Origin of the sequence: Alistipes muris, from assembly GCF_943193205.1 — a bacterium.
Classification (GTDB): Bacteria; Bacteroidota; Bacteroidia; order Bacteroidales; family Rikenellaceae; genus Alistipes; species Alistipes muris.
In genome coordinates, this window is sequence record NZ_CALPDD010000004.1 from 1 (window position 1) to 115,343 (window position 115,343).

Sequence of the window (115,343 nt, forward strand, 5' to 3'; positions counted from 1 at the left end):
TTTCGATAAGCCGAGTGCAAAGCCAAGTTTACCTGAGCTATGCCGAGGCGAGAAAACCTGCCTGAAAAGGAACGTTTCAACTGTTTGCTAAAACGTTTCAACAACAACACTGCCAGCGGATTGCTGAATCTGCGGCCGCGCTGGCGGGAGCCGTAACCCACCGCCATTCCGGGCGCAGGCTGCTTTTTAGTTTTTCAGCGGCAGGAACGAATAATTCGTCGAATAGTCCATCATCTGGGCGGCGTAGTCGGTCGGGTAAACAATCTTCACGTCGACCACCTTGCCGTCGCGCTCGACCAATTCGTAGTCGGGATTGAGGAACCCGCCGTAGGGTTCGATACCCAACGCATAATAGCGCTCGCGGACCTCGGCATGCAGTTCGGGGTCGACCGCCACGGCATATCGCTCGACCAGCGCGCGCCCGGCTTCATAGTCGCCCTCGGACTTGATGCGCTGGATTTCGCGGAGCATCTCGCCGAAAAGCGCACGCAGTTTCACGAAGTCGTTGACCACAACGTAGCGCTTGCCGTTTTCCTCGACCCATTCGATCACGTTGTCGGCCTTGCCGCGCTCATAGCACCACTCGCAAATCAGCTTGCGGTTGCGCATGTGCGCCTCCTCGACGTTCTTGCCCGGCTCGATGCGCGCCAGCTGGGTCATCATGCCGTTCATGATATACTTGGCATAGCCTGCCCACGCCACGTCGAGCGAGGGAATCAGTCCGAGTTCCACCATCTTGGGGTCGCCTAAGTAGTAGAGCCCGAACAGGTCGGCGCGGGTCTCTTCGAGGGTCGAACCGTAGCTTTTGAGCTCGCCGCCCGAAACGCCCGGCGCCAGCTGACCCGAACCGTGGCCCAGACACTCGTGGAGGTCGGTGTGGAGGTCGTCGGCCAGCTTGCCGTAGCGCTCCATGCGGTCGCGGTCGTCGGCACGCAGCACGAACTCTTCGTTGAAGCCGTTGCCGTGGGCCGCCATGTCGTAGGCATAGGTGATGTTGTCGATGGTCACCGACTTCGAGCCGTACTCCTTGCGTATCCAGTCGGCGTTGGGCAGGTTGATGCCGATGGGGGTGGCCGGGTAGCAGTCGCCGCCGAGCATGGCCACGGTGATGACCTTGGCCGAAACGCCGCGGACCTCCTTCTTCTTATACTCGGGTGCGGCGGGCGAATGGTCCTCGAACCACTGGGCGTTCTCCGAGATGATTTCGGTGCGGCGGCACGCCTCGGTGTCCATGAAGTTCACATTGGCCTCCCACGAAGCCTTGCGGCCCAGCGGATCGCCGTAGTCCTCGATGAAGCCGTTGACGAAATCGACGTGCGAAAGCGTGTCGCGGACCCAGCGGATGTTGTACTCGTCGAACTTCTTCAGGTCGCCCGTGCGGTAATACTCCACCAGCGCCGCGATAGTCGATTTCTGCGGTTCGGCAGCCACGGCCTGCGCCTTCTCGAGCCAGCCGACAATGCGTTCGATGGCGGGCGAATACATGCCGCCGACTCTCCACACCCGTTCGTAAAGACGTCCGGACGCGTCCTTGGCCAACTGCGAATTGAGCCCGTAGGAAACCGGCTCCGGATTGCCCGCGTCGGCGGCCGCCATCGCAGCGTAGAACTTCTCGGCCTCGACCTGCGAAACCCCGCAGTAATAGTTGCTCGACGAAGTGAGCAGCAGGTCGTCGCCCGCCCGCTGGTTGAGCCGCGTCGGGTAGGCCGCAGGGTCGAAAATGGCCGTGCAGACCTCGCCGCGCAGGGCGTTCAGTTCGTCGCCGAACCGCTCCTCGGGGATGGTCTCGATGACCGACAGCAGATACTCCTCGGTGAACTCCGGGGTGAACTTGTCGTTGGAATAGTGGTGGTGGATGCCGTTGGCGAACCACACCTTTTTGAGGTATTTTTCGAGCGCCTGCCACTCGGCCGTCGAACGGTCGCCCTCGAAATGCTCATAGACGGTCTCCAAGGTCCGGCGCACGGGCAGGTTGGCCGGGCAGTTCTGGTCGAAAAGGATGTCGCGGCCGCACTTGGCAGCTTCGGCAAGATAGAAGACCAGCTCCTTCTGTTCGAGCGGAAGTTCCTCGAAACCGGGGACCTTGTAGCGGATCACCTTCACGTCGTCGAAACGGTCGACGATCCACGGCTTGTCGCCCTGCTGTGTGCCGCACGAAGCGAACATAATGGCGGAAAATGACATAAGTGCGATTTTTTTCATGTCGGTTCGGGTTTGTTAACGTGCGAAGATAGCAAAAATCCGGCAAAAGCAGCCCCGACCCGCCGCACAAAAACACCCGCCCGGCGACGGCGAAGCACGGATTTTTAATTCTTAATTTTTCATTTTTAATTATCTTTCCTACCTTTGCCCCGCAACCCGCTTCAAAAGCAGAAAAATGAAGATCCATACGAGCGTCGAAGCATTCCGCGCAGAGCTGGACAAGGCCGGAGCCGCAGGCATCGGATTCGTTCCGACGATGGGTGCCCTGCATGCCGGGCACCGTTCGCTGGTGGAACGTGCGCGCCGCGAAAACGACACGGTGGCGGTGAGCGTATTCGTCAACCCCACGCAGTTCAACGACAAGAACGACCTGCGGCGCTACCCCCGCACTCCCGAAGCCGATGCGCGGCTCCTGGAAGAAGCGGGCGCCGACCTGGTGCTGATGCCGTCGGTCGAGGAGATATACCCCGAACCCGACACGCGGCAGTTCGACTTCGGACAAATCGACAAGGTCATGGAGGGCGCCACGCGTCCGGGCCATTTCAACGGCGTGGCGCAGGTGGTCAGCCGCCTGTTCGACATCGTGCGGCCCGCCCGCGCCTACTTCGGCGAGAAGGATTTCCAGCAGATAGCCGTCATCCGGGCCATGGTCGCGCAGCTGAAACTCCCGGTCGAGATCGTCGAATGCCCCATTGTCCGGGACGCCGACGGACTGGCCCTCTCCTCGCGCAACCAACTGCTCGACCCTGCGCACCGCGCCGCAGCGCCGCATATCTACGCCACGCTCCGGGCCGCCGCCGAGCAATCGCACTCGCTGCCGCCCGCCGAGCTGAAAGCGTGGGTCACGGCCGAAATCGAGCGCAATCCGCTGCTCGAAGTCATCTACTACCAGTCGGTCGACGCCCTGACGATGCAGGAAGTCGCCGCATGGGACGACGCGCCCCGCATCCAGGGCTGCATAGCCGTGCAGGCCGGCCCGATCCGTCTGATAGACAACATCCGAATCCGATAATGAAATTCCAGATCGAAGTCATCAAATCGAAAATCCACCGGGTGCGGGTCACGCAGGCCGACCTCAACTACGTGGGAAGCATCACCATCGACGAGGCGCTCCTCGAAGCGGCCAACATCATCGAGGGCGAAAAGGTCCAGATCATGGACATCGACAACGGCGAACGCTTCGAGACCTACGTCATCAAGGGCGAACGCGACAGCGGCTGTATCTGTCTGAACGGCGCCGCGGCCCGCAAGGTGCAGGTGGGCGACGTGGTCATCATCGCTTCCTATGCGCAGATGGATTTCGAGGACGCCAAGCAGTTCCGGCCGTGGATCGTCTTCCCCGACACGGCGACCAACAGGCTGATAGGTTAGGGGCATGGACATCTTCCTCTCCTTTCTGGCCCTCCTGCTCTCGGTCGTGGGCATCGTCGGGTGCATCGTCCCGGCCATCCCGGGCGTCATCGTCAGCTACGTCGGTCTGCTCTGCGCCTGGGGCGCCTCCTACTCGCAGTTCTCGGGCTCGGCCATGCTTATCTGGCTGGCCGTCACGCTGGCCGTCACCCTCTCCGACTATTTTCTGCCCGGCTGGATGACCCGCCGCTTCGGCGGTTCGCGCGCGGGCTCCATCGGCGCCACGGTGGGCGTCTTTGCAGGGCTTTTCTTCGGGCCCGTGGGCATCATCGCCGGACCGTTCGTCGGTGCCGTGGCGGGCGAACTGCTCAACGACCGCAGCGATTCGGCCAAGGCGTTCCGCGTGGGCATCGGTTCGTTCCTGGCGTTCATCGTCGGGACGGGGCTCAAGCTCGTCGCCTGCATCGCCATGCTGGCCCTTGTCGTCGCCGACATCTGGGCGCCGTTCAAGGCGTGGATCGTCGGTTAACTTCAGACCTCAATACAATCCGGGGCGCTCTTGCTATAAGAGCGCCCCGGATTTTCAATATCTATAGTGGTCGGCCTTGAAAGGTCCCTCCTCGGGGACCCCGATGTAGTCGGCCTGCTTCTTGGTCAGGTGCGTGAGCTCGACCCCGAGGTTGTCCAGGTGGAGCCGCGCCACCTCCTCGTCGAGGTGCTTGGGCAGCCGGTAGACGCCCACCTCCAGCTTCTTCTGCCACAGCTCCATCTGTGCCAAGCACTGGTTCGTGAAGGAGTTCGACATGACGAACGACGGGTGGCCCGTAGCGCATCCGAGGTTGACCAAACGGCCCTCCGCAAGGATGAAAATCGAATGGCCGTCGGCAAAGGTGTATTTGTCGACCTGCGGCTTGATATTGGTCTTGCGGGCGCCCGACTTTTCGAGCCGCGCCATCTGTATCTCGTTGTCGAAGTGGCCGATGTTGCAGACAATGGCCTGGTCGCGCATCCGCTCCATATGCTCCAGCGTGATGATGTCGCAGTTGCCCGTGCAGGTGACGAAGATGTTGCCCTCGGCCAGCGCGCTCTCGACGGTCTTGACCTCGAAACCCTCCATGGCCGCCTGCAAGGCGCAGATGGGGTCGATTTCCGTGACGATGACCCGCGCGCCGTACGAACGCATCGACCGCGCGCAGCCCTTGCCGACGTCGCCGTAGCCGCACACCACAACCACCTTGCCCGCTATCATGACGTCCGTAGCGCGCTTGATGCCGTCGGCCAACGATTCGCGGCAGCCGTAGAGGTTGTCGAACTTCGACTTCGTGCACGAATCGTTGACGTTGATGGCCGGAACGAGCAGTTCGCCCGCTTCCTGCATCTGATAGAGCCGATGCACGCCCGTGGTGGTCTCCTCACTCACGCCGCGCCACTCGGCCACGGTGCGGTGCCATTTCCGGGAGTCCTCGGCCAGCAGCTGCCGGAGCGTGTCGAGGATGACCTCCTCCTCGTAGGACGAGGGAGCGTAATCGAGCGTCGAAGCGTCCTTTTCGGCCTTGTAACCCTTGTGAATCAGCAAGGTAGCATCCCCGCCGTCATCGACGATCAGCTGCGGCCCCTTACCGTCCGGGAACGACAGCGCCATGGCGGTACACCACCAATATTCGGGCAGCGTCTCCCCTTTCCACGCGAAGACCGGAACCCCCGCAGCGGCGATGGCGGCGGCGGCATGGTCCTGGGTCGAGAAGATGTTGCACGAACACCAGCGCACCTCGGCGCCCAGCTCGACGAGCGTCTCGATCAGCACGGCGGTCTGGATGGTCATGTGGAGCGAACCCATGATGCGCACCCCCTTGAGCGGTTTCTGCGGGCCGTACTTGCGGCGCACGGCCATCAGACCGGGCATCTCGTATTCGGAAATCGCGATCTCCTTGCGTCCCCATTCGGCCAGCGACATGTCGGCGACCTTGTAGGGCAATGTAGTATCCAAAAACATGGTTTATCGTAGTTTTAATATGTATTCCTTGTCCTTTGCGATTTGCGCGCGCAGTTCTTCGACCGAGGCGAAACGCCGCTCGTCGCGGATTTTCCGCCACAGCACCACGGTCATCCGCCTGCCGTAGAGCGAGCCCCCGAAGCCGAACAGATGGGTTTCGAGCCGCCGTTCGCATCCGCCGACCGAGGGGTTGCACCCCAAATTCGACATGGCGAGGTAACGCACCCCGTCGACCTCGGCCCACGAAGCATAGACCCCGTCTTCGGCCGCCACCTCCCCTTGGGCGGAGAGGTTGGCCGTGGGAAAACCCAGCTCGCGGCCGAGCCTGCGTCCGGGCACGACAATTCCCTCGATCCGCACCGGCTCCATGTCAGATATTCTCGGTGAGTTTGCGCACCAGCGCGAACTGCGAAAAGAACTCCTTGGCGAAGACGCGCAGCACGGTATAGGAGGGGATGGCCAACAGCATGCCCAAAATCCCGGCCAGCGACCCGGCGACGAGGATGACCAGAAAGACCTCCAGCGGATGGGCCTTGACGCGCTCCGAATAGAGCGTCGGCTGAAGCACGAAATCGTCCATACCCTTGATCACCAGCAGCGTGGCGGCGATGACGAACGCCGTATGGCCCACGCTCGTCCCGGCAATGGGAGTGACGATGCCGACGAAGACCGAAATCACGCCGCCGATGAGCGGCCCGGCATAGGGCACGACGTTCATGACCCCCATGACCAGCCCGATGAAAAAGGCGTCGGCGGCGGCCATTCCGAAGGCCATCATCGCCAGCGACACGGCGAACATCAGGAGCAGGCTTTCGGCCAGAATCCCGGTGAAGTAGCGCCCCAGCAAGAGGGTGACGGAATCGAGCGCGCGGGTGATGTTCAGGCGGTAACGCTCGGGAAAAATGGCGGTGACCATCCTGTAAAACAAGTCGTCTTCCTTGAGAAAGAAGAACGTGATGAACGAAATCGAGAAGACGGCGATGACCGACGAGAAGACCATGCCGAGCACCGACGAAAAGAAATCGTTGAGCGAATCGAGGTCGACCAGCCTGCGCAGCATGGCGGTAAGCTCCTCGGAGAGCGAAAACGAACTTTCGGGCAGGGCGAACAGCTCCTGCAAGTTGTGCTGTGCCCGGGCTACAGGCTCGCCGATGCTGTTGATGACCATACCGAAATCGACGTCGGCCAACTGATTTATCTTATTGAAAACCAGCGGCACGAAGAGCGAACACAGCACGGCGGCCACCGTCCAGATGACCAGGAGCGTCACCAGCGCCGCCAACGCACGCGGCACTTTCCACTGCCGCACGTGCAACGCCGCCAACCGCTTGACCAACGGGCGCCCCATGACCGCCAGCACCGCCGACACGAGGATATAAACCACTATCGACGAGAAGTACCACACCAGAAAGAGCACCGCCGCCGCAATGGCCGCCCCGGCCAGGAACTTCAGAAAGGTCTGCGGAGTAGCCGTCATGCCTCGGACTTTTTGGGCAGCCGCGCGATGGGGGTCTGCGAACCGACGGTCGGGTCGCCTATCCCGACGAGCAGCTCGCTGTTCTTGGGAACCAGCACGTCGACCCGCGAACCGAATTTGATGAAGCCGCAGACGCTGTTCTGCTCGACCTTGTGGCCCACCTCCATGTAGGAGACGATGCGCCGCGCGATAAGCCCCGCAATCTGCCGGAACAGCACCCGCTGGCCCGAAGCCATGCGCACCACGGTGGTGGTCCGCTCGTTCTCGGTCGACGACTTGGGATGCCACGCCACGAGGAAACGGCCGGGATGGTACTTGTAGTACTCCACCTCGCCGCCCACGGGCACCCAGTTCATGTGGACGTTGGTAATCGACATGAAGATCGAAATCTGCAGCATCTCCTCGCGGAGGTATTCATTTTCGCGGACCACCTCGGTCACCACCACGCGGCCGTCGCAGGGAGCGAACACCAGGTCGGCATCGTGGATGCGCACGCGCCGCGGTTCGCGGAAGAACGCCACGATGAAAAACCAGAACAACAGCAGGAATATCGTGCTGCACCACAGAAGCGTAGTTGCTGCGTCGCTGACCAGCAGCCGGTAGAACAGCCACCAAATCAAGAGGCAGACCAGCCCCGAGACGAAGATGATTTTGTAACCTTCCTTATTGATTTTCATGGGATACGAGAGGGTTTAGCAGACAAGTAACTCGATGCCGAGCGCCCAGCGGCAGAACAGCAGGTATATCAGTGCGAAAGGAGCCGACAGCAGCACCGCGTCGAAGCGGTCGAGCACCCCGCCGTGGCCGGGAATCGAACGGCCGGAATCCTTGACCCCGGCGGCGCGCTTGAACATCGACTCGGTCAGGTCGCCCAACACACCCGTCGCGGCGACGACCAGCGCCAGACCGCCCCAGGCCCACAGGTTGCCGCCGAACAGCCAACCCGCCGCAATGCCCACGGCGACCGCTCCGGCCAGCCCGCCGAAGAATCCTTCCCACGACTTTTTGGGCGACAGCCGCTCGAAAAGCCGGTGACGGCCCAGCGCCATCCCCACCAGATAGGCGAATACGTCGTTGGCCCAAATGATGCACAGGTAGGCCACCGCAATCCACGGGCTCCATCCGGCGGCCGCGGAGACCGCCAGCGACGAAACCAGCCAGCCGAAGCAGACCAGCGGCACGGCCACGTAGCAGATGCCCAGCAAGGTCGTTCCCACCGAAGCCACCGGGTCGGCGTTCTTGCGGTAGAGTTCGCAAATCAGCATGGCAGGCACCGACAGCAGGAGCGGCGCTCCGACAGCGGCGAGCCACCAGTCGCCGAACGCTTTCGGAGCGTCGGGGATGACAGGCAGATAAAACAGGCAGAAAAGGAGCAGACCCAGTACGGTACCCAAAGCACGCTGCGGCCGGGCCCCCTTGGCCGCGGCCAGCGCATAGAATTCGAGCATTCCGCCCACAAGCAGCACCGCCAGCAGGAGGCCGAAACTGATCGGCGACCAAACGACGGCACCCAGCATCACAGCGACCAGCACAAGGCCGCTGAGCGTTCGCACCGCAAGGTTTTTCATTTTATCGTTCATAGGTTCGGTCGGGTTGAAAGGCTGTTGCGACTATTCGGAATCGGAAGTCCCGGCACTCTTGGTGTTCGTGGCGCTCTTGGTGCTCTTGGGACGCCGCCCCCGCTTGGGCTTGCCGTCCGTTGTTGGGGCAGAGGTCCGGGCCGTTCCGGACGCTTGGAGCGCCTTGGGAGCTTCGGACGCCTGGGAGACTTTGGGGGCACGCCGCCTGCGGGCAGGCTTCGGCGCTTCGGCCGTCGGTTTCCCCGCTGTTTCTCCGGTCGATTTCGCAAACGCCGGAGCCGCCGAGACCTTGGATTCGGCTCTCTTGGCGGCGGCTTCCGCTTCGCGGCGCTCGCGCTCGATGTCCTTCTTGCGTTTGCCGAAAATCCGCTCGACGTCCTCGGTGAAGACCACTTCGCGGTCCAGCAGCAGTTCGGCCAGCTGTTTCAGCCCGTCGGCGTGTTCGCGCAGCACCTTTTCGGCCATCTTGTAGGCGCGGTCGATGAGCAGCCGCGCTTCGGCGTCTATCTGCTGGGCGGTCAGGTCGGAATAGGGCTTGGTCAGCGCCAAGTCGCTCTGGCCCGTCGAATCGTAGAACGACAGGTTGCCGACCGCCTCGCTCATGCCGTAATAGGCCACCATCGCATAGGCCTGCTTGGTCACCCGCTCCAGGTCGTTGAGCGCCCCGGTCGACACATGGCCGAACGTCAGCTGCTCGGAGACGCGTCCGCCCAGCGTGGCGGCCAGCTCGTCCATCAGTTGCTCGCGCGTGGTAATCTGCCGCTCCTCGGGCAGGTACCAGGCGGCGCCCAGCGCCTTGCCGCGCGGGATGATCGTCACCTTGATAAGGGGGCTGGCATTTTCCAGAATCCAGCTCACCGTGGCGTGGCCGGCTTCGTGGTAGGCGATGGTCCGCTTCTCCTCGTCGGTGATTATCTTGTTCTTGCGCTCCAGCCCGCCGATGATGCGGTCGATGGCGGCCAGGAAATCCTCCTTGGCGATGAATTTCTTGTTGTGCCGCGCGGCTATCAGCGCCGCTTCATTGCAGACGTTGGCGATGTCGGCGCCCGAGAATCCGGGGGTCTGCCGCGCCAGGAAACCGCGGTCGAGTGCCGGGTCGAGCTTGAGCGGCCGCAGATGGACCTCGAAAATCTCCTCGCGCTCGCGCACGTCGGGCAGCCCGACCTCTATCTGACGGTCGAAACGCCCGGCACGCATCAGCGCCTTGTCCAGGATGTCGGCACGGTTCGTCGCCGCGAGGACGATCACCCCGGTGTTGGTCTGGAAGCCGTCCATCTCGGTGAGCAACTGGTTGAGCGTGTTCTCGCGCTCGTCGTTGCCCGAGAACCCGGCGTTCTTGCCGCGGGCCCGGCCGATGGCGTCGATTTCGTCGATGAAGACGATGCAGGGGGCTTTCTGCTTGGCCTGCTCGAAAAGGTCGCGGACTCGCGACGCCCCCACCCCGACGAACATTTCGACGAAGTCGGAGCCCGAAATCGAGAGGAACGGCACATTGGCCTCCCCGGCCACGGCTTTGGCCAGCAGGGTCTTACCCGTTCCCGGAGGGCCCACAAGCAACGCCCCTTTGGGTATCTTGGCACCCAGCTCCTTGTATTTGTCGGCTTTCTTGAGGAAGTCGACGATTTCCATGATTTCGACCTTGGCTTCCTCCAGCCCGGCCACGTCCTTGAAAGTAATGGGCCGCGCATTGTTCTTGTCGAAAACCTGCGCCCGGGCCTTGCCCACATTCATGATGCCGCCGCCCGCACCGCCTCCGGCACCGCGCGACATGGAACGCATCAGGAAGAACCACACGGCGATAATGAGCACCCACGGCAGCAGGTTGACCAGAATGCCGGTCCACTCGCCCGAACGGGTTTCGTAGACCACCGGAACGGAGTGTCCCGACGTCTGTTCGACGGCGCGCAGGTCCTCGCGGAACGAATCGACCGACGGAATGGTGAAGGTCAGATGCGGCCCCTCCACGGGCAGCCGACGGTACAACTTGGCCGAATCGGTCCGGTAACGGTCGGCGGCTGTTTCCGCCAGGAAGACCTCGGCCTTGTCGCGGTTGATGACCCGGATTTTCTCGACCTCGCCCTGGCCGACCATCCGTTCGACGGCCGTCCACTCCGACGGCAGCGGCGTGTCGCTGCTCTCGCCGAAAAGGTACCACCCGAAGATGGCCGCCCCGATCACTCCGTAGACCCACCAGATCGTCGGACGCGGCAGCCCCGCAGGTCTCTTTTTATGCTGATTGTTCTTCTGTGCCATAACCTATTCTTCGTACTCGTGACGGGTCAGCGGAGCGTCGGCCCACAGCTCTTCCAACCGATAGAATTCGCGCAGCTCGGTCTGGAAAATGTGCACCACCACGTCCACGTAGTCCATGGCAATCCACACGGCCGACTGCTGCCCCTCGACGCGCCAGACCTTTTCGCCCAGCTCCTGCTGCACCTTCTCCTCGATGCCGTCGGCGATGGCCGCGACCTGCGTCGTAGAATCGGCGTTGCAGACCACGAACGCCGAACAGATGGCCCCGTCGAAACCCGAGAGGTCCAACGATACAATATTCTTACCCTTTTTATCTTCAATCGCGCTGACGATCGTCCCGATGAGTTTCTCCATAAAATTATGCGGAATATCTATAACCTTGCAAAGATACGAATAAGTGAGAGCAAAAGCAAGTTTACTTGCATTTTGCCGAGACAGAGTATCTTCGGCGAAGCCAAAGACAGGAAGAAGAATCCCCGATCCAGCATCTAAGGCGGTTCGCAGCGGCATAAGGCGCCGCACTTCGCTTTTCGCCTTTCACCTCTCGCTTTTTAATTTTCACTTTTCACCTCTCACCTTTCACTCTGATAAAGGGGCAGCCGCAGATGCTGGACGCAGCGCACGGAAAGGCCGTTCGCACGGTTGGTGTTGTTCAGCGGGTTCACGAGGTCCGATTTGAAGATCAGACGACCCGCGTTGAGACTGCCCGCGCAGTAGGACGACGAAGACCAGGAACTGCCCTCGACGCCGATGCCGCCCAAGGCTCCCGTCTCACGGGCGCGGTAGCCCGAAGCAGGCGGTCGAAGCAGTCGCTGGAATGAATGACAGAAAAATGAATAATGAATAGTTAATAAGGAATAATTGGGAAAGACAGGCGAAAATTATTCACTATTCATTGTTAATTATTCATTAACCCAAGTTTTCCGCCAGACTGGAATGAATAACTGGCAGCGTATCCGGAACGTTTTCGATAAGCCGAATGCAAAGGCCAAGTTTACTTGAGCTATGCCGAGGCGAGAAAACCTGCCTGAAAAGGAACGTTTTAGCACTCCTGCTAAAACGTTTTAACATCCGGCATTCGCTGCCAGCGGACTGCTGAATCTACGGGCCGCGCTGACGAAAACCGTGGCCTTCGTCATTCCGGGCCGAAGCTGCCCCCTTTATTGAGGTGAAAGTCCGGTTTATTCAAGAAACGCCCTATTCGGTTTTGGGCGTTTCGTCGCCTTTCTTGCGGTTGTAGAGGAAGCGGCGGATTTTCTGCGTGGGGGTCTTGACGAACTCTTCTTTCTCCTCGACGACCTCGGAAATGCGCGAAAAACGGCTGACCTTGGCGTTCACGAAGTCCATGATTTCCTTCTTGAGCTGTTCGGTCTTGGCTTCCCAGGCTTCTTTCTTGGTGTTCCATTCCTCGCGCCAGTCGTCGATCATCGCTTCGATTTCGTCGCGGTTGAAGTGGACGAGGGCCACCAAGCGCCCTTCCTGTTCGGTGACAATCGAATCGGCGATGCAGACGTGCGAATTCAGCACGCTTTCGATGTCCTCGGGATAGATGTTTTCGCCGCCCGGGCCGACAATCATGTTCTTCAGACGGCCTTTGATATAGAGCCAGCCGTCCTTGTCGAATTCGCCCAGGTCGCCCGTGCGGAACCAGCCGTCGGGGGTGAACACCTCGGCCGTGGCTTCGGGATTCTTGTAGTAACCCAACATGATGCTCGGAGTCTTGGCCACGATTTCGCCCTGCCGGGTTTCGGGGTTGACGTTTTCCAGCCGCAGTGTCACGCCCGGCGCCTGCGGACCCGTCGAACCGAGCCGCACCTGCGAAGGGGCGGCACCCGCCAACAGCGGCGCCGTCTCGGTCAGCCCGTAGCCGATGGCGTAGGGCACGCCCGATTCGAGCAGGAACTTCTCGGCCTCGCCGTCCAGTTTCGAGCCGCCGATGCCCAGGAACCGAAGCCGCCGCCCGAAGAGCTTCATCAGCTTCTTGCCGGCGACCCGATGCAGGTAGCGGCGCGTGAAACCGATGCGGTAGAGCATCCGCCAGAAGCGCGTGGAGTTGAATTTGGCCAGCACCTGGTGGCGGTAGATTTTCTCGATGATAAGCGGCACTATCAACATGACGGTCGGCCGCACCGCGCGCAGGGCGGGCATCAGGGCCGAAGCCGTGGGCGGACGGTCCATGTAGACGACCCGCGCCCCCATCGAAAAGGGATAAATCAGGCCGATGGAACATTCGTAGGTATGCGACAGCGGCAGCACCGAGAGGAAGACATCGTCGGCCTGCACCGGGAAAATCGACGAAGACAAGGTAACCTGCGCGCAGAGCGCCGCGTGGGTGAGCATGACCCCCTTGGGCTTCGAGGTGGTGCCCGAAGTGTAGATGATGGCGGCCAGGTCGTCGGGCTTGGGCTCGCCGACCGACCCGGCGCCGCAGACGCGCTGGGCGATGATGCCCAGATTCTTCGTGCGCACGACGACGTTGAGCCGCCCGATGGTCTCCTTGGAGAGCTTGGTGAAAAGTTTGTCCGACACGAGCAGCGCCTTGGCTTCGGAGTGCTCGATAATCATGTCGAGCTCCTCGCCCGAGAAGTCGGGCAGGATGGGCACGACGACCATGCCGGCGGCCGTGACGGCAAAATAACAGACGCCCCAGTTGGGCATGCTGCTGCTCAGCAGCGCCACCTTGTCGCCGGCCGAAAGGCCCGCCTCGGTGAGTATCCGCTGGACTTTTTCGATGCGGCGGCCCGCCTCGGCGTAGGTCACGTCGTCGCCCTCGAACATCGAAAAGGCCACGCGCGAAGCGAAACGGTCGACGCTGTGGCGCACCAGCTCGCAAAGTGTATTGAATGCCATATAAAATTCGGTTTAACAGCCTTTCGGTCAGGCAGAATTCGGTACAAACTTACGAATTTCCGGCCGAAAATCCCTATTTTTGGGGCAAAATATCGCCATGCTCGACCGTTCGACCATCAAAAAACTTGCCGCCGAAGCGGGGTTCGACCTCTGCGGAGTGGCCCCGTGCCGCCATCTGGACGACGGCGAACGGCGTTTCCGCGAGTGGCTGGCCCAAGGCCGGCAGGCTTCGCTGAGCTACCTGGAACGCAACGCCGAGAAGCGGTTCGACCCGCGGCTGCTGGTCGAGGGAGCCCGCACAGCGGTGGTCTGCGCCGTGAGCTACAAGAACCTCACGAGCGAGGGCTACCCCGCCGACCACCGCGCCAAAATTGCGTCGTACGCCTGCACCCGCGACTACCACGCCACCATCAAGGAGATGCTGGCCCGGCTGTTCGGGGCACTGAAAGCCGACCGCCCCACCCTCGGCGGACGCATCTTCGTCGACACGGCGCCGCTGGCCGAAAAACAGCTGGCCGTCGATGCGGGGCTCGGCTGGCTCGGGCGGCAGTCGCTGCTGGTCACGCCCCGGCACGGCACCTATATATTATTGGGCGAACTGATTCTGTGCGACGAGACGGAGAGCTACGACACGCCGTTCGGCGGCCCGCGCTGCGGCGAATGCCGCAACTGCATCGACGCCTGCCCCACGGGAGCTGTGGCGGAGAACCGCACCATCGACGCCCGCCGCTGCATCTCGTGCCGCACCATCGAACGCGAAACGTCCGGAACCCTGGACCTCGACGGCTGGATTTTCGGCTGCGACAGCTGCCAGAGCTGCTGCCCCTACAACCGCCGGGCACCCCTGCACGCCAATCCGGCTTTCGGACCGCTGTTCGACCCGGCCGCCATGACGCCCGCCGACTGGCTCGCGATGACCGAAGAACAATTCACCGCCCGGTTCGGCCATACGCCCCTCACCCGAAGCGGGCTACAGCGCATACAGCGGAACATCGGGCAAAACGGACGACTAAAATAAAAAGCAGCTTCGGCTGCTTTTTATTTCAACGACGGCACGAAAAAAGCCGTTCCGGGTTTGTCCGGAACGGCAAGGAACAGCGAACGGAACCGCCCCTACTTGGAGAGTTCGGCCAATGCGGCGGCGGCGTTCTGAGCGGCGGGACCTGCGGTCACCTGCTTGAACGCCTCGATAGCCTGGGGCTTCATGTCGCGGGCATTGTAAGCAGCACCCAACAGGTAGTACATCAGCGACTTGTCGGCTTCGTCGGTCTGAGCGGCCGCAGCGGCTTCGCCCAGCTCGATAACCTTGGCGTAGTCCTTCTTGTTGGCGTAAGCCTGCAAACGCACGTTCTGGAACAACGCGCTTTCGGGATTCTTCTCCAACTGCGCGTCGGCCATGGCGATGATACCGTCGAAATCACCGGCCTGCTGCATCGCGGCCACCTTGTTGTTGGTATAGAGGGCCATCATTTCCTTGGCCTTGGCGACGTCCTCGGCATACTTGGGATGGGTCTTGGCGGCGATAGCCTCGTAAATCTCCATGCCCTCGGCGTAGTTGCCCATCTCGCAGTAGCTCATGGCAAGGTTGAGCGCCATGCCCGTGTTGTCGGGGTCGGCCTTGTAGCCCTTGGCGAAGATCTCGGCCGCCGTAGCGTAGTCCTTGTTGTTGAAGGCTTCGCCGCCCTGGATATGGTACATCTTGGCCACCCAGCCGTTGGCCCTGGCCAAATACTGCATGTCACCGTAGAGCTCGGCCAACTCGGCCGCCTTGATGAAATGGGTCAGCGCCGTAGCGTAGTCCTTGTTGCGCATGGCAGCGGCACCGCCCAGCTGGAAGTAGCACTTGGGAAGCGCCGACTTGGCCGTGGCGACCATCGAAGCGGCTTCGTCGAGGTCCATGCCCTGGTCGATGACCTGCTCGAACTTGGCGGCGGCCGTGGCGAAATCCTTGGCCGAATAGGCCGCAGCGGCCTCGTTGTAGATGGGGGTTACGTCCTGCGCCCACAGCGACCCGGCCGCCAGCAGCGCGATTGCCGAAACAAACAACTTTTTCATCTTATACGTAATTTTTTAGAATTGCGGTTTTTCGTGCCTTTCGCAGCAACGATGGAGACAAAAGTATAAAATAATTTCCTTTTTTTCAAAACGCGGCGCCCGCTTATTGGCGCAGCGACGCAAAAAACGCGCCCATCAACTCCTCGCACTCCTCGCGCAGGACACCCCGGGCGACGGTGGTCTTGGGGTGGAAGACCTGGTCGGAATAACACCGATACCCCTTTTTGGGGTCGTCGGCGCCCCACACCACGCGCCCGACCTGCGCCCAACCGATGGCCCCGGCGCACATGATGCACGGCTCGACCGTCACGTACAACGTACACTGCTGCAAGTATTTGCCGCCCAGGGTCGAAGCCGCGGCCGTGAGGGCCTGCATCTCGGCATGGGCCGTCGGGTCGGCCAGCGTCTCGACGAGGTTGTGGCCCCGCCCGATGACACGCCCCTCGCCGACGACCACCGCCCCGACAGGCACTTCCTGCTGGTCGAACGCTTTGCGGGCCTCGCTTAGTGCCTGCCGCATGAATTTTTCGTCGGTCTGCTGCTGGTTCTCCATCGTCAATGAATCGTAATGTGCGCCCAAAATTAACGAAAATCGCCCGACCGGCCTATGCCTGCGCGAAAAAATTGCGAATTGTGAATTATGAATTATGAATTTTATCTACCTTTGTAAATTGCAAGAAGCAAACAAAAACACCTTTTATATATGTACAGAACCCATACGTGCGGCGCCCTCAGGGCCGACAACGTCAACCAGACCGTCACCCTGGCGGGATGGGTGCAGAAAGTAAGAAACCTCGGAGCCATGACCTTCATCGACCTGCGCGACCGCTACGGTCTGACGCAGATCGTCGTCGAAGAACACAGCCCCGCCGAGGCGCGCGAAACGGCGGCCCGCGTGGGCCGCGAATGGGTGCTGCAAGTCACGGGCCGTGTCATCGAACGCGAATCGAAGAACCCCAAGATGCCGACGGGCGACATCGAAGTGACGGCCGAACGCATCGAAGTGCTCAACGAAGCGCAGACCCCGCCCTTCACCATCGAGGAGAATTCCGACGGCGGCGACGACCTGCGCATGAAATACCGCTACCTCGACCTGCGGCGCGCGCCGCTTCAGCGCAACATGATTCTGCGGCACAAGATGGCGCAGGAAATCCGCCGTTTTCTGGACAGCGAGGGATTCCTCGAAATCGAAACGCCCTACCTGGTAGGTTCCACGCCCGAGGGGGCGCGCGACTTCGTGGTGCCCAGCCGCATGAACCCCAACCAGTTCTACGCCCTGCCCCAGTCGCCGCAGACGCTCAAACAGCTCCTGATGGTGGCCGGCTACGACCGCTATTTCCAAATCGTGCGCTGCTTCCGCGACGAGGACCTGCGCGCCGACCGCCAGCCCGAGTTCACGCAGATCGACTGCGAAATGGCGTTCGTCGAACAGGAAGACATCCTCGAAGTATTCGAGCGCTGGGCCAAGCACATGTTCCGCACGGTCATGGACGTCGAATTCACAGAACCGCTGCGCCGCATGCCGTGGATCGAGGCGATGGAGAAATACGGTTCGGACAAGCCCGACCTGCGCTTCGGCATGGAATTCGCCGATCTGACCGACCTGGCCCAAGGCCACGGTTTCAGCGTCTTCGACGATGCGGAGTACGTCACGGGATTCGCCGCCCCGGGCTGCGCGGCCTACACCCGCAAACAAATCGACGCCCTCACCGAATTCGTCAAGCGCCCGCAGGTGGGTGCCAAGGGCCTTGTCTGGATCCGCATGGAGGAGGGCGGAGTGAAGTCCTCCGTCGACAAATTCTACACCCCCGAGGAAGTGCGCGCGATGGCCGAACGCTGCGGTGCCAAGGCCGGTGACATGGTATTCATCCTCTGCGGCAAGAAGTTCAAGGCGCTGACGCAGCTGTGCGCCCTGCGTCTGGAGGTGGCCCAGCAGCTGGGCTTGCGCGACCCCAAGAAATTCGCGCCGCTGTGGGTGGTGGACTTCCCGATGTTCGAGTGGGACGACGAGACGCAGCGCTTCTACGCCATGCACCACCCGTTCACCTCGCCCAAACCCGAAGACATCCAGTATCTTGAGAGCGACCCCGGCCGCGTGCGCGCCAACGCCTACGACTTCGTGTGCAACGGCACCGAAATCGGCGGCGGCTCCATCCGAATCCACGACGCCAAGCTCCAGGCCACGATTTTCAAATGCCTGGGCTTCACGCCAGAGAAAGCGCAGGAACAGTTCGGCTTCCTGATGAACGCCTTCAAATTCGGCGCCCCGCCCCACGGCGGACTGGCGTTCGGCTTCGACCGCCTGTGCTCGCTCTTCGGCGGCAGCGAGTCGATCCGCGACTACATCGCTTTCCCGAAGAACAACGCGGGCCGCGACGTCATGCTCGACGCTCCGTCGCAGATAGACCCGGCGCAGCTGGACGAACTTTTCCTGGAACTGCGCCCCGTCAAGGAGAATGAATAGGGCGAACGAAAAGCACCTTTGACCTTTCACTTTTCAAATTTCACCTTATTTTCCGTATCTTTGCCTCCGCAAACGAATAAAAACCGCAAACTTATGAAACACGCATACGTATTTCCGGGTCAGGGCGCCCAGGCCGTCGGCATGGGCAAGGACCTCTACGACAACGTACCCGCAGCCAAGGAGCTGTTCGAGAAAGCCAACGAAATCCTCGGCTTCCGCATCACCGACATCATGTTCGCCGGGACGGACGAGGAACTGAAACAGACCAAGGTCACGCAGCCTGCCGTCTTCCTCCACTCGGTCATCATGGCCAAGGCGCTGGGCGTGAAACCCGACGCCGTAGCCGGACACTCGCTGGGCGAATTCTCGGCCCTGGTAGTCAGCGGCGCCCTCTCGTTCGAGGACGGTCTGCGGCTCGTGTCGAAGCGTGCGCAGGCCATGCAAGCCGCATGCGAAGCACAACCCGGCACGATGGCCGCCGTACTGGGTCTGGACGACAAGACGGTCGAGGAAATCTGCGCGTCGGTCGACGGCGTCGTAGTAGCGGCCAACTACAACTGCCCGGGCCAGCTCGTCATCTCGGGTGCCGTGGAAGCTGTGGACGCCGCCTGCGAGAAAGCCAAAGCCGCCGGAGCACGCCGCGCCCTGCGTCTGCCTGTGGGCGGAGCGTTCCACTCGCCGCTCATGGAACCCGCCAAGCAGGAACTCGAAAAGGCCATTGCCGAAGCACCGTTCCAGACCCCGACGTGCCCCATCTACCAGAACGTGGACGCCAAACCCTATACCGACCCTGCACAAATCAAGGCCAATCTGATTGCGCAGCTGACGGCTCCGGTCCGCTGGACCTACATCGTCAAGGAGATGCTTTCCGACGGAGTGACCGAATTCACCGAACTGGGCCCCGGCACCGTACTGCAAGGACTCATCCGCAAAGTCGACGCCGAAGCGGCCGTCGAATCGAAATCGACGCTGTAGGCAACTGCCTCACACACACCGAAAGGAAGACTTCGCAACCGAAGTCTTCCTTTTTATATGCGGTCGGGTCGGGCGAAGATTATTAAAATTGATTAAAAACAATCGCCGTTTCTAAAATAATTCGTTATATTTGCACCGTTCGCAACAAAACATACAGAGAATGACATCGCTGACCGAATTTTTCAACAAGCACGAAGACGAAACCCTCAAAGGCATCTCCCACAAGAACAGCCTTATCAAGCGCAACATCATCGCGCACATGGCCATCAACGGCGAGTGCACGCTCTCGGAGTTGACCAAGGAACTGCACATCAGCGTCCCGACCATCACCAAACTGGTGCAGGAACTGGTCGACGAAAACATCGTTTCCGACCTGGGCAAGGTCGAAACCCCGGGCGGACGCCGCCCCAACGTCTTCGGACTGGCCAATTCGGCCATCTACTTCGCAGGCGTCAACGTGGGCCGCGACAACATGCGGTTTCTGATTACCGACCTGCAGAACAACATCATCAAAGAAGAAAACGACTTCACGTTCGAGCTGCAGGACCGCCCGCAGTGCATGGAACGCATCTGCACCAGCATCGAAGAATTCATAGCCAACTGCGGCATCGACCGCGGCAAGATTCTGGGCCTGGGCGTCTGCATGACGGGCCGCGTCAACCCCGAAACGGGCCGCAGCTACAAATACTTCACCTCGTCGGAACAGTCGCTGCGCGACCTGCTCGAAGAACGCGTCGGCATCCGGGTGCTGCTTGAAAACGACACCCGCGCGCGCTGCTATGCGGAATACACCTGCGGCAAATCCAAGGACGACCGCAACGTACTCTACCTCCACATGGGCCGCGGCGTAGCCATCGGCATCGTGGTCGACGGCCAACTCTACCGCGGCAAGAGCGGCTTTGCGGGCGAATTCGGCCATATCCCGTTCTTCGACAACGAAATCATCTGCTCGTGCGGCAAGAAAGGCTGCCTGGAAACCGAAGTGTCGGGCATAGCCATCGAAGACAAGATGTGCCGGATGATCGAAAAAGGGGTCAACACCATCCTGCGGGAACAATACGACCAACAGAAAACCATCCACATCGACGACATCATCGCCGCGGCGAAGAACGACGACAATCTCTCCATCGAACTTATCGAGGAAGCGGGCGAAAAAGTGGGCAAGGCCGTGGCGTTCCTGATCAACACGTTCAACCCCGAGACGGTCATCGTGGGCGGCAACCTGGCGGCCGCGGGCGACTACATCATGCTGCCGCTCAAGTCGGCGACCAACAAATATTCGCTCAACCTTGTATATAAGGACACCAAGTTCCGCGTCTCGAAGATGAGCGAAAACGCCAACGCCTGGGGCGTGGCGATGCTTATCCGCAACAAGGTAATCGGCCTGGTGTAACCCTCCGGAACGGAAAATCGCTGAACGGATGGCTCGGACGGCATTGCAGGGCCCCACGGTGCGGCTGCGGGCCGTGGAACCGGACGACGTGGAAATCATGTACCTTTGGGAAAACGACCCGGAGGTATGGCGCGTGAGCGGGACTTTGGCACCATTTTCGCGGCATGCGCTCATGAAATTCGTCGAGGAGCAGCACTCCGACGTCTATCTGACGCGGCAGCTGCGACTGATTATCGAGAACCCCGAGGGAAAGGCCGCGGGCACGCTCGACCTCTTCGAGCTCGACCCCCTCAACCGCCGGGCGGGCGTGGGCATACTGGTCTACGACAAGTCCGAACGGTGCCGGGGCTACGCTTCCGAAGCGCTCGGCCTGCTCGAAGGCTATGCCCGCCGCACGCTGGGGCTTCATCAGCTCTGGTGCGAGGTGGACGCCGCCAACGCAGCGAGCCTGCGCCTGTTCGGCCGGGCCGGATACGTCCGCACCGGCTGCAAACGCGACTGGACCCTCACCCCGGAAGGCTTCCGCGACCTGCTGACCCTGCAACTGATAATGGATTGAGAAACCTCGCAAGGAGTATTTCACCAATTTATTATCTTTTTCGCTATGAAAAAAACATTCGCCACACTGGCAGTCGCTCTGTTCGCTACGGCAGGCGTCTTCGCAGGCAACATCAAGGAATCGTCGGTTCCGGCCGTCGTGAAAAGCTACGTGTTGAAGAGCTACCCGCGCGTTTCGCCCGTGGAGTGGAACTACGAGGAGAAAGGCAACTACTACAACGCCGAGTTCAAGATCGACGGCGCCAACTACAGCCTTGACATCTCGCCCGAAGGCACGCTCATCAACTCGACCAACGAAATCGCCGCCGTGCAGTTGCCCGCAGCCGCCAACGCCTACATCGCCAAGCAGTTCCCCGGTTTCCAGGTCAAGGAAGCCCGCAAGCTCGTGCGCCGCGGTTCGACCTACTACGAAGCCGACATCCACGGACAGAACAGCAACCAGATGCTGACTTTCTCCGAGAGCGGCAAACTGCTCGACAAGAAGTTGTAATCGCTTTTCAGCGAATCGAAAAAGCCCTCAGCTCACGCGAGAGGGCTTTTTCGTGCCCGCCCGTGAGTCGATCGACCAGCGCGTGGAACCGCGGTGAATGGTCGTGGTGAACGGTGTGGCAGAGCTCGTGGATGATGACGAAATCGCGCAGGTGCTCGGGCAGGGTCATCAGAAAGAGGCTCAGCGAGATGCTGCCCTTTGCCGAGCAACTCCCCCACTTGGTGCGGGCCGTACGGACGGTGAGCTTTTCGTACCTCAGTCCCGTCTGCCGCGAGAGCCGGGCCGCGCGTTCCGGCAGGTCGGCCTTGGCCGCCCGGCGCAGCTCCTCGATGCGGGCCTTTTCTTCCTCGGGCGGAAGCGCAGGAGCCAGCGCTGCCCGGCGGGCCGCAAGGCGCTGACGGGCCGTTTCGACCCAACCGGCCTTTTCGTCCAGGAAAGCCAGGGCCCGGCGCTGCGACACCCCGCGCGGATACGAGACCCGCACGGCGCCCGACGGCCGCACCCGAATCGAGACGCGCCGGGCCCGCGGCGACTGCGACAGCACGACCTCGCCCAGCCGCGGATGGTCGAAGACGGAAATCATCGGGTCAGCACGACGTCGACCGACACCTTATCGACCCGCAGCGCCGAATCGCTCCGCTCGAACCACACTTCGGAAAAGACGACGGCCAGTTCCTTGCTTCTGTAAACCAGCAGCTCGTCGTTTTTCTCCCGAATCGCCGCTTCGTCCGGCACGCTCCCCGGAGCGATGCCCGCCTGCCGCAGCAGATTGCCGAGAAGCTCCTCCGCCGGAACGGCGACATCGGGATGCAGCCCGGCAAAATGGAGGTACAACGTGCTGTCGGTCAATTCATAATAAGGATATTGCCCCGAATTCCAACTCCGCCACTCCGTATAAAGCGCCGAATAGCCGCCGATTCCGTCCACACGGAATCCCCGTTGCGTCTCCGCACTCCAGAACGTCTCGACCACCTCCACTGTGTCGGCCGCCGAATTCCAGCCGTAGAGCACATAATTGGAATATTCTGCCGGAACCGCGTTCCGGATTTCGCGCATCGGCACGCCGAAGCGACGGAAAGCCACCGTATCGCGGTCAGCCACGTAGTCCGCCGCTTCGTAAAAATTGCGGAACCGGGGTTTGCTCGCGCTGTCGATCTGCCGGAAAGCATCCAGCAGCAAAGCACCCTCCCCGTCGAGCAGCTCCAGCTCCCCGGCAATCCTCACGGCACGATGCAACTGCGAACGCACGGCCACGCGCTCGGGTTCGAGCGCAGGCACATAGGCCAGCGCCGCAAAGAGCACGAAACCAGCGGCGCAGACCCAGCGGTAACGAGCCGTCCGCCGCATAAGGAACAACAGCACGCAAAGGGTCATCAACCCTCCGCAGGCCACCAACCACACGCGCGGCTCGGTCAGTCCGTATTCGCCCACGCGGCGCCCCACGCCGACCCAGAAAAGCACCAGCAGCGGCAGCGACACCAGGCTGAAACGGTCGAAAAACCAGTCGTAGCGGCGCTCAGTCAGCACTAACTGCAACGCCTTGACGACCAGCGCCGTGATGGTGAATCCGAAAACCAGGTAGGCCACGCCGCCCGCGGGCAGCGACCACGCGACCACGATTTTGACCGCATAGAGGTAGAGGATGGCCGTATAGACCAGCAGCGCCGGGGTCACGATGTAGTCGAGCAGAACCGCCAGAATCCGGTTGGCCTTGACCTGAGCGTCGCGCCACCGCTCGGCCATCATCAGAAACAGGCACGGCGCAGCCAACGATTCGGAGAGAATCGCCGCATAGGTCCAAACGTGGTCGATCCACCTGCCTTGCAGGCCGAAGATGTAGGTCGTCGAAAAGAGAATAGCGGCGAAAAGCCCCAGCGCCACATTGGCGAACAATTCAGCCAGCAGCAGCGACCGCAACCACACGATGGCGTCGCTCACGAAACATTCGTTGCGGGCTTCGCGGCGGCACATCAGCAGGGCCAGCGGCGAGAGAATCAGCAGGCTGACAAGATACTGCGTCTCGCCGACCCAGTCGTTCAGCCCGCTCCACAGCGACAGCGGAACCAAGGGCATCCACACCACCCAATAGACCTTGCGCCACGGCCCGCGGCCCGCTAACCGGCTGACGGCCAACGCCAACACGAAGAAGAGCGGCACGACCGCCGCCCGACAGAAGCCCTGCGACCAATCGGTCTCGTAGGCCACCAGCCACACCACGCACGCATACACGGCCAACAGCAACTCGACCGGATAATTCCGCGCCACCTGCACCATCCCCTCGCGGAAGATGCGCCAATAATGTTTCGGATTGAATTTCATAGGATTTTATCGAATAGAGGCGAGCACCCGGCCAAAACTATTCATTATTAATTATTCACTATTCATTGATTCGTTGCCGCACGACCTCGAACAGCATCACCGCAGCCGCGGCCGAGACGTTCAGCGATTCGATATGGCCGATGAGCGGAATGGCCAGCTGCTCGTCGCACATCTTCAGCACTTCTTTCGAGATGCCCGTATCCTCGGCCCCCATGACAAGGACCGTCGGTTTGCGGAAATCGGCGTCGTAGAGCAGCTTGCGGCTCTTTTCGGTCGCGGCGACCACTTGGAATCCCTCGGCTTGCAGCGCCTTGAGCGTGTTGCGCACCGAACCCACGCGGCACACCGGAATCGTCGTCAGCGCCCCGGCCGACGAGCGGATCGCTTCGGCGTTGACCGGAGCGGAGTTCTTGAGCGGCGCAATCAAACCGTGGGCCCCGGCGCATTCGGCCGAACGGGCGATGGCGCCGAAGTTACGGACGTCGGTCACCCCGTCGAAAAGCACCACGAGGGGCGTTTCGTCTTCGGGCACCCGTTCCAGAATGTCGGCCAGCTCCACATACTCGATAGCGGCAATCTGCGCCACAGCACCCTGGTGGTTGCCGCGCGTCAGGCGGTTCAGCTTCTCGACAGGCACCTCCTGATAACGCAGACGGTGCCGCGCGCAGAGGTCCTTCAACTCCTGCATCAATTGCCCCTCGGCCCCCTTGCGCAGGTAGAGACGTTCGATTTGCTTGCCCGCCTCGATGGCTTCGGCCACGGGGCGGATACCGAAAATAAGATTATTGTTCATATATCGTTTAGTATCATCATTTGCATTGCATCAGATTCTTCATTTCGTTCAGCGCTGCACATTCCTGTCATTCTAAGGAGGGTTTTCCCGACGAAGAATCTACACTCAAACAGATTCTTCGCTTCGCTCAGAATGACAAAACAATAATACTCCCGCCCCTTGTCATTCTGAGGAGCTGCGCGACGAAGAATCTATTCAAACCAGTCTGCCGCCAAATCCGATCTTCGGGGATTCATCGAAGCGATTAGCCGCTCTTTCTTCTCCCGCAGCCAACCTTTTATCTCCTTTTCCCGGGCGATGGCATCCCGCACATCCGTATATTCCTCGTAATAAAGCAGTTCATGGCAACGATAGTGCTTCGTAAAACCGGGAATTTCCCCGCCTTTATGTTCCCGAACTCTCCTCGCCAAATCATTCGTCATTCCGGCATACAGCGCCCGCCCGTTCGCACTGCCCATCAAATATACGAAATAGCGGTTCATCATAAAAGATTCTTCGCTTCGCTCAGAATGACAAAACAAGTCTTCTTATTGTTCTTCCGTTATTTCCAATTCGTAGGAAGCCTTCTCCCACTCGTGCATCTGGTGGTCGTAACGGGCCTTGAGCTCGTTGTAGGCCTTGTAGTCGGCTTCGTTATACTCGGTCGCCGCGGCGAATTTCGTGTCGTAATCGGCAATCTGCCGCTCAATGTCGGCCAACCCGGCTTCGATGGTCTCGACCGCCTTGCGGAGCTTGCGCACCAACTTCTCCTGCTCCTTTTTCTGCTCGTAGGAGAGTTTGCCGGAAGCGGCGCCGGATTTCTCGGGGACGCCTTTGGACCTCTCGGGAGCGTCGTGCCGCTCAATTTCCTGCAACGATTCGAGTTTGCGCTTTTCCAGGAAATAGTAGATGCCGCCCAAATACTCCTTGACCGCGCCGTCGCGGAACTCGTAGACCTTGTCGACCATGCCGTCGAGGAATTCGCGGTCGTGCGACACGACCACCACCGTGCCGTCGTACTTCATGATGGCGCTCTTGAGAATGTCTTTCGAGCGCATGTCCATGTGGTTGGTGGGCTCGTCGAGCACCAGCAGGTTGCGCGGTTCGAGCATCATGCGGGCCATCGCCAGCCGGGCCCGTTCACCGCCCGAGAGCACCTTCACCTTCTTGTCGATGTCCTCGCCGCGGAACAGGAACGCCCCCAGGATGTCGCGCAGGCGCGTGCGGATGTCGCCCACGGCCACCCGGTCGAGGGTGTCATAGACCGTGAATTCGCCGTCCATCAGGTCGTCCTGGTTCTGCGCATAGTAACCTATGTTGACGTTGGCCCCCAGCCGGACCGACCCCTCGGTGGGGGTCAGCTGGCCGATGAGCATCCGCGCAAGGGTCGTCTTGCCCTCGCCGTTGCGGCCCACCAGCGCGATGCGGTCGCCCTTGCCGATGGTGAAGTTCGCGCCGCCGAACACGCGTTTCGCGCCGAACGACATCCCGGCATCCTTGATTTCGGCCACCACCTGCCCCGAACGCGGCGCGGGCGGGAACTTGATGTTGAGCGTCGCCAGGTCTTCCTCCTCGACCTCCAGCCGGTCGAGGCGTTCGAGCTGCTTGATGCGCGACTGCACCTGGTTGGACTTCGTAGGCTTGTAGCGGAACTTCTCGATGAACTCCTCGGTCTTCTCGATCATGCGCTGCTGGTTCTCGTAGGCGGCCAGCTGCTGCGCCCGCCGTTCGGCCCGCAGGACCACATATTTGGAGTAGGAAACCTTGTAGTCGGTCACCTTGCCCAACGACAGCTCGACGGTGCGGTTGGTCACGTTGTCCAGAAAAGCCCGGTCGTGCGAAATCAGCAGCACGGCGCCGCTGTAATTGCGCAGGGACTCCTCCAGCCACTGGATGGATTCAATGTCGAGGTGGTTGGTCGGCTCGTCGAGCAGAAAAATCGAGGGACGGCGCAACAGCAGCTTGGCCAACTCGATGCGCATGCGCCAGCCGCCCGAAAACTCGCTCGTCGCACGGCCGAAGTCCTCGCGCTTGAAACCCAGCCCCAAGAGCGTCTTCTCGATGTCGGCGTCGCGCGTCTCGCCGCCAAGAATATGGTAGTGGTCCTGCGCGTCGTTGAGCCGATGGAGCAACTGCTCGTAGTCGGCACTCTCGTAGTCGGTCCGTTCGGCGATTTCGCGCGTCAGCCGCTCGATTTCGGCCTCTATGCGCAGCACCTCCTCGAACGCCTTGGCCGTCTCGTCGGCCAGGGTCGTGGTATCGGCCACGCGCATGGTCTGCGGCAGGTAACCGATGGTACACTCGCCGTTGACCGTCACGGCGCCCGACGTGGGCTGCTGCTCGCCCGTGATGATGCGCAGCAGCGTAGTCTTGCCCGCGCCGTTCTTGCCCACGAGCCCGATGCGGTCCTTGGGGTTTATCAGAAACGAGATATTGTCGAAAAGGGTCCAGCCGCCGTAGCTGACCGTCAGGTTGTCCAATGAAATCATAGCGACAAAGGTAGCGATTTATCGCGACAATCGCCCCATTGCCGGCGGGGAATTCAAGCTCCGAGCATCCGGACGATTTCGGCTTCGGGGTCGGCGGCGCCGAACACGCTGCTGCCCGCCACCAAGATGTCGGCCCCGGCGGCGTAGATTTCGCCTGCATTGCGGGCCGAAATACCGCCGTCGACCTCGATAAGGGTGTCGAGCCCCTGCTGGCGGGCCATTGCCCGCAAGTCGGCGATTTTCTGCAACGCTTCGGGGATGAACGCCTGCCCGCCGAAACCGGGCTCGACGCTCATTATCAGCACCATGTCGACCAACGGCAGGATGTCGCGCAGCACCCCGACCGGAGTGGCGGGCTTGACGGAAATACCCACCCGCGCCCCGGCCTTGCGAATCAAACCGATGCACGCCCTCACGTCGGCCGTGGCTTCGTAGTGGAACGTAAGGATGTCGGCCCCGGCTTCGGCGAAACGCCCGACGTAACGTTCCGGCCCGACAATCATCAGATGGACGTCCAGGCATTTGTCCGACGCCTTGCGGATGGCTTTCAGCACCGGGAATCCGAACGAGATGTTGGGCACGAACACGCCGTCCATCACGTCGATATGAATCCATTCGGCGGCACTGCGGTGGACCATGCGGGTGTCGCGGTCGAGGTGGCCGAAGTCGGCCGAAAGCATCGAGGGGGCTACTATACGGGGCATAGGCGGGGATTTTTTACAAAAATACAAAACAAATCGCAGGCCGCAACGCCCCCGCCCCATAAATTCGGTGCGCAGACCTGCACAGCTCGAAATTATTTACTACCTTCGTGCGTATGAATACGACCCTTATCATCGCCCTGGTCCTCCTCGGGGCGCTTGCCGCAGCCCTTGCAGCCGTCTGCATCCTGCAACGGCGCGAAGCCCGGCGGCTTGCGGCAGAGAAAACCGCCGCTCAGGAAGATTTGCGCATCCTCGCGGCGTCCCGCGCCGAGAGCGACGCCCTGCGCACACGCGCCGAAGCCGAACTTGCGGCCCTGCAACGCCGCACGGCCGAAGAACGCGAAGCGGAGAAACAGCGCCGCGAAAAGGAGGAGGAGACCCTGCGGCTCCAATTCCGCAACTTAGCGACCGAAATCCTCGGCGAGCAGTCGCAGCGCTTCCGGCAGACGAGCCAGGAATCCATCGACCTGCTGCTCAAGCCTTTCAAGGACAACATCGCCGACTTCCGCAAACGCGTCGAAGAAATCTACACCACGCAGACTTCGCAGCGCGGTGAACTGAAAAACGAGCTGCAACGGCTCATGGAGCTCAACCGTTCGATTTCGGCCGAGGCGCAGAACCTCACCAACGCCCTCAAGGGCAACTCCAAGGTGCAGGGCGACTGGGGCGAAATGCTCCTGGAAACCATCCTCGACAACTCATCGCTCCTCAAAGGCATCCATTACGAAACGCAGTACAACATCAAAGATGCCGAGGGACGCAACCTGCGGCCCGACGTGGTGCTGCACCTGCCGGAGAAGAAGCACATCGTCATCGACTCGAAAGTTTCGCTGACGGCCTTTCTGGGCTACACGGCGGCCGAAGACGAGGAGGAACGCCGCCGCCAGCTGGCCGCCCACGTGGCGTCGGTGCGCCAGCACGTCAGCGAACTGGGACGCAAGGAGTACCAGCGGCTTTTGGATTCGCCCGACTTCGTCATCATGTTCGTCCCCAACGAACCGGCCTTTCTCGCGGCCTTGCAGAACGACCCGGCCATCTGGGCCGACGCCTACGAAAAGAAAGTCATCGTCTCGTCGCCGACCAACCTGTTCGCGCTGCTGAAGCTGGTGGCCGACCTCTGGAAATACAACGACCAGGACAAGAACACCAAGGAAATAGCCGCCTGCGGACTGAAACTCTACGAACAGCTGGTGGCGTTCACAGCCTCGCTCGAAAGCGTCGGCACGGCGCTGGGCAAGGCCCGCGACGCCTACGACGACGCCCACAAACGTCTCTGCACCGGCAACGACAACATCATCCGCGTGGGCGAACGCCTGCGCAAAACCGCCCGGCTCCAAGCCAGGCGGCAGCACGATCCCCGCACGCTCGAACTCGCCGGCAGCGAGGAGGAGAACGATTAGAAGAGTTTTTTCTTCGCCGTCGTGACGACGAAATCCTTGAGATAGAACGGCTCGAAGTACGCGACGTCTTCCGTGCGGCCCTCGCCGAACGCCTGCTGGGCCAGGCGCGCCAGCCCGCGGGCCGACGGCGCCACCTCGACCAACTGCGCGTCGGGCAGCACCTCGGCGCACTTGCGGGCACCGTTGCCGAAGATGACGAACGGACGGCCCTCCGCCCGGAACGCCGCGAAACTCTCCGCGCCGACCACCTCGGCCACCACCTCCGACTGCGCCGCGCCTGCGCTGTCGAACACCTGCGCATAGACTTCCATACGCCGGGCATCGACCATCGGGCACAGCAGCGCCCGATCCCAGTCGCCGACCGCGAGAATCCCGGCCTCGTGGTCCTCGCGCGCCACTTCGGCCAGCGCGTCGAGCGACCCGACCGCCAACAGCGGTTTGCCCAAGCCGTAGCAGAGCCCTTTGGCGAACGACACGCCGATGCGCAGCCCCGTGTAGGAACCGGGCCCCTTGCCCACGGCCACCGCGTCGAGCTCGTCGGGCGCAATGCCCGTTTCGCGCAGCAGCTCGTCGACGAAAAGCCCCACCTTGCGGGCGTGGTCGCGGCCCTCGTCGCTTTCGCGCAGAGAGACCAGCTCGCCGTCGCGGGCAATCCCCACCGAACAGATGTCGGTGCCGGTTTCGATACAAAGAATCAGAGACATGTTTTTCAGAGGTGAAAAGTGAATTTTGCGAATAAGCGAAGGCAGAGAGTGCTTGCAGGCTATGCCGAGCGCAAGCAAAATCAAACATTTTGCGAATAAGCGAGGGCTGAGATTGCATTTTGTCATTCGGCCGCTCGCGGGCCCGGCTGGGGCGGTCGCGCTGTAAGCGCGAGCCGGGCCCCGCGCAAAGTCATTGCCCCGTAAGCATAAACAGAGACCGTCCGATCAATTTTTAATTCTTAATTTTTCATTTTTAATTTTCGCTACCGATTACGCCGAAACGAATCAGCGCCTTGCGGATTCCGTCGTCGTCGACCGAATCCGTGACATAATCCGCCGCGGCCTGCACCTCGGGGCCCGCCTCGCCCATCGCCACGCCGACGCCTGCGGCCCGCAGCATGGGTATGTCGTTGCCGCCGTCGCCGAACGCCATGATTTCGTCGGCCGCCAATCCGAACCGGGCCGCCATTGCCGCCACGCCTTTGGCCTTGTCGGTCCCGCAGGCGTTGATGTCGGTGAAAATCGGGCACCAACGGTTGGCCGCCAGCCCGGGCAGCTGCGGCATGATGCGCCGCTGGGTTTCCTCGTTGCAGAAAAAGCACATCTGGCAACAGGTGCGTCGGGCGAACAGCGCCCGCAGGTCCACGGCTTCCGGCACGGGGTGGGCTATGGAATGCGCCATTCGCACCACTTCGGGGGTCACACGGTCCACGAAAATCCCGTCGTCGAACTCCAGCGCCACGGCGAATCCCAGCTCCTCGGCCAACTCCATGCTGCGCTCGAAATCGGCCTGCGGAATCGGGCGGCAGGCGATGCACTCGCCGTCGGAGAGCCGGCATTCGGCCCCGTTGAGCGCCACCACCCCGTCGCGCGGAATCCCGGCTATGAGCCCCAGGTCTCCCGCGGCCCGGCCCGTGGCGATGAAAATCCGCACGCCGCGCCCGTGGGCCGCCGCCAACGCTTCGCGCGTAGAGTCGGGCACCCGGTGGGTCGCGAAACTCACGAGCGTACCGTCGACGTCGAAAAAGAGCGCCCGAATCATCGCCTGAAGTTTTTCAGCGCCTTGTCCATCTCGCGCTTCGCGTCGTTCTCCTTGAGGTACTCGCGCTTGTCGTAGGACTTGCGGCCGCGGGCCAGCCCGATGACGACCTTGGCCAAACCGCGGTCGTTGAGAAAGAGCCGCAGCCCCACGACGGTCAGCCCCTTATCCTGCGCAAGGCGCTGGAGCTTGGCGATTTCGCGGGCCGTCAGCAGGAGTTTGCGGTCGCGGCGCGGCGCGTGGTTGTTACAAGTACCCCAATCGTATTCGGCGATGTTGACCCCGCGTATCCACACCTCGCCCTTGTCGAAATAGCAGTAGGAATCGGTCATCGAAGCCTTTCCGGCACGCACCGACTTGATTTCGGTGCCGACCAGCACGATGCCTGCGGTCCACTCTTCGAGAATTTCGTAATCGAAGGTGGCCCGCTTGTTCCGGATATTGATTTTTTTCTGTTCGCTCATTGCCTTGTCCTCGGTTTTCCGGCCGATGTCCCGTCCGTGCCCCCGCATCGGCCAAAACGGCACGCGAATTGCAACGTATGGTCGCAGAGGGCGGGAATCGGTTTAAGGTAACCAATTTCTTTATCTTTTCAGATATGTTTTACACATCTTTCTGTTTATTTTCTGTTTGCACACGGTATGCGCAGCGATGCGTGTACGACCCGAAGCCCGCCCTCTTTTTAATTTCCACCTTATAATATAAGTCTTTGCAGTTTCCGGGCCATGGTCACCTTGGCGCGGTTCAGGGCGGCGAGCCGCTGCATGATTTCGGTCACCTGTTCGTCGGTGAGTTCGTCGCCGAGCTTGGCCTGGCACTCCTTTATCAACCCCTCGATGACCTTGGTCTTGTAGAGCGCCACGGCCTTGGGCACCCCCACGGCCAACATCTCGGCGTCGCTCTCCACATGCACGTCCTTGCGCTTCCAGAGCTCGCTGGGCACATAGTTGTCGTCCGAAAAAAGCAAGTCGACCGACACGTTGCACACCTCGGGGTCGCTGTGGTTGGTGAACAGATGCGCCGGAACCTCGACCCCCACGCCCGACTGCTGCCATTGCTCGCAATAGGCCGCGCGTATCTTGTCATACTGGGGATTGCGGAACGTCAGCCCGCCGTCGGCCAGCTCGTCGAAGATGACCTCGGCCACGTTGCACGCCACCATGGTGCGCCCCTCCTTGAAGTCGAACGAACAATGCCCGTACTTGAGCAGGTATTTGCACAGCTCGCGTTCCAGCGCATCGGTGCTGCTACCGGCCTCGACCTCGCGCACGTACTCCACCTCGGGTTCGCGCGGCGTCTCGCGGCGCAGGGTCGTCTGCCGCCGCACGAATTCGTCGGTCTCGCGGTCGCCCGTGGTCGAAAGCCGCTTGCGCGCCACCTCGGAGATGAGAATCTGTTCGTCGATCTCCATGATGCGGGCGCACTCCTTGATGTAGACGGCCCGCTGGATGGAATCGGGAATCTGCGCGACGGACTGCACCATGTCGCCGATAAGCGACGCCTTCTTGATGGGGTCGCCCTGCGCGTCCTCCAACAGCAGCTTGGCCTTGAACGCCAGGAAATCCTGTTCGTTGGTGCGGATATACTCCTGCAGTTCGGCCGCCGTGTGGCTCCGGGCGAACGAATCGGGGTCCTCGGGCTCAGGCAGCAGCACGACGCGCACGTTCATGCCCTCCTTGAGGATCATGTCGATACCGCGCAGCGACGCATGGATACCCGCCGAATCGCCGTCGTAGATAACGGTGATGTTCTTCGTAAAGCGGTTCAGCAGGCGTATCTGCTCCGTCGTGAGCGACGTACCGGACGACGCGACGACGTTCTCGACCCCGGCCTGGTGCATCGAAATGACGTCGGTGTAGCCCTCCACCATGATGGCGAAGTCCTGCTGCTGGATGGCTTTCTTGGCGAAATAGAGACCGTAGAGTTCGCGCTTCTTGCTGTATATCTCGCTCTCGGGCGAATTCTGGTACTTGGCGACTTTCTTGTCGGTGCGGAGCGTACGGCCGCCGAACGCCACGATACGGCCCGAAATATTGTGGACCGGGAACATCACCCGGTCGTGGAAACGGTCGAAGAGCGAACCGTCGCTCTCGCGCTTGAGCGACAGGCCCGTCGAGAGGAGGAATTCCTCCTTGTACCCGGCGGCCAGCGCGTCCTTGGACATCTTGTCGCCCTTGGCCGGGCAGAAACCGAGGCCGAATTTCTGAATCGTGGCGTCGGTCATGCCGCGCGTCTGGCGGAAATAGGCCATGCCGACGCTCATCCCCTCGCTCTCGTGGTGCAGATAGTCAGCGAAGTAGTCGGCCGCCCAACCATTGAGCGCAAACATGGATTCGCGGTCGTTGTTGCGCCGCTCCTCCTCGGGGGTGAGCTCCTTCTCCTTGACCTCGATGCCGTAGCGCTTGGCCACCATCTTGAGCGCTTCGGGATAGGTGACGTTCTCGTGCTCCATCAGGAACGTCACGGCGTTGCCGCCCTTGCCGCAGCCGAAACACTTGTAGACGCCCTTGGAGGGCGAAACGACGAACGACGGGGTCTTCTCGTTGTGGAACGGACAGCACGCCTGGTAGTTCACGCCTTTGCGCTTGAGCGTGACGAAGTCGCCGACAATATCCACGATATTGGCGGCGGCATAGATGCGGTCTACTGTCTCCCGGTCGATCATACGTGCAAAGATAGGGAAAACCGAATTAAGAATTAAACATTAGGAATTAAAAATGTCATTGCGGTCTGCCGCGGCTCCGGGACCACAGAGCGGAGCGCACAAAAAGCTCCCTGCCGAAACAACTGCGACAGGGAGCGGAAAATGCGGACCGTGAGCGCGCCTACCGGATAAAGAGCAGCTCGCGGTACTTGGGCAGGGGCCATATCTGGTCGTCGACGATCTCTTCGAGCTTGTCGATATGGTGGCGGATTTCGTCGAAGAAGACCGCCACGGTGTCGTGGTAGGCGACGGCCTTTTCGCGCTGGTCCTCGATGCGGTTGGCCTTCTTGCGCGCTTCGGTCATCTCGTCGGTCAGTCTCTGAATCGCCGTCGTGTGGTCCTGTATCTTCTTGATAAGGGCGATGTCGGCCGTCGACTTCAGTTCGGGAATCTGCTGGAGCTTGTAGACCTTGTCCAACAACAGCGCTTCGTACTTCGACGCGATAGGAACGATGTGGTTCATCGCCAGGTCGCCCAGCACACGGCCCTCGATCTGAATCTTCTTGGTGTAGGTCTCCCACTTCACCTCGGTGCGGGCTTCGAGTTCGACCCGGGTGTAAACCCCCATCTCGCCGAACATCCGCAGCGACTCCTTGTCGAGGTAGCGGTCGAAAACCAGCGGCGTGGAAGTCTCGCAGTCGAGCCCGCGCTTCGCGGCTTCGGTCTTCCATTCGTCCGAATAGCCGTTGCCGTCGAAGCGGACGGCGCGGCACTCCTTGATCATCTTCTTCAAGACTTCGTAGATGGCCTTTTCTTTCTTGGCCCCGGCTTCGATTTTGGCGTCGACGGCCTGCTTGAAGTGCGTGAGTTCGTCGGCCACGGCCGTGTTGAGCGTAATCATCGCCTCGGCGCAGTTGTCCGACGAACCCACGGCGCGGAACTCGAAGCGGTTGCCCGTGAAGGCGAACGGCGAGGTGCGGTTGCGGTCGGTGTTGTCCAAGAGCAGCGTCGGGATATGCGAAATGCCGCTCATCTTGAAGACGTTCTTGGCGTCGAAGCGGATGGCGTCGTCGCCCTTGGACGCGGCCAATTTGTCTAAAACGGCCGAGACCTGCGACCCGAGGAACGTCGAAATGATGGCCGGGGGCGCTTCGTTGGCGCCCAGACGGTGGGCGTTCGTCGCACTCATGATGGAGGCTTTCAGCAGGCCGTTATGCTTGTAGACCGCCGAGACGACGTTGACCAGGAACGTAATGAACTGCAGATTCTCCGACGCCGTTTTGCCCGGGCCGAGCAGGTTCACCCCCGTGTCGGTGCCCAGCGACCAGTTGTTGTGCTTGCCCGAACCGTTGATGCCCTTGAACGGCTTTTCGTGCAGCAGCACACGGAACCGATGGCGGCGGGCTATCTTGTCCATGATGGTCATCAGCAGCTGGTTGTGGTCGTTGGCAAGGTTGGCTTCCTCGTAGACGGGGGCCAGCTCGAACTGGTTGGGCGCCACCTCGTTATGACGCGTCTTGACGGGAATGCCCAGCAGCAGACATTCGTATTCCAACTCTTTCATGAACGACATGACGCGCGTGGGGATAGCCCCGAAATAGTGGTCTTCGAGCTGCTGGTTCTTAGCCGATTCGTGGCCCATGAGCGTGCGGCCCGTCAGCACCAGGTCGGGGCGGATGGCCCACAAACTTTCGTCGACCAAAAAATACTCCTGCTCCCAGCCCAAATACGACACGACCTTTTCGACGTTCTTGTCGAAGTAATGGCATACCTCCGTAGCGGCCTTGTCGACGGCGGTCAGCGAACGCAGCAGGGGCACCTTGTAGTCGAGCGCCTCGCCCGTATAGGCGATGAAGACGGTCGGGATGCAGAGCGTCGTGTCGACGATGAAAGCGGGCGACGCAGGGTCCCACGCCGAATAACCGCGCGCCTCGAAAGTGTTGCGGATACCGCCGTTGGGGAACGACGACGCGTCGGGCTCCTGCTGCACGAGCAGCTTGCCCGAAAACGCTTCCAGCACCCCGCCGCAGTTGTCCGGCTCGGCGAACGCGTCGTGCTTCTCGGCCGTACCGCCCGTCAGCGGCTGAAACCAGTGGGTATAGTGGTCGGCGCCGTGCTCCAACGCCCACTGGCGCATGCCGGCAGCCACGCTGTCGGCGATGTCGAAGGGCAGCGGCGTGCCGTTCTCCATGGTGTTGACAAGCGCGTTGAACGTGCTTTTGTCCAAGTACTTGCGCATGGCATCGCGTCCGAAGACCTTGGCGCCGAAATAGTCCGAGGGCCGGCCGGCGGGAATCTTCACCTCGGCGGCCGTGTGGTTGATGGCCGCATCGACCATCTTGAACCTGAGTAACGACATGATTTTCCGATTTTGGGATTTGCAGTTTTCGCCCGGCGTTCGCTCGCCGCCGGATCTGCGGACAAAGGTAAAAACTTTTCGTTTTCGTTGTTTTCAAAAAATCGCACTTTTTAGCAAAAACGCGTAATTTTTCATCGTTTTTCCGGAAAATCGGTGTGATTTTTCGCACATGCACCGATTTTTTGGGTCATTTTTCCGAAAACATAGTGAATTTTCAAGCAATTCTTCCGGAAACTCCGATTTTCGATTTTCCGGAATTTTGAAGTATTATAGGATAATTTTGGAATAAATAACGCATAACACACACGAATAGCGATGCCGAAGATTTTTCGTCGCGCCGCTCCTCAAAATGACAATGAACATCAATTATTAATTATTCCTTATTTATTATTCACCAATTATTTTATACCTTTACGTGCAATTTGAAAGCACATTCAACTAATCTCAAAATAGTTATGGCAAATACCAAACAAGAAAAGCTGTTCGCCGAATTCCCGGCCGTGCCGACCGCACAGTGGGAAGAGGCGATTACGGCCGACCTGAAAGGTGCTGACTACGAACGCAAACTGGTATGGCGCACGGGCGAAGGATTCAACGTGCGGCCCTACTACCGCGCCGAGAACCTCGAAGGTCTGCGCTTCCTGGGCTCGCAGGCGGGCGAGTTCCCCTACGTGCGCGGCACGCACGCCCACAACCGCTGGCGCGTACACCAGACGGTGACCGTCGCCGACGCTTCGACAGCCAACGCTGAAGCGTTGCAGCTCTTGGGTTCGGGCGTCGACTCGCTGGGCTTCCACATCGCCAAGGCCGACTTCTCGGCCGCCGAGCTCGACACGCTCCTGCGCGACATCCACCTGCCTGCCGTCGACCTCGTATTCTGCGGCGAGAAGATGGGGCGCTTCGCCGACCTGGTGCTGGCCAAACTCGAAAAGGAGGGCATAGCCAAGGAAGACGCCCGCATCATGTTCGTCATCGACCCGCTGGTCAAGAACCTTTCGTCCAAGGGCGACTTCTGCTCGCCCGACGGCAAGGAGTGCTTCGACCGTATCGCCGAACTGCTCCGCAAGACCAAGGAATACAAGCACATCCGCGTCATCAACGTTTCGGCGCAGATTTTCGGCAACTCGGGTTCGACCATCGTCGAGGAACTGGCGTTCGCCCTCTCGGCCGGTCATGACTACTTAGTACGGCTGACGGAAGCCGGGCTGACCGTCGACGAAGTAGCGCGCAAGATGCGCTTTTCGTTCAGCGTTTCGTCCAACTATTTCCTCGAAATCGCCAAACTGCGCGCCGCGCGCATGCTGTGGGCCAACATCGTCAAGGGCTACAACCCCGAGAAGAACTGCGCAGGCAAGATGCTGATCCACGCCGAGACCTCGCGCTGGAACCAGACCGTCTACGACCCCTATGTCAACATGCTGCGCGGCACGACGGAAGCCATGTCGGCCGCCATCGGCGGGGTGCACTCGCTGGAGGTGACGCCGTTCGACCGAGCGTTCGAGGCGCCGACCGAATTCGCCAAGCGCATTGCCCGCAACGTGGAACTGCTGCTCAAGCACGAATCGCACTTCGACCAGGTAGTCGACCCGGCGGGCGGCTCGTACTACATCGAGAACCTCACGCAGTCCATCGCCGACGAAGCGTGGAAGCTCTTCCTTGAAATCGAGGAGAAGGGCGGCTACACAGCGGCCTACAAAGCCGGCGTCATCGTCGAGAAAGTCAAGGCTTCGGCCGCCAACAAGGACAAGAACATCGCTACGCGCCGTCAGATTCTCTTAGGCGCCAACCAATTCCCCAACTTCACGGAAGTGGCGCCCGCCGAAATCACGGCCGACACGGTAACGCGTGCCGCCGCCGAAGGCAACGTACTGACCCCCTACCGAGGTGCGATGGCGTTCGAGGAGATGCGTCTGCATGTGGACCGCTCGGGCAAGCAGCCCAAGGCGTTCATGCTCACGTGCGGCAACCTGGCGATGGCCCGTGCCCGTGCGCAGTTCTCGTGCAACTTCTTCGCATGCGCCGGAATCCGCGTGCAGGACAACACGTTCTTCAAATCGCTCGAAGACGGCGTTGCCGCGGCCCTCGAATCGAAAGCCGAAATCGTGGTAGTCTGCGCCTCGGACGACGACTACGCCGAAGCAGCGCCGAAAATCAAGGAACTGCTTGGCGGCAAGGCCATCCTGGTGGTGGCCGGAGCTCCGGCCTGCGCACCCGAACTGGAAGCGCAGGGCATCACGAACTTCATCAACGTGAAGTCGAACGTGCTCGAAACACTGAAGTTCTACCTTAAAGAAATGGGAATCTGACTATGAGAGCTAAATTTTCGGAACTGAAATACGACGCGGCCGCACAGAAAAGCTGCTGCGCCACGAAGAAATGCGGCCAGACGGAACCGTGGCTGACCTCCGAACGCATCCCGGTCAAAGGCACCTACACGGCCGAGGACCTGGAGGGCATGGAACACCTGAACTACGCGGCGGGCATCGCCCCGTTCCTGCGCGGCCCCTACTCGACGATGTACGTGATGCGCCCGTGGACCATCCGCCAGTACGCCGGATTCTCGACGGCCGAAGAATCGAATGCCTTCTACCGCCGCAACCTGGCGGCCGGACAGAAAGGTCTGTCGGTGGCGTTCGACCTGGCGACGCACCGCGGCTATGATGCCGACCACCCGCGCGTGGTGGGCGACGTAGGCAAAGCGGGCGTGTCGATCTGCTCGGTAGAAGACATGAAGGTGCTGTTCAACGGCATTCCGCTGGACCGCATGTCGGTGTCGATGACGATGAACGGCGCCGTGCTTCCGGTGCTGGCGTTCTACATCGTGACGGGTCTGGAACAGGGCTGCACGCTCGACCAGCTGTCGGGAACGATTCAGAACGACATTCTGAAAGAATTCATGGTGCGCAACACCTATATCTATCCGCCCGAATTCTCGATGCGCATCATTGCCGACATCTTCGAGTACACCTCGAAGCACATGCCCAAGTTCAACTCCATCTCGATTTCGGGCTACCACATGCAGGAAGCCGGAGCGACGGCCGACATCGAACTGGCCTACACGCTGGCCGACGGTCTGGAATACCTGCGCGCGGGCGTCAACGCCGGCATGTCGATCGACGCGTTCGCACCGCGCCTGTCGTTCTTCTGGGCCATCGGCATGAACCACTTCATGGAAATCGCCAAGATGCGCGCGGCCCGCATGCTGTGGGCCAAAATCGTGAAGCAATTCGACCCGAAGAACCCCAAGTCGCTGGCGCTGCGCACCCACTCGCAGACCTCGGGCTGGTCGCTGACGGAACAAGACCCGTTCAACAACGTAGCCCGCACGGCCATCGAAGCGATGGGCGCCGCGCTGGGCCACACCCAGTCGCTGCACACCAACGCACTGGACGAAGCCATCGCCCTGCCGACGGACTTCTCGGCCCGAATCGCGCGCAACACGCAAATCTACATCCAGGAGGAGACCTCGGTATGCCGTGAGGTGGACCCGTGGGCAGGCTCCTACTATGTGGAGACGCTGACCAACGAAATCGCCCGCAAGGCGTGGGAACACATCGAGGAAATCGAGAAACTGGGCGGCATGGCCAAGGCCATCGAGACGGGCATCCCGAAGATGCGCATCGAAGAATCGTCGGCCCGCACCCAGGCCCGCATCGACTCGGGCGAACAGAAGATCATCGGTGTGAACGAATACCGCCTGGCCAAGGAAGCGCCGATAGACATTCTTGCGGTGGACAACACGGCGGTACGCGAAAGCCAGGTGAAACGCCTGCAGGAACTGCGTGCGAACCGCGACGAAGCGGCCGTGAAGAAAGCGCTGGCCGCCATCACGGAATGCGTGAAGACCAAGCAGGGCAACCTGCTGGAACTGGCCGTAGAAGCGGCCAAGGTCCGCGCGACGCTGGGCGAAATATCGGACGCCTGCGAAGAAGTCGTAGGCCGCTACAAAGCAGTAATCCGCTCCATATCGGGAGTTTACAGTTCGGAAGTGAAAAAAGACCAGTCGTTCGAGCGCGCGAAGGAACTGTGCGCCGAATTTGCCAAGAAAGAAGGCCGTCAACCCCGTGTGATGATAGCCAAGTTGGGCCAGGACGGCCATGACCGCGGAGCGAAAGTGGTAGCGACGGGCTATGCCGACATCGGATTCGACGTGGACATGGGCCCGCTGTTCCAGACGCCGGAAGAAGCGGCGCGCCAAGCCGTCGAAAACGACGTCCATGTAGTGGGCGTATCGTCGCTGGCCGCCGGACACCTGACGCTGGTACCGCAAATCATTGCGGAACTGAAGAAACTGGGCCGCGAAGACATCATTGTAATCGTGGGCGGAGTAATCCCGGCGCAAGACTACGATGAACTCTACCGCGACGGAGCGGCGGCCATCTTCGGCCCCGGCACTCCGATTGCGACGGCCGCCATCAAGATACTTGAAATCTTGCTGGAAGAATAAACGCGACCGAATCCAAACGCAGCGAGGGCCTTTCCCGAAAATCGGGAAAGGCCCTTACTGATTGCATACGAACACACCCGCTGCACTCGCTCGCAAGGACGAGAGAAAAGAAGATTCTTCGCTAACGCTCAGAATGACAAAACAATGAATAATGTATAGTTAATCATGAATAATTAACCTATGCTGCAAAATATTGTCGCGAACTGATTATCCACTATTCCTTATTAACTCGGCAAATCGGGGAAGGGAGGAAAGAAAAGAGCCGGGAAGAACCCGGCTCTTTTTTATAACCTATGACGAAAACGCGACTAAAAATACTTGCCGCGCAAATCCTTGATGTCGGCGAGCTGCTGGACGGCGGGGAAGACCAACTGAGCCACCCGGCTCTCGGCCAAAGCCTGAGCGCGGACCTTCTCGCCGTCGGCAGACTGGGCGTCGCCATGCTCGATATTATCGACCTGGAAGACGTAAAGGCCGCTGAAACCCTTGACGGGCTCGGAGATGGCCCCGGTCTCGGTGGCGGAAGCGATGGCCCCGATGAGCCGAGGCTCGGTACCTGCGCCGTCGAAGTAATAAACATTGTAAACGACGTTGCTGAAATCCTGCACCTGCGCACCGAGACTGGCGGCCTGCTCGTCGAGCGAAGCGCCCGAAAGCTCCTTACGGATGGCGTCGAACTTCTTGTCGCGGAGCAACTGCGCGCGAATCTGCGGAGCCACCTCCTTGACGGGCATATACTCGTCGTTGTCGATGTCGGTCAGAAGCGCCACGACATAATCCTTGCCGACCTTGAAAATCTCGGACAAATCGCCCTCGTCAGCGTCGTAAGCCCAACGTGCGACGTCACGCGAATCCTCCAACCCCCGGACGGTACGCTCGCCCTGCGTGAGGGTAGCGACGCGCGGAGTGAGCGCGGCGGCGGAAGCGGCCTCGCTGAAAGCCTCGGCGGAACCTTTGGCGTTGACGGTGAACGAAAGGGCTTGGTTATGGGCATCGCGCACGGTAGCGGCCGAAGCCTCGACGGGATAGACGATGGAAGCGACCTGCACGTGCTTGACGGGACGCCCGGCACGGTAAACCTGCAACAACTGGATGGCGTCGCCGGAAGCGACCTTGACGACGTCGCCCGTCTTGACACCGGAGAGCGCAGAAGCGAACTCACCCGTGAACGACGAGAAAGGCAGAACCCCGACCTCGCCGCCGTTGGCCGCGGTCTGATCGTAAACGGAATAACGGGCCGCGAGCTCGGCGAAGTTACCGCCGCGGCGGATGACGGTCAAAAGGCTGTCGGCCAACTCCTCCTCGGAATACGGAAGGACGATGTGACGGATACCGAGCGAATCGGGCACGACCTTGGAATCGAGCACGCGTGCCATGGTCCACTCGTTGTTCTTGAGGACAGGCCCGTAAGTTTTGCCAGCCAAAAGCGCGGCAGCCTCCTCGTCGGTGAGCTGAGCGGCCGAAACGTAATTCTCGGCGATATGGCCGTTGCGGTTGGCCCGCACGAAAGACTTCAGCTCGGAAGTCCCGGCGAACTGCGCCCCGACCTCCTGCACGGTCTGCTCCAAAGCGAGCAAGTCGTCGTCGGTAGGCTCGACCTCGAAGACGACGTACGAGAACGTACGCGACGGCAACTGCCTGAATGCGTTCTTATGCTTCTTATAATAAGCCTTGATGTCGCTGTTGGAAATATGGATGAGCGAATCGGGGACCGACGCATACTGCTTGCCGAACCACCTGCCGGAGAACTTGTCGTTGGCAGCCTTGACGCCGCTGGCGACCTCGAGCGAATTAGCGAAGGCACCGCCGCGCACCAAAGCGGCGAACTTGCGGGTAGCACGCTCGAGACGTGCCTGCTCGTTGAGCTGCTTCCAAGTAAGCATGGCCTGCGGATTGGCCTCGGCGTCGGCGAGGAAACGGCTGACGACGGCAACGTTATAAACCCCAGTACGAGGGTCGGCGAAAGCCTGGTAGAAGACGGGCGAATACTCCTTGCCGGCGATCATGGCCTGCCGCTCCTGCTCGGAAACCCACAGACCGGCCTTCTCGAAACCGGGCGCGAGGACCCGCCGGGCGACGAGGGTCTGCCAGGCGGTATTGGCGAGCAAAGCGGACTGCTGCTCGTCGCTCTCCTGGGCGCCGGACTGCTCGCGGACCTGCTCGTAGATGTCGTAATACTCGGAATAGGCGACCTTCGAGCCGTCGATTTCACCGACCTTGGGGTCGTTGCCCGAAAAACCCATGTCGTCCCTCAACGAGAGAATGAAAGCCAAGAGGGCGAGGGCGATGATGACCGAAAGCACGACGCCGAACTTGGTGCGTAAAGTATTCAAACTTGCCATATTGGAATGTAAATTATTGTTGTTTGCGGAAATAAACGAACAAATATAGGAAAATTAATCGGAAAAACCGCCGTATCAGGCCAATTTTTTCACCCGGGCCAACTCGATGCGCGAACGGGTGGTACGGAGCATCCGCAGCTGGAGATCGCCGACGAGGAGCGTTTCGCCCGCGGTGGGGATACCCTCGTAATGACAGATGATGAACCCGGCGAGCGTATCGTACTCCTTGCTCTCCTCGATACCGAGACCGTACTTCTCGTTGAGATACTTGACCTCGAGCCTGCAAGAGAAGACGAACTCGTCGGGAGCGACCTGCTTCTCGGTCAGATCGGGCACGTCGTGCTCGTCCTCGATCTCGCCGAAAATCTGCTCCAGCACGTCCTCCAAAGAAATGATACCGGCAGTCCCGCCGAACTCGTCGATGACGACGGCGACGTTGGAGCGGTGCTTGATGAAATTCTGGAGGACGAGCTGCAAAGGCATGGTCTCGGGAACGAAGCTGACCTCCATGATGACCTCGCCGATGGTGGCGGGCCGGGTGAAGAGACTTTTGGAATTGACGTAACCGATGATGTTGTCGATGTTGCCGCGCCAAACGAAAATCCGCGAGTACATGGTATCGGCGAAACGGGCGGTGAGCTGTTCGACAGAGGTGGAATCGGCGTCGACGGCCTCGATGTCGACGCGGGGAACCATGCAGTCGCGCACGCGCAGGTCGGCGAAATCGAGGGCGTTCTGAAAGAGCTTGAGCTCGTTGTCGGGCTCGGGCCCGGGGTCGGAACCGTTGGAATCGAGCAAGGCGGCCAAATCGTCGCGGCTGAAAGTGGGCTGCGCGCTCTGCCGGACGACGGGCCGCCCGAACAGACGGAGAATACCGTGGGAAACGAGCGTAGTGAGCCGTGCGATGGGAAAGAGCAGGAGGTAGAAAAAGAAGATGACGGGAGCGAGGGCCCGGTAATAGAAATTGGGGTTGTTGCGGAAGACGGACTTGGGCAGGAACTCGGCGACGAAGATGATGATGAGCGTGGAAACGCCCGTCTCGATAGCGACCGACCCCTGGCTGGCGATACTCTCCCACCCCAACGCGAAGAACAATGTCCGCAGGAGAACGGACATGTAGAGCGAATAGATGACCAACGCGATGTTGTTGCCGACGAGAATGGTGGTGATGTACTGCCCGGGATGGCGGGCGAAAATCTCGGCGATGCGGTCGAACATGCGGCTCTGCTTGCGGTCGATCTCCAACTTGAGCCGGTTCTTGCTGGTGAAGGCGATCTCCATGCCCGAGAAAAAGGCGGAGAGCAGGAGCATCGAGAGAATCAGAATGACGGAAGTGAGCATAACGGAAAAATTAACGGTCGCGGAACTCGGAACTACGGGTGTCGGGCTCGGCGGCGACGGGCCGTGCATGCCGCCGCAAAGAAACGCTTTCGGAGGGCGCGACCTCGACGGGCTGCCGGAAATCGGACCCTTTCTTGTCTGGGCTGACGGCGGGCGCTTTTTGAACGGATGCTTTTTCGACAGACACTTTTGGGGCGGGCTTTTTCTCGGCGGAAGCAACGGGCTTGGCAGCGGAATCGGCCTGCGAACCGGGCACGACATCGACCTCCATGCGCCCTTTCATACGCCGGAACCGCCAATCCCTGAACTCCTCGTCGGACTCGAAACCCTCGCCGATGAAGACGTCCGTACCGCCGGACTGGACGATTTTGGAATCGACGTTGGAATAAATCCGCTTGGTCCGCTCGTTCCAGAACAACTGCTGGGTGAAGAGCTTCTTGCCGTCGGACTTCTCGACGACGACATCGCCCTTGGCCTCCCACAACCGCCGCTTCTCGTAATAAATGGCGTAATTGGCGGTAAGAACGGCGTCGACCGTCGACAGCGAATCGTCCTTATAAGTAGTGATGCTGACCCCCTTGCGGAACTCGCGGTAAGGCTCGGCGGCCTGCGAATAACCCTCCATGAGGGGCGTGACGAAATGATAGGAACGCCGCCCGTTCTGCGAATTGACGATGGAAAGGTTCTCGCTGTACTCGGTCATGCGGAGCTCCTCGGCCGGAGCGGCGGCGGGAACCCCGCGCTCGCACGAAAACAGCAAGATAGCACTTCCCACGAGGGAAAGTGCTACCGAGAAGTATCGGGTCATGCGCAGGGGCATAGCCGGAATTGCAGGAAACGTTTAACGGAAACGGACCGTAGTGGCCAAGCCTGCCGCCGTACCGCACGAAACGGTGTAACGCGAACCCTCCGTGGCCTCGTTGAAGAAACACTCCTCGGAAGTCGGGAAACGGTTGCGGAACAAAGAGAGCGAAGTACGCGCGTGGTCGAGGTACTCGGAATCGGAAGGCAGCAGCTCGATGGCGCGGGCCATGGTATCGTAAGCAACCCAAAAAGCGGCCTGCCCGGCGAACCCGCCGCACTGCCCGGCCGAAACGCCGTAGCACTGAGCCAGAACGAAGTAAGGCACGCCGTCCTCGGGGTTGAGGTCGCGGGCCGAACGGGCGGCCGCGGCGGCGCCGGGGATGTGGTTGGCGGCGAGCTCGACCAAGGCGATGCGCACGTAGAGCTTCTGCTGCTCGGCGGGGTCGGTCTCGACCTCCAACGCCTCGTTGAGATACTTGGAAGCCTTGGCGTAATCACCCTTGTTCTGGAAAGCCTGCGCGAGGAACATGGCGGTCTCGGACGACGGCTTCACCTCGTAATATTTCTCGGCGATGGCGAAGTAGAACTCGCTGTCGCACTTGGCGCGCGACATGAGCGCGACGGCCTGCGCGAGCACGGCCTCGTCCTCGGGAGCCGTCTCCAACTTAGCACGGAAGAGCTTTTCGAGGTTCTCGCAGCTGGCGGCGTTGCTCATGCCGAACGCCATGTCGAACTGCGACCGGAACTCGGCGGCATCGGCGCCGAAGAAAGGAGTGAGACGCTCGTACTCGGAGATGACCTCGTCGGGCATGATCTCGTCGGTATCCTTGTAATCGGCGCAAAGGTTGCTGAAGTAAGCGACCAACGTAGAAGGATCGGTGGCGGCACCGCCCGCCTCGATGGCATCGCGGAACGCGCGGCGGATACCGGCGCGGTCGTTGGGCCTGTAAGTCAGATACTCGCGGGCCTTGCGGTCGAGGATATAAGCCCTGCCGCGGGTAGGATGCCCGCCGAAGTACTGGACGCGCAGATCGTAGGTCCACAACAAAGAATCGACAAGGGCCTCTTTCTCGGCCAGGCTTTTGGCGCGGTTGATCTTGTTCTTATAGAGCAGGGCACCGCGGACGTAGGTATTCTCCGAAGCGGAGGGAGCGTTCTGGACCAACTCCATAAAATGCTGGGCGGCAGCGTTGTAATCCTTGTTGTCGCAAGCCTCCTTGAGGAAGTTGCTGCTGAGGATGTTCTTCTGACGCTCCTCGACCGTATCGCCCCACTTGGCGTACTGCGGCCCGCTGAAATCCTGCTGGGCCCGGACTGCGCCGCAGAAGAGCAAAGCGGCGGCAATGAACAGAAACTGAACCTTTTTCATGATACCTAATTATTTGATATTTTAAGCTAATCGTACTTGGGCCGGACGAACCAATACTCGCCGTTCTCGCTACCGGCGAAGAGCGAGAAGCCGACGGCGAACTTGAAATAACGCTGCCGGATGAGCCCTGTCTGCCTGGAGACGTTGAACCCGCGGGAACCGTACTCGACGCCGACGTCGATGGCGGAAGTGCCGAAGAACCGCACGGGAATGCCGAACCCGAGGGTGACGGCATACTGGTCGAGCCCGTGGCCGCCGAAAGTCTGGTTGTAATTGCCGTAACGAAGCCCGGCGCGATAGGACCAGCGCTTGAAGAAATTGCGCGCGTCGTACCGGCTGGGAGTGAACTCGACGCCGAACTTGACGGTATGGGTATCGGTGTAGGCGATGTCGAAACTGCCGCTGTTGGCCACGGCCGTGCGGGCGATGCCCTTGTTGCGGCCGCCCCAATTCTGGTAGACGTAATCGAGCCCGACGGCCCACCGGGAAGTCTGGTAATAAGCCCCGACGGCCAACTGCCTTGGCAGGACGAGCTTGAGGTTGGTGGTATCGCCCTTGACGGGAGTGCTGCTGCTGTCGGAAGTATAGATGCGCTCCTCGCTGCGGGGCCGCAAATCACCGCCGAAATCGAACGTAGCACCGAACGTGAGGGCGCGGCGCGGCGAGAAGATGGCGTTCCACTGAAGACCGACCTGCCCCTTGAACTGCGAAATGCTGTAACTGCCCGTACCGACGATGGAATTGAAATTGCCGTCGCCGACTACGGCGGCGGGAACGGCGACGTAGGTACGGTCGATTCTGCCCCAATAATACTGAGCGGCGATGCCGACGGAAAAATTCTTGAACGGCTCCCAGCCGACCCCCAATTTGACCTCGGAGAGGTCGCCCTCGCCCTGGTAAGTATACTGCATGGGCCCGATATTGCCCCACACGGGGTCGTTGGGCCTATACTCGCGGTAATATTGGGTTCTGTAACCGACGGAACTGTAAGGCGCGAGGCTGAAACCCAACCCGACCTTCTTGGCGATGGGAATCTGGAACGCGATGTCGTGGAAATTGAACGTATTGTACGCGGACTTCTTGGAAGTGTTGTCGACGGACTGCGAATTGTAATAATTCTGCCCCTCGATACCGAAACTGAAGAGGAACGTCTTCCGGGGAGCGGCGCTGAAAGCGGCGGGATTGAGCATGTTGGCCACGCCGGGATTGCGCACGGCGACCCCCACGCCGCCCATCGAACGCATCGAAAGCGTCCCGGGCGTCGAGAGCTCGCCGATACCGTACATGGTATAGGGCGAAAAGGCGTTGATACTGCTGGTCTGGGCCGCGGCACCCGCCGCGAGACACGACAGCACCGCCGCGCCGAACAGGCTACGGAAGGTCTTCTTCACTTGCATTGAACTCTAAAATTCGGTCCAGTCCGCAAAAGACCGGATTACGATCTGCAAATATCGCATTTTTAATTCGCTTCGTCAAATATTTTGCGTCGCCGCCGGTAAAAATTACGCACAAACCGTCGATTTGCCGCCGAAGCCGCCCGATGTAACCCTCGATCTCGAAGACGAGCGAATTCAGGACACCGGCGCCGATGGCCCCGGAAGTGGAACGCCCGAACAACCCGTCGGAATCGGGAACGTCGCACAACGGCAACGCAGCGGTGAACTCGTGCAAGGCGCGGAACCGCATACGCAAGCCGGGCGAAATGGACCCGCCGCGGAAAGTACCGTCGGCCGTGACGAGGTCGATGGTGACAGCCGTGCCGCAATCGACGACCAGGACGTCGCGCCCGGGCCAAAGAACCGTGACCCCGACCGCGGCGGCGAGCCTGTCGCGCCCCAACGTATGGGGCGTGAGGTAATCGCTGGCGATGGGAACAAGCGTCTGCGGAGTGAACTCCAAGCAAGGAATCCCCTGAGCCCGAACGGCGGCGGCGACATCGGCGGCATCGCCCCGGGTAGAGGAGACGATGGCCCTGCGAACAGGAAAAGCCGCGGTCAGCTCCCCGAGAACAGCCGCCGAAAACCGTTCGGCGACCCGTTCGGCAACGCACCTGCCACTCTCCATAACGGCCAACTTGACCCGGGAATTACCAATATCGATTACGAGATTCACAATTCACGCAAGGTTTTGTAAGCGGCCTCCACATCCTTGATATTCCTAACGGTCATGGCCAGACGATTATTGTGCTGTTTGAGCACGAAACGCTCGGGATGCTGCGTGACGCGCTTCAAGAGCTCCATGAAAGTATCGCTCTTGTAATAAGGCGAATCCTCCTCGCCGACGAAATGGACGATCATCAAACCGTTCTTGACCTTGACGCGCTCCATACCCAGGCGGATGGCCTCCCACCGCAGACGCACGACGTCGAGCAACTCCTGAGCGGGCCGCGGCAAAGGCCCGAAACGGTCGGCGAGCCGGGCGGCGAAAGCCTGCAAGGCCTCCTCGTCCTTGGCCGAATCGAGCTCGCGGTAGAGCTTGAGCCGCTCGGCCTGCTGCGAGACGTAGGAATCGGGCAAGGCGGCTTCGAGCTCGACGTCGATGTGGGCGTCGTCGATGAACCGCATCCCGTCGACGACCTGCTGCTCGCCCGCCGAGAGCCCGGCGACCTGCAACCCTTCGGCCCGCAGCTCGGCGATGGCCTCGTTCATGATTTTCTGGTAAGTCTCGAACCCGATGTCGGCGATGAACCCGCTCTGCTCGGCCCCCAGGAGGTTGCCGGCGCCGCGGATGTCGAGGTCCTGCATGGCGATGTTGAACCCGGACCCGAGGTCGGAAAACTCCTCGATAGCCCTCAGACGCCGCCGGGCATCGGACGACAGCAACTCGTCGGGCGGCGAAAGGAGGTAGCAATAAGCCTTGCGGTCGGAACGCCCGACGCGGCCGCGCAACTGGTGCAAATCGCTGAGCCCGAAGCACTCGGCGTGGTCGATGAGGATGGTGTTGGCGTTAGGGATGTCAATGCCGTTCTCGACGATGGTCGTAGAGAGCAGGACGTCGAACTCGCCGTAGATGAAATCCATGATGAGCTTTTCCAACTGCTCGGCGGGCATCTTGCCGTGGCCGACACCGACCCGGGCCTTGGGACAAACCCGGGCTATCATCCCCTGGACGGCGGGCAAATCCTCGACGCGGTTGTGGACGAAATAGACCTGCCCGCCACGCGCGAGCTCGGCCTCGACAGCGTCGCGGACAATCTCCTCGGAGAAAGCGTGCGACTCGGTGACGATGGGCTGGCGGTTGGGCGGGGGCGTGGAGATGACGGAGAGGTCGCGCGACCCCATGAGCGCAAACTGAAGCGTACGCGGGATGGGGGTGGCGGTCAGAGTGAGCGTATCGACAGAAACGCTCAACTGGGTGAGCTTCTCCTTGGCGGCGACGCCGAACTTCTGCTCCTCGTCGATGATGAGCAGCCCGAGGTCGCGGAAGACGATCTGCTTGCCGAGCATCTTATGGGTGCCGATGAGGATGTCGATGCGCCCGGCGGCCAAATCGTCGCGAATCTGTGCGACCTCGCGCGCGGACTTGGTGCGGTTGAGGTACTCGATGCGGACGGGGAACTCGCGCAGACGCTCGGAAAACGACCGGAAATGCTGCAAGGCGAGGATGGTAGTAGGCACGAGGACCGCGACCTGCTTCCCGTCGGTCGCGGCCTTGAACGCGGCGCGGATGGCGACCTCGGTCTTGCCGAACCCGACGTCGCCGCACACGAGCCTGTCCATGGGCTGGTCGGACTCCATATCCTTCTTGACGGCGGCGATGGCGGCCTGCTGGTCGGGCGTATCCTCCCACCGGAACGACGCTTCGAGCTCGTGCTGAAGGTAACTGTCGGCCGAGAAAGCGAAGCCCTTGGAAGCCTTGCGCTTGGCGTAAAGGGCGATGAGCTCGCGCGAAATATCCTTGACGGCCTTTTTAGCAGCGCTCTTGAGCTTCTGCCAAGCCCCGCTGCCGAGCTTGTAGACCTTGGGAGGCTCGCCGTCGCCGGCCTTGTAACGCGAAATACGGTGGAGCGAATGGACGTTGACGAACAACACGTCGCCGTCCTTATAGACGAGCTTGATGGCCTCGTGCTGCTTCCCGTTCTCGTTGATACGGACCAACCCGTCGAACCGCCCGACGCCGTGGTCGATGTGGACGACGTAATCGCCGGGCCGCAACTGGTTGAGCTCGGCGACGGTCATCTGCTCGTCGCGCTTGATTTCGCCGTTGATACGGTAACGCTGGTAACGGTCGAAAATCTGGTGGTCGCTATAAAGGCACAGCCTGAGCTCGCTGTCGACGAACCCTTCGTGGAGCGTGACGCCCAAAGCCCGGACAACGGCCTGCCCGCGCCCGATCTGGTGGAAGATATTGACGAGCCGCTCGACCTGCACCTTGTTCTCGGAGAGGATGTAAGTCTCGAAACCCCGCAAGGCGTTGCGAATCATATCGTCGGCGAGCATCTCGAAATTCTTGTTGAACTTGGGCTGCGGAGCGGTGGCGAAACGCACCTCGACGGAAGCGGGCCGCTCGGGGAGGCTGTTGCGGAGCATGAAGAGCCTGCTCTGGGCGAGGTCGGCGAGCAACCCGCTGCGGCTGGTCATGAGCGTGTCGATACGCTCGGGCTGCTCCAAATCGGCGAGGGTTCGGCGCCGGACGTCGTTGACCTTGCGCAAGACGAAATCGGGGTCGTAGAACCAAAAAGCAGCGTCGCGGCCGACGAAAGCAGCCAACGAAACGCGCGCGGCATCGGCGGCGGCGTTCAAATCGGGGATGACGGCGATTTCGGAGAGCTTCTCGGACGAAAGCTGGCTCGAAATCTCGAAACGCCGGATGGAATCGACCTCGTCGCCGAAGAAATCGACGCGGTAGGGCTTGCTCTCGGAAAAGGAAAAGACGTCGACGATACCGCCGCGAACGGAATACTGCCCGGGCTCGTAGACGAAGTCGACGCGCGAGAAAGCGGCGTCGATGAGCGCCTGCTCGAAACTGCCGATGGACAGCCTGTCGCCGACACGGACCTGGATCAACCCCTGCTGCAACGCCTGTGCGTCGGCGACCCGCTCGGCCAAAGCCTCGGGATAAGTACAGAGGACGCGGTAACCTGAACCGTCGAAATTCCGGAGGGCGTTCAACGCCGCGGTACGCTGGACAACGCCCTGCGCATCCTCGGCGCCATAAGCGGCGGACCGCTTCCAAGCAGAGGGGAAGAAGAAGACGTGCTTCTCGTCGAGCAACGCGTAGAAATCATTGAGGAGGTAAGCAGCGGCATCGCGGTCCTCGGCGACGAAGACATGCACGCCCCCGACCTTGGAGACGGCGGCGGCGGCGTAGAACGACAGAGCCCCGCCGACCAACTCCCCGAGGTGGACCGTGGCGCCGCACTCCCTGTATGCCCGGCACAACTGCCCGAAAGCCTTCGACCCGGCGGCGAACCGCCCCAACTGTTCGCGAGGAGACACTGCTGGAAATTAAAAATTAAGAATTGAGAATTAAAAATCGGCATCTGCTCCCACGAGACCGGCCGGCATGAAATATCGGGCAAGAACGACGGAAAAATCGGGAACCGGGAAAATGCTCCGCGATTTTTAATTTTTCATTTTTAATTATGGATTTATTTCTTAATCAAATCGTTGCCCTGCCTGTCGTGGTAATGGACCTCGACGATGCCGACGGACTGGTCCTCGACGATGTCGATACGGACCTTGTACTTCCACTCCCACTGCCGCCTGAGCGACCAGAAACCCTTCTTGAGGAACAAGGCGACGTAAGGACTGACGACCAAACGGATGAACTTATGCCCGCGGTCCTCGGTGAGGAACGAAATCTGATTCTCGATTTTCTTGTCCAAGATGACCGTAGGCTCGATTTTGCCGGACCCGCTGCAAGTGGGGCAAACGTCGGAGACGCTCTCGACGGCGACGGGCCGCACCCTCTGACGCGTAATCTGCATCAGACCGAACTTGGTGAGGGGCAGGACGGTATGCTTGGCCTTATCATTAGCCATGAACTTGACCATCTCCTCGAAGAGCAACTGCCTGTTCTGCGCCTTATGCAAGTCGATGAAGTCGATGATGACGATACCCCCGAGGTCGCGCAGACGCAACTGCCGTGCGATCTCCTTGGCGGCGGCGAGGTTGACATCCATGGCGGTCTGCTCCTGGTTGTCCTCGGCCTTGGTACGGTTGCCGGAATTGACGTCGATGACGTTCATGGCCTCGGTCCGCTCGATGATGAGGTAAGCCCCGCGCTTGAGCGAAACGTACTTGGCGAAGAGCGACTTGATCTGCTTGGAAATATCGAAATTGTCGAAGATGGGCACGCTGCCGCGGTAGAACTTGACGATCTTCTCCTTCTCGGGCTCGATTTGCCGGATGTAATTGCGAATCTCGTTGAACATGGCCTGGTCGTCGACGGCGATCTGCGAAAACGAACCATTCAACGAATCGCGGATGATGGTATTGGCCCGGTTCATCTCGCTCATGATCTGAGCGGGCGCGGAATGCTTGCGGATGGCCGAAACGGTCTTGCGCCACCGCTCGACCTGGTTGCGGATGTCCTGCTCGATGTCCTCGTCGCGGGCCTCCATGGCGGCGGTGCGGATGATGACGCCGAAATTCTTGGGCAAGACCCCGGCGGCGATGCGCTTCAAACGCTTCTTCGCCTCGGCGGACCGGATCTTCTGCGAAAGGAAGACCTTGGACGAAAACGGCACGAGAACGACGTTGCGCCCGGCGAGCGAAATATCGGCCGTGAGCCGGGGCCCCTTGGTGGAAATGGCCTCCTTGGCAATCTGCACCATGATCTGCTGCCCGACCTGCAAATAATCGCCGATTTTACCGCCCTTCTCGATGGGCTCCTCCAACTTCATGGACTCGATGCGCAAGCCCCGCTTACCGGGAACGTACGACGAAATGAGCTTCTGCAAAGACGAAAAATGGCTCCCGAGGTCGAGGTAATGGATGAAGGCGTCCTTCTCGTGACCTATGTTGACGAATGCCGCGTTGAGCCCCGGCATGATTTTACGGACCTTGCCGAGGTAGATGTCGCCGACGGCGAACCCGGTCTGGCACTGCTCTTTGGAAAGCTCGACCAAGACCTTGTCCTCGCACAAGGCGATGGAAATCTCGGCCGGGCTGACGTTTACGATTAACTCTCTGTTCATTTATCTTATACGCGCCGCGAAGACGCGGAAGGTTGAAATTAGTAAGGGACCGCCTGTTGGAATGGAGGGGCGGCGAACTCCAAAATCTGAACGCGAACGGGCGCGAAACACCCTGCGAAAGGGCTCCGCCGGAGACGGCGGAACGTGAATCAAAAAAACAGGTAAAGCTAAAAGGACCCGGGGCCCCTTTAGCTTTAACCGTTCATAGACGTCGCTACCCTACTTCTTCTTGTGACGATTCTTGCGAAGACGCTTCTTGCGCTTGTGGGTAGCCATCTTGTGACGCTTATGCTTCTTTCCGTTTGGCATAGTTTGAAATATTTAGAGGTTCTTGATTCGACGAAGCTATTTAACCTTGGCAGCGAAACTCTTGGCCGGCTTGAAAGCGGGAATGTTGTGCGCGGGAATGGTGATGGTGGTGTTCTTGGAGATATTACGGGCCACCTTCTTGGCGCGCTTCTTCACGATGAAACTGCCGAAGCCGCGAAGATAGACGTTGTTCTTATGGGTCAACGACGTCTTGATGCTCTCCATGAAAGCCTCGACGATAGCCTGCACCTGCACCTTTTCGGCACCGGTATTCCTGGCGATTTCGCTCACGATGTCTGCTTTTGTCATAATGGTTTATGATGTTAAAAATTAAGTTCTTCAAAGGGAATCCGGACCGCAAATATACGCTTTATTTGCATAACCGCCAACAAACCGCCGAAAAAAAACGGACTTTTTGGAAGCAGCGTCCTACCTGCCACTGACACAAGCCGATAAACAAATATCGGGCAAAACTGCGGAAAACGAAGACAAAAAATGAAAAAAACGAAAAATTCATGGCCGAGGAATAGTGGCCAAGGAATAATCCGGACGGTTTCAGATTCTTAACTGCGCTACGCTTGTTTTCCTCCTCCTTGCATGACATAGCCTGCAAGCAGTCTCTGCGCATGCTGCGAGCGTCGGTTCGCTGACGCTCAGAAAGACATAGAGGAGCTCAGGATGACAGAATGACAAACCGGAGATTAGCGGCAGACATTCTTAATTCTTAATTCTTAATTCTGAATTCTGAATTGCCCAATAATTCCCCGCTTTTTGCGTTTAGGAGTAAAAAACACTAATTTTGCAAAACGAAACGACGCTATGGTAAAGATACTCTGGGTCGACGATGAAGTCGAACTGCTCAAGCCCCATGTGCTGTTCCTGCGAGGGAAAGGCTACGAAGTGGAGACCTGCAACAACGGCTACGACGCCATCGACATGGCGGCGGAAGGCGCCTACGACCTGATCATCCTGGACGAAATGATGCCGGGAATGACGGGGCTGGAGACGCTTCCGAAAATCAAGGAGGTGCGCCCGACGACCCCGGTCATCATGGTGACCAAGAGCGAAGAAGAGAACATCATGGACAAGGCCGTGGGCTCGAAGATAGCCGACTACCTGATAAAACCCGTGAACCCCAACCAGGTACTGCTCTCGATCAAGAAACACGTCCACTCGCAGCAGCTCGTCACCGAACAGACCACGGCCGACTACCGCTCGGAATTCGGCCGCATCACCCAATCGCTTCAGATGGCCGACACCTTTGCGGACTGGTGCTCGCTCTACCGACGGCTCACGTCGTGGGAAATCGAACTGGAAGATTCGACCGACCGCAGCATCAAAGAAGTGCTGACCTACCAAAAGGGCGAAGCCAACCAGGCGTTCTCGAAATTCGTGCGCCGCAACTACTACGACTGGATCAACAAACGCACGGACGACAGCCCGGTGATGTCGCACACGCTGATGCGCTCGAAGATTTTCCCGGTGGCCGACGAAAACGCGAAGACGACCCTGCTGCTCATCGACAACTTCCGCTACGACCAATGGCGGGCCATCTCGTCGCTGCTGAGGGGCTACTACGACGTGGCGACGGAAGACTTCTACTGCGCGATTCTGCCGACGGCGACGCAATATGCCCGCAACGCCATTTTTGCAGGTCTGATGCCGCTGGCCATCGACCGTCTGATGCCGGACAAATGGCTCAACGACAACGAGGAGGGCGGCAAGAACCAATACGAAGAAGAATTCCTGCGCCGGCTGATGGCCCAGAACGGCAAGCAATGGAAATTCTCGTTCGACAAACTGGTGCGGCCCGAACAAGGACGGCGCCTGGTGGACAACATCCAAAAAGTCTACGACGCCGACTTCTCGGTAATCGTCTACAACTTCCTGGACATCCTTTCGCATGCGCGGACCGAGACGGACATCATCCGCGAACTGACCGAAGACGAAGCGGCGTTCCGCTCGCTGACCCGCTCGTGGTTCGAGCACTCGGACCTCTACACCATCCTGCGGCTGCTCTCGGAGAAAGGCCACACGGTCATCATCACCTCGGACCACGGAACCATCCGTGTGGACAACCCGGTGAAGGTGACGGGCGACCGCGAAACCTCGGCGAACCTGCGCTACAAGACGGGCCGCAACCTTTCGTACAACTCGCGCGAAGTCTACGAAGTACACCGCCCGGAAGACATCCAGCTGCCCTCGGGCAACCTGACGTCGAGCTACATATTCGCCTACAACACCGACTTCCTGATTTACAACAACGACGCCAACCGCCACATCCGCTACTACCGCAACACGTTCCAACACGGCGGAATCTCGATGGAAGAGATGCTGGTACCTTATTTAATACTTAAACCCAAACGATGAAGACCATTCGTATCGCCTCGCAGGAAGAACTGCCCGAAGTGGCCGAAGCGATCGTCGGACTGCTGGGCCCCCGCACGGTGGTGGCGCTGCGCGGCGAAATGGGCGCGGGCAAGACGACCCTCATCCGCGAAATAGCGGCGCAGCTGGGCGCCGCGGACACGGTGACGAGCCCGACGTTCGCCATAGTGAACCAATACGAAGGCCGGGACGGCCGCCGCATCTGCCATTTCGACTTCTACCGCATCGAAGATGTCCGCGAAGCCTACGACTTCGGCTACGAAGAATACTTCTACTCGGGCGACATCTGCTTGGTGGAATGGCCCGAAAAAATCGAACCCCTGCTGCCCGACGACACCGTCGAAGTACGCATAACGGTCGACAGCCCCACGGCCCGGACCTTTGAAATCGAATGACGTTTCAAATTAAAAATCGAGAATGAAAAATTAAAAATCGCCGTTCTGCGACAAACACGGGACTGCGGCTGCGAACTACTCCGAATTATGCAAGAATACATCTCCAAACAACAACAGATTCTGCGCCCTGCGGAACAAATCTATGCGGCCATCAGCCGCTTCGACAACCTGACGCCGGCGCTGGCGGACCGGGTGGAAGAGTGGCAGGCCGACGAGGAACGCTGCTCGTTCAAGGCGAAAGGCTTCACCGTAAAACTCCGGATGGAAGAACGCGTGGAAGCCAAGCACGTGAAAATCGTGGGCGACGAAGGGGGCGTACCGGTCGACTTTGCATTCTGGATTCAGCTGCACGAAGTATCGGCCGCAGACACGCGCCTGCGGATTGTCCTGCACGCCGAACTGAACATGATGATGAAGATGATGATAGGCAGCAAACTCCAAGGAGCCGTCGACCAGATAGCCGAGGGAATCGCCAAGGCGATGAACGGGCAGTTCTAAATTAAAAATGAAAAATTAAGAATTAAAAATCCTGTTCGGCGAAAAGAGGCGACGGGATACCATTCGCCAAACCCCGGCTTCCGGGCGGACCGAAGTTTCGATTTTTAATTTTTCATTCTTAATTCTTCATTGCGGCCAGCGCTTCCGCGACGCGGCGGATAGTAGGGAAGGCATCTTGCAGACGGGCGGCGAACGCGGCGGGCGAACACCAGGCGACCTGCTCGATTCCCTCCTCGGTCTGCGGAACCAAAGATGCGGCGGCGGAAGTGCGGAGCAGAAACCAATGGGTCCGCTTGAGCTCCCACCGCTCCGTCTTAGGGAACCAATAGGCGTGCCACGTTGCGCAGAGCGGCGCCACGACCTCGGCCCGGACGCCCGTCTCCTCCAGAATCTCGCGCGCGGCGCAAACTTCGGCCGATTCGCCCGGCTCGACATGCCCCTTGGGCAAGTCCCAACGGCCGTTGCGACGAATCATCAACCGCTCGCCCTGCGGATTCTCAACGACGCCGCCCGCAGCTTCGACCCCGACGAAATCTTGGGCGAAACGCGCGAAAGCGGCTTCGGGGTCGGGTGTCAGAACCGCCACGGAATTGTGCGTTCGGAGAAAATTCACTATCTTGTCACGGGTAATTTCGCCGCAATCGGCGGGCCGGAAGCAAAACGCCCCCTCGCGGGGAAGCTCCCGGGCGAAAACCACCGACTTGTCGGCGAAGAAAACGGTAAGGTCCATAACGGACGCAAAGATACGCAACGAAACTGTCATCTGCAACCCGGCATCCGGAGATGGCGAAGAATGATGTATAACTACACAATGGGGCAGGGAAGATTCTTCGCTGCGCTCAGAATGACAGAAAAGGGGCTCGTTCGGAATGGCAAGGGAGGGAGCTCGCCAGGAACGGCAAGGGACTTTATACGAAATAACGGGAATCAAAGATGACGGGAACGGCCCGAAACAGATATTGGAAAACCTCAACCGAAATGAAAAAAATCATCCTCCTTATGGCTATGGCAGCTGCGGGACTGAGCGGGTGCGACAGGCGGCCCGCACCGCTGAAAATCGACAACGCCCTGACGGCCGACGAAATCGCCGCCGGACGGCTCACGCCCGAAGTGATGTGGAAGATGCGCCGCGCAGGCTCGTCGTCGCTTTCGCCCGACGGCACGCGGCTGCTCTACACGCTGACGGACTACAACATGGCCGAAAACCGCGGCGTGACGACCGTGTGGACGGAAGAAATCGCCACGGGGAAATGCCGGCAGCTGACCGACGGCACATCGAACAGCGCGGCGCCGCAATGGTCGGCCGACGGGCAGTCGGTATGGTTCCTCTCGGATCGCAGCGGCTCGATGCAGGTATGGCGGATGGCGGCCGACGGGACGCACGCGCGGCAGATTACGGGCGCAGGCGACGGCGAGGGAATCCCCGACGTGGAGGGATTCGGCGTGGCGCCCGACGAAAAACACATCTGGTGGGTGCAGACCGTCCATGTGGCGGCACGCAAATCGTCGGACGTCCACAACGACCTGCCCGAATCGAAAGCCCGCATCTACGACGATCTGATGGTCCGCCACTGGGACTACTGGGATGAGGGCGACTACCGCCACATCTTCGTAGCCGAACTGGGCGACGGCCTGGTGACGGGCGGCAAGGACATCATCGGCGCCGAAGCGGCGTGGGACGCTCCGCTGGCCCCCTATTTCGACATGGCCGAGATAGCGTGGAACCCCCAGGGCACCAAACTGGCCTACACATGCAAACCGCTGACGGGCACCGCATACGCCGTCTCGACGGATTCGGACATATTCGTGTACGACGTGGCGACAGGCGCGACCAAAAACATCTGCAAACCGCGGACGGCCCCCAAAGGCGAATGCGCGGGCGAAGCAGGCGAGGTGCGCGACCTGCCGGACGAAATGCCGGGCTACGACAAATATCCGGTCTGGTCGCCCGACGGAGAGAAGATAGCGTTCCGCTCGATGCGCCGTGCGGGCAACGAATCGGACAAGGAACGCCTGCTGGTCTATGACTGCACGACGGGCGCGACGGAAGACCTGACGGAAGATTTCGACTACAACGCGATGAACGTAGTGTGGGACGGCAACGGCGAACTCTACTTCATAGCTCCCATCGAAGCCACGCACCAACTCTGCCGGACAGCGCTGACCGACGGCGAGGCCGAAGTGCTGACGCGCGGCGACCACGACATCAACGCCTTCACGATGGCAGGCGGCCGCATCGTGGCGGAAGTGTGCACGATTTCGATGGCGACCGAATTCTACGAAATAAACCCGGCCGACGGCGCGATGAAACGCATATCGGAAATCAACCGCCCGGTCTACGACGCGGTGAAGATGGGCGAAGTGCAAAAACGCTGGGTCCGCACCACCGACGGCAAACAAATGCTGACGTGGGTGATTCTGCCGCCCGACTTCGACGCGACGAAGAAATACCCGGTGCTGCTCTACTGCCAGGGCGGCCCGCAGAGCGTGGTGTCGCAGTTCTGGAGCTACCGCTGGAACTTCCAGCTGATGGCGGCCCAAGGCTACGTGGTGGTGGCGCCCAACCGCCGCGGCCTGCCCTCGTTCGGGCAGGAGTGGCTCGACCAGATTTCGGGCGACTACTCGGGCCAAAACATCCGCGACTACCTGTCGGCCATCGACGACGTGGCGCGCGAACCGTGGGCCGATGCGGACCGAATGGGCTGTGTGGGCGCGTCGTACGGCGGCTACTCGGTCTACTACCTGGCGGGCTGCCACGAAAAGAGGTTCAAGGCGTTCATCGCCCACTGCGGCATCTACGACTTCGACTCGATGTACGGCGAGACGGAGGAACTATGGTTCGTGAACAACGACTACGGAGGCCCCTACTGGGACCCGAAAAACGCGACGGCGCAACGCTCCTACGCCAATTCGCCCCACAAATCGGCGGCCAAGTGGGACACGCCGATACTTATCGTCACGGGCGAAAAGGACTACCGCATCCCCTACACCCAATCGCTGGAAGCATTCACGGCGGCGCGCGTACGCGGCATTCCGGCGCGGCTGGTGGAATTCGAGGACGAAGCGCACCAGGTGTTCAAACCGCAGAACTCGCTGGTGTGGAACCGCGAATTCTTCGGCTGGCTGGACAAGTATGTGAAACAAGAATAAGACAGCGGGAAGCGGCGGGGAAACCTGCCGCTTTCTTCTTGGTGTTTGCCCCGAAAACCGGGATTTCATGATGAAAATCACGGATTTCGTTGAAAATATTTCTTTTCGGAGGATTTGTTACGTATTTTTGCCGTGTCTTCAAAGAGGAATATATGAGGATTATCAAACAGTTAGCCATCCTGCCGACGCTCGCGGCCCTCGCGGCGGCGGCCGTTTCGTGCCACGACGGCGCCGACTGGCTGACGCCCGATACCGGACGCCGGATCGAAGTTTCGATCAACGCCCCCTCCACCCGCACGGCGCTGTGCGAAGACGGACTGACGGCCCGCTGGATACGCGGCGACCGGATCGCCCTGTGGGCCTATGCCGGCGGGACGGCCGCGTTCGCCAACGTCCCGTTCACGCTGTGGTACCCGCGCGAAGACCCCGAACAGGGACTTTTCACGGGCGAAATCGACGGCATGAACGCCGGGACCTACGACTACTATGCCTCCTACCCCACACCCGAAGCGGCCGAAGGAACGAAAGTGAGCTACACGATTCCGACCGTGCAGGACGGCACGTGGAACGGCGACTTGGACATCATGCTTGCGGCGACGCAGGGTGCCGAACTCAAAGAGGAGATACTCAACGAAATAACCCTGCGGTTCCACCACAAGGTCCACGCGCTGAAGATAACCATCCCCGAGGGGCGCAACCTGCTGGGACGGCCCATCGAGAAACTCCGCATCGAATTCCCGCAGCCCGTCGCGGGCCGCATGACGTGGGACCTCGCGCACCCCGAAGCGGCCCCCGAGACGGCGGCGACGGCCCGAGCCGTGACGCTCGACTTCGCGACGCCCGTCGACGAGGGCGACACGTTCTGGGTCTTCATCGCCCCGGCCGACCTGACGGGCGGACAAGTGCGCTTCACGGCGACCGACGGCATGGAATACTCTTGGCCGCTGTCGGCGTGGAACTTCCGCGACTGCGCCGCGGGCCGCATGACGCCGGTGAGACTGACCATCGACCAACCGCGGCCGCAACAGGATTTCCGCATCACGGTAGACCCGGCGCATCTGGGCGAACCGGTGACCGAGATCGACTCGCTGACGATGCCCGCGGGCTATGAATTCCCGACCCTCGAACTGAGCGCCACGACCCGGACCATCACGCCGAACGGCGACGGGACCTTCTCAACCCGCATATTCAGCGACCAGGCAAATGCCCTGGGCGCCGGAATGCAGGTGGCCATAGGCGTCGGCTCGGAAAACACCGCAGGCGTCTACGGCCGGAAATGCGAAGTGACGAACGCCACGGCCGAGGGCTGTACGGTCATGGCCCCCTATCTGTTCTTCGAGGATTTCTCGGACGCCACGGGCAACGACGCCCATGCGGACGAAAACGGTGCGAACGCCTACGAAATGGCCGAAGCGGGACTGCCGGGCTGGACCGGCAGCCGCTGGAAAACCGACCAGCAATCACTGGAATTCCGCAGCTATCAGGGCAACAGCAACTTGGTCGGATGGCAGGACAACAAATACGGCCGCGTCGATACGCCGTCGATGCCCCTACGAAGCGGCAAGACCGTAACGCTTTCCGTCTCCTACGACATCGGAGCGACGAGCAATTCGCAATGCACGTTCGGCACGACGACCCAGAGCGGCCCGATAGGGGGCGGATACGGCCATGACAACAGGACGCTGCCGGACAACACCGTCGAAACGTTCAAACCGGACGCTTCGGGCTCGCCGACGAACATGCCTACGCACAAGAACCATACGATTCCGAATTGCCCACCGGAAACCCGTTTGACATGGTGCGGAGAGTACTCTGCATCAGGAATACGGAAAAACGCCTATTTCTACATGGACAACATCCGTGTAACGATCGCCCACTAAGATGAAACGCCTTACAACCATACTGCTTGCGGCCCTGCTGTGGGGGTGCGGGAAAGACGAACCGAACCCGACGGAAGGCTACGGCACGCTGGCCCTGACGGCCGAATGCACGAACGCTGTGGCAGCTGCGACCCGAGCGCAGGCCGAACTGCCTGCGAAACTGATTCCCACGGCGAACGAACTGGGCCTGCTGGTGGAAAGCGCCGACCCGGAATACGAATTCACGCAAGTGTGGCCCTCGCTGGATGACTACGACAGCGAAAACGACTTCCTGTGGGCGACGCACTACAAGATTACGCTTTTCTCCGGAACGGAATACGTAGGAGCCGGGCAGTCGCCCGAGGGAATCGACCAGCCCTACTTCGAGGGCTCGCAGACGACGCTGGTCTCGGTAGGCCGCGGAACGACGAAAATCCGCATAACGGCCCGGCTGGCCAACACGGCTGTGCGCATCCGCTTCACGGAACGCTTCCGGGGCTACTTCGGCAACGGAGCGAAATTCAAGCTGACGACCGAAGCGGGCAACGAATTCGAGGCGGGCTATGCCCCCGGCGCCCCCCCGGCGAAAGCGGAAAAATGGTACTTCGTCCGCCCGGCCGAATTCTCCATAACGGGCGAAGCGACCAAGCAAAAACCCTCGGCGACCCAACCCGCGCAGACTATCCGCTTTGCGGAGACGGTGAACGCCGCGCCGAAAGCCGGCACGCTCTACACCTACACGTTCGACGTGGCGGGAGCGGGCGACACGGGCGACACGGGCGAAGAGACCTTCATACTGAACGACAACCCGATCCGCACCGAAACCGTCGACGAAGAACTCAACGATGACGCCAAACCCGACCCGGCAAACTAAACGACAACGAAGAAACGAAGCCATGAAAAGACGTTTCCCCCAATATCTGACCGTACTGCTCTCCGGACTGCTGCTGGCGGTCTCCTGCATCAAGGAGACCTCGCGCTTCGAGGGCGGCCCGGAGAAACCCGACAACCGCAACGTAGGCTATCTGACGTTCGAGGCGCTGGAAATGAACGTAGTGGACCGCACCGAAGACATCGACCACCACCCCGAATCCTATGCCGCGACCCGGGCGGCGGGCAACACCGACGTTGAAACCTACACGGTCGAAATCCTCGATGCGAACGGCCAGCCGATAACGGTGACCGACAAGAACGGCACGACGGACACGCACTTCCTTTACGGCAACCGCCCGGAACAGATCGAACTGCCCGTGGGTGTCTACACGCTGTCGGTCTACTCGGCCCCGACGCCCGATGCAGGCGAAACCCCGACCTACGGAGCCACGCAGACGGTGACCATCACCAAGGGAGGCACGACCTCGCTGCAAGACATGACCTGCCGCCTGCTGTCGGTCAAGGTGACGGTGGCTTACAAGGATACGCTCATTGCGACGATGAGCACCGACACCCATGCCGAAGTGGTGCTGGGCGAAAAGAACATGCTGCTGTTCGAGGGCAAGGAACCCACGCTGGTGGGCTATCTGAAACCCACGGCCGACCAGAGCAACCCGCTGGTACTCTATCTGACGACGACGTTCAACGAAAAGAAAATCGAACGCCAGCCGCTGATCGTGGCCCGCGACGCCAAGGCCGGACAATACCGCAACATTACGGTAGGACTTCAGAACGCCGAAGACGGCACGATTATCATCAGCGCCGAAATCGAGACGTGGCTGGAGAACGACGAAATCGTGGTCGACTGCGAGAAGATTGCGGTGACGGCCCTCTGCGAAGAACGCATCCCGGACGAAAACAGCCCCGACGCCCCGAAACTCGAATGGCCCGGCCACTCGTTCGACGAGGTCTACACGCTCGACGCGTCGAAATTCGACGAAAACGGCTACTTCAACGAACCGTGCGACTTCACCATCACGACCAAGACGCCGATGGCGTCGCTGCTGGTGGGTGCGACGACCGACAACGCCGCGTTCCAGAACCTGCTCAACGCCGCGGAACTGACCGAAGCGAAAGACATGTTCACCGTGGAGGGCGTGGCCCGCACGGCCCTGCGCTCGTGGGGATTCCCGGCCATCAATCTGAATGTGACGCAACGCACGTTCCCGCTGTCGGATCTGATGAAGGTGCTCTACGACTACGAAGGCAGCCACGTCTTCACGATGACCATTACCGACGAAGCGGGGCTGAAAAGCACGTTCGAGCTGAAAATCGCCGTGAAGCACGGGACGGGCGACCAACCGCGCATCGTATGGCCCGAGCACGACCTCGGAACCCGCTACGAAACGTTCAACGGCATGGAGGTCAACCTGCTTGTAAGCGTTCCCCAGGGTGTGCGCTCGCTGTGGGTGGAAATCCATGGAGCCCTCGAAACCGGGCTCGAAGGCATGATGCCGTCACAGTTCGAGCTGACCGACCCGGGAGAGATCGCCTCGGCGCTCAACGGATTCGGGTTCCCGACGGGCGACGCGGTGAAGAACCAGACCTCTCTGACGTTCTCCATATCGGCCCAGCTTATTGACATGCTGAGCCTGTTCCCGGGCGACACGGATTTCAGACTGGTAGCCACCGACAATGCCGGACAGACGACCGAAGCGACGATCATGCTTCACGTACCGGAGCAAAACTGACGAACGATGGGACGCCAATTCCTACATACGGTCATCCTGCTGGGGGCCCTGCTGCTGGGCGGAGCCTGCACCGAAAACCCGGCGGAACTGCCGGGCAAACCGGGCGAAGGGGCGGTTGCGTTCAGCCTGGCGATGCCCAAAAGCCGTGCGACCACGGCCGACGAAAGCCAATATCCGTGGAACCGCTGTGCCATACGTGTCTATAAATATGTAACCGACGAAACGGGCCAGCGCAGCCGGGAACTGATTCGCCGCTACAACGCGCCGACGGAAATGCCGGCCTCGCTGTGGCTGCTGGCCGGGGAATACGCCATTGCGGTGGAAGCGGGCAGCAAGGCCGAAGCGACGTTCGACGAACCGACCTACCGGGGCGAGCAGGACTTCAAGATAGTCGAGGGGGCGACCACCTCGGTGACGGTCAACTGCCGGCTGGTCAACACCATCGTCAAAGTCATTTATGACCGAACGATTGCGGCGACTTTCAAGGAATCGTTCCGCACGACCGTAGCGGCGGGCGACACCTACGACCAAAAACGCGTGGACAAAGGCGAAGTGCCGCACCTGGTCTACGAAGAGACGAAGAAAGGCTACTTCATCCTGCCGGCAGATGCGCCGGCGTTCTGCTGGCAGTTCGAGGGCAGGGGCGAGAAAAACGGCGAACCGCTGGAACTGACCAAAACGGGCTCGAAAACCGCGACCGCCGAAGAGGGCGTCTGCTACGAACTGCGGCTCAAGTACTCGCCGGACCTCGGCGGCGCACTCGAATTCACGCTGCTGCTGGACGAAACGGTCGACGAAATCTACGACCCGATCATCTTCCGGCCCAATCCGCAGATTGTGGGCGACGGCTTCGACATCGACGAAGTACAACCCTACCTGACGGGGAAAATCGCCTACCGCATCAGCTCCATCGCCGACATGCAAGAAATACAGGTCGGCATCGGCGAAGAGACTTTCGCGATTCCGGCCACGGCCGACTATCCGGAAGACACGAACGGGATAACCCTCGAAGTCGAGAACCCGACCGCCCTGCGACTGCTGCTGGGCGAACGGTTCATGAACCGTCTGAGCGGCGGCGACCACGTTCTGACCCTCACGGCCACCGATAAGGACGGCGGCGGGGGGACGAAAGAAACGACCGTCCGCACGCAGGGCGCCCTGCCGACCTCGGCCAACCCGTGGTTCAACGACCGGATATGGCGCGGCTGTGTCCTGCAGGAAGCATCGGAGGTGAAGATGGAATACCGCCGGCAAGGCGACACCGACTGGCAAAGCATTGCGCTGACGCCGGACGGAAACCAAATCTATGCGGCGGCGAGCCCTGCGGAATTCGGCTCCGCATACGAATACCGGCTCTCGGTCGACGGCACGACAATCGGAGCCGCCCAGACCGCAACCTATCCCCAGGCGCCGCAAGTCTTCAACGCGGGATTCGAGGTGTGGTCGGGCGACACCCCGCTGCTGCCCTACACCTCCGACGCCGACCAATGGTGGGACACGGGCAACCACGGCTCGGCAAACGCCAATATCAACATAACGACCTACGAAAACACGTCGCGGCCGGGCTCCGCAGGCACGACGTCGGCCAAACTCGCATCGCAGAAGGCTTCGGTCATGGGCATCGGCAAATTTGCGGCAGGCAACATCTTCGTCGGCAAATACTTAGGCACCAACATCCCCAACGGCGTAATCGGATTCGGCAAGCCGTTCCCGTTCACCTATCGGCCCAAAGCGCTCCGGTTCTGGTACAAAGGAACCGTAGGCACGGTGGACAACGCGGGCGGAAGCGTAAGCAACGGAGATGCCGACGTGGCGCAGGTCTACATCTGCCTGTGCAAGATGGACGGCCCGCATGTGGTCGACACCCGCTACTCGGACACGTTCCTCAACTTCGCGGCCAACAGCAAGACCATGGCCTACTGCACGGCGCTGAACGGCAAGAACAGCAAGAACGACCGCACCGACGGCCATATCATCGCATGGGGAGAGTGGACCAACCGGGAATCCGTAGCCGAATGGACAGCGATGACGGTCGACCTGCACTACAACGAAGAATACGAAGGCGAAGTGCCGACCTATCTGATGCTGACCGCCTCGGCCAGCAAGTACGGCGACTATTTCGCCGGCTCGACGGGGAGCGTCATGTACCTCGACGACGTAGAACTGCTCTACTAAACCCGGGGACCCGAACGAATGACTTTCCTACGCAAAGTACTGACTGCCGCCGCCGTGCTGGGCGCGGCCCTGCGGACCGAAGCGCGGGCCGAAGCGCCCGCCGGAGCCGACACGACGGCCCGGCCGACCATCAACGAAATACGCGCGAAACGCGGTCTGGTCGACGTGAAACACGTGTTCGTCCCGGCCGGACAATGGATCTTCGGCGGCTCGGCCTCCTACTCGACCCACACGAACAGCAACTACACGTTCCTCATCGTCGAGGGAATCGACAGCGACGGCTACACGTTCAAAATCACGCCGATGATCGGCTATGCCCTGCGCGACAACATGGCTGTGGGCCTGCGGCTGATTTACTCGCGCACGCTGCTGCGCATCGACGGGGGCGAACTGAACTTCGGCGACGAAGAATCGGGCACCCACATCCGGGCCGACTACTACTACTCGCTCAAGCACACCTATTCGGCCGCCGTCTTCTGGCGCCAGTACATCCCGCTGGGACGCAACAAACGCTTCGCGCTGTTCAACGAAATGACGCTGCGATTAGGAGGCCACCAGACCAAATTCGCCGCCGACACCCCCATCCGGGGCACCTACGAGACGGGCACATCCATCGCCTTGGGCGTCTCGCCGGGGCTGATCGCCTTTGCGACCAACACGATGGCCATCGAACTCAACATCGGTGTGATGGGTATCAGCTACACCCACTCCCACCAGGTGCAGAACCAGGTCAGCACGGCCGACATCCGCACGAGCAACATGAACTTCCGCATCAACCCCCTCTCCATCGGACTGGGCGTTTCGTTCCACCTCTGACCCGCGCGCACGATGAAAAACCGAACGCTACATATCCTATGGCTCGCAGGGCTGCTGCTGGCAACTCCGGCTCTCACCGCCGCCGAGAAACCGGCCGTGCAGGAGAAGACCGCTAAGGCCGAGACACCGAAAGCCGGAACCCCTGCGGCCGAAGAAACCGCCGCCGCGGAGAACTCCCGGCCGGGCGGCATGCGGCTGAAACACCGCTTCCTGCCGACGAGCCGCCGCATCGACCGCGAAATCAACAAGAACCGCTTCGTCTTCAAGGGCGAAACACTCTGCGGACTGACCATCTCCTACGGCACGCTCTCGACCGAAGACGCCGACATGTTCCCCATCTTCGAGAACATCGGTCTGCGCGGCAACATCACGACGGTCAACCCCTTTGCGGGCTACTTCTACCGCGACAACAACTGCGTGGGCGTGCGCTTCGGCTACACCCGCATCTCGGGCAAGCTGGATTCGTTCGGCATCAATCTGGGCGAACAGAACGGGCTCTCGTTCGACGTGCCGTGGCTCAATCTGACGAGCAACCGCTACTCGATAGGGCTGTTCCACCGCTCCTACGTACCGCTCGACGAAAAAGGACGCTTCGGAGCCTTCGGCGAATTCGAGCTGGCGTTCACCATGGGCGACAACCTCTTCGCCTACCAATCGGGCGACCACGGCAAACAAACCAAATCGGAAAATGCCACCCTCAAGGTGGGCTTCAGCCCGGGCATAGCGGTCTACGCGTTCCCGAACGTCTGCGCGACCCTCTCGTTCGGACTGGGCGGCTTCAAATACACGCATATCCGCCAACTCGACGAACAAGGCAACGAAGTAGGCACGCGCCGCTACTCGAAGATGGACTTCCGGCTTAACATCGCCGACATCAAAATCGGCATGACGGTCCACCTGTGGAACAAGAAAAAAGGCAACCGGAGGACGTAGACCAACAATTCAAAATTAAGAATCGAAATAAGTTCGCCCGCATTTACGTTAAGACTCCAATAGTCGAACTTGCAAAAAACTATGAAACGACTTGGTTTCTGCATATTGGCGCTGGTGCTGGCAGGGTGTATCGAAAACGACATACCCTATCCGCTGGTAGAGTGCACCATCGAGGAAATCGCGGCCGAAGGGCTGTCGGGCGCCCCGGCCATCGACCTGGCGGCGCGGCGCGTCGTGCTGCCGCTGGAAGAGACGACCGACATCCAGGCTGTGGAAATCACATCGTGCAAAATAACCGAAAACGCCACGGTCACGAAAGAAATCGTCGGAGTGCACGACATGCGGACCCCGATCTATACGACACTTGCGATATATCAGGAATATCCGTGGACCATCGAAGCGCAGCAGACCATCGAGCGCTCGTTCACCGTGGCCGGACAGGTCGGCAGCACGGAATGGGACCCGGCCAACCTGCGGGCCAAAGCCTACGTAGGATTCGAGGACCTGTCGCACGTCGAAGTCACCTCGCTGAAACTGGGGCCGCGCGGCATCACCCACATGTCGTGCGTATTCACGGACGACCTCAACGACACGAACCTCCACCTGCTGACCGATTTCGCCGAAGGCTTCCGCGAAGTCTATGCGACCTGCCACGGCCGTGAGGAACGCTGGATGCTTGTGGTGGAATACACCGAAATCAAGGTATCGTTCACGAAAGCAGCCCCGTGGACCCACTCGGCCTGGCTCTATGCCGACGGTCTGAGCGGCACGAAACTGGGCTTCCGCTATCGGCCCGAGGGGGCGGCAGAGTGGATCGAAGTGCCGCAGGAACAGATCGTCTTCGATGGCGGCTCGTTCTCGACCCAAATCAAGGGACTGCTGCCCGAAACCGCCTACGAAGCGGTGGCATACTCGAACGACGATCTTTCGGAAGTGCAAAAGTTCACCACCGAACCGGCACTGGCGCTGCCCAACGCCGGATTTGAAGAATGGAGCACGCCGAAGAAAGCGCTGTGCCCCTATCTGTCGGAGGACCAGGCATTCTGGGACACCGGAAACCACGGCTCGGCGACCATGGGCGTCAACGTGACGACCAATGCCAACGAACCCCGGCCCGGTTCGGCCGGCACGACCTCGGCCTATCTGCACTCCCAATTCGTGGGCATGGGCACCTTGGGCAAATTTGCGGCCGGCAACATCTTCACGGGCAAATACTTCAAGACCGACGGCACCGACGGCATTCTCAACTTCGGCCGTCCGTTCGCCACCCACCCCATTGCTCTGCGCGGCTGGGTGAAGTACCGGCAAGGCCAAATCGACAAGATAGGCAGCAGCCCTGCGGGCATGACGCTGACCACCGACGACATGGACGAAGGGTCGATCTACATAGCGCTCGGCACATGGACCCCGGCGGAATACGGCGGCACCGCAGAATCGCCCGTACAGATACGCACCAAACCGAGCGACCAGCTGCTTTTCGACAAGAACGCCAAAGCCGTCGTCGGCTACGGCGAACGGATTCTGACCGAGAGCATCGGCGAATGGACGCAGTTCACCATCCCGATAGACTGGCGCGACAAGACGACCCCGCCGACGCATATGATAATCGTGGGCTCGGCCTCGCGCTGGGGCGACTACTTCACGGGGTCGACCCAAAGCGGCATGTGGCTCGACGACCTCGAACTGATCTACGACGAAGCCGACCTCGGCGAAAACCGATAACCCCGAAAGCAGCCGGCCCGGAGTGGCAGAGGTCACGGCTTCTGCCAGCGAGGTCCGCAGATTCAGCAATCCGCTGGCGGCACAACGCGTTTCCGGTCCGGCCGGGAACGAACAACCGCCAGTTATTCAATCCAGTTTGGCGGGAAACTCTTTTTTTCTGTCATCCATTCCAGCGATTGCTACTCAACACCTGCTACGGGCTACCGCCTCTACTCGACGGGAGCCTTGAACGTCGTCGGCACGGAAGGCGGTTCCTGGTGTTCATCGTCCTACGTTGCGGGCAATCACAACGCAGGCGACTTCTGGTTCCACACGGGCAACGTGAATCCGCTCAACAACGGCAACCGGAGCAACGGCCTCCCCGTGCGCTGCGTCCAGCATCTGCGTGCTGCTTTCCCCCTAACGGGCGCAAACCCTCCCCGAACCGCAAAACGAACCCCGCAGGCCGTTCAAGGCCTGCGGGGTTCGCTATGACTTGGGGATGACCGCGGCTAACGCCCGGCCCTCTTGCAATATTCGTGGTAATACTCCAACACGTCGTCGACATAAGCCTGCGTCATACCGCAGCCTGTGAAACGCCCGCAGCGGACGAGCTCGGACTCGTAATATTCGGGCAGGGCCTTCAAACTCAGATAATCGAGGACCGTGTCCCACGAATCGGGGTTGCGGCCGTCGCGGCGGGCCAGACGCCGCGCATCGCGGACATGACCGAGCCCGCTGTTATAACACGCCAACATGATACTCATGCGGTCCCTGGCCGGAGTATTCTCCGCCATCTGGAGCGCGTCGACGATACTCGACAAGAGCTGGTTGGCGAGCCGGACGTTGATTTGAGGGTCGGCGATCAACTCGACGGGCACGCCGAACTGCCGGGCCACGGAAGGCATGACCTGCATGAGCCCGCGCGCGCCGCGCGGCGAGACGAGGTGCGAACGGAAACGCGACTCGTGGTAGGCCATGGCCGAAATGAGCCGCCAGTCGTGGCCCTCCTCCTCGCTGATATGACGAATCAGCTCGTCGTAAGGCGAAATGACGTAATCGCCCTCCATGAGCAGCGAATAATCGGGCCCGATGGTATCGGAAGCCAAAGCCGGAACGGTCCAGCGGGTATGGAACCCGCAGAACGAAGTCAGCACCATCAGACACGAAAAAATCAGAACGCTCTTTCTGAACATACAAAAACGGTTTGCGGGCAGCTTATGCTGTGCAGAACAATACGCTAATCATAGAAACCCCACGAGATGCCTATCTTGAACATGCCGGGATTGAGCGGATAATCGGCGACGGAGAAATACTCGCCGTTGCCGAACAAACCCCTGTTGACATGCTGATACTTCAAGAAAATGCGCATCCTTTTCCACTTGGCCATCGCGAAAGCGTCGATGTAAGGGTAATTTCCCACCTCGACCTCGCGCTGGTTGTAGAAGGCAGACAAGGCCGGATTGTAACTCGGGGCCCGATACCTGGTGTGGTAACGGCCGTCCAGCCCGATCTGCAGCCGCAGCACGTCGCGCACCACCCAGAACTCGTAATAATACGACAGGTAGGCGCCCAACAGCGGCACGGGTACAACTTCCTGATTGGTACTCCACTGCAACAATACCCTGTTGTCTAAGTGAAATCCGCCGAAACGGAAATCCTTGCGGGCGTACACGCTCGTGAGGCTGACGGTACCGTCGTGCTGGGCGATACGGCTGTCGGCGCCGTAGTAGACCTTGCTGCCGACAACGCCCTGCTGCAATCCCGCCTCGAAGGCGAAATCGGGGACGGCGAACCGGACCTCGAAACGAGTTTCATTCTCCTTGTCCAAAGGAGCGGACCACCGGTAGTGGTTCGAGAAGAGATTCTCCTGCCAGTAAGAGGGCGTGCGGCGGTTCATCGAAAACCGCCCTTCGAGAATCAGGGGGTGTCGGCGGATGAATCCCGTGAGCGCCAGGTGAGCGCCTATTTCGAGATCGCCGCCTCTGTATCCCGACGGGTAGAACCTGAGGTTGGCATCCCAGTCGACATACTTCTTTATTTTGCCTCCGACCGACCCGTAGGCGAAGTAGCTGGTCTTCTTCACCCTGCGGTATTTTCCGGTCAGGTAGTCGTCCATCGCGAACTGCGAATAGGCGTGCAGGTCCAGACCCACGCCCGCATCTATCGTGCCGACCACCCCGTTGCGGTCCCACGGCTGGGCCTGCACGAAAACGCGGTTGGAAATGACCCGCTCGTAGAGCGAATCGCGCGACTGCGCCGGGTTGATGAACCAATCGTCGTAGTAACTGCCCGTGGCCGAGACGAAATTACCCTCCTCGTCGCGGTGGTCGCGGTCGTTGACGTAGTCGGCCCGGCGGTCGGTGTAGACCTTGCTCCACGAACTGTACTGGAACGAATGGCCGATGTAGACCGCCGAGAGCCCCGCCATCGAAAAATCGCTTTCGGTCATCCGCTGCAACGGGATGCCGTAAGACTGCGTGAGGAAAAAGGCGTTGTTGCGGTAGATGTTCCTCGCCTCGGCGTCGGCCAACTTCATGGGCACGCCCGAAGGATGCTGGAACGTAGTATCGGCGATGGCCCAGATACCGACCACACCGCCGTTTTCCTGCTGCTCGATGTGGTTGTTGTAGTAGGCCGCGTGGACCGAATAACGCTTGCCCGTGTGGCTGAAAGCGACGGAGAGGTTGTGGTTCTTGGTCCGCGACCAAGCGTACAACCCCCGCGTACCGCGCGCCTTGTAATCGACGTTGAAACCCGTGGACGGCGAAACGTTCTGCGCGAGCATGATGTTGAAATTCTCCTCGCGGTAACGCTTCTGGCCCGACTCGATGTAACCCATGCGGATGAGCGGCCGCTTGGTATTGTAGAACGGCACGCTGCGCATGTCGTAGATATAGGCGTAGTAGGGAGAGGCAAAACTGAAGTCAAAGAACTGCGGCCGCCGGAAGTAGTCGAGCGGCATCGAGGTCTGCCCGAGGGCGCCCTGCGCCATGTCGCCCACCCCCTCGCGGTAGAACGGATAGTCGATCCGGAAATCCATGAGGGTGGTGTCCAGCGGTCCGATTTCCACGCGGTTGTAATCGGGGTCGATGTGCCACTTGAAGTTGTTGAGCGCCCGGACCGAATCGCTGAAAAAATAGGATTCGAGCGGCTTGCGGATACGCTTTTTCTTCTTGGTGGTGTCCTGCGGCTGTTCGGCGCCCTCCTCGTCCTGGGTCTCGTAGGGGTTGTTGCCGTAGAGGTTGGTCTGCTCGCCGCGCTGCTGCGCCCGCAGGATAGCCCGGGCGTCCAGCTGAGCCAGCGCGCTCGCGGGAACCGCCGTCAGCAACCCCGCCAGCAGAGTACGAACCAATTTTCTCGACAACCTCGACATACACCGGAGGCGGAAATCCGCCGCAAAGATAACGATTTAATTTTCAGCCTGCTTTTTCCGTTTCACACCATTCGTGTTCCGCACGGTCCTATTTCGTGGGCCACAAGGGTTCAGCTTTCCGAATGCGTGCGGCAGGCGGCCCACCGGACCAGCGACACGAACACGTAAAGCGCCACGACGACCGGAATGGCCCGCAACTGCAACACGGCGAGCAACACGGCGCTCACCGCCAAAAACGAATAACGTATTTCATTCCCTTTCCACCCGTAATGGGCGAACTTGAGGGCGAACATCCGCACGGGCGAGACCATCAACGCCCCGACGGACCAAGCAGCGAGTACCACCGCCTCGCGCGAAACCGCCAGCCCGTAACGCTCGGCCAACAGCCCCAGCGAAGCGCAGAAAAGCGCCGCGGCAGGCGACGGAAGCCCGCAGAACTCGGTATGCTGCGAATCGTCGATGTTGAACTTGGCGAGCCGCAAAGCCGCGCACGCCGCAAACACGAAGACCAAAAATCCGGCCCACTCGGGCAACAGACCGCCGGCCGACCGCCCGTAAAGCACATAGAGAACCGCCGCGGGCAGGAACCCGAACGAAATGTCGTCGGCCAACGAATCGAGCTCGCCGCCTATCGGCCCCTCCTGCCGCAGAAGACGCGCCGCGAACCCGTCGAAGAAATCGAAGACGGCCGCGGCGGCCATGAACCCGAAAGCCGCCGTCAGATTGCCCCGCGAGAGAGCCGCCACGGCGCCCAACGCCCCGCAGAGGAGGTTGGAGAGGGTCAGCAGATTGGGTATGGTAAAGAGTTTTATCCGCATGGGAAAGGTGAAATTTAATTCCACGTAGGCGGCAAAGTTACGAAAATATTTTTATCTTTGTAGTTACAATCCGACATAACAGCAAGCATTATGGCAAGCAACAGATACTGCGTCATCATGGCGGGCGGCATCGGCTCGCGCTTCTGGCCCAAGAGCCGGCAGTCGATGCCCAAACAGTTCCTCGACATCCTGGGGACCGGGAAGTCGTTCATCCGCCACACCTACGAACGTTTCGAGAAAATCGTCCCGCCGGAAAACTTCCTGGTGGTGACCAACCGCAAATACAAGGACCTGGTGCTGCAACACCTGCCCGAACTCACCGAACGGCAGGTGCTGTGCGAACCCGTAGGCCGCAACACGGCCCCGTGCATCGCCTATGCGGCCTACACGCTGCTGGGGCAGAACCCCGACGCCGAGATGATCGTCACCCCGTCGGACCACCTGATACTCAACGAAGACGACTTCCGGGCCATCATCGGCGAATGTCTCGAATTCGCAGACAGGCACGACGCGCTGATGACCGTGGGCATCAAACCCACGCGACCCGACACGGGCTACGGCTACATCCAGGTGTCGGACGCGCAGCCCGTGAGCAAAGTGAAGTGCTTCACCGAGAAACCCGACCTCGAATTGGCGCAGACGTTCCTGCAATGCGGCGAATTCTTCTGGAACTCGGGCATCTTCGTCTGGAAAGTGAAGAACATCGTTGCAGCGTTCGAGAAATACCTGCCCGAACACCACGCGCTGTTCAGCGGACTGATGCGCGCGCTCGGCACCGATGCCGAACGGAACATCGTGGAGATGGTGTTCTCGGAGTGCCGCGCCATCTCGATAGACTACGGCATCATGGAAAAGGCCGACAATGTCTATGTCCGCTGCGGCGAATTCGGCTGGAGCGACGTGGGAACCTGGGGCTCGGTCTACCAACATTCGCGCAAGGACCGCTACGCCAATGCCGCGCCCGACGAAGGCTGCTACCTCTACGACACGCGCTCGTCGATCATCTCGCTGCCCAAGGACAAAATCGCCGTCATCAGCGGACTCAAGGAATACATCGTGGTCGACACCGACGACGTGCTGATGATCTGCCCCCGCGCCGAGGAACAGAACATCAAGAAGTTCATCGACGAAGTGAAGTACAAGAACGGCGAAAAACACATCTGAGCCTTGGCACTCTACGACCTTTTCTGCCGCCACCCCCGGATTGCGACCGACACCCGGCGAATCGAACCCGGCTCGCTCTTCTTCGCCCTGCGGGGCGCCACGTTCGACGGCAACAAATTCGCCGCCGAAGCGCTGGCCAAGGGAGCGGCCTATGCGGTGGTGGACGACCCCGCGGCCGCGGCCGACGAACGCATCGTGCTGGTCGACAACGTACTCGAAGCCTTGCAGGAACTCGCGCGCGAACACCGGCGGGCCCTGGGCATCCCGATTCTTGCCGTGGCGGGCAGCAACGGCAAGACCACGACCAAGGAACTGGTGAGCCGCGTGCTGGCCGAGGGATTCGAGGTCTGCGCCACACAGGGCAATCTGAACAACCACATCGGCGTACCGCTCACGCTGCTCTCCATGACGCGCGAAGTGCAGTTCGGCGTGGTCGAAATGGGTGCCAGCGCCTGCGGCGAAATCGCGCGGCTGGCCGCCATCGCCGAACCCAACTACGGCATACTGACCAACATAGGCCGCTCGCACCTGGAGGGCTTCGGCGGCCCCGAGGGCATCCGGCGCGGCAAAGGCGAACTCTACGACTTTCTGGCGGCTCACGGCGGGCGCGTCTTCGTGCGCGAAGAAGACCCGGTGCTGACGGAGATGGTCGCCGAACGCAGCGGACTGGCCTGCGAACCCTACTCGGAACGGCTGGCCGACGGCATCGAGAGCCGGCTGGCGGGCGACTACAACCGCTACAACATAGCGGCGGCCGTGGCCATAGGCCGCTACTTCGACATCGACGAGGAGCGGATGCGCCACGCCATTGCGAGCTACACCCCCGACAACAACCGCTCGCAGCGGCTCGAAACCGCGCGCAACACACTGGTGGTCGACTGCTACAACGCCAATCCGTCGAGCATGCGGGCTGCCGTCGGCGACTTCCTGGCCGAAGCGCCCGGTCCGCGCACGCGCCGCATCCTGATATTGGGCGACATGCTCGAACTGGGCGAGTGGTCGGCCGAAGAACATGCCGCGGTACTGCGGCAGGCGATGCAGGACCCCGCGGCCGAACTCTATCTGGTCGGCCCCCGCTTTGCCGAAGCCTATGCGGCGTCCGCAATGGCGGAGACCGGACGCGCCACCCTCTATCCCTCGCGGACCGAGCTGGCCGAAGCCCTGCGCTCGCACCCCGTCGCCGACGCGCTGGTGCTGCTGAAAGGCTCGCACGGAATCGGGCTGGAAAAGGTGGTGGAACTGCTCTGACACGGCCGCAGGCCCCGACGAACCCACGACGAACCGCCCTCCGGTCCGTCGTATTTTTTGCAGGAGCGGCGGGCAGTTCCGAAATTATTGCGTATTTTTGTTCCGAGAATCCAAAAAACAACCCTATGACACTCAACGAATACCAACGGCACGCACTCGAAACGGCCATCTATCCGGCCGAAAGCCGCATCGTCTACCCGACGCTCGGACTGACGGGCGAAGCGGGCGAAGTGGCCGACAAGGTCAAGAAAGTCATCCGCGACGGCCACCGCGAATTCACGCCGGAGAAGAAAGCCGAAATCATGAAGGAAATCGGCGACGTGCTGTGGTACTGCGCGACCCTCTCGCACGACCTGGGCTACGAACTGGAAGAAGTGGCGCAGACCAATGTCGACAAACTCCGCTCGCGCATGGAACGCAACCGCATCGCGGGCAGCGGCGACAACCGATAGACGATTTCATAATTAAGAATGAAAAATTAAAATCGGGAGGGGGCATGCAGGTTTTCCCGTCTCGACACAGGCGGCATTCCCACACGGCTCTTTATCGAACATCCGGTTCGCCTAAAATACGATGAACAATTTTTAATTCTTAATTTTTCATTTCTAATTTCGAGAGACAATCATGGAAGAAAACAACCCTACTTCGCTGCCGGAGAACGCCTACCGCGAACTCAAGCCCGGCGAAGAATATACGCCCCTGATGCCGGCGGCCTCGGCCCCGCGCGAAGTGACGCCCTACTCGGTGACGATGGGCGTAATCATGGCCGTGGTCTTCTCGGCCGCGGCGGCATTCCTCGGCCTGAAAGTCGGGCAGGTCTTCGAGGCGGCGATACCCATCGCCATCATTGCCGTAGGCATGGGCAACGTGCTGGGCAAGAAGAACATGCTCGGGCAGAATGTCATCATCCAATCCATCGGCGCGTCGTCGGGCGTCATCGTCGCAGGAGCGATCTTCACCCTTCCGGCGCTCTACATCCTCGGGCTCGACGCCGCATTCTGGCAGGTCTTCCTCTCGTCGCTTTTCGGCGGACTGCTGGGCATCGTGCTGCTGATTCCGTTCCGCAAGTACTTCGTCAAGGAGATGCACGGCAAATACCCCTTCCCCGAAGCGACGGCCACCACCGAAGTGCTCGTCTCGGGCGAAAAGGGCGGCTCGCAGGCCAAACTGCTGGCCGCGGCCGGACTGATCGGCGGTCTTTACGACTTCGTGGTGGGCACGTTCGGGCTTTGGACCGAATCGGTGTCGACGCGCATCTGCTCGTGGGGCGCCATGGCCGCCGAGAAGTTCAAGGTGGTCTTCAGCGTGAACACCTCGGCCGCCGTGCTGGGCTTAGGCTACATCATCGGACTGAAATACGCCCTCATCATCACGGCCGGGTCGGCCCTGGTGTGGTTCATCATCGTTCCGGTGGTGGGCTCGCTGGCCGAAGCGCTCGACCCCGCCGTCATGGCGTCGCTTCTGGGCGTCACGCGCGACGACCTGCTGGCCGACCCGCAGCGCCTGCTCTCGGCCGAAAACCTCTTTCAGTTCATCGGCAAACCGCTGGGCATCGGCGGCATCGCGATGGCGGGCATCATCGGCATCTTCAAGCAGTCGCGCATCATCCGGCAGGCCGTAGGGCTCGCCGTGACGGAACTCAAGGGCAGCAAAATCCAACCCGTAGCCGTGGGCCGCACCGACCGCGACCTGCCGATGAAACGGATTCTGACGATTCTGGTCGCCACGCTGCTGTCGGTCTTCGTCTTCTTCCATGTAGGACTGCTCGACGGCTGGGTGCAGTCGCTGACCGCCATCGCCGTGGTCTTCGTCATCTCGTTCCTCTTTACCACCGTGGCAGCCAACGCAATCGCCATCGTGGGCACCAACCCCGTCTCGGGTATGACGCTGATGACGCTGATTCTCTCGTCGCTGATTCTGGTGAGCGTCGGACTGAGCGGCACCACCGGCATGACCGCGGCCCTTATCATCGGCGGAGTGGTCTGCACGGCCCTTTCGATGGCCGGGGGCTTCATCACCGACCTGAAAATCGGCTACTGGCTCGGCACCACGCCCCGCAAGCAGGAGAGCTGGAAATTTCTCGGCACGCTCGTTGCCGCGGCGACCGTGGCAGGCGTGATGATCGTGCTCAACAAATCCTACGGATTCGTGGGCGAGGGAGCGCTCGTAGCTCCGCAGGCCAACGCCATGGCGGCCGTCATCCAACCGCTGATGACGGGCGGGCAGACTCCGTGGATGCTCTACTTCTGCGGCGCCATGCTGGCGCTGATACTCACGACGATCGGCGTACCGGCGCTGGCCTTCGCGCTGGGCATGTTCATCCCCATGGAACTGAACGCCCCGCTGGTAACGGGCGGTCTGATAGCCTGGTACGTCTCGACGCGCACGCAAGACGAGACGCTCAACAAAGCCCGCTTCGACCGCGGCACGCTCATCGCCTCGGGCTTCATAGCCGGCGGAGCGCTGATGGGTGTGGTGAGCGCCGTGCTGAAGTTCGCAGGCGTCGACTGGTTCCTCGCGGAGTGGGCTTCGTCGAACGCCGCCGAATGGGTCGGGCTGGCCATGTACCTGCTGCTGATAGGCTACTTCGCCTGGCACACGCTGAAATTAAAAATGAAAAATTAAGAATGAAAAATGAACAGCCGCTGACGAAACAAATCCGCAGCCTGCCCACCTTTCGCTTATAACCTTTCACTTTTCACCTTAATAAATGGATCTGAAAGAACGTTTTCTGAAATACGTCTCCTACGACACCCAGTCGTCGGAGGAGAGCACGACCTACCCGTCGACCGACAAGCAGAAAGTGCTGCTCTCGGAACTGCGCGACGAAATGCAGGCGCTCGGCATGACCGAGGTGACGATGGACCGCTACGGCTATGTCATGGGCACGGTTCCGGCGACACCGGGGTGCGAGAACGCCCCTGTCGTCGGCTTCATAGCCCACGTGGACACCTCGCCCGACATGAGCGGCAAGGACGTCAAACCCCGCATCGTCGAAGACTACGACGGCAGCGACATCGTGCTGAACGGCCATCTGACCATGCGTGTGGCCGATTTCCCGGAACTCGCCTTTTTCAAGGGCCACACCCTCATCCACACCGACGGCACGACCCTCTTAGGCGCCGACGACAAAGCGGGTGTCGCCGAAATCATGACCGCGGCCGAATACCTGCTGGCCCACCCGGAAGTGAAGCACGGCAAAATCCGCATCGGCTTCACCCCCGACGAGGAAGTGGGGCGCGGCGTCGACTTCTTCGACGTGGCGGCTTTCGGCGCCGACTTCGCCTACACGGTCGACGGCGGCATGGAGGGCGAACTCGAATACGAGAACTTCAACGCCGCGAGCGCCCGCATCGACATCCAGGGCCGCAACGTCCACCCGGGCTACGCCAAGGGCAAGATGATAAACGCCATCGAAGTGGCCTGCGACCTGCAACGGATGCTGCCCGAAGCCGAAAAACCCGAACACACCGAGGGCTACGAAGGATTCTATCACTGCGTAGGCCTCAACGGCACGGTCGAAAAGGCGACGCTGAGCTACATCATCCGCGACCACGACGCCGACCGCTTCGAGCAGAAGAAGGTCTTTATGTGGGCGGCGGTCGACTTGCTGAAGAAGAAATACGGCGACGAAGTGCTGACCCTCACCCTCAAAGACCAGTATTTCAACATGCGCAAGATGGTCGAACCCCATCCGCAGGTCATCGGCAAGGCGCTCGAAGCCATGCGGATGGCCGACGTGAAACCCTTGGTGCGGCCCATTCGCGGCGGCACGGACGGCGCACGCCTTTCGTTCATGGGACTGCCCTGCCCCAACCTTTTCACGGGCGGCATGAACTTCCACGGCAAATTCGAGTACTGCTCGCTCACCACCATGCGCAAGGCCCAACAGGTAATCCTCAACCTCGCGCAGCTATGGAGCGAATAATTCTTGAATTAAAAATTAAGAATGAAAAATGATTTGCAGAACTTCCGGCCTTGTCCCGAAGCCGGCTCGCATTTCATCAAGGCTCACTCTTGCACCCGACCCGCGCAAACGAACGAGACGTTGATTTTTAATTCTTAATTTTTCATTTTCAATTACGACAGGATGGATAATTTCGGTTTTCTGAAAGTCGCGGCGGCCGTTCCGCAGGTGCGGGTCGCCGACTGCGAATACAACTCGGCGCGCATCGTCGCGCTGGCCGAGGAAGCCGCCCGGCGGGGCGTCGAAATCGTCGCGTTCCCCGAACTCGCCGTAACAGGCTACACCTGCGGCGACCTGCTGCTGCAATCGGTCCTGCTCGATGCGGCCGACGCCGCGCTGGAAGAGATCGTGCGGGCGACGCGCAAACTGCCGCTGACGCTACTTGTCGGCGCGCCCCTGCGCCACGGCTCCACCCTCTACAACTGCGCCGTCGTCTTCACGCAGGGACGCGTGCTCGGTGTCGTGCCCAAGACCCACATCCCCGACTACGCAGAGTTCTACGAAAACCGCTGGTTCGCGTCGGGCGCCGGAATCGCGGAGGAGGAACGCATCGCCGTCGCCGGACAGCAGACCGACTTCGGCCCGGGCCTGACGTTCGAGGTCAACGGCACGGAATTCGGCGTCGAAATCTGCGAAGACCTCTGGACGGCCATTCCCCCCTCGTCGCAGCTGGCGCTCAACGGCGCCAAGGTGCTCTTCAACCTCTCGGCCTCGCCCGAGGGGGTGGGCAAGCACGCCTATCTGCGCCAGTTGGTGGCCCAGCAGTCGGCCCGCACCCTCTCGGCCTACGTCTACTGCTCGGCCGGGCAGGGCGAATCGTCGAGCGACCTGGTTTTCGCCGGCAACGGATTCATCGCCGAAAACGGCGTCGTCCTGCGCGAAGCCGAACGCTTCGCGGCCGAAGAACAGCTCGTCGTGGCCGACGTGGACATCGAACGGCTCGAATTCGAGCGGCGGCGCAACACCTCGTTCCGCAACAACGAAACGACGTCGGAAAACACCGTCATCGAGATGGAAATCCCCGAGGGGCTGCGCGCCGCGGCGCTCGACCGCGACATCGACCCGCTGCCGTTCGTACCCAAGGACGAGGGGCACCGCAGCGAACGCTGCGAAGAAATCTTCCGCATCCAGGCCCACGGCCTGGCCCAGCGGCTCCGCCACACGGGCTGCAAGCGCGCCGTAGTGGGGATTTCGGGCGGGCTCGACTCGACGCTGGCCCTGCTGGTCACCGTCCGCGCGTTCGACCTCCTCAAGCTGGAACGCACAGGCATCGTCGGCATCACGATGCCCGGATTCGGCACCACCGACCGCACCTACCGCAACGCGCTGGAACTGATGGGCCGCTTAGGAATCACCGTCCGCGAAATACCCATCCGCGAAGCCTGCATCCAACACATGAAAGACATCGGGCTCGACCCCGACGACCGTTCGGCGGCCTACGAAAACGCGCAGGCCCGCGAACGGACGCAGATACTGATGGACGTGGCCAACATGGAGGGCGGGCTGGTCGTCGGAACGGGCGACCTGAGCGAACTGGCCTTGGGGTGGGCCACCTACAACGGCGACCAGATGTCGATGTACGGCGTCAACGCCTCGGTGCCCAAGACGCTGGTCCGCCACCTGGTCCGGTGGGCCGCCGAAACCGAGACGGACGAGACGGCGCGCGCGACGCTGCTGGACATTGTGGACACCCCCGTAAGCCCCGAACTGCTGCCCGCCGACAAGGAAGGGCGCATCGCCCAGAAGACCGAAGACCTCGTGGGTCCCTACGAACTGCACGACTTTTTCCTCTACCACTTCCTGCGCTCGGGCTACGGACCCGCCAAAATTCTGTTCCTGGCCGAAACGGCGTTCAGCGGCAGCTACGACCGGACGACGATCCACAAATGGCTCGGCGTCTTCTTCCGCCGCTTCTTCGCCCAGCAGTTCAAGCGCTCGGCCATGCCCGACGGACCCAAGGTCGGGTCGGTGGCCTTGTCGCCGCGCGGCGACTGGCGGATGCCCTCGGACGCTTCGGCGGCCGCATGGCTGAACGAACTGGAAAACCTGTAAAACCCCGCACGAAATGAAGAAACTGCTACTGCTGGCCATACTGTGGCTGTCGGCAGGAACCGCCACGGCGCAAAACTGGTCGGACATACTGACCAAAATCGGCACGGCACTTGCCGACAAGGCCACCGACGGCCAACTGACCCGCTACGCCATTGTCGGCCAATGGTGCTACACCGCGCCGGGCGTCCGCTTCGAGAGCGAAGACCTCGGCGGCGAAATCGGCGGCGCGGCGCTCGAATCGACCGCAGCGGCCAAACTCGAATCGGCCTACAAACTGGTCGGCATCCGGCCCGGAGCGTGCGAATTCACCTTCGAGCGCGAAGGCGAGTTCACGGCGACGCTCGGGACGCACAAACTGAGCGGCACCTACGAATTCGAGCCTGCCACCCACGCCCTGACGCTCCGCTTCGCCAAAGGCAAGTACAACCTCGGGACCCTCCCGGGCCACGCTTTCGTCAGCGGCACGGAGCTGCAAATCGTCTTCCCCGTCAACGGGCTGGTCCGGCTTTTCACGGCGCTCGGCAGCAAGATTTCGTCGCTGGCGACCGTGGCAGAACTGCTGGGCAAATACGAAAACGTCTATGTCGGATTCCGGTTCGCGCGGCAGGCGGGCCAATAAAACGGCAAAAAGTCGATAACTTTTTGATAAATGTCGGATTCTTCAAGAATCCGGCATTTTCTGTTATCATCTCTAACCGGGCGGAACCCGGCACGCAAGAAACGATAAGAAAAACAGCCCCGGAAACGGGACGGCGGGCGGGCGCCGTTATTAAAGAATTTGCAAAACCCGCCCGTTCCTCCTATTTTTGAATCCGGACAAACAAAAAACACCCCTCTATGGAGACCTCCCCCGAACGTTACGTCGAAACATTCATGGCGCAGCTCATCGCCCGCAACCCCAACGAACCCGAATTCCACCAGGCCGTGCGCGAAGTGGCCGAATCGCTGGCACCCCACATCGCCGCCAGCCCCGTCCTGCAGCGGATGAAGATTCTGGAACGCATCGCCGAACCCGAACGCGTGGTGATTTTCCGGGTGCCGTGGCTCAACGACCGCGGCGAAATCGAAGTCAACCGCGGCTACCGCGTCCAGATGAACAGCGCCATCGGTCCCTACAAGGGCGGCATCCGCTTCCATGCCTCGGTCAACCTCTCGATACTGAAGTTCCTGGCTTTCGAGCAGACTTTCAAGAACAGCCTGACGACCCTGCCCATGGGCGGCGGCAAGGGCGGTTCGGACTTCAACCCCAAGGGCAGGTCGGACAACGAAGTGATGAAGTTCTGCCAATCGTTCATGACCGAATTACAGCGCCACATCGGGCAGGACACCGACGTTCCGGCGGGCGACATCGGCGTGGGCGGCCGCGAAATCGGCTACCTGTTCGGTCAGTACAAGCGGCTGCGCAATGAATTCACCGGCACGCTCACGGGCAAGGGCCGCGACTGGGGCGGCAGCCCGCTGCGGCCGGAAGCGACGGGCTACGGCGTCTGCTACTTCGCCGAGGAGATGCTGGCCGCACGCGGAGACAAACTGGCGGGCAAGACCGTCTGCATTTCGGGCTCGGGCAACGTGGCGCAGTATGCCTGCGAAAAGGCCACGCAGCTGGGCGCCAAGGTGGTGACCCTCTCCGATTCGTCGGGATTCGTCCACGACCCCGAGGGAATCGACGCGGCGAAGCTGGAATATGTCATGGAGCTGAAAAACGTATTCCGCGGCCGCATCAAGGAATACGCCGACCGCTACCCGCAGGCGACCTACCATCCCGGCGAACGGCCGTGGAGCGTGGCGTGCGACGTGGCGATGCCCTGCGCAACGCAGAACGAGCTGGACGGCGACAACGCGCAGGCGCTGGTGGGACACGGCTGCATGTGCGTGGTGGAGGGGGCCAACATGCCCTCGACGCCCGAAGCCATCCGCATCTTCCAACAGCACAAACTGCTCTATGCGCCGGGCAAGGCCGCGAACGCGGGCGGCGTAGCCACCTCGGGGCTGGAAATGTGCCAGAACTCGATGCGGCTGACGTGGACGCCCGAGGAAGTGGACACCAAACTCCACGGAATCATGCGCAACATCCATGCGGTATGCGTGCAATACGGCACGCAGCCCGACGGCTATGTGAACTACGTGGTCGGGGCCAACATCGGCGGCTTCATGAAAGTCGCCAACGCCATGCTTGCCCAAGGGTGCGTATAGCGCCCGCAGGCGGATGGCTGCAGAAAATCAAAGGAACAGCAGCGCCAACGCAGCGACGCAGAATCCGCCGCAGAACCCGGCGAAGATCTGCGCAGCGTTGTGGCAACCCAGGTAGAGCCGGGCGGAAGCCAATGCCCCGGCGCAGAAGACGGTGACGGCGAACGGCACGAGCGAACGCCCGGGGTCGGCGACGCTCATGATGACAAGCAAAGCCACGGCGGCCCCCATGGCTGTGAGGTGCAGGCTGATTTTCCAATAGAACGACACCACGAGGCACATCCCCTCGCAACAAGCCGCGGCCAACATGAACTTGCGCAGGAAAACCGCCGACGGAATCCGGGCGAGCGTCACGGCGCAAAGCACATAACAGAGCGTGCCGATGAGCAGGGGCCACCACCGCTCGCGCCGCTCGTCGATGCGCCAGTCCGAAACGCGCCCCAACGCCCGCAACAACCCCAGCGAGAGCACGGGGATGACCATGGCATAGAGGACGATGACCCACGCGAAATAGAACTTCATACCCGTGGGATAATAAACGAACGCGGTGCATGTCAGCAGGTAGACCACCGCGTAGAGCGGCAGCAGAAAGGGATGCAGCGCCCAAGAAAGGGCATGGGAAATTCGGGCAAGAGGTTTCATTCGGGTAAAGGGAAAGTAAATGTTGCGACTGCTTGCGGGTTATGCGGAGCAAGGAGGAGGGGAACAGCGAAACGCAGTTAATTTGCCATAAGATTCTTCGCTGCGCTCAGAATGACAGAGAGGGGAAATTCGCTCAGAATGACAGAGAGGGGAAATTTGCTCAGAATGACAGAAAGCTGCCGATTTGCCCGGCGCGGCAAAAGACGGGGACATTTCACCTTTCACTTTTAACTTTTCACCTAAGTTAAATCTGTTTGCGCAGCCGTGCGACGGGGATGTTGAGCATCTCGCGGTACTTGGCCACCGTGCGGCGGGCGATGCGGTAACCCTTGGAATTGAGGATGTCCATGAGCGTCTCGTCGGTCAGCGGACGGCGCTTGTCCTCGTCGTCGATGCACTGCTGGAGGATGTTCTTGATTTCGTAGCTCGACACCTCCTCGCCGCTCTCGGTCTGCATGGCTTCGGAGAAAAGCGACTTCAGCAGGATGATGCCGAACTGCGTCTGCACATACTTGCTGTTGACCACGCGCGAAATCGTCGAGACGTCGAGCCCCGTGCGGTCGGCGATGTCCTTGAGAATCATGGGCCGCAGTCTGGACTGGTCGCCGTCCTTGAAATACTCCTGCTGGTAGTCGAGAATCGTCTGCATGGTCCGCATCAGCGTGTCGTGCCGCTGCTTGATGGCAGAAATGAACCACTTGGCCGAATCGATCTTGCTCTTGACGAACTGAATCGCCTCCTTGTCCTTCTCCTTGACCGTACCGTCGGACGCGACCATGTCGCGGATCATGTCGACATAACGGCGGTTGACCCGCACCTCGGGCACGTTGTAGGAATTGAGCGAAAGGTGGAACCGCCCGTCCTGGTAATCGAGGATGAAATCGGGGATGATGTAGGGCGTGGTGTCGGTGCCCCCCTCGGCGTAGAGATTGCCGGGCTTGGGCGACAGCCGCTTGATTTCGCCGATGGCCTCGCGGAAATCCTCCTCCGAAATCTGAAGCCGTGCGATGAGCTTCTCGTAATGCTTCTTGACGAACTCCTCGAAATAGGAGGTCAGAATCTTGCGGGCGAGCCGCCGCGGCCGGGAATTGACCGCTTTCTGGTTCATCTGCAGCAACAGACACTCGCGCAGGTTGCGTGCACCGACCCCGGCAGGCTCCAACTCGTGGATAATGCCCAACAGCCGTTCGAGCTCTTCGGCCGTGGTTTCGAGCCCGACCGAAAAGGCGATGTCGTCGGCTATCGAATCGAGGTCGCGGCGCAGATAACCGTCCTCGTCGATGCTGCCTATCAGATAGACCGACAGCCGCATGTCGCGCTCGGTGAGGTTGCGGAAACTGAGCTGCTCGACCAAATACTCCTGCAGCGAACGGCCCCCGGTCAGAAAGACGGGACGCTGCTTGTCGTCCTTGGAGTAATTGTTGATGCGGCTTTTGTAAGCGGGCGTATCGTCCTCGCGCAGGTACTCCTCGACCGAAATCTGCTGCGGCTCGGCATCCTCCTCGGAGGACCGCTCCTCCTCTTCGAGCACGATGTTGTCCTCGATCTCCTGCTTGATGCGCTGCTCGAGCTGTACGGTAGGCAGCTCCAACAGCTTGATCATCTGAATCTGCTGCGGAGAGAGTTTCTGCTGGAGCGAAATGATCTGTCGCTGATTGATGGCCATACTGCTGCCGAAAAAAAATTAAAAATGAAAAATTAAAAATCACCTCGTGCACCCGGTATCGGGGAAGCAGCGCACATCGGCATCCGACCGTCGGCCGGCACTCCGATTTCCGAATTTTTAATTTTCAGTTCCTAATCTTAGAAGTCGGCGTGCTGCGGCGTGCGCGGGAAAGGCTGCACGTCGCGGATGTTGGTCAGGCCCGTCACGAAAATCAACAGCCGGTCGAAGCCCAGACCGAATCCCGAGTGCGGAGCCGAACCCCAACGGCGCGTATCCAGGTACCACCAGAGTTCCCGCTCGCTCATCCCGAGTTCCCGAACCCTTGCACAGAGTTTGCCATAATCGGCCTCGCGCTCCGAACCGCCGATAATCTCGCCTATTCCGGGGAAAAGGACGTCCATACCGCGCACGGTTTTGCCGTCGTCGTTCTGTTTCATGTAGAACGCCTTGATTTCCTTGGGATAGTTGATGAGGATGACCGGACGCTTGAAATGCTCCTCGACCAGGTAGCGTTCGTGCTCCGACTGGAGGTCGCAGCCCCACTCGCACGGGAACTCGAACTTGCGGCCCGAAGCCTTGAGGATTTCGATGCCCTCGGTGTAGTCCAGGCGCTTGAATTCGTTGTCCACCACGAACTTCAACCGCTCGATGAGCCCCGGATCCCACATCTTGTTCATGAATTCGAGGTCCTCGCGGCAGTTGTCGAGCGCGTAGCGAATCAGATACTTCAGAAAGTCCTCGGCCAGCTCCATGTTGTCCTCCAGCTCGAAGAACGCCGCCTCGGGTTCTATCATCCAGAATTCCGAAGCGTGGCGCGGCGTGTTGGAGTTCTCGGCGCGGAACGTGGGGCCGAACGTGTAGATGCGGCCCAGCGCCAGCGCGCCCAGCTCGCCCTCCAGCTGACCCGAGACGGTCAGGTTGCAGGCGCGGCCGAAGAAATCCTGCGAGAAGTCGATCTTGCCCTCCTCGGTCTTGGGCGGATTCTCCATATCGAGCGTCGTGACCTGGAACATGGCACCCGCGCCTTCGCAGTCCGAAGCGGTGATGATGGGGGTATGGAAATAGTAGAAACCCTGCTTGTTGAAATATTCGTGAATGGCATAGGCCATCGCGTGGCGGATGCGCAGCACGGCCCCGAACGTGTTGGTCCGGGGACGCAGATAGGCTATGTCGCGCAGGAATTCGAGCGAATGGCCCTTCTTCTGCAAGGGATAGGTCTCGGGGTCGGCCGTACCGTAGACCTCGATGCGCCGGGCCTGCACCTCGACCCCCTGTCCCGAACCGGGCGAGGCGACCAACCGCCCGTCGACCCGGATGCAGGCGCCGGTCGTCACGGGCTTGAGCGTCTCCTCGGCGATTTCCGCCAGGTCGACCACCACCTGGATATTACCCACGCACGAGCCGTCGTTCAAGGCGATGAACGCCACATTCTTGTTGCCGCGTTTGGTGCGCACCCAGCCTTTCACAACAATGTCGGTGTCCACGACGCCCGACTTCAGAATCTCTGCTATTCTCTGCGTTTTCATGACGATGATGTTATGCTTGTTTCCGAATTCACAAAGATAGTCGTTATTTGCGATTCGGCAAAAAAAACCTACCTTTGTCGTGCTTTATAAAACAAGGTATATGATCAAACGCATCCTATCGCTCTGCATGGCTTTGCTGGCGGCCGCAGGCGCTTCGGCCCAGCAGGACGCACGCATCGGCCGCACCGAAGCCGTGCCCTACGACATGCGCCACGACGCCGAAGCCCGCAACCTCGCCGCTTCGGGCCACACCCTCGCTTTCCGGCCCGAGACGACCATCACCGCCGAGGGACCGCTCTGCGCCGTCATGGAGCAGCAGACCGAAATCCCCTATGTCTGGACCGACGGATGCGTCTACCTCCATATCGAGAACGCCCCCACGGCCTATGCACTGTGGGTCAACGACCGCAGCGTGGCCGAAGTCGACGACCCGCTCACGCCCGCCGAATTCGACCTCTCGCCCTATATCCGGCAGGGCGCCAACGACTTCAAGCTCCTGATGTTCAACGACCGCGGCCGGCTGGACGCTTCCGACCCCGTGCGCCGCAAGGAATTCGAGGGCAGCTACCTCTACTATCAGAACAAGCGCTCCATCCGCGACTTCCGGATTGCGCTGGTGCCCGATTCGCTCGGCCGCAACTTCGCCATGCTCGACCTGCAAATCGTCGCGCAGAACATGTTCAACTACGACGAAAAGGTCGAGGTCGGCTACGACATCTATTCGCCGCAGGGCAAGCTGCTGGAATTCGACATCCGCGAGACGGTCATCCCCGGCCGCTCGGCCGACACGGTGCGGTTCTCGCCCTTCATCTACCACGCCTACGAAAACAAGTGGGAACCCTCGGCCAAGAATCCGCCGCTCTACAAGGTCATGCTTTTCACCCGCCGCGACGGCACCTACAAGGAATACATGCCGCTGAAAATCGGCTTCGGCCCGGCCGAATTCGCCGACGGACGGTTCACCCGCTTCGGCAAGCCGCTGCAACTCAACATCGCCCGCTACAACGCCGCGGCCGACGCCAAGACGACCGCCGCCCAGCTGCAAACGCTCCGCAAGCAAGGCTACAACACCCTCGCGCCGGACTATCCGCAACCGGAATGGTTCTACGGGCTCTGCGACCAGCTGGGGCTGCAAGTCATCGACCGGGCCAACATCCACGCCCCCGAACAGCGCGACAACCGCCGGGTAGGCGGCACGCCCTCCAACGACCCGGCGCTGGCCGACGAATATCTGGAACGCGTGCAGGCCATGTACTACCGCTCGCGCAACCACACCTGCGTCATCGCCTACGCCCTGGGCGGCGAAGCGGGCAACGGCTACTGCATGTACAAGGCCTACCAATGGCTCAAGGAAGCCGAACCTTCACGCCCGGTCATCTGCGCCGATGCCGACGGCGAATGGAATACGGACTTATAAGGGTGAAATGACCTTAGAACTGATCGTCATAGGCAAAACCGACTCGCAGGAGGTGGCCGCGCTGGTGGAACTGTACGCCCGGCGCGTGAACCACTATTGCAAGTTCTCGCTCACGGTCCTGCCCGACGTGCGCGACACCAAGAAACTGACGGCCCGCCAGCAATCCACGGCCGAGGGCGCCGCCATCCTGCGCCAGCTCTCCGAGGGCGATTTCGTGGTTCTGCTGGACGAGCGGGGCGAGGAGATGCGCTCCGTCGAATTCGCCTGCTGGCTCCAGAAACGGATGAACAGCGGCGTCAAGCGGCTGGTCATGGTCATCGGCGGCCCCTACGGCTTTTCCGACGAGGTCTACGCCCGCGCCGACGCCCGGCTCTCGCTCTCACGCATGACTTTTTCGCACCAAATCGTGCGGGCCATCTTCGCCGAGCAGATTTACCGCGCGTTCACTATCCTCAACAACGAACCCTACCACCACGAATAAGATGCGCCTGCTGTCGACCATGCTGCTGCTCTGCACCGCCCTGCCGCCGACTGCCCGTGCGGCGGCCCGGCACACCGATGCCGACACGACCATCCTGGTCGACAGGGTGCAGGTCACGGCCATCAAGCAGGGCACGGTGCTCCGCTCGCAGCCCGTCGCGGCCACCATCCTCGGCAGCCGGGTGCTCGAAGGCAGCCACGTCGGCGCCGTGAAGCACCTTTCGCAGCGGGTGCCCAACCTCCACATCCCCGACTACGGTTCGCGCATGACCTCGTCGGTCTACGTCCGCGGGCTCGGGGCCCGTATCGACCAGCCCGTCATGGGGATGAACGTCGACAACGTGCCCGTGATGAACAAGGACTGCTACGACACCGAGCTCTCCGACGTCGAGCGGATCGAAATCCTGCGCGGCCCCCAGTCGACCCTCTACGGCCGCAATACGATGGGCGGCGTCATCAATATCTACACCCGCTCGCCCCTCGCCTACCAGGGCACCCGCCTGTCGGCCGAATACGGCTCGGGCAACACATGGCGCCTGCGCGCTTCGACCTACCACAAGTTCGGCGACAGCTTCGGCATCGCCCTTGCGGGTTTCTACACCCGTTCCGACGGTTTCTTCCCGAACCTCGCCACGGACCGCAACTGCGACGGTGAGCAGATGGGCGGCGGGCGTTTCAAACTGCAATGGCGCGGCAAAAACGGGCTGCGCATCGACAACACGCTGGCGTTCTCGCTGCTCGACCAGGGCGGCTATCCCTACGCCTACATCGGTCCGGAAATCGTGCGCGACGGGCAGACCGTCATCCGCCCCGGCGAAATCCGCTACAACGACCCCGCAGGCTACCGCCGCACGACCCTCAGTGACGGGCTCACCCTCCGCTTCGAGGCCGGCCGCTGCTCCCTCTCGTCGATTACCGCCTACCACTATTCCGACGACGCCATGACGCTCGACCAGGATTTCCTGCCCCTCTCCTACTTCACGCTCCGGCAGGCCCGCACCGAGCACACGTTTTCGCAAGAGCTCGTCGTCCGCTCGCGCGACGAAGGGCGTTACCGCTGGCTCGCCGGGCTGTTCGGCTTCTACCGCCGTTCGGCGATGGACGCCCCCGTGCTTTTCAAGCGCGACGGCATCGAGGAGCTGATTCTGCGCAACGCCAACTCCGGCCCCGTCTTCCGCTACGACACCGACGCCGAAGAGCTGCTGCTCTCGTCGGATTTCCGCAATCCCGCTTTCGGTGCCGCGCTCTACCACGAATCGAGCTTCCGGCTCGGCCGCTGGACCCTCACCGCCGGCATCCGGGCCGACTTCGAGCACACCCGCCTGCACTACCGCAGCCGCGCGAAGTTCGACTATTCGCTCAGCATCTCGGGCGGTCCTGCGGGACAGCACACGGCCGCCATCGACGACCGCAGCACCCTGAAGCGTTCCTACCTGCAACTTCTGCCCAAAGCCACCGTTCTATACAGCTTCGACGAAGTGCGCAACCTCTACTTCTCCATCGCCAAAGGCTACAAGGCAGGCGGATTCAACACCCAGCTTTTCTCCGACATTCTGCAAGAAAAGCTCAAGGCTCAAATGGCTTCGGGCGTCGACGACACCGACCCCGGGCTCATGTCCTACCGTCCCGAAAAAAGCTGGAATTTCGAGCTGGGCGGCCACTTCTCCTGCGCCCAGGGCATCCTGCGGGGCGATTTCGCCCTTTTCTGGATTCTCTGCCGCGACCAGCAGCTCACCGTCTTTCCCGCGGGCAGCTCCACGGGGCGCATGATGACCAACGCCGGGCGCTCGCGTTCGCTCGGCGGCGAGCTGTCGCTCCAAATCCTGCCCCACCGCAACGTGGTGCTCGACGCCGCCTACGGCTACACCGACGCCCGTTTCGTGCGCTACGACAACGGACACTCCAACTTCAGCGGCAACCGCATCCCCTACGCGCCCGGGCACACGCTCTCTTTGGGCGCCGAATGGAGCATTCCCACGGGCGCCGGCTGGCTCCACGAAGTGGTCCTTCACGCCGGGGTCCGCGGCACGGGACCCATTTGCTGGGACGAAGCCAACACGCTGCGGCAGGATTTCTACCTCCTGCCCGACGCTTCGGTTTCGCTGCGCCACAGCCGCTATGCCCTCGATTTCTGGGGCCGCAACCTCACCGACACGCGCCACGACGTCTTCTGGTTCAAGTCCATGGGCAACGAGTTCGTCCAGCGCGGACGTCCCCGCACCTTAGGCGTCACCCTCTCCATCCGCATCAACTAAAAACAAAACCGATATGCAAAAGTTCCTTCTGTTCGCCTTCGCGCTTCTCACATTGAGCGCCTGCAACGACAGCGATTCGGACGAAATCCGCTTCGCTACTGAAAACACCGCCATCGTCGACGGCAGTCTGACGGGCATCAACCTCCATTTCCTCGGCACCTCGGTCGCCACGGCCCCCGACGGCACAGCCTACACCGACAGCTCCGCCCGCTTCGAGTTCGCAGGCGGCAGCGAAAAACTGACCCTCTACATGCACGGCACCCGTTTTGCAGCCGCCATGCCCGCCTTCAATATGCGTCTTTTCAACGTTCCCTACACCCCGGGCGAGGGGGCCGCGCTTTCGTTCTTGCTTCCGACCGTCGTTCCCGATGTCTACCTATCTAATGCAGTCGGGGGAGGGTTCAGCTACCAACCATTGCCCGCCTACACCCTCACCAACGTCGAGGGTTCCATCAACGGTATCGACTGCCGCGTCGCATTCTCGTGCAACGTTCCCAAACTGGGCGCCTACCGCGTTGAATACCAAGGGAAACTGCTCGCACGATAACCGACCCTGCCCTTTGCGCAGACCGCATCCGCCAACAACCGAACATTCAATTCAAACAACCATGAAACCCGAATACAGACCTTTCGTCGAAGAGTTGATCGAACTCTGCATCAAGGAAGACATCGGCGACGGCGACCACACGTCGCTCTGCTGCATCCCGGCCGACGAACACGGCCGCATGCGCCTGCTGTGCAAGCAGGAGGGAACCATCGCAGGCATCGAAATCGCCGAACTGGTGCTCCGGCGGCTCGACCCCGGCGTGAAGTTCGAGCAGCTGCTCCGCGACGGCGACCGTGTGAAGCCCGGCGACGTGGCGTTCTACGTCTCGGGGCGCCTGCGCTCGCTCTTGCAGGCCGAACGCATCCTGCTGAACATCATGCAGCGCATGAGCGGCGTCGCCACCCAGACCGCCGTCTACGTCGCACGCCTCGAAGGACTGCACACCAAGGTCCTCGACACCCGCAAGACCACGCCCGGCATGCGCGTGCTGGACAAGATGGCTGTCAAAATCGGCGGCGGCGAGAACCACCGCATGGGGCTTTTCGACATGGTGCTGCTCAAGGACAACCACATCGACTTCGCGGGCGGCATCCGCAAGGCCATCCAGGGCGCCCGCGAATACCTCGCCGCCAAGGGCAAGCAGATTCCCATCGAGTGCGAGGTCCGCACCTTAGAGGACATCGACGAGGTCTTCGCCGCAGGGGGCGCCGACCGCATCATGTTCGACAACTTCTCGCCCGAGTTGACGCGCGAAGCCGTGCGCAGGGTGGCCGGACGCTGCGAAACCGAATCGAGCGGCGGCATCACCCTCGACAACCTGCGCCAGTACGCCGAATGCGGCGTCGATTTCATTTCGGTCGGAGCGCTGACCCACCAGATCAAGTCGCTCGACATGTCGCTCAAAGCCTGCGAATAATGCAACGTCTGCTCCACACTCCGCTGGCGCTGCTCCTGCGGCGCATCCTGACGCTCTACGTCGTGCTGTGGCTCTGCCGCCTCCTTTTCTACTCCTACAACCACGTGCAGTTGGGCGCCATCGGCTGGCCGGAGGTCGGGGCGCTGCTGCGCGGGGCGCTGCTTTTCGACACGGCGTCGGTGCTCTATGCCAACGCGCTGTTCGTCGTGCTCTCGCTGCTGCCGTTTGAGTTCTGCTGCGGCCCGCGCTACCAGAAAATGCTGTTCTGGTACTATACCGTCGTCAATTTCGTGCTGATCGTCGCCGCCAACCTGGCCGATGCCGTCTACTTCCACTATACGCAGAAGCGCATCACGGCCGACGAGTTTCTTTTCGCCGACAACGACAACTCGCTCCTGCTGGTTTTCAAGTTCATGGGCGAAAACTGGCCCCTGCTGCTCGCCGCCCTCGCGCTCGGCGTCCTGCTGGTCATCGGCTTCGGCCGCCGCACCCGCTGCGAATCGATCCTCAACCCCGGCTGGAGCTACTACACGCTGAGCACCGTCACCCTCTGCCTGGCCGCGGGGCTCTCGATAGCCGGCATCCGGGGAGGGGTCACGCGCGCCACACGGCCCATCACCCTCTCCAATGCCACCCTCTACACCCCCGACCCGGGCAAGGCCAACCTGATTCTGAGCAACCCGTTCTGCCTCCTGCGGACCATCGGCCACAGCGGCAAGGTCCGCTATCGCAAGGATTTCTCCGAGGAGCGGCTGCAGGAGCTGTTCTCGCCCGAGCACCGGCCTGCCGCCGATTCGGTGCGGAACGTCGCGGCCGACACCCTCCGCGGGGCGCTTCGCGGCCGCAACGTCCTAATTTTCATCCTCGAAAGCATGTCGGCCGAGCACTCGGCCCACCTGCGGCCCGACCTCTACGCCGACCGCCCCGAGCAGGGTTTCACGCCGTTCCTCGATTCGCTCATGCGCTCCGGACTGACGTTCCGCCGCATGTATGCCAACGGCACGCGGTCGATTCAGGCCATGCCCTCCGTCCTGGGCAGCATCCCCTCGTTCAAGACGCCTTTCGTGCTGATGCCGCAGGCGCTCGGCCGGAGCCGCCAGCTACCCGCCATCCTCGCGGAGCAGGGCTATTCCACCCTCTTCTTCTGCGGTTCGGAACGCGGTTCGATGGGCTTCGGGGCCTACGCCCGCTCGGCCGGGGTCGAACGGCTGGTCAGCCGCGAAGACTACGAAAAGGCCCACGGCACGAACGACTTCGACGGCTACTGGGGCATCTGGGACGAAGAATTCCTCCAGTTCGCAGGCGAAGAACTGCGGACGGTCGCACAGCCTTTCTTCGCCACCCTTTTCACCCTCTCGGCCCACCACCCGTTCGTGGTTCCCGAACGCTATGCCACGGCGCTGCCCGAGGGTTACACCCGCATCCACAAGGGAATCGCCTACGACGACATGGCTTTCCGCCGTTTCTTCGCCCGCTTCGGCCACGAGAAGTGGTTCCGCAACACGCTTTTCGTCTTCGTAGCCGACCACGTTTCGTCGGAGAAGTTCGCCCCCGAAAGCCGCGAATACCCGGGCAGCCACCACATCGTCGGCTTCCTCTACACCCCCGACGGTGCCTTGCAGGGCGAAATCGGCGAAGTGACCCAGCAGCTGGACATCATGCCGACGGTCCTGGGGCTTCTCGGCAACGATCAGCCTTATTTCGCTTTCGGGCGCGACCTGCTCGGCGAGCCGGACCGTCCCCGCTGGGCCCTCTCCTACGACGGGCAGTTCCGCGCCTGGACCGACCGCGGTCCGGTGGAGTTCGACGACGCGCTCCCGCCCGCACCCACCGAAAGTGCAATGCAGCAGCGTTACCGCGCACTGGTCCAGCAGTACTACTCCCATATCGAACGCAAAAGCTACGTCGTCGATGATTGAGTTCCGCCCCGTCCGGCTCGAAGACCGCGCGGCCATCGAGCGGTTCACCCTCCCGTCGGACATCCGCAACTGCGACCTCGCTTTCGCCAACATGTTCTGCTGGCAGACGGTCTACCGCAGTTCGTGGGCCGTGGTCGAAGGGTTTCTGGTCGTCCGGTTCCACATCGGCGGCGGCACCCGCATCGGCTACATGCAGCCCGTCGGCGAGGGCGACTTCACCCGCATCGTTCCGGCGCTGAAAGCCGATGCCCGTGCCCTCGGACAGCGGCTGCGGCTCATCGGGCTGACCGACCAGGGGCGCGAACTGCTCCGCCGCAGCTGCCCCGGAGCATTCGCGTTCCACTCCGACCGGGCGTCCGAAGACTACATCTACCGCGCCGACGAACTGCGCGAGCTGCCGGGCCGCCGCTATCAGCCCAAGCGCAACCACATCAACCGCTTCACAGCGACCTGCCCCGACTTCCGCTACGAGGAGCTCACGCCCGACCGTTTCGCCGAGTGCATGACCCTCGAACGCCAGTGGCGCCGGACCCACGAGGGCCACGCCTCCGAGCTGTGCGCCGAACAGCGGGCCATGCAGCTGGCGTTCGACCATTTCAGTGAACTGGGCCTGCGCGGCGGGTGTCTCTACGTCGGCGAGCGGCTGGCGGCGTTCACCTATGGCTCGGCCGTCAACGACCGTACGTTCGTCACCCACGTCGAAAAGGCCGACACGGCGTTCGAGGGGGCTTTCACGGTCATCAACAAACTTTTCGCCGAGCACCTGCCCCCGCAATTCACCCTCGTCAACCGCGAGGAGGACCTCGGCATCGAGGGGCTCCGCCACGCCAAGCTCTCCTACCATCCGGCCGAACTGCTGCACAAGTTCGCGGCCATCCGGCTCGACCCCGACGAAGCGGCATGCAAGACGTTGTGGATGAAAGTTTTCGGCGACGGCGACGAGTTCGTCGACACCTTTCTGATGCGCTATTACGACCGCAGCCGGATGCTCACCGCCCAATGCGAAGGACGCACGGCCGCCATGCTCCATATCCTGCCGTTCGACACCGAGCTGGGCCGCACGAGCTACATCTACGGCGTGGCCACCGACCCCGAATTCCGCAACCGCGGGCTGGCGTCGCAGCTGATGGAGCAGGCCCTGCAACTATGCGACGAGCAGGGCGACGATGCCGTTTTCCTCATCCCAACCCCTGGCAGGGAGTGGCTGCGCGGGTTCTACGGCCGCTTCGGATTCGCAGGCTCCCTGCCCGCAGCGTTCCGCACGCCCGACGGCTTCGACTTCGGCACGGGCAACCCCGCCGCCGACCTCGCCATGCTCCGCCTGCGCAACCCCGCTGCGCCCCTGCCCGAGCAGCTGATTTGCACTTACAAGCAGGAACACGCATAGCGCATTTTCGGCCCGCATGAATTCCCCGGCAATGGCGAGCGAAACGCCGACGCACCCAACGAAAAAGGCCCGGAGTGCTCCGGGCCTTTTCTTTCGACTGATTGCTAAAACGTTTTAGCAGCGGCTATTTCTGCTTGCGCAGGAAACATTCGATGGTATTTTCCATCAAGCAGCAGATGGTCATCGGCCCCACGCCGCCGGGCACGGGTGTGATGACGGAGGCTTTCGGCTCGATGGCGGCGTAGTCGACGTCGCCGCACAGCTTGCCCGTCTCCGGGTCGCGGTTGACCCCCACGTCGATGACCACGGCGCCGTCGGCCACCATGTCGGCCGTGACGAACTTCGGGCGGCCGATAGCCACGACGAGGATTTCGGCGCGGCGGGTCACCTCCGCCAGGTTGCGCGTGCGGCTGTGAGCGATAGTCACCGTCGCGTTTTCGTCCAGCAGCAGCTTGGCCACGGGCAGTCCCACGATGTTGCTGCGGCCGATGACCACCGCCTCGCGGCCCGCGATCTCCACCCCGGCGGCCTTGAGCATCTTGATGATTCCTTTGGGCGTGCAAGGCAGCGTGCAGGGCTGTTTCTGCCACAGCGCCGCCACGTTGAGCGGGTGGAAACCGTCCACGTCCTTGGTCTTGTCGATGGCCGCGATGACCCGCTCCTCGCTGATATGTTTCGGGAGAGGAAGCTGCACCAGAATGCCGTCGACCTCCGCATCGGCGTTGAGCTCGGCGATGATGCCGAGCAGTTCCTCCTCGGCGATGTCCGCAGGCTTGCGGACGGTGGTGTTGCGGATGCCCACCTCGGCCGAAGCCTTGGCCTTGCCTGTCACATAGCTCACGCTGCCGGGGTCCTCGCCCACCAGGATGACCGCCAGATGGGGCACACGCCCGTATCGGGCCGGGAAAGCCGCCACCTCCGCCGCCATGTCGGCCTTGAGCCGGGCCGAAAGTTCTTTTCCGCTGATTGTCATAATCTATTGCATTTTGAAGATTCTTCGTCGCCTACGGCTCCTCAGAATAACGGTTACTTGTTTTCATTCCCCCAACGCCCAATGGCCGATGTCGGTGCGGTGGAACAGGTGCCCGCAGTCGATACGGGCCACGTCGCGCAGGGCGTTCGCACGCGCTTCGGCGAGGTCCTTGCCCCGGCCCACCACGAACAGCACGCGGCCCCCGGCGGTCAGCACGCGGTCGCCGTCGGCCTTGGTCCCCATGTGGTAGACCGTGCCGCCGACAGCGTCCAGCCCCCCGATTTCGTGGCCCTTTTCATAGGCGCCGGGATAACCTTTCGACGCCAGCACGATACCCAGCGTTGCAAAACCGTGCCACTCCAACCGGGCGTCGCGCCCCTCGGCCACGGCACAGAAAATATCGACGATGTCGCTTTTCAGCCGCGGCAGCACCACTTCGGTCTCGGGATCGCCGAACCGGGCGTTGAACTCGATGACCTTGATTCCCTGCGCCGTCTTCATCAGCCCGCCGTAGAGCACCCCCTCGAACGGGCATCCCTCGGCCGCCATCGCGTCGGCCACGGGCTGCATGATACGCTCCAACGCGAATTTTTCGTCTTCGGCCGTGACGAACGGCAGCGGCGAATAAGCCCCCATGCCGCCCGTGTTGGGTCCGCAGTCGCCGTCGTAGGCCCGCTTGTGGTCCTGCGCCAGCACCATGGGCCACACCCGGCGGCCCGAGACGAAACACATGAACGAGAACTCGGGACCCTCCAGATAATCCTCGACGACCACCTTGCCCTCGCCGAACTTGTCGTCGAGCAGCATGTCGCGCAGAGCGGCGTCGGCCTCCTCCATCGTCTGTGCGATGACCACGCCCTTACCGGCAGCCAATCCGTCGTACTTGAGCACGGCTGGAAACGACCGCCCGGCCACGTAGTCGCGGGCCGCGGCATAGTCGGTGAAAGCCCGGAACCCGGCAGTCGGGATGTCGTATTTCGCCATCAGCTCCTTGGCGAACTCCTTGGACGATTCGATGCGCGCGGCCGCTTTCGTCGGACCGAAAATCCGCAGTCCCGCGGCCTTGAACGCATCGACGACGCCCGCCGCCAACGACACCTCGGGCCCCACGACCGTCAGCCCGACGCCCTGCGCCACGGCGAAGTCGCGCAAGGTCTCCACGTCGGTCTCCTTGACAGCCACGCACTCGGCCTGCCGGGCGATACCCGCGTTGCCGGGCGCGCAATAGATTTTTTCGACCTGCGGCGAACGCGTCAGCGCATCGACGATGGCGTGCTCGCGGCCGCCCGAACCGATTACAAGAACTTTCATCTTTTCAATGTTTGAAATGGCGTTCGCCCGCAAAGCACATTGCGATTCCCTTTTCGTCGGCCTTGCGGACGGAATCTTCGTCGCGCACCGAACCGCCCGGCTGGACGATGGCCGCAACGCCGTATTCGGCCGCGAGGGTCACGCAGTCGTCGAACGGGAAGAAACCGTCCGAAGCCAGCACCAGCCCCTCGGTGAAACCGGCGGCCCGGGCCTGCTTCAGGGCGATTTCGGCCGAACCGATGCGGTTCATCTGGCCGGCGCCGACACCCAAGGTGCGGCCCTCCTTCACGACCACGATAGCGTTGGATTTCACATGCTTGACGATGCGCCAGCCGAAATTGAGGTCGTCCAGCTGTGCGGCCGTCGGCTTCCGCTCCGTGACGCACATGTCGGCCGTCACGGCTTTCGTCGCGACGTCGAGCTCCTGCACGAGCAGCCCGCCGTTGACGCTGACATACTGCTTGGGCGCTCCGGCATCGGGCGTCATATCGACCTCCAACAGACGCAGGTTCTTCTTGGCGCAGAGGACTTCGAGCGCCCCCTCGTCGAACTTCGGCGCCATGATGATTTCGAGGAAAACCGGCTTCATCAGCTCGGCCGCCTCGCGCGTCACGGTGCGGTTCGTGGCGACGATGCCGCCGAAAATCGACACCTTGTCGGCCTCGTAAGCCTTGGTCCACGCATCGGCCACGTCTGCGCCGACAGCCGCGCCGCAGGGATTCATGTGCTTGAGACCGACGCAGAACGGTACGTCGAACTCGCGCACGATGCACAGCGCCGCATTGGCGTCCTGTATATTATTGTAAGACAACTCCTTGCCGTTGAGTTGCCGCGCAAAAGCCAGCGAATAAGGCGTCCGCTCGCCCTCGCGGTAGAACTTGGCCGACTGGTGGGGATTCTCGCCGTAGCGCAGCGACTGCACGAGGTCGAATTCGAGGAACAGCTTCTCGTCGAGCCCTGCCTGCGCCCGCATGTAGGCCGCAATCATGGCGTCGTACTGCGCCGTGTGGGTGTAGGCCTTGGCCGAGAGCTTCAGCCGCGTAGCCCTATCGGTATTGCCCGAAACGCGTATTTCGCTCAAAATCTGCGCATAATCGTCGGGGTCGCACACCACCGTCACGTCGGCCCAGTTCTTGGCCGCCGAACGCAGCATCGAGGGGCCCCCGATGTCGATGTTCTCGATGGCGTCCTCCATCTTCACGCCGGGTTTGGCAATCGTTTCGCGGAACGGGTAGAGGTTGACGCAGACCATGTCGATGAACCCGATGCCGTTCTCTTTCAGCGCCCGCAGATGCTCGGGGTCGTCGCGGCGCGCCAGCAGACCGCCGTGCACCTTGGGATGGAGGGTCTTGACCCGTCCGTCGCAGATTTCGGGGAATCCCGTCACCTCGCTGATGTTCAGCACTTCCACACCGCTGTCGCACAGCAGTTTCATTGTTCCGCCCGTGGCGATCACCTCCCAGCCCAACTCGCGCAGGCCCCGGGCGAACTCCACGACGCCCCGCTTGTCGCTAACACTGATTAAAGTACGCATAATTATTTGTTGTTCAATATTTTGTCTATCGTTTCAATATAAAGCGGGTATTCCGTGGCATGGACCAGCCGTTCCAACTCGGCGAGGTCGCCGCCCTCGTAGTCGAACGCCCGCTGGGCGAGGATGGGCCCGCCGTCGAGCGTGGCGTCGACCCGGTGGATCGTCACGCCGAAGACCTTGACGCCGTACTCCAATGCCTGCTCGATGGCATGGGCGCCGCGAAACGCCGGGAGCAGCGACGGGTGAACGTTGATAATCCGTCCGCCGTAAGCCGCCAGCAGCGTGTCGCCCACGATGCGCATGTAACCCGCCAGACAAACCAATTCGACCCCGGCAGCATCGAGCCGCGCCACGATTTCGCGTTCGTAATCCGCTTTCGAAGCATACTCCTTCGGCGAGAAAACGAACGTGTCGACCCCGTGCGCCGCCGCCCGTCCGACCGCCCGGGCTCCGGGCCTGTCGCAGACCAAGAGCGCCACGCACGCGTCCAGCACGCCCCGCTCGCACGCCCCGGCGATGGCCTCGAAATTGGTCCCCTCGCCGCTGGCGAAAACCGCGATCCGGTGCATGGACTACCGGATGACGACACCCTCGGTGCCGGTGACGCGTCCGATGACCGCAGCCCGCTCGCCCTGCCCGGCGAGGATGCCGATGGCCCGCTGCGCCTCGGCGGCGTCGAGCGCGATGACCATGCCGATGCCCATGTTGAAGATGTTGAACATCTCGCGGTGGGGCACCTTGCCGTACTTTTCGAGGAAGCGGAACACGGGCAGAATCTCCCACGAACCCTCCTCGATTTCGATGCCCTGCCCCTCGCGGAGGATGCGCGGGATGTTCTCGTCGAAGCCGCCGCCCGTGATATGGCTGATGCCGTGGACGTCGCAGCTGCGGATGACTTCGAGCACCTGTTTGACGTAGATTTTCGTGGGAGTCAGCAACACCTCGCCCAGCAAACGGTCGGAGAGCTCTGGGTAACTTTCGTGCAGATTCAATGCGTTGTCGGCCACGATTTTACGCACCAAGCTGAAGCCGTTGGAATGAACGCCGCTCGACGCCACGCCCACCAGCACGTCGCCGACCTTGACCTTCGAGCCGTCGATCAACCGCTTCTTCTCGACCACACCGACCGTGAACCCGGCGATGTCGTACTCGCCGTCGGCATACATGCCCGGCATTTCGGCCGTCTCGCCGCCCACCAAGGCGCAACCCGCCTGGCGGCAGCCCTCGGCGACCCCGGCGACGATAGCTTCGATTTTGCGGGGCTCGTTGCACCCCACGGCCACGTAGTCGAGGAACAGCAACGGTTCGGCCCCCTGCGCCAACACGTCGTTGACGCACATGGCCACGGCGTCGATGCCGATGGTATCGTGCTTGTCCATGGCGAACGCCAACTTGAGCTTGGTGCCGACGCCGTCGGTGCCGCTCACCAGCACAGGCTCCTCGACCCGCAGCGCCGAGAGGTCGAACATCCCGCCGAACGCTCCGATATTGCCCATCACGCCCAAACGCGAAGTCGACGCCACGTGCTTCTTGATGCGCCGCACCACTTCGTATCCGGCTTCGAGGTTGACCCCCGCCTTTTCATAACTTTCTGCCATCGTGGAAAGGAATAATTTTTAATTCTTAATTTTTCATTTTTAATTTCAGAACTTGCCGTCCTTGTTGGCCTCCTCGCGCGCGGTGTAAAGCGCTGTCGGATAACGCCCCGTGAAGCAGGCCGTGCAGAGTTCGCAACGCCCGCCCGCCGCATAGAGCGCCTTTTCGGAGAGGAAAGCCAGCGTGTCGCACCCGATTTCGCGGCGCACGCCCTCGACGTCGAGCCGGGCCGAAATCAATTCATCGTAAGTGGAGGTGTCCACCCCGTAGAAACACGGGTCGGTCATCGGGGGCGACGCGATGCGCACATGCACCTCCGCAGCACCCGCCTCGCGCAGCATGCCGACGATGCGCCGCGAAGTCGTACCCCGCACGATGGAATCGTCGATGAGCACCACCCGCTTGCCCCGCACGATGGAACGCACGGCCGAGAGCTTCATCCGCACCCCCTTTTCGCGCATAGCCTGCGAGGGCTGGATGAAGGTGCGGGCGATATACTTGTTCTTTATCAAACCCATTTCGTAGGGCAGGCCGCTCGCTTCGGCGTAGCCCATCGCGGCGCTGAGACTCGAATCGGGCACCCCGACGACGATGTCGGCCGAAACGGGGGCTTCCTCGAAAAGCAGGCGCCCCGACTCCTTGCGGTAGGCGTGGACGTTGCAGCCCTCGATGTCGCTGTCGGGACGCGCAAAATAGATATACTCCATGGCGCACATCTGACGCCGCTTGTACTGCGAATAATCGGCCGAACGCAGGCCGTGCGAATCAATGGTCACGATTTCGCCCGGCTCGACGTCGCGCACGAACTCCGCGCCCAGCACGTCGAACGCGCAGGTCTCGCTCGAAACGACATACCCGTCGCCCAACCGCCCGATGGAGAGCGGCCGCAGGCCGTGCTTGTCGCGGCAGGCGTAGATGCGGTGGGCCGTCATGATGACGAAAGCGAAAGCCCCCTCCAGCATGTTGAGCGCGTCGATGATCGAATAGATGCGCGGCCGGTCGTGGAACTTGGTCTCCTTCTTGATGAGGTGGGCCAGCACCTCGCTGTCGGACGAGGACTGGAAAAGGCTGCCCCGGTTCTCCAGATAATCGCGAACCTGTTTGGAATTGACGATGTTGCCGTTATGGGCCAACGCGAAATCGCCCGTGTTGTGGCGGAACATGAAAGGCTGCACGTTCTCGATTCCGCCGCCGCCCGCCGTCGAATAACGCACGTGGCCGATGGCCATGCTGCCCGTGAGGGTGGCCAAACCGGGCTCCTTGAAGACCTCGGTCACCAACCCCTCGCCCTTGATGCGGCGGAGCTTGCCGTCCTCGTCGACGCTGACGATGCCGCAGCCCTCCTGCCCACGATGCTGCAAGGCGTGCAGCCCGTAGTAAGCGAGCGTCGAAGCCCCGGGCACGCCGTAGACCCCGAAGACGCCGCACTCCTCGTGCAATTCCCTGTCGCTGAAGCGCCGCATCATCCCTAAGCCGTGATTTTACGCAACCGGGCCAGAATCTCCTCGTAAGCCTCGCGCACCTTGCCTAAGTCGCGGCGGAAACGGTCCTTGTCGAGCTTCTCGTTGGTCGTGGCGTCCCACAGACGGCAGGTGTCGGGCGACACTTCGTCGGCCAGCACGATTTCGCCGTCGGAAGTCTTGCCGAACTCGATCTTGAAGTCGATGAGGCGGATGTTCATCTGGGCGAACAAACCCTTGAGCACCTCGTTGATTTTGGCCGTCATCTTATAAATCGTATCGAGCTCCCCGTAGGTCGCGGCACCCAGCGCCACGGCGTGGTGGTCGTTGATGAGCGGGTCGCCCAGCTCGTCCTTCTTGTAGCAGATGTCGAAGATGACGTTCGAGGGCTCGGTCCCCTCCTCGATGCCCAGGCGCTGGGCCATCGACCCGGCGATGACGTTGCGCACGATGACTTCCAACGGGATGATCGTCACCTTGCGGCACACCTGGTCGCGGTCGTTGAGCGTCCCGACGTAGTGGGTCTTGACACCGGCCTTGTGCAGCTCCTTGAAAATCAAGGTCGAAATGGCGTTGTTCAGCACCCCCTTGTTCTCGATGGTCGCTTTCTTGACGTTGTTGAACGCAGTGGCCGCATCCTTGTAGTGGATGATGATTTTGTCCGGGTCGTCGGTCAGAAAAACCTGCTTTGCCTTGCCCTCGTAGAGCATTTCGAGTTGTTTCATGATTATGATGTTTTTGGTCTCTATCGTTTTCGCATGCGGAAAGGCGCTTTTCACCTTTCACTTTTCACTTTTCACTTTTCACTTTTCACTTTTCACTTTTCTGAAATAGCCTACGGCATTGCCGAACAGGTCCTGCCGCTTGTTGCCCTCGATGTTCTTGAAGAGGTGCTCCTCCCAGCGTTCGGTGTGGCCCATCTTGCCCAATATGCGGCCGTCGCGCGAGGTGATGCCCTCGATGGCATAGGACGAACCGTTGGGATTCCACGGCGCCTCGGTCGTGGGCCGTCCGTCCGGCCCGACGTACTGGAACGCCACCTGCCCGGCGTCGAAAAGTTCGCGGGCCAGCTTCTCGCTCACCACGAACTTGCCCTCGCCGTGGCTCACCGCGACGGTGTGCAAATCGCCCGGCTCGAAGCCCGCCAGCCACGGCGAAGCGGCCGAAGCCACCCGCGTGGTGACCATCTGCGAAATATGGCGGTTGATGTCGTTGCGGAACAGGGTCGGCGATTCGCACGTGACCATGCCCAAACGGCCGTAAGGCAGCAGACCCGACTTGACCAGCGCCTGGAAACCGTTGCAGATGCCCAGAATCAGGCCGCCGCGGTCGAGCAGCGCATGGACCGCATCGCGAATATCCTTGTTGTTCAACACGTTGACAATGAACTTGGCACTTCCGTCGGGTTCGTCGCCCGCCGAGAAACCGCCGCTCAGCACCAAAATGTGGCAGCGGTCGATACACTCGCGCAGCCGGGCTATCGAACGCAGGATGTCATCGCCCCCGAGGTTGCACAGCACGCTGGTCTCCACTTCGGCACCCGCCCGGCGGAAGGCCTTGGCCGTGTCGTAGTCGCAGTTCGTACCGGGGAACACGGGCAGGCAAACCCGCGGGTGCTCGACCGCTTCGCCCGGATAGGTGCAAACTCCCGTGCGGGGCGCCGCGTCCATCAGTTCGGCCCGGTTGTCGCCCTTGTCGGGATAAACCGTCGCGAAACGCTCGGTGTTGGCGCGGTAGAGAGCGTCGAGCGGCATCCGCACCCCGTTGACCGTCAGCGCCGGGTCGTCCACGGTCTGGCCGAGGAGCTCGGCAGCCGGGAAATCCAGCTCGCCCTCGCATTCTACCAGAATCGAACCGTAGGCATAGCCGAACAACTCCCGCTCGTCCATCGTCGCGCGGGCGCCCACTTCGTTACCGAACGCCATCTTGGCCAATCCCTCGGCCACGCCGCCGAAGCCCACGGCCCACGCCGACACGATTTGCCCGGCCTCGATGCGGTCGGAGACGAACGTGAAGTTACGCCGGAGCTGCGCGGTGTCGGGCATCCGGTTTTCGCGCGGAGTGTGGCGTATCAGATAGAGGTTGTTGCCCGGGCGCTTGAAGTCGGTCGAAACGACCGTCGCGGCGTCGACCGTCGTGATGCCGAACGCCATGAGCATGGGCGGCACGTTGATGTCCTGGAACGTACCCGACATCGAATCCTTGCCGCCGATGGAAGGCAGGCCCAGTTCGACCTGCATCCGCAGGGCGCCGAGCAGCGCCGCGAGCGGCTTACCCCACGAACGGGGGTCGGAGGTCATACGCTCGAAATACTCCTGGTACGAATAACGCATCCGGTCGAACCGCGCGCCCGCGGCCACGACCTTGGCGGCCGCCTCGACCACGGCATAGGCCGCGCCGTGGTAAGGGCTCCACGAAGCCACGCAGGGATTGTAGCCGAAAGCCATGACGCTGGCCGTGCGGGTGAACCCGTCGACCGGGAGCTTCTGGACCGAAACCTGCGTCTCGCTGCGCTGCGTGCGTCCGCCGAAAGGCATCAGCACCGTCGAACGGCCGATGGACGAATCGAACATCTCGATGAGCCCGCGCTGCGAAAGGACATTGTCCTCCCGGAGGTTGTTGGCGAAGCGCTCGGCGAAGTCCGCCCCGGCGATGGGGCGCGCAAAGGGATCGCCGTCGGCCACCGCCCCGATCTGCGCCTCGGCAAAATGGGCCGCACCCGCCGAGTCGATGAACTCGCGGCTCAGGTCGGCCACCATGCGGCCGCCGTTGAACATCCGCATCCGGGCCGTGTCGGTGACGTCGGCCACCTCGACCGCCTCGATGTTCTCCTCGCGGCAGTAATCCATGAACGCGGCGGCGTCCCCGGCTTCGACGACCACCGCCATGCGCTCCTGCGATTCGCTGATGGCCAGCTCGGTGGAATTCAGCCCGCTGTATTTGGTCCTGACGCGGTCGAGGTAGATGTCCAGCCCGTCGGCCAGCTCGCCGATGGCCACGCTCACGCCGCCTGCGCCGAAGTCGTTCGACTTCTTGATAAGGCGCGTCACCTCCGGACGGCGGAACAGCCGCTCCAGCTTGCGCTCCTCGGGGGCATTGCCTTTCTGGACCTCGCTGCCGCACGTTTCGAGCGAATGCGAATCGTGCTCCTTGGAAGAACCCGTCGCACCGCCGATGCCGTCGCGCCCCGTGCGGCCGCCGAGCATGATGATTCTATCGCCCGGCGCAGGCTTTTCGCGGCGCACGTTCCCGGCCTTGACGGCCCCGACCACGGCCCCGACTTCGAGACGCTTGGCCACGTAACCGTCGTGGTAGATTTCGCGGACGTGGGTCGTCGCCAGGCCGATCTGGTTGCCGTAGCTCGAATAGCCCGCGGCGGCCTTGCGCGAAATGACACTCTGCGGCAGCTTGCCCGGAAGCGTGTCGCTCACCTTTCGGTAGATGTTGCCCGCGCCGGTCACCCGCATGGCCTGATAGACGTAGCTGCGGCCCGACAGCGGGTCGCGGATGGCGCCGCCCAGGCAGGTCGAAGCACCGCCGAAAGGCTCGATTTCGGTGGGATGGTTGTGGGTTTCGTTCTTGAACTGCAAGAGCCAGCGCTCGGTCTTCCCGTCGACATCCACGTCGACATAGACCGAGCAGGCGTTGTTCTCGTCGCTCACCTCCATGTCGTCCAGCAACCCCTGCTGGCGCAGATAGCGCGCACCGATGGTCGCCATGTCCATCAGGCAGAGGCTCTTGTGCTCGCGCCCCAACTCGCGGCGGATGCGCAGGTACAGAGCCAGCGAATCCTCGATTTCCTCCTTGAGGAACGATTCTTCGACCGTGATGCCCGTGAGCTCGGTCGTGAAAGTCGTGTGGCGGCAATGGTCGCTCCAGTAAGTATCCAGAATCCGCAGTTCGGTCTCGTAGGGGTCGCGCCCCTCGCCGCGGAAGTAGCGCACCACCTCGCGCAGGTCGTCGGCGTTCATGGCGAGCCCGTGCCGCTTGCAATAAGGCTGCAAGTCGGCGTCCTCCATGGCGCGGAAGCCCTCCAGCACTTCGACCGGCCTGACCTCGGCCTGCTCCATGTCGCTGAGCACGGCGAGGTCCTTTTCGCGCGATTCGACGGCATTGATATAATAACGGCGGACTTTCGCCAACTCGGCGTCGCTCACGTCGGCATCGAACAGCAGCAGCTTCGACGAACGGATGCGCACGTCGGCCGAAGGGTCGATCAGCCGCACGCAGTCGACCGCCGACGCAGCCCGCTGGTCGAACTGCCCGGGCAGGAACTCGACGGCGATATACTTGTGGCCGCTCAGGTCGCACTCCTCGCTCACGGTGTCGGTGACCACCTCGCCGAAGACGGCATAGCGGCTTTTTTCGAGCAGCTCCGCGCTGAAGCCGAACAGGTCGTAGACGTTCAGCAGCCGCAGCGTGCGGAGCGACAGCCCCAGATCGGCATTCAGTTCGCGCCGCAGGCTCTCGGCTTCGACCCGGAAGCGGGGCAGTTTCTCGACGAAAATACGGTAGTTTTTCATTATGGCTGTTTTTCTATTGGACGAATTTTCCGGCCCAGCGGGCTGCGTAGTCCGCCGCATCGGTCCCCACGAACGTCACATGGCCCATCTTGCGTTCGGGGCGGCTCTCGCTCTTGCCGTAGAGGTGGACGAAGACCCCGTCGTGCCGCTCGGCCGCCAGCCGTTCGGCGGCTTCGAGGTCGCGGCCCAAAATGTTCTTCATGACCGTCGGCGCCTGCAGCCGCGGCTCCTCCAACGGAAGACCCGCCAGGTAGCGCACCAACTCGCGGAACTGGTTGGTCGTGCACCCCTCGATGGTCCAATGGCCCGAGTTGTGGGGACGCGGCGCCATCTCGTTGAACCAAAAGCGGTCGCCTTTCACGAAGAGTTCGACGGCCAGAATCCCGGTATAGCCGCACGCCCGCATGAAACTTTCTCCGGTCCGGCGCATGCGCTGCTCCAACTCGGGCGAAAGCTCCTGGGCCGGAACGCAGCAAAGGTCGAGAATGCCGTCGCGGTGGATGTTGCGCCCGACGGGGAAAGTCACCACCTTTTCACCGTCCGCCACCATGACCAAACTGGCCTCGTAGTCGAAATCGACGAACGCTTCCAGGATACACGGCACGGCCAGCAGCGGCAGCGCCTTGGCCAGGTCCTCCTCCGACCGCAGCACGGCCTGTCCGTGGCCGTCGTAGCCCAGCGTCCGGGTTTTCAGCACGCAGGGATAACCCACCTGCGCCACGGCATCGCGCAGCGATTGCTCGTCGTCCACCGCCGCAAAGTCGGGGGTGTCGAATCCGTGGGCGCGGGCGTTCCGCTTCTCGCGCAGGCGGTCCTGCGAATCGTACAAAGGCCTGAATCCCTGCGGGATGTTGTATCGTTCGGCCAGGGGTATCAGCACCTCGCCCGGCACGTTCTCGAATTCGTAGGTCACGGCGTCGCATTGGCGGCACAGCTCCTCCAAGGCCGCCGCGTCGTCGTAGGCCGCCACAATCCGGCCGTCGCACGCCGCAAAGGCGGGCGCATCGGCCGCCGGGTCGAGCGCCACGGTGCGCACCCCGAGCCTGCGCGCCTCCTGCGCAAGCATCAGCCCCAACTGGCCGCCCCCTATGATGCCGATGGTCTTCATCCTACAATTCGGCTTTCAGCACGTCGGCGGTCTGCTTGGCGCGGAACGCGTCGAGCCGCGCGGCAAGCTCCCCGTCCTGCAAGGCCAGTATCGAAACGGCTATCAGAGCGGCGTTCTTCGCCCCGTTGATGGCGGTCGTGGCCACCGGAACCCCGGCAGGCATCTGCACGATGGAAAGCAGCGAATCCAGCCCGCTGAGCGCCCGCGACTTGACGGGAACGCCCACCACCGGAAGCGTCGTCATCGACGCCACCATGCCCGGCAGATGGGCCGCGCCCCCGGCCCCGGCGATGATGACCCGGATACCGCGCCCGCGCGCCGTCTTGGCATACTCGCACAACAAATCGGGCGTACGGTGGGCGCTGACGACCCGCTTTTCGAGCCCGACGCCGAACTCCCCGAGCGTGCGCACGGCCTCGGCCATCACCTCGTAATCGCTCGCCGAACCCATGATCACGCCCACTCTGACCGCTGTTTCCATCTTCTTCATCAATTTTTTTACAGAGCCCAAAAGCGAACCGCCACGGCACTCTATGTCATGGCGGTTCTTATCTATCCTTTTATTATGTATGCGGCCGCATGCCGCTCCCGCGAACGAACGCCGCAAACGCATTGCAGGTGCGGCGACAAAGCCCCGGCGCCCTCGCGGCGTCGTCTGCGGCCCACCGGCCCGTTATGGTCGAAAACAATCATTGCGTATGCGGAATCCGGCGCCGGGCCGGAATACAACGTTACAAAAGTAGCGCTTTCCGGCCGCACCCGCAACCACCCCCCGGCGGATTCTATCGACAAGTTATTCACAATTCACGGCCGCGAATCGGCGGCGCGAAAAAGCGGAGGCCCCGCAACAGACGTGCGGAGCCCCCGGCCCTATTCAGAACCGACTTTCAGCGTCAGTTCTTGCCGTAGATATAGAATTCCGAAATGTCGACACCGTAAGAGTTTTCATCCGCAACTCCGACCCACTTGACATAACGCGCATTGCAGGGAGTGAGCTGAACATAGTTGGTATCGCCATACTCGTGGTTAGGCGCATCCGCTATCATCAGTTCGCCATGCAACTTCCAGTTCTCGCCGTCTTCCGACGTCGAACACTCGAAAGACTTGCCCATAAAGGCAAAGTTCCCCCAGCACGTAACACTGAATCCGACCACCTTCTGCGACACTTTCATGTCGATGATGATTTCCAGCCGCGGATTTCCGGAAATCTCGGAACTGGTCGACCCGTCAAAGAGAAGCGTATTGACGTCGTAGCCGTCATAAGACTTACCATTGGATTCCACCGTCCAACCGTCCGTAGGTAACTTCGTCCACGATGGATCGGCCTTGTCCAGGAACTTCACCAAATCGGACATCTTCACGATTTGAATCGCTACCCCGGCGTCCTCCGGGTCGACGACGGCAGTAGCCGATTCGCCGACCATCTCAATCGAGAGCTGCATCGGGAAAGTACCGAGTACGTCGTCGACTTCGAGAAAATCGTTGGCAAGCGTCCATGTCGTTGCCGAAGACTCTTTCTCCCCGGCCAAAATCGTCACCTCGGCTGCGGGCGAGAAGCTCTCGTCATCGGCGAACCCCTCGGGAATACCCGCCGACTTGACGACGAACTTCGTATCCTCCAACACGGGACGGTCCGTCACGACCTTCACTTCGCAGGTCATCGGGTCTTCGTCCAGAATCTGACCGTCGACATAATTGCGAGTGATGACCAATTCATTGCCAGCGATACCCACCAGCGATGCGGCAGCCATATAAGCCTCCTTTTCGATGACCATCTTGGCCTCGCCGTCAACCACAGGAACCTGCGAACCTCGGGCCTCGACCACGCGCACGCCCAGTTCGTAAGTGACGGACTGAGGTACGTTGTCCATGAAACCGTAATCCTCCTCGGTTATCGTCACCGAGACGGAAGCCGTTCTGCTGCCAGCCGGAATCACCAGCTCGCTGGCGCTGATTTCGACCAACTCGGCAGGCACATTGGCGATGATGGGCTCCACGCGGACGGTGACGTCCTCGGGGCTGGCCTGCGCCAGGGCGATGGTATATTCGCCCGAAAGCGAACCTTCCACATTCAACGCCCCGTCGCCATCGTAGGTAGCCTTGGAAACGGCTACCCGGTCCGAAGTGCCCGAAATCGTCGCACCGACCGGAGTTTGGGGATAACCCGCCAAACCGACCTCCTCGTCGGCACGGCAGCCGGTGAAAAGCGCGGCTCCGCCAGCAAGGGCGAAAAGCAGCGCGTATCTAACTATGTTTTTCATTGTTTACTCTTTTTCGGTTAAAATCGTTCCGCGGGCAGGGTCCGCCCCCGCCTGCGAAACGGAATCGAATCAATAGTTCGGCCACTCGGACTGCGCCGGACGCGAATAGCGAGCCGGCACGTCGTCGGGATAATTGTAACGCGTGGTATCGGCGAACTTGTAGAAATGGGTCGGCGCCTTGAGCGGCGAACCGTAGAGCTTCTCGGGACCCTTGTTCAACCGGCTAACGAAAATATCGCGCCAATGATTCTTGTACACACTACCGTTGTAATTCTTCAGCGGGTCGGGAGCGAAGCCCATGAACCAGCCTTTGCCGATCTTGAGCATGTTCTGCGCGATGGCTGCGGAGAAATTACCGCCCGAACCGTTGTTGAACTCCATCGAGATGCCCGAGCACTGCTTCTCGGTCATATCGCCGCGCGGCGAGGTCGTCATGCCGTAATCGCCCACAGCAATGTCGCACCATTCGGCAATGCTCTGCCCCTCGATCTCGGTCGGCCAAAAATCGATCTTGAACGTCATGTAGGAATAAGAGACAACCAGTTTGTCGGGCATCGCTTTTTTGGATTCGTAGGCCAGGCGGGCGGCACGGCCGGAACCGGGCGCAGCGTAATAAGGATTCGAGAGATCGGGGTCATTCGAGTACTCGTCGTCGAAGCATACGCCGTCGATATTGTAAGTCTCGCAGAACCGGGCGAGCTCCTCGGCGAACATCCGGCAACCGTAGTCGGAAAGCTGGCCCACGCCGGCCTGGTCGTGATTGCCCAGGACGCACATGAGAACCTTGATACCGCGCTTGCGCAGGGGCTGGAGGAAGACCTCGTTGTTGTCCATCCAGTACTGGGTCTGCGGATTGAGCTTCAGGAACGGTGCGTTGCGGTCGGGATGGTGGTTGATGTTGCCCGAGAAAAGGCAGACCACGTCCCACAGCAGACGGCCGTTTTCGAGCTCGAACGTCAGGGCGTTGAGCGGATTGGCGTCGTTCGCCTCGAAGAAGAGGAATCCCTTGGGCAGGTCGTCGCCCTTGTAGCAGGTGGGCATCGAAGTCATGTCCTTGACCACGTAGAAGCAATGGCTCTCCTTGAGGACCACGCCCTCGGCTTCGAGGACCACGGGAATCAGATAACCTTTGCCTGCGACGAGCCCTTCGGCAATCGCGACCGTCATTTCGAGCGTCATTTCGGCACCACGCTCAGCGGCGGCGAAAAGACCGTCGTTGGCGAAAGTCACCTTGTCGGCCGGATAGAGCTCGTAGGCGGTGCCGTTGGCCTTGTTGTACTGCGCGATGTCATATTCGGTGTCGACCTTGGCCCTGGCGGTGAAGCCCTCGGCGGGAGCTTTCGTCAAGACCAGACGCAGGTCGGCCGTATGGGTCGCTGTCCAAAGCTCGACGGAAGCATTCGACTTGCCGGAAGCGGCGTCCTGCAACAGGGCGCCCGTCTGGCTGAGACCCGTTTCGATGGATTCCGCACCGTTCCACTCGCCCACCGTCACATCTTCCGAACAGGAGCTGAACGCAGCGGCGCACAGCCATGCGGCTGCGACAAGAATGCCGGATTTGAAATATTTGGTTTTCATACGTAAATGGCTGTTAGGGATTATTTGATTTCGGGAAGCGTCACGGGAACCCACGTCGGAGTGCCGCCCACGGCCGAAAGATTCGTACCGTTGGCATAGTCGACAATCGACGAACCGACACCCTCGTTGAACTTCCAATAGGCCACCAAGCCCTCGCTTTCGGGGTTGACGCCGTAGATGTTGTTGGCGATCTCGTCGGCCGTGCGGGCAACGCTCCAAACGCGCAACTCGGAGATTTCACCGGGGATATAACGCTCGTCGTTCCACGACTTGCCGACGTAGCAGTCGCCCGTCAGCGTGACCGAGCCGCTCATCGCCTGGTTGGAGTAGGCCACCTGCACACCGTTCTGGTAGTAGATGCGCTCGCCGTTGATGGCATCCCACACCACGGCGATATGGACCCACTCGTTGACCGGAAGACCCGGTGCGGCATTGGCCGCGGGCCAGTTGCCGCCGTTGGCCGAACCCGTAGCCAGCTGGAGCTGGTCGCGCGGACGGTCGGCGTCGCCGATACGCACGAGGAAATTGCCCTCGATGCCGAACACCGAACTCAAGGCATCGCCGCGGCCGTCGACCCAATCGGCGCTGCGCAACAGGGCCTCGACGGTCACCTGCTTCATACCGCTGATAAGGGGGCGCGCCTCGGCCGACCAACTGACCGGGAAATACATGTTCGCGATATTGGCCGTCACATTGATCATCGCACCCTGACGGGCCACGAAATAGACCGTCGTGCGGCTGTCGAGCAGACCGACGCCCTTGCACGAAGTGACCGTCACGGGCAGCACGTAACGCTGGCTGCCGTCGAGCGTGTTGATGTCCTTGAACTCGATTTCGATGGTCTCGCCCGCCACCTGTCCGGCCGCGATGTTGATTTCGTTCGACGAAAGCTCGTAACATTCGGCAGGAAGCACCACGGCGTTGTCGCCGTAGATCATGTTGTAGGCGGCCACCTCGGCGGGCATGGCTTCGATAGTCACCGCAACGGGCTGCTCGGCGGGCATCGACAGACGCGACTCGATGGTCTTGGTGTAACCCGGAGTGTCGCTCTTGATGAGCAGGTCGTC

89 protein-coding genes (1 of these 89 running past the window's edge) are annotated in these 115,343 nt (G+C 61.1%); 38 read left to right on the plus strand and 51 right to left on the minus strand.

Annotated features, from left to right (window positions below; all coding sequences use genetic code 11):
• Window positions 1–186: 186 nt before the first annotated feature.
• Window positions 187–2,202, minus strand: a complete 2,016-nt coding sequence (locus NFR47_RS03230; protein ID WP_420838551.1) for a dipeptidyl-peptidase 3 family protein — start codon at window positions 2,200–2,202, stop codon at window positions 187–189.
• A gap of 175 nt (window positions 2,203–2,377) precedes the next feature.
• Between NFR47_RS03230 and panC the strand changes: the two genes are divergently transcribed.
• The 3 genes from panC to NFR47_RS03245 are packed head-to-tail and all read left to right on the plus strand — an operon-like array spanning window position 2,378 to window position 4,081.
• Complete coding sequence (panC, locus tag NFR47_RS03235; protein WP_251214146.1) at window positions 2,378–3,214, plus strand: pantoate--beta-alanine ligase; 837 nt, start codon at window positions 2,378–2,380, stop codon at window positions 3,212–3,214.
• Window positions 3,214–3,573 carry an aspartate 1-decarboxylase gene (gene panD, locus NFR47_RS03240; protein WP_251214147.1) on the plus strand — a complete coding sequence of 120 codons (360 nt, stop codon included), beginning with the start codon at window positions 3,214–3,216 and terminating at the stop codon, window positions 3,571–3,573. Before panC ends, panD begins: the two co-directional genes overlap by 1 nt.
• Before the next feature lie 4 nt (window positions 3,574–3,577).
• Entirely contained in the window at window positions 3,578–4,081 is a 504-nt protein-coding gene (locus NFR47_RS03245; RefSeq protein WP_251214148.1) for a DUF456 domain-containing protein, read from the plus strand.
• A gap of 54 nt (window positions 4,082–4,135) precedes the next feature.
• Here the strand turns inward: NFR47_RS03245 and ahcY are convergent, their stop codons facing one another.
• The 8 genes from ahcY to NFR47_RS03285 all read right to left on the minus strand — a co-directional run bounded on the left by ahcY (window position 4,136) and on the right by NFR47_RS03285 (window position 13,705).
• Window positions 4,136–5,545 (minus strand): adenosylhomocysteinase, encoded by a 1,410-nt coding sequence (gene ahcY / locus NFR47_RS03250; protein WP_251214149.1) that lies wholly within the window; start codon window positions 5,543–5,545, stop codon window positions 4,136–4,138.
• A 3-nt stretch (window positions 5,546–5,548) separates the two neighbouring features.
• Complete coding sequence (locus NFR47_RS03255) at window positions 5,549–5,914, minus strand: riboflavin kinase (RefSeq protein WP_251214150.1); 366 nt, start codon at window positions 5,912–5,914, stop codon at window positions 5,549–5,551.
• Between the two features lies 1 nt (window position 5,915).
• A complete protein-coding gene (locus NFR47_RS03260) occupies window positions 5,916–7,022 on the minus strand; it encodes an AI-2E family transporter (protein WP_251214151.1) in 1,107 nt (368 codons plus the stop codon).
• Window positions 7,019–7,699 (minus strand): phosphatidylserine decarboxylase family protein, encoded by a 681-nt coding sequence (locus NFR47_RS03265; RefSeq protein WP_251214152.1) that lies wholly within the window; start codon window positions 7,697–7,699, stop codon window positions 7,019–7,021. The genes NFR47_RS03260 and NFR47_RS03265 overlap by 4 nt, the downstream gene beginning before the upstream one ends.
• A gap of 15 nt (window positions 7,700–7,714) precedes the next feature.
• Window positions 7,715–8,590, minus strand: coding sequence for a phosphatidate cytidylyltransferase (locus NFR47_RS03270; protein ID WP_251214153.1), 876 nt, complete (start codon window positions 8,588–8,590; stop codon window positions 7,715–7,717).
• Between the two features lie 42 nt (window positions 8,591–8,632).
• On the minus strand, window positions 8,633–10,855 hold the full coding sequence (ftsH, locus tag NFR47_RS03275) for an ATP-dependent zinc metalloprotease FtsH (protein ID WP_251214154.1): 2,223 nt from the start codon (window positions 10,853–10,855) through the stop codon (window positions 8,633–8,635).
• 3 nt (window positions 10,856–10,858) lie between these two features.
• Complete coding sequence (gene rsfS, locus NFR47_RS03280) at window positions 10,859–11,209, minus strand: ribosome silencing factor (protein ID WP_251214155.1); 351 nt, start codon at window positions 11,207–11,209, stop codon at window positions 10,859–10,861.
• An 843-nt stretch (window positions 11,210–12,052) separates the two neighbouring features.
• Entirely contained in the window at window positions 12,053–13,705 is a 1,653-nt protein-coding gene (locus NFR47_RS03285; protein ID WP_251214156.1) for an AMP-binding protein, read from the minus strand.
• A gap of 97 nt (window positions 13,706–13,802) precedes the next feature.
• Here NFR47_RS03285 and queG point away from each other — a divergent pair, with 97 nt between their 5' ends.
• Complete coding sequence (gene queG / locus NFR47_RS03290; RefSeq protein WP_251214263.1) at window positions 13,803–14,723, plus strand: tRNA epoxyqueuosine(34) reductase QueG; 921 nt, start codon at window positions 13,803–13,805, stop codon at window positions 14,721–14,723.
• A 95-nt stretch (window positions 14,724–14,818) separates the two neighbouring features.
• Here the strand turns inward: queG and NFR47_RS03295 are convergent, their stop codons facing one another.
• Both NFR47_RS03295 and NFR47_RS03300 read right to left on the minus strand, forming a co-directional pair.
• Complete coding sequence (locus tag NFR47_RS03295; RefSeq protein ID WP_251214157.1) at window positions 14,819–15,760, minus strand: tetratricopeptide repeat protein; 942 nt, start codon at window positions 15,758–15,760, stop codon at window positions 14,819–14,821.
• 103 nt (window positions 15,761–15,863) lie between these two features.
• On the minus strand, window positions 15,864–16,313 hold the full coding sequence (locus NFR47_RS03300; RefSeq protein ID WP_251214158.1) for a nucleoside deaminase: 450 nt from the start codon (window positions 16,311–16,313) through the stop codon (window positions 15,864–15,866).
• A gap of 150 nt (window positions 16,314–16,463) precedes the next feature.
• Between NFR47_RS03300 and aspS the strand changes: the two genes are divergently transcribed.
• From aspS to NFR47_RS03325, 5 genes are all read left to right on the plus strand, one after another.
• The gene (gene aspS / locus NFR47_RS03305; protein ID WP_251214159.1) at window positions 16,464–18,224 is read left to right on the plus strand and encodes an aspartate--tRNA ligase; all 1,761 of its coding nucleotides are present in this window, start codon (window positions 16,464–16,466) and stop codon (window positions 18,222–18,224) included.
• 93 nt (window positions 18,225–18,317) lie between these two features.
• Window positions 18,318–19,199, plus strand: a complete 882-nt coding sequence (gene fabD / locus NFR47_RS03310; protein WP_251214160.1) for an ACP S-malonyltransferase — start codon at window positions 18,318–18,320, stop codon at window positions 19,197–19,199.
• 160 nt (window positions 19,200–19,359) lie between these two features.
• Window positions 19,360–20,592, plus strand: a complete 1,233-nt coding sequence (locus tag NFR47_RS03315) for an ROK family transcriptional regulator (protein ID WP_251214161.1) — start codon at window positions 19,360–19,362, stop codon at window positions 20,590–20,592.
• A 28-nt stretch (window positions 20,593–20,620) separates the two neighbouring features.
• Complete coding sequence (locus NFR47_RS03320; RefSeq protein ID WP_251214162.1) at window positions 20,621–21,151, plus strand: GNAT family N-acetyltransferase; 531 nt, start codon at window positions 20,621–20,623, stop codon at window positions 21,149–21,151.
• A 45-nt stretch (window positions 21,152–21,196) separates the two neighbouring features.
• Window positions 21,197–21,640, plus strand: a complete 444-nt coding sequence (locus tag NFR47_RS03325) for a PepSY-like domain-containing protein (RefSeq protein ID WP_251214163.1) — start codon at window positions 21,197–21,199, stop codon at window positions 21,638–21,640.
• Between the two features lie 7 nt (window positions 21,641–21,647).
• On the opposite strand, the gene NFR47_RS03330 is transcribed toward NFR47_RS03325, so the two are convergent.
• The 6 genes from NFR47_RS03330 to rpe form a co-directional block, all read right to left on the minus strand.
• Window positions 21,648–22,223 carry a M48 family metallopeptidase gene (locus NFR47_RS03330; RefSeq protein ID WP_251214164.1) on the minus strand — a complete coding sequence of 192 codons (576 nt, stop codon included), beginning with the start codon at window positions 22,221–22,223 and terminating at the stop codon, window positions 21,648–21,650.
• Window positions 22,220–23,959, minus strand: a complete 1,740-nt coding sequence (locus NFR47_RS03335; protein ID WP_251214165.1) for a DUF4153 domain-containing protein — start codon at window positions 23,957–23,959, stop codon at window positions 22,220–22,222. Before NFR47_RS03335 ends, NFR47_RS03330 begins: the two co-directional genes overlap by 4 nt.
• A gap of 58 nt (window positions 23,960–24,017) precedes the next feature.
• Window positions 24,018–24,752 carry a 23S rRNA (guanosine(2251)-2'-O)-methyltransferase RlmB gene (gene rlmB / locus NFR47_RS03340; protein ID WP_251214166.1) on the minus strand — a complete coding sequence of 245 codons (735 nt, stop codon included), beginning with the start codon at window positions 24,750–24,752 and terminating at the stop codon, window positions 24,018–24,020.
• A 191-nt stretch (window positions 24,753–24,943) separates the two neighbouring features.
• Complete coding sequence (locus NFR47_RS03345) at window positions 24,944–25,237, minus strand: GIY-YIG nuclease family protein (protein WP_251214167.1); 294 nt, start codon at window positions 25,235–25,237, stop codon at window positions 24,944–24,946.
• Window positions 25,238–25,279: 42 nt separating this feature from the next.
• A complete protein-coding gene (gene abc-f / locus NFR47_RS03350; protein WP_251214168.1) occupies window positions 25,280–27,220 on the minus strand; it encodes a ribosomal protection-like ABC-F family protein in 1,941 nt (646 codons plus the stop codon).
• Between the two features lie 53 nt (window positions 27,221–27,273).
• Window positions 27,274–27,924 carry a ribulose-phosphate 3-epimerase gene (gene rpe / locus NFR47_RS03355; RefSeq protein ID WP_251214169.1) on the minus strand — a complete coding sequence of 217 codons (651 nt, stop codon included), beginning with the start codon at window positions 27,922–27,924 and terminating at the stop codon, window positions 27,274–27,276.
• Window positions 27,925–28,037: 113 nt separating this feature from the next.
• Here rpe and NFR47_RS03360 point away from each other — a divergent pair, with 113 nt between their 5' ends.
• Window positions 28,038–29,324 carry a DNA recombination protein RmuC gene (locus tag NFR47_RS03360; RefSeq protein WP_251214170.1) on the plus strand — a complete coding sequence of 429 codons (1,287 nt, stop codon included), beginning with the start codon at window positions 28,038–28,040 and terminating at the stop codon, window positions 29,322–29,324.
• Here the strand turns inward: NFR47_RS03360 and tsaB are convergent.
• The 5 genes from tsaB to NFR47_RS03385 all read right to left on the minus strand — a co-directional run bounded on the left by tsaB (window position 29,321) and on the right by NFR47_RS03385 (window position 36,070).
• The gene (gene tsaB / locus NFR47_RS03365) at window positions 29,321–30,028 is read right to left on the minus strand and encodes a tRNA (adenosine(37)-N6)-threonylcarbamoyltransferase complex dimerization subunit type 1 TsaB (protein WP_251214171.1); all 708 of its coding nucleotides are present in this window, start codon (window positions 30,026–30,028) and stop codon (window positions 29,321–29,323) included. The two genes, NFR47_RS03360 and tsaB, sit on opposite strands and share 4 nt — an antisense overlap.
• 253 nt (window positions 30,029–30,281) lie before the next feature.
• Window positions 30,282–31,070: a Cof-type HAD-IIB family hydrolase gene (locus tag NFR47_RS03370; protein ID WP_251214172.1), complete on the minus strand. Its 789-nt coding sequence runs from the start codon at window positions 31,068–31,070 to the stop codon at window positions 30,282–30,284.
• Window positions 31,067–31,531, minus strand: coding sequence for an SsrA-binding protein SmpB (gene smpB / locus NFR47_RS03375; protein ID WP_251214173.1), 465 nt, complete (start codon window positions 31,529–31,531; stop codon window positions 31,067–31,069). The genes NFR47_RS03370 and smpB overlap by 4 nt, the downstream gene beginning before the upstream one ends.
• A 230-nt stretch (window positions 31,532–31,761) precedes the next feature.
• A complete protein-coding gene (gene dnaG / locus NFR47_RS03380) occupies window positions 31,762–33,732 on the minus strand; it encodes a DNA primase (protein ID WP_251214174.1) in 1,971 nt (656 codons plus the stop codon).
• A 160-nt stretch (window positions 33,733–33,892) separates the two neighbouring features.
• A complete protein-coding gene (locus NFR47_RS03385) occupies window positions 33,893–36,070 on the minus strand; it encodes a glutamine synthetase III family protein (protein WP_251214175.1) in 2,178 nt (725 codons plus the stop codon).
• Between the two features lie 455 nt (window positions 36,071–36,525).
• Between NFR47_RS03385 and NFR47_RS03390 the strand changes: the two genes are divergently transcribed.
• Together NFR47_RS03390 and scpA are read left to right on the plus strand one after the other, a co-directional pair.
• Window positions 36,526–38,376 carry a methylmalonyl-CoA mutase family protein gene (locus NFR47_RS03390; protein ID WP_251214176.1) on the plus strand — a complete coding sequence of 617 codons (1,851 nt, stop codon included), beginning with the start codon at window positions 36,526–36,528 and terminating at the stop codon, window positions 38,374–38,376.
• 2 nt (window positions 38,377–38,378) lie between these two features.
• Complete coding sequence (scpA, locus tag NFR47_RS03395) at window positions 38,379–40,517, plus strand: methylmalonyl-CoA mutase (RefSeq protein WP_251214177.1); 2,139 nt, start codon at window positions 38,379–38,381, stop codon at window positions 40,515–40,517.
• Window positions 40,518–40,825: 308 nt separating this feature from the next.
• Here the strand turns inward: scpA and NFR47_RS03400 are convergent, their stop codons facing one another.
• The 9 genes from NFR47_RS03400 to NFR47_RS03440 all read right to left on the minus strand — a co-directional run bounded on the left by NFR47_RS03400 (window position 40,826) and on the right by NFR47_RS03440 (window position 54,132).
• A complete protein-coding gene (locus NFR47_RS03400; RefSeq protein WP_251214178.1) occupies window positions 40,826–42,859 on the minus strand; it encodes a peptidylprolyl isomerase in 2,034 nt (677 codons plus the stop codon).
• A 75-nt stretch (window positions 42,860–42,934) separates the two neighbouring features.
• Window positions 42,935–44,200 carry a hemolysin family protein gene (locus tag NFR47_RS03405; RefSeq protein ID WP_251214179.1) on the minus strand — a complete coding sequence of 422 codons (1,266 nt, stop codon included), beginning with the start codon at window positions 44,198–44,200 and terminating at the stop codon, window positions 42,935–42,937.
• Between the two features lie 10 nt (window positions 44,201–44,210).
• The gene (locus NFR47_RS03410; protein WP_251214180.1) at window positions 44,211–44,975 is read right to left on the minus strand and encodes an LPS export ABC transporter periplasmic protein LptC; all 765 of its coding nucleotides are present in this window, start codon (window positions 44,973–44,975) and stop codon (window positions 44,211–44,213) included.
• A 66-nt stretch (window positions 44,976–45,041) separates the two neighbouring features.
• Window positions 45,042–46,373 carry a tetratricopeptide repeat protein gene (locus tag NFR47_RS03415; protein WP_251214181.1) on the minus strand — a complete coding sequence of 444 codons (1,332 nt, stop codon included), beginning with the start codon at window positions 46,371–46,373 and terminating at the stop codon, window positions 45,042–45,044.
• Between the two features lie 26 nt (window positions 46,374–46,399).
• Window positions 46,400–47,770, minus strand: a complete 1,371-nt coding sequence (gene bamG / locus NFR47_RS03420) for a BamG family beta-barrel-assembly machinery protein (protein ID WP_338022840.1) — start codon at window positions 47,768–47,770, stop codon at window positions 46,400–46,402.
• Window positions 47,745–48,485, minus strand: coding sequence for a type III pantothenate kinase (locus NFR47_RS03425; protein WP_251214182.1), 741 nt, complete (start codon window positions 48,483–48,485; stop codon window positions 47,745–47,747). The genes bamG and NFR47_RS03425 overlap by 26 nt, the downstream gene beginning before the upstream one ends.
• Window positions 48,482–51,811 carry a transcription-repair coupling factor gene (gene mfd, locus NFR47_RS03430; protein ID WP_251214183.1) on the minus strand — a complete coding sequence of 1,110 codons (3,330 nt, stop codon included), beginning with the start codon at window positions 51,809–51,811 and terminating at the stop codon, window positions 48,482–48,484. The genes NFR47_RS03425 and mfd overlap by 4 nt, the downstream gene beginning before the upstream one ends.
• Before the next feature lie 152 nt (window positions 51,812–51,963).
• Entirely contained in the window at window positions 51,964–53,514 is a 1,551-nt protein-coding gene (locus NFR47_RS03435) for an Rne/Rng family ribonuclease (RefSeq protein ID WP_251214184.1), read from the minus strand.
• Between the two features lie 345 nt (window positions 53,515–53,859).
• A complete protein-coding gene (locus NFR47_RS03440) occupies window positions 53,860–54,132 on the minus strand; it encodes an HU family DNA-binding protein (protein ID WP_251214185.1) in 273 nt (90 codons plus the stop codon).
• A gap of 510 nt (window positions 54,133–54,642) precedes the next feature.
• On the opposite strand from NFR47_RS03440, the gene porX reads away from it, so the two are divergent.
• The 3 genes from porX (at window position 54,643) to NFR47_RS03455 (ending at window position 57,104) form a co-directional block, all read left to right on the plus strand.
• Window positions 54,643–56,193: a T9SS response regulator signal transducer PorX gene (gene porX / locus NFR47_RS03445; protein ID WP_251214186.1), complete on the plus strand. Its 1,551-nt coding sequence runs from the start codon at window positions 54,643–54,645 to the stop codon at window positions 56,191–56,193.
• The gene (gene tsaE / locus NFR47_RS03450; RefSeq protein WP_251214187.1) at window positions 56,190–56,606 is read left to right on the plus strand and encodes a tRNA (adenosine(37)-N6)-threonylcarbamoyltransferase complex ATPase subunit type 1 TsaE; all 417 of its coding nucleotides are present in this window, start codon (window positions 56,190–56,192) and stop codon (window positions 56,604–56,606) included. Before porX ends, tsaE begins: the two co-directional genes overlap by 4 nt.
• An 87-nt stretch (window positions 56,607–56,693) precedes the next feature.
• Window positions 56,694–57,104, plus strand: a complete 411-nt coding sequence (locus tag NFR47_RS03455) for an SRPBCC domain-containing protein (RefSeq protein WP_251214188.1) — start codon at window positions 56,694–56,696, stop codon at window positions 57,102–57,104.
• A gap of 118 nt (window positions 57,105–57,222) precedes the next feature.
• On the opposite strand, the gene NFR47_RS08515 is transcribed toward NFR47_RS03455, so the two are convergent.
• Entirely contained in the window at window positions 57,223–57,834 is a 612-nt protein-coding gene (locus NFR47_RS08515) for an NUDIX hydrolase (RefSeq protein ID WP_275556996.1), read from the minus strand.
• A gap of 248 nt (window positions 57,835–58,082) precedes the next feature.
• On the opposite strand from NFR47_RS08515, the gene dpp5 reads away from it, so the two are divergent.
• The 8 genes from dpp5 (at window position 58,083) to NFR47_RS03500 (ending at window position 70,383) form a co-directional block, all read left to right on the plus strand.
• Window positions 58,083–60,254 carry a dipeptidyl-peptidase Dpp5 gene (gene dpp5 / locus NFR47_RS03465; protein ID WP_251214189.1) on the plus strand — a complete coding sequence of 724 codons (2,172 nt, stop codon included), beginning with the start codon at window positions 58,083–58,085 and terminating at the stop codon, window positions 60,252–60,254.
• 152 nt (window positions 60,255–60,406) lie between these two features.
• On the plus strand, window positions 60,407–62,134 hold the full coding sequence (locus NFR47_RS03470; RefSeq protein WP_251214190.1) for a fimbrillin family protein: 1,728 nt from the start codon (window positions 60,407–60,409) through the stop codon (window positions 62,132–62,134).
• A 1-nt stretch (window position 62,135) separates the two neighbouring features.
• A complete protein-coding gene (locus tag NFR47_RS03475) occupies window positions 62,136–62,987 on the plus strand; it encodes a DUF4493 domain-containing protein (RefSeq protein WP_251214191.1) in 852 nt (283 codons plus the stop codon).
• A gap of 22 nt (window positions 62,988–63,009) precedes the next feature.
• Window positions 63,010–64,737 carry a DUF4493 domain-containing protein gene (locus tag NFR47_RS03480; protein ID WP_251214192.1) on the plus strand — a complete coding sequence of 576 codons (1,728 nt, stop codon included), beginning with the start codon at window positions 63,010–63,012 and terminating at the stop codon, window positions 64,735–64,737.
• A gap of 6 nt (window positions 64,738–64,743) precedes the next feature.
• Window positions 64,744–66,912: a PCMD domain-containing protein gene (locus tag NFR47_RS03485; RefSeq protein ID WP_251214193.1), complete on the plus strand. Its 2,169-nt coding sequence runs from the start codon at window positions 64,744–64,746 to the stop codon at window positions 66,910–66,912.
• Between the two features lie 18 nt (window positions 66,913–66,930).
• Complete coding sequence (locus NFR47_RS03490; RefSeq protein WP_251214194.1) at window positions 66,931–67,728, plus strand: hypothetical protein; 798 nt, start codon at window positions 66,931–66,933, stop codon at window positions 67,726–67,728.
• 12 nt (window positions 67,729–67,740) lie between these two features.
• Window positions 67,741–68,661, plus strand: a complete 921-nt coding sequence (locus NFR47_RS03495) for a hypothetical protein (RefSeq protein ID WP_251214195.1) — start codon at window positions 67,741–67,743, stop codon at window positions 68,659–68,661.
• Between the two features lie 81 nt (window positions 68,662–68,742).
• Entirely contained in the window at window positions 68,743–70,383 is a 1,641-nt protein-coding gene (locus NFR47_RS03500; protein WP_251214196.1) for a PCMD domain-containing protein, read from the plus strand.
• A 491-nt stretch (window positions 70,384–70,874) separates the two neighbouring features.
• On the opposite strand, the gene NFR47_RS03505 is transcribed toward NFR47_RS03500, so the two are convergent.
• From NFR47_RS03505 to NFR47_RS03515, 3 genes are all read right to left on the minus strand, one after another.
• A complete protein-coding gene (locus NFR47_RS03505) occupies window positions 70,875–71,558 on the minus strand; it encodes a transglycosylase SLT domain-containing protein (protein ID WP_251214197.1) in 684 nt (227 codons plus the stop codon).
• 44 nt (window positions 71,559–71,602) lie between these two features.
• Window positions 71,603–73,717 (minus strand): putative porin, encoded by a 2,115-nt coding sequence (locus NFR47_RS03510; RefSeq protein WP_338022841.1) that lies wholly within the window; start codon window positions 73,715–73,717, stop codon window positions 71,603–71,605.
• A gap of 131 nt (window positions 73,718–73,848) precedes the next feature.
• The gene (locus NFR47_RS03515; protein ID WP_251214199.1) at window positions 73,849–74,556 is read right to left on the minus strand and encodes a CDP-alcohol phosphatidyltransferase family protein; all 708 of its coding nucleotides are present in this window, start codon (window positions 74,554–74,556) and stop codon (window positions 73,849–73,851) included.
• 90 nt (window positions 74,557–74,646) lie between these two features.
• Here NFR47_RS03515 and NFR47_RS03520 point away from each other — a divergent pair, with 90 nt between their 5' ends.
• The 8 genes from NFR47_RS03520 (at window position 74,647) to gdhA (ending at window position 85,180) form a co-directional block, all read left to right on the plus strand.
• On the plus strand, window positions 74,647–75,720 hold the full coding sequence (locus NFR47_RS03520) for a mannose-1-phosphate guanylyltransferase (RefSeq protein ID WP_251214200.1): 1,074 nt from the start codon (window positions 74,647–74,649) through the stop codon (window positions 75,718–75,720).
• Between the two features lie 3 nt (window positions 75,721–75,723).
• Window positions 75,724–76,968, plus strand: a complete 1,245-nt coding sequence (locus NFR47_RS03525) for a UDP-N-acetylmuramoyl-tripeptide--D-alanyl-D-alanine ligase (RefSeq protein ID WP_251214201.1) — start codon at window positions 75,724–75,726, stop codon at window positions 76,966–76,968.
• 125 nt (window positions 76,969–77,093) lie between these two features.
• Window positions 77,094–77,420 (plus strand): nucleoside triphosphate pyrophosphohydrolase family protein, encoded by a 327-nt coding sequence (locus NFR47_RS03530; RefSeq protein ID WP_251214202.1) that lies wholly within the window; start codon window positions 77,094–77,096, stop codon window positions 77,418–77,420.
• Window positions 77,421–77,592: 172 nt separating this feature from the next.
• Entirely contained in the window at window positions 77,593–79,593 is a 2,001-nt protein-coding gene (locus NFR47_RS03535; RefSeq protein ID WP_251214203.1) for an OPT family oligopeptide transporter, read from the plus strand.
• Between the two features lie 85 nt (window positions 79,594–79,678).
• Entirely contained in the window at window positions 79,679–80,896 is a 1,218-nt protein-coding gene (gene pepT, locus NFR47_RS03540) for a peptidase T (RefSeq protein ID WP_251214204.1), read from the plus strand.
• 162 nt (window positions 80,897–81,058) lie between these two features.
• Window positions 81,059–82,987, plus strand: a complete 1,929-nt coding sequence (locus NFR47_RS03545) for an NAD(+) synthase (protein ID WP_251214205.1) — start codon at window positions 81,059–81,061, stop codon at window positions 82,985–82,987.
• Window positions 82,988–83,000: 13 nt separating this feature from the next.
• The gene (locus NFR47_RS03550) at window positions 83,001–83,606 is read left to right on the plus strand and encodes a DUF4923 family protein (RefSeq protein WP_251214206.1); all 606 of its coding nucleotides are present in this window, start codon (window positions 83,001–83,003) and stop codon (window positions 83,604–83,606) included.
• A 218-nt stretch (window positions 83,607–83,824) separates the two neighbouring features.
• A complete protein-coding gene (gene gdhA / locus NFR47_RS03555) occupies window positions 83,825–85,180 on the plus strand; it encodes an NADP-specific glutamate dehydrogenase (RefSeq protein ID WP_251214207.1) in 1,356 nt (451 codons plus the stop codon).
• Between the two features lie 27 nt (window positions 85,181–85,207).
• On the opposite strand, the gene NFR47_RS03560 is transcribed toward gdhA, so the two are convergent.
• From NFR47_RS03560 to asnS, 3 genes are all read right to left on the minus strand, one after another.
• Entirely contained in the window at window positions 85,208–85,819 is a 612-nt protein-coding gene (locus tag NFR47_RS03560) for a PEX28-32 family peroxisomal membrane protein (RefSeq protein WP_251214208.1), read from the minus strand.
• A 244-nt stretch (window positions 85,820–86,063) separates the two neighbouring features.
• Window positions 86,064–87,485 carry an RNA polymerase factor sigma-54 gene (gene rpoN / locus NFR47_RS03565; protein ID WP_251214209.1) on the minus strand — a complete coding sequence of 474 codons (1,422 nt, stop codon included), beginning with the start codon at window positions 87,483–87,485 and terminating at the stop codon, window positions 86,064–86,066.
• Between the two features lie 137 nt (window positions 87,486–87,622).
• Window positions 87,623–89,011 (minus strand): asparagine--tRNA ligase, encoded by a 1,389-nt coding sequence (gene asnS / locus NFR47_RS03570; RefSeq protein ID WP_251214210.1) that lies wholly within the window; start codon window positions 89,009–89,011, stop codon window positions 87,623–87,625.
• A 100-nt stretch (window positions 89,012–89,111) separates the two neighbouring features.
• On the opposite strand from asnS, the gene NFR47_RS03575 reads away from it, so the two are divergent.
• The 7 genes from NFR47_RS03575 to NFR47_RS03605 all read left to right on the plus strand — a co-directional run bounded on the left by NFR47_RS03575 (window position 89,112) and on the right by NFR47_RS03605 (window position 97,932).
• Window positions 89,112–90,428 carry a glycoside hydrolase family 2 TIM barrel-domain containing protein gene (locus tag NFR47_RS03575; RefSeq protein WP_251214211.1) on the plus strand — a complete coding sequence of 439 codons (1,317 nt, stop codon included), beginning with the start codon at window positions 89,112–89,114 and terminating at the stop codon, window positions 90,426–90,428.
• A 7-nt stretch (window positions 90,429–90,435) separates the two neighbouring features.
• Window positions 90,436–90,909, plus strand: coding sequence for a 23S rRNA (pseudouridine(1915)-N(3))-methyltransferase RlmH (rlmH, locus tag NFR47_RS03580; protein ID WP_251214212.1), 474 nt, complete (start codon window positions 90,436–90,438; stop codon window positions 90,907–90,909).
• A 1-nt stretch (window position 90,910) separates the two neighbouring features.
• On the plus strand, window positions 90,911–93,163 hold the full coding sequence (locus NFR47_RS03585) for a TonB-dependent receptor (RefSeq protein WP_251214213.1): 2,253 nt from the start codon (window positions 90,911–90,913) through the stop codon (window positions 93,161–93,163).
• 13 nt (window positions 93,164–93,176) lie between these two features.
• A complete protein-coding gene (locus tag NFR47_RS03590) occupies window positions 93,177–93,710 on the plus strand; it encodes a lipoprotein (protein ID WP_251214214.1) in 534 nt (177 codons plus the stop codon).
• A gap of 61 nt (window positions 93,711–93,771) precedes the next feature.
• Window positions 93,772–94,626 (plus strand): carboxylating nicotinate-nucleotide diphosphorylase, encoded by an 855-nt coding sequence (gene nadC / locus NFR47_RS03595; RefSeq protein WP_251214215.1) that lies wholly within the window; start codon window positions 93,772–93,774, stop codon window positions 94,624–94,626.
• Window positions 94,626–96,545: an LTA synthase family protein gene (locus tag NFR47_RS03600; RefSeq protein ID WP_251214216.1), complete on the plus strand. Its 1,920-nt coding sequence runs from the start codon at window positions 94,626–94,628 to the stop codon at window positions 96,543–96,545. Before nadC ends, NFR47_RS03600 begins: the two co-directional genes overlap by 1 nt.
• Entirely contained in the window at window positions 96,538–97,932 is a 1,395-nt protein-coding gene (locus tag NFR47_RS03605; RefSeq protein ID WP_251214217.1) for a GNAT family N-acetyltransferase, read from the plus strand. Before NFR47_RS03600 ends, NFR47_RS03605 begins: the two co-directional genes overlap by 8 nt.
• Window positions 97,933–98,056: 124 nt before the next feature.
• On the opposite strand, the gene folD is transcribed toward NFR47_RS03605, so the two are convergent.
• The 13 genes from folD to NFR47_RS03670 all read right to left on the minus strand — a co-directional run.
• Entirely contained in the window at window positions 98,057–98,905 is an 849-nt protein-coding gene (gene folD, locus NFR47_RS03610) for a bifunctional methylenetetrahydrofolate dehydrogenase/methenyltetrahydrofolate cyclohydrolase FolD (RefSeq protein ID WP_251214218.1), read from the minus strand.
• A gap of 63 nt (window positions 98,906–98,968) precedes the next feature.
• A complete protein-coding gene (gene purD, locus NFR47_RS03615; RefSeq protein WP_251214219.1) occupies window positions 98,969–100,216 on the minus strand; it encodes a phosphoribosylamine--glycine ligase in 1,248 nt (415 codons plus the stop codon).
• 4 nt (window positions 100,217–100,220) lie between these two features.
• Window positions 100,221–101,750 carry a bifunctional phosphoribosylaminoimidazolecarboxamide formyltransferase/IMP cyclohydrolase gene (gene purH, locus NFR47_RS03620; protein WP_251214220.1) on the minus strand — a complete coding sequence of 510 codons (1,530 nt, stop codon included), beginning with the start codon at window positions 101,748–101,750 and terminating at the stop codon, window positions 100,221–100,223.
• A gap of 2 nt (window positions 101,751–101,752) precedes the next feature.
• Window positions 101,753–102,319, minus strand: coding sequence for a phosphoribosylglycinamide formyltransferase (gene purN, locus NFR47_RS03625; protein WP_251214221.1), 567 nt, complete (start codon window positions 102,317–102,319; stop codon window positions 101,753–101,755).
• A 3-nt stretch (window positions 102,320–102,322) separates the two neighbouring features.
• Entirely contained in the window at window positions 102,323–103,348 is a 1,026-nt protein-coding gene (purM, locus tag NFR47_RS03630) for a phosphoribosylformylglycinamidine cyclo-ligase (protein ID WP_251214222.1), read from the minus strand.
• Between the two features lie 45 nt (window positions 103,349–103,393).
• Entirely contained in the window at window positions 103,394–104,812 is a 1,419-nt protein-coding gene (gene purF / locus NFR47_RS03635) for an amidophosphoribosyltransferase (protein ID WP_251214223.1), read from the minus strand.
• A 2-nt stretch (window positions 104,813–104,814) separates the two neighbouring features.
• Entirely contained in the window at window positions 104,815–105,531 is a 717-nt protein-coding gene (gene purC, locus NFR47_RS03640; RefSeq protein ID WP_251214224.1) for a phosphoribosylaminoimidazolesuccinocarboxamide synthase, read from the minus strand.
• A 78-nt stretch (window positions 105,532–105,609) separates the two neighbouring features.
• Window positions 105,610–109,329, minus strand: coding sequence for a phosphoribosylformylglycinamidine synthase (locus tag NFR47_RS03645; protein ID WP_251214225.1), 3,720 nt, complete (start codon window positions 109,327–109,329; stop codon window positions 105,610–105,612).
• A gap of 13 nt (window positions 109,330–109,342) precedes the next feature.
• Window positions 109,343–110,437: a 5-(carboxyamino)imidazole ribonucleotide synthase gene (purK, locus tag NFR47_RS03650; protein WP_251214226.1), complete on the minus strand. Its 1,095-nt coding sequence runs from the start codon at window positions 110,435–110,437 to the stop codon at window positions 109,343–109,345.
• 1 nt (window position 110,438) lies between these two features.
• Window positions 110,439–110,918, minus strand: a complete 480-nt coding sequence (gene purE, locus NFR47_RS03655; RefSeq protein WP_251214227.1) for a 5-(carboxyamino)imidazole ribonucleotide mutase — start codon at window positions 110,916–110,918, stop codon at window positions 110,439–110,441.
• Window positions 110,919–111,330: 412 nt separating this feature from the next.
• Window positions 111,331–112,698, minus strand: coding sequence for a DUF4989 domain-containing protein (locus NFR47_RS03660; RefSeq protein ID WP_251214228.1), 1,368 nt, complete (start codon window positions 112,696–112,698; stop codon window positions 111,331–111,333).
• A gap of 69 nt (window positions 112,699–112,767) precedes the next feature.
• Entirely contained in the window at window positions 112,768–114,276 is a 1,509-nt protein-coding gene (locus NFR47_RS03665; protein ID WP_251214229.1) for a BT_3987 domain-containing protein, read from the minus strand.
• Between the two features lie 20 nt (window positions 114,277–114,296).
• Window positions 114,297–115,343, minus strand: partial view of a DUF1735 and LamG domain-containing protein gene (locus NFR47_RS03670; RefSeq protein WP_251214230.1) — the 3' portion only. Its footprint extends 129 nt past the window's final position; only the last 1,047 of its 1,176 coding nucleotides appear in the window; the start codon falls outside the window, past its right edge; the stop codon is at window positions 114,297–114,299.

Bases quoted from the DNA above. Each gene is read 5' to 3' on its own strand.
- NFR47_RS03550 (WP_251214206.1), top strand. From the start codon at position 83,001: ATGAAGAAACTGCTACTGCTGGCCATACTGTGGCTGTCGGCAGGAACC.
- NFR47_RS03480 (WP_251214192.1), top strand. From the start codon at position 63,010: ATGAAAAGACGTTTCCCCCAATATCTGACCGTACTGCTCTCCGGACTG.
- NFR47_RS03530 (WP_251214202.1), top strand. From the start codon at position 77,094: ATGACACTCAACGAATACCAACGGCACGCACTCGAAACGGCCATCTAT.
- panC (WP_251214146.1), top strand. From the start codon at position 2,378: ATGAAGATCCATACGAGCGTCGAAGCATTCCGCGCAGAGCTGGACAAG.
- dpp5 (WP_251214189.1), top strand. From the start codon at position 58,083: ATGAAAAAAATCATCCTCCTTATGGCTATGGCAGCTGCGGGACTGAGC.
- bamG (WP_338022840.1), bottom strand. From the start codon at position 47,770: ATGCAAGTGAAGAAGACCTTCCGTAGCCTGTTCGGCGCGGCGGTGCTG.
- NFR47_RS03520 (WP_251214200.1), top strand. From the start codon at position 74,647: ATGGCAAGCAACAGATACTGCGTCATCATGGCGGGCGGCATCGGCTCG.
- NFR47_RS03335 (WP_251214165.1), bottom strand. From the start codon at position 23,959: ATGAAATTCAATCCGAAACATTATTGGCGCATCTTCCGCGAGGGGATG.
- queG (WP_251214263.1), top strand. From the start codon at position 13,803: ATGCTCGACCGTTCGACCATCAAAAAACTTGCCGCCGAAGCGGGGTTC.
- scpA (WP_251214177.1), top strand. From the start codon at position 38,379: ATGAGAGCTAAATTTTCGGAACTGAAATACGACGCGGCCGCACAGAAA.
- ftsH (WP_251214154.1), bottom strand. From the start codon at position 10,855: ATGGCACAGAAGAACAATCAGCATAAAAAGAGACCTGCGGGGCTGCCG.
- NFR47_RS03390 (WP_251214176.1), top strand. From the start codon at position 36,526: ATGGCAAATACCAAACAAGAAAAGCTGTTCGCCGAATTCCCGGCCGTG.
- NFR47_RS03455 (WP_251214188.1), top strand. From the start codon at position 56,694: ATGCAAGAATACATCTCCAAACAACAACAGATTCTGCGCCCTGCGGAA.
- NFR47_RS03265 (WP_251214152.1), bottom strand. From the start codon at position 7,699: ATGAAAATCAATAAGGAAGGTTACAAAATCATCTTCGTCTCGGGGCTG.
- NFR47_RS03645 (WP_251214225.1), bottom strand. From the start codon at position 109,329: ATGAAAAACTACCGTATTTTCGTCGAGAAACTGCCCCGCTTCCGGGTC.
- dnaG (WP_251214174.1), bottom strand. From the start codon at position 33,732: ATGATCGACCGGGAGACAGTAGACCGCATCTATGCCGCCGCCAATATC.
- NFR47_RS08515 (WP_275556996.1), bottom strand. From the start codon at position 57,834: ATGGACCTTACCGTTTTCTTCGCCGACAAGTCGGTGGTTTTCGCCCGG.
- rlmB (WP_251214166.1), bottom strand. From the start codon at position 24,752: ATGAACAATAATCTTATTTTCGGTATCCGCCCCGTGGCCGAAGCCATC.
- porX (WP_251214186.1), top strand. From the start codon at position 54,643: ATGGTAAAGATACTCTGGGTCGACGATGAAGTCGAACTGCTCAAGCCC.
- NFR47_RS03255 (WP_251214150.1), bottom strand. From the start codon at position 5,914: ATGGAGCCGGTGCGGATCGAGGGAATTGTCGTGCCCGGACGCAGGCTC.
- NFR47_RS03360 (WP_251214170.1), top strand. From the start codon at position 28,038: ATGAATACGACCCTTATCATCGCCCTGGTCCTCCTCGGGGCGCTTGCC.
- NFR47_RS03600 (WP_251214216.1), top strand. From the start codon at position 94,626: ATGCAACGTCTGCTCCACACTCCGCTGGCGCTGCTCCTGCGGCGCATC.
- NFR47_RS03405 (WP_251214179.1), bottom strand. From the start codon at position 44,200: ATGCTCACTTCCGTCATTCTGATTCTCTCGATGCTCCTGCTCTCCGCC.
- tsaB (WP_251214171.1), bottom strand. From the start codon at position 30,028: ATGTCTCTGATTCTTTGTATCGAAACCGGCACCGACATCTGTTCGGTG.
- gdhA (WP_251214207.1), top strand. From the start codon at position 83,825: ATGGAGACCTCCCCCGAACGTTACGTCGAAACATTCATGGCGCAGCTC.
- NFR47_RS03560 (WP_251214208.1), bottom strand. From the start codon at position 85,819: ATGAAACCTCTTGCCCGAATTTCCCATGCCCTTTCTTGGGCGCTGCAT.
- NFR47_RS03535 (WP_251214203.1), top strand. From the start codon at position 77,593: ATGGAAGAAAACAACCCTACTTCGCTGCCGGAGAACGCCTACCGCGAA.
- NFR47_RS03260 (WP_251214151.1), bottom strand. From the start codon at position 7,022: ATGACGGCTACTCCGCAGACCTTTCTGAAGTTCCTGGCCGGGGCGGCC.
- NFR47_RS03370 (WP_251214172.1), bottom strand. From the start codon at position 31,070: ATGATTCGGGCGCTCTTTTTCGACGTCGACGGTACGCTCGTGAGTTTC.
- NFR47_RS03315 (WP_251214161.1), top strand. From the start codon at position 19,360: ATGACATCGCTGACCGAATTTTTCAACAAGCACGAAGACGAAACCCTC.
- NFR47_RS03585 (WP_251214213.1), top strand. From the start codon at position 90,911: ATGCGCCTGCTGTCGACCATGCTGCTGCTCTGCACCGCCCTGCCGCCG.
- purE (WP_251214227.1), bottom strand. From the start codon at position 110,918: ATGGAAACAGCGGTCAGAGTGGGCGTGATCATGGGTTCGGCGAGCGAT.
- purF (WP_251214223.1), bottom strand. From the start codon at position 104,812: ATGATGCGGCGCTTCAGCGACAGGGAATTGCACGAGGAGTGCGGCGTC.
- NFR47_RS03500 (WP_251214196.1), top strand. From the start codon at position 68,743: ATGAAACGACTTGGTTTCTGCATATTGGCGCTGGTGCTGGCAGGGTGT.
- NFR47_RS03300 (WP_251214158.1), bottom strand. From the start codon at position 16,313: ATGGAGAACCAGCAGCAGACCGACGAAAAATTCATGCGGCAGGCACTA.
- purK (WP_251214226.1), bottom strand. From the start codon at position 110,437: ATGAAGACCATCGGCATCATAGGGGGCGGCCAGTTGGGGCTGATGCTT.
- NFR47_RS03400 (WP_251214178.1), bottom strand. From the start codon at position 42,859: ATGGCAAGTTTGAATACTTTACGCACCAAGTTCGGCGTCGTGCTTTCG.
- NFR47_RS03325 (WP_251214163.1), top strand. From the start codon at position 21,197: ATGAAAAAAACATTCGCCACACTGGCAGTCGCTCTGTTCGCTACGGCA.
- smpB (WP_251214173.1), bottom strand. From the start codon at position 31,531: ATGAGCGAACAGAAAAAAATCAATATCCGGAACAAGCGGGCCACCTTC.
- NFR47_RS03230 (WP_420838551.1), bottom strand. From the start codon at position 2,202: ATGAAAAAAATCGCACTTATGTCATTTTCCGCCATTATGTTCGCTTCG.
- NFR47_RS03440 (WP_251214185.1), bottom strand. From the start codon at position 54,132: ATGACAAAAGCAGACATCGTGAGCGAAATCGCCAGGAATACCGGTGCC.
- NFR47_RS03245 (WP_251214148.1), top strand. From the start codon at position 3,578: ATGGACATCTTCCTCTCCTTTCTGGCCCTCCTGCTCTCGGTCGTGGGC.
- NFR47_RS03330 (WP_251214164.1), bottom strand. From the start codon at position 22,223: ATGATTTCCGTCTTCGACCATCCGCGGCTGGGCGAGGTCGTGCTGTCG.
- NFR47_RS03435 (WP_251214184.1), bottom strand. From the start codon at position 53,514: ATGAACAGAGAGTTAATCGTAAACGTCAGCCCGGCCGAGATTTCCATC.
- abc-f (WP_251214168.1), bottom strand. From the start codon at position 27,220: ATGATTTCATTGGACAACCTGACGGTCAGCTACGGCGGCTGGACCCTT.
- NFR47_RS03320 (WP_251214162.1), top strand. From the start codon at position 20,621: ATGGCTCGGACGGCATTGCAGGGCCCCACGGTGCGGCTGCGGGCCGTG.
- NFR47_RS03345 (WP_251214167.1), bottom strand. From the start codon at position 25,237: ATGATGAACCGCTATTTCGTATATTTGATGGGCAGTGCGAACGGGCGG.
- tsaE (WP_251214187.1), top strand. From the start codon at position 56,190: ATGAAGACCATTCGTATCGCCTCGCAGGAAGAACTGCCCGAAGTGGCC.
- NFR47_RS03660 (WP_251214228.1), bottom strand. From the start codon at position 112,698: ATGAAAAACATAGTTAGATACGCGCTGCTTTTCGCCCTTGCTGGCGGA.
- NFR47_RS03515 (WP_251214199.1), bottom strand. From the start codon at position 74,556: ATGCGGATAAAACTCTTTACCATACCCAATCTGCTGACCCTCTCCAAC.
- NFR47_RS03665 (WP_251214229.1), bottom strand. From the start codon at position 114,276: ATGAAAACCAAATATTTCAAATCCGGCATTCTTGTCGCAGCCGCATGG.
- rpe (WP_251214169.1), bottom strand. From the start codon at position 27,924: ATGCCCCGTATAGTAGCCCCCTCGATGCTTTCGGCCGACTTCGGCCAC.
- NFR47_RS03485 (WP_251214193.1), top strand. From the start codon at position 64,744: ATGGGACGCCAATTCCTACATACGGTCATCCTGCTGGGGGCCCTGCTG.
- NFR47_RS03385 (WP_251214175.1), bottom strand. From the start codon at position 36,070: ATGTCGTTACTCAGGTTCAAGATGGTCGATGCGGCCATCAACCACACG.
- NFR47_RS03490 (WP_251214194.1), top strand. From the start codon at position 66,931: ATGACTTTCCTACGCAAAGTACTGACTGCCGCCGCCGTGCTGGGCGCG.
- NFR47_RS03575 (WP_251214211.1), top strand. From the start codon at position 89,112: ATGATCAAACGCATCCTATCGCTCTGCATGGCTTTGCTGGCGGCCGCA.
- NFR47_RS03475 (WP_251214191.1), top strand. From the start codon at position 62,136: ATGAAACGCCTTACAACCATACTGCTTGCGGCCCTGCTGTGGGGGTGC.
- folD (WP_251214218.1), bottom strand. From the start codon at position 98,905: ATGACAATCAGCGGAAAAGAACTTTCGGCCCGGCTCAAGGCCGACATG.
- NFR47_RS03590 (WP_251214214.1), top strand. From the start codon at position 93,177: ATGCAAAAGTTCCTTCTGTTCGCCTTCGCGCTTCTCACATTGAGCGCC.
- NFR47_RS03270 (WP_251214153.1), bottom strand. From the start codon at position 8,590: ATGAAAAACCTTGCGGTGCGAACGCTCAGCGGCCTTGTGCTGGTCGCT.
- purH (WP_251214220.1), bottom strand. From the start codon at position 101,750: ATGCGTACTTTAATCAGTGTTAGCGACAAGCGGGGCGTCGTGGAGTTC.
- NFR47_RS03495 (WP_251214195.1), top strand. From the start codon at position 67,741: ATGAAAAACCGAACGCTACATATCCTATGGCTCGCAGGGCTGCTGCTG.
- NFR47_RS03295 (WP_251214157.1), bottom strand. From the start codon at position 15,760: ATGAAAAAGTTGTTTGTTTCGGCAATCGCGCTGCTGGCGGCCGGGTCG.
- NFR47_RS03285 (WP_251214156.1), bottom strand. From the start codon at position 13,705: ATGGCATTCAATACACTTTGCGAGCTGGTGCGCCACAGCGTCGACCGT.
- fabD (WP_251214160.1), top strand. From the start codon at position 18,318: ATGAAACACGCATACGTATTTCCGGGTCAGGGCGCCCAGGCCGTCGGC.
- purD (WP_251214219.1), bottom strand. From the start codon at position 100,216: ATGAAAGTTCTTGTAATCGGTTCGGGCGGCCGCGAGCACGCCATCGTC.
- ahcY (WP_251214149.1), bottom strand. From the start codon at position 5,545: ATGTTTTTGGATACTACATTGCCCTACAAGGTCGCCGACATGTCGCTG.
- rpoN (WP_251214209.1), bottom strand. From the start codon at position 87,485: ATGGCCATCAATCAGCGACAGATCATTTCGCTCCAGCAGAAACTCTCT.
- rlmH (WP_251214212.1), top strand. From the start codon at position 90,436: ATGACCTTAGAACTGATCGTCATAGGCAAAACCGACTCGCAGGAGGTG.
- panD (WP_251214147.1), top strand. From the start codon at position 3,214: ATGAAATTCCAGATCGAAGTCATCAAATCGAAAATCCACCGGGTGCGG.
- pepT (WP_251214204.1), top strand. From the start codon at position 79,679: ATGGATCTGAAAGAACGTTTTCTGAAATACGTCTCCTACGACACCCAG.
- purC (WP_251214224.1), bottom strand. From the start codon at position 105,531: ATGAAACAACTCGAAATGCTCTACGAGGGCAAGGCAAAGCAGGTTTTT.
- asnS (WP_251214210.1), bottom strand. From the start codon at position 89,011: ATGAAAACGCAGAGAATAGCAGAGATTCTGAAGTCGGGCGTCGTGGAC.
- purN (WP_251214221.1), bottom strand. From the start codon at position 102,319: ATGCACCGGATCGCGGTTTTCGCCAGCGGCGAGGGGACCAATTTCGAG.
- purM (WP_251214222.1), bottom strand. From the start codon at position 103,348: ATGGCAGAAAGTTATGAAAAGGCGGGGGTCAACCTCGAAGCCGGATAC.
- NFR47_RS03415 (WP_251214181.1), bottom strand. From the start codon at position 46,373: ATGAAAAAGGTTCAGTTTCTGTTCATTGCCGCCGCTTTGCTCTTCTGC.
- NFR47_RS03470 (WP_251214190.1), top strand. From the start codon at position 60,407: ATGAGGATTATCAAACAGTTAGCCATCCTGCCGACGCTCGCGGCCCTC.
- nadC (WP_251214215.1), top strand. From the start codon at position 93,772: ATGAAACCCGAATACAGACCTTTCGTCGAAGAGTTGATCGAACTCTGC.
- NFR47_RS03505 (WP_251214197.1), bottom strand. From the start codon at position 71,558: ATGTTCAGAAAGAGCGTTCTGATTTTTTCGTGTCTGATGGTGCTGACT.
- NFR47_RS03545 (WP_251214205.1), top strand. From the start codon at position 81,059: ATGGATAATTTCGGTTTTCTGAAAGTCGCGGCGGCCGTTCCGCAGGTG.
- aspS (WP_251214159.1), top strand. From the start codon at position 16,464: ATGTACAGAACCCATACGTGCGGCGCCCTCAGGGCCGACAACGTCAAC.
- NFR47_RS03605 (WP_251214217.1), top strand. From the start codon at position 96,538: ATGATTGAGTTCCGCCCCGTCCGGCTCGAAGACCGCGCGGCCATCGAG.
- rsfS (WP_251214155.1), bottom strand. From the start codon at position 11,209: ATGGAGAAACTCATCGGGACGATCGTCAGCGCGATTGAAGATAAAAAG.